The 112,394-nt window shown below is 71.2% G+C and carries 109 protein-coding genes, 1 tRNA gene and 1 pseudogene (1 of these 111 running past the window's edge); 44 read left to right on the top strand and 67 right to left on the bottom strand.

The window, feature by feature from the left end:
- A protein-coding gene (locus DEI83_RS10625) for a glycoside hydrolase family 2 TIM barrel-domain containing protein (protein WP_111081923.1) crosses the window boundary here: on the top strand, window positions 1-2,961 show its 3' portion. 108 nt of this gene lie to the left of the window's left edge; only the last 2,961 of its 3,069 coding nucleotides appear in the window; its start codon lies beyond the left edge, outside the window; it ends in the stop codon at window positions 2,959-2,961.
- A gap of 114 nt (window positions 2,962-3,075) precedes the next feature.
- On the opposite strand, the gene DEI83_RS10620 is transcribed toward DEI83_RS10625, so the two are convergent.
- The 5 genes from DEI83_RS10620 to DEI83_RS10600 form a co-directional block, all read right to left on the bottom strand.
- Complete coding sequence (locus DEI83_RS10620; RefSeq protein WP_111081953.1) at window positions 3,076-3,498, bottom strand: DUF3151 domain-containing protein; 423 nt, start codon at window positions 3,496-3,498, stop codon at window positions 3,076-3,078.
- 27 nt (window positions 3,499-3,525) lie between these two features.
- Window positions 3,526-3,858, bottom strand: coding sequence for a DUF3140 domain-containing protein (locus DEI83_RS10615; RefSeq protein WP_181431174.1), 333 nt, complete (start codon window positions 3,856-3,858; stop codon window positions 3,526-3,528).
- A gap of 61 nt (window positions 3,859-3,919) precedes the next feature.
- Window positions 3,920-4,639, bottom strand: coding sequence for an SDR family oxidoreductase (locus DEI83_RS10610; RefSeq protein WP_111081921.1), 720 nt, complete (start codon window positions 4,637-4,639; stop codon window positions 3,920-3,922).
- Window positions 4,640-4,700: 61 nt separating this feature from the next.
- The gene (locus DEI83_RS10605; protein WP_111081920.1) at window positions 4,701-5,741 is read right to left on the bottom strand and encodes a YihY/virulence factor BrkB family protein; all 1,041 of its coding nucleotides are present in this window, start codon (window positions 5,739-5,741) and stop codon (window positions 4,701-4,703) included.
- A gap of 2 nt (window positions 5,742-5,743) precedes the next feature.
- Entirely contained in the window at window positions 5,744-6,205 is a 462-nt protein-coding gene (locus DEI83_RS10600) for a hypothetical protein (protein WP_146243305.1), read from the bottom strand.
- Between the two features lie 138 nt (window positions 6,206-6,343).
- On the opposite strand from DEI83_RS10600, the gene DEI83_RS10595 reads away from it, so the two are divergent.
- Window positions 6,344-7,084 carry an MBL fold metallo-hydrolase gene (locus DEI83_RS10595; protein ID WP_111081952.1) on the top strand — a complete coding sequence of 247 codons (741 nt, stop codon included), beginning with the start codon at window positions 6,344-6,346 and terminating at the stop codon, window positions 7,082-7,084.
- Between the two features lie 55 nt (window positions 7,085-7,139).
- Here the strand turns inward: DEI83_RS10595 and DEI83_RS10590 are convergent, their stop codons facing one another.
- The 6 genes from DEI83_RS10590 to DEI83_RS10570 are packed head-to-tail and all read right to left on the bottom strand — an operon-like array spanning window position 7,140 to window position 12,540.
- A complete protein-coding gene (locus DEI83_RS10590; RefSeq protein ID WP_111081918.1) occupies window positions 7,140-8,066 on the bottom strand; it encodes a prenyltransferase in 927 nt (308 codons plus the stop codon).
- Window positions 8,063-8,482 carry a lycopene cyclase domain-containing protein gene (locus DEI83_RS10585; protein WP_111081917.1) on the bottom strand — a complete coding sequence of 140 codons (420 nt, stop codon included), beginning with the start codon at window positions 8,480-8,482 and terminating at the stop codon, window positions 8,063-8,065. Before DEI83_RS10585 ends, DEI83_RS10590 begins: the two co-directional genes overlap by 4 nt.
- Window positions 8,479-8,883: a lycopene cyclase domain-containing protein gene (locus DEI83_RS10580; protein ID WP_111081916.1), complete on the bottom strand. Its 405-nt coding sequence runs from the start codon at window positions 8,881-8,883 to the stop codon at window positions 8,479-8,481. Before DEI83_RS10580 ends, DEI83_RS10585 begins: the two co-directional genes overlap by 4 nt.
- Entirely contained in the window at window positions 8,883-10,565 is a 1,683-nt protein-coding gene (gene crtI, locus DEI83_RS15955) for a phytoene desaturase family protein (protein ID WP_181431173.1), read from the bottom strand. The genes DEI83_RS10580 and crtI overlap by 1 nt, the downstream gene beginning before the upstream one ends.
- Window positions 10,562-11,485, bottom strand: coding sequence for a phytoene/squalene synthase family protein (locus DEI83_RS15950; RefSeq protein WP_181431172.1), 924 nt, complete (start codon window positions 11,483-11,485; stop codon window positions 10,562-10,564). The genes crtI and DEI83_RS15950 overlap by 4 nt, the downstream gene beginning before the upstream one ends.
- Window positions 11,482-12,540 (bottom strand): polyprenyl synthetase family protein, encoded by a 1,059-nt coding sequence (locus DEI83_RS10570; RefSeq protein ID WP_181431171.1) that lies wholly within the window; start codon window positions 12,538-12,540, stop codon window positions 11,482-11,484. The genes DEI83_RS15950 and DEI83_RS10570 overlap by 4 nt, the downstream gene beginning before the upstream one ends.
- Before the next feature lie 21 nt (window positions 12,541-12,561).
- Here DEI83_RS10570 and idi point away from each other — a divergent pair, with 21 nt between their 5' ends.
- The 6 genes from idi (at window position 12,562) to DEI83_RS10540 (ending at window position 19,933) form a co-directional block, all read left to right on the top strand.
- Complete coding sequence (gene idi / locus DEI83_RS10565) at window positions 12,562-13,104, top strand: isopentenyl-diphosphate Delta-isomerase (protein WP_111081915.1); 543 nt, start codon at window positions 12,562-12,564, stop codon at window positions 13,102-13,104.
- Between the two features lie 198 nt (window positions 13,105-13,302).
- Window positions 13,303-14,352, top strand: coding sequence for a magnesium and cobalt transport protein CorA (locus DEI83_RS10560; RefSeq protein WP_111081914.1), 1,050 nt, complete (start codon window positions 13,303-13,305; stop codon window positions 14,350-14,352).
- 171 nt (window positions 14,353-14,523) lie between these two features.
- Window positions 14,524-15,543 carry a LacI family DNA-binding transcriptional regulator gene (locus DEI83_RS10555; RefSeq protein ID WP_111081913.1) on the top strand — a complete coding sequence of 340 codons (1,020 nt, stop codon included), beginning with the start codon at window positions 14,524-14,526 and terminating at the stop codon, window positions 15,541-15,543.
- Window positions 15,544-15,900: 357 nt separating this feature from the next.
- Window positions 15,901-17,424 carry a multiple monosaccharide ABC transporter ATP-binding protein gene (gene mmsA / locus DEI83_RS10550; protein WP_111081950.1) on the top strand — a complete coding sequence of 508 codons (1,524 nt, stop codon included), beginning with the start codon at window positions 15,901-15,903 and terminating at the stop codon, window positions 17,422-17,424.
- Window positions 17,421-18,713, top strand: a complete 1,293-nt coding sequence (mmsB, locus tag DEI83_RS10545) for a multiple monosaccharide ABC transporter permease (protein WP_111081912.1) — start codon at window positions 17,421-17,423, stop codon at window positions 18,711-18,713. The genes mmsA and mmsB overlap by 4 nt, the downstream gene beginning before the upstream one ends.
- Before the next feature lie 107 nt (window positions 18,714-18,820).
- Window positions 18,821-19,933, top strand: coding sequence for a sugar-binding protein (locus DEI83_RS10540; RefSeq protein ID WP_111081911.1), 1,113 nt, complete (start codon window positions 18,821-18,823; stop codon window positions 19,931-19,933).
- Window positions 19,934-20,070: 137 nt separating this feature from the next.
- Here DEI83_RS10540 and DEI83_RS10535 read toward each other — a convergent pair whose 3' ends face one another.
- Complete coding sequence (locus tag DEI83_RS10535) at window positions 20,071-20,691, bottom strand: class I SAM-dependent methyltransferase (protein ID WP_111081910.1); 621 nt, start codon at window positions 20,689-20,691, stop codon at window positions 20,071-20,073.
- A 2-nt stretch (window positions 20,692-20,693) separates the two neighbouring features.
- The gene (locus DEI83_RS10530; RefSeq protein WP_111081909.1) at window positions 20,694-22,775 is read right to left on the bottom strand and encodes a cytochrome c oxidase assembly protein; all 2,082 of its coding nucleotides are present in this window, start codon (window positions 22,773-22,775) and stop codon (window positions 20,694-20,696) included.
- A gap of 121 nt (window positions 22,776-22,896) precedes the next feature.
- Between DEI83_RS10530 and DEI83_RS10525 the strand changes: the two genes are divergently transcribed.
- Entirely contained in the window at window positions 22,897-23,631 is a 735-nt protein-coding gene (locus DEI83_RS10525) for an ANTAR domain-containing protein (protein WP_146243304.1), read from the top strand.
- A 40-nt stretch (window positions 23,632-23,671) separates the two neighbouring features.
- Here DEI83_RS10525 and DEI83_RS10520 read toward each other — a convergent pair whose 3' ends face one another.
- Window positions 23,672-24,382, bottom strand: coding sequence for a GAF and ANTAR domain-containing protein (locus tag DEI83_RS10520; protein ID WP_111081907.1), 711 nt, complete (start codon window positions 24,380-24,382; stop codon window positions 23,672-23,674).
- Window positions 24,382-25,095 (bottom strand): GAF and ANTAR domain-containing protein, encoded by a 714-nt coding sequence (locus tag DEI83_RS10515; protein WP_111081906.1) that lies wholly within the window; start codon window positions 25,093-25,095, stop codon window positions 24,382-24,384. Before DEI83_RS10515 ends, DEI83_RS10520 begins: the two co-directional genes overlap by 1 nt.
- A 230-nt stretch (window positions 25,096-25,325) precedes the next feature.
- Between DEI83_RS10515 and DEI83_RS10510 the strand changes: the two genes are divergently transcribed.
- From DEI83_RS10510 to DEI83_RS10495, 4 genes are all read left to right on the top strand, one after another.
- On the top strand, window positions 25,326-25,595 hold the full coding sequence (locus tag DEI83_RS10510) for a hypothetical protein (protein WP_111081905.1): 270 nt from the start codon (window positions 25,326-25,328) through the stop codon (window positions 25,593-25,595).
- Window positions 25,596-25,655: 60 nt separating this feature from the next.
- Complete coding sequence (gene dcd / locus DEI83_RS10505) at window positions 25,656-26,243, top strand: dCTP deaminase (protein ID WP_111081904.1); 588 nt, start codon at window positions 25,656-25,658, stop codon at window positions 26,241-26,243.
- Window positions 26,244-26,341: 98 nt separating this feature from the next.
- On the top strand, window positions 26,342-26,866 hold the full coding sequence (locus tag DEI83_RS10500; protein ID WP_181431170.1) for a helix-turn-helix transcriptional regulator: 525 nt from the start codon (window positions 26,342-26,344) through the stop codon (window positions 26,864-26,866).
- Window positions 26,863-27,204: a DUF86 domain-containing protein gene (locus tag DEI83_RS10495; RefSeq protein WP_111081902.1), complete on the top strand. Its 342-nt coding sequence runs from the start codon at window positions 26,863-26,865 to the stop codon at window positions 27,202-27,204. The genes DEI83_RS10500 and DEI83_RS10495 overlap by 4 nt, the downstream gene beginning before the upstream one ends.
- A gap of 17 nt (window positions 27,205-27,221) precedes the next feature.
- Here DEI83_RS10495 and DEI83_RS10490 read toward each other — a convergent pair whose 3' ends face one another.
- Together DEI83_RS10490 and DEI83_RS10485 are read right to left on the bottom strand one after the other, a co-directional pair.
- On the bottom strand, window positions 27,222-27,569 hold the full coding sequence (locus DEI83_RS10490; RefSeq protein WP_146243303.1) for a hypothetical protein: 348 nt from the start codon (window positions 27,567-27,569) through the stop codon (window positions 27,222-27,224).
- The gene (locus DEI83_RS10485) at window positions 27,559-28,632 is read right to left on the bottom strand and encodes a DUF6177 family protein (protein ID WP_111081900.1); all 1,074 of its coding nucleotides are present in this window, start codon (window positions 28,630-28,632) and stop codon (window positions 27,559-27,561) included. The genes DEI83_RS10490 and DEI83_RS10485 overlap by 11 nt, the downstream gene beginning before the upstream one ends.
- Window positions 28,633-28,849: 217 nt before the next feature.
- Between DEI83_RS10485 and DEI83_RS10480 the strand changes: the two genes are divergently transcribed.
- Window positions 28,850-28,920 (top strand) — tRNA-Gly (locus DEI83_RS10480).
- A 207-nt stretch (window positions 28,921-29,127) separates the two neighbouring features.
- On the opposite strand, the gene DEI83_RS10475 is transcribed toward DEI83_RS10480, so the two are convergent.
- On the bottom strand, window positions 29,128-29,613 hold the full coding sequence (locus DEI83_RS10475) for a hypothetical protein (RefSeq protein ID WP_111081899.1): 486 nt from the start codon (window positions 29,611-29,613) through the stop codon (window positions 29,128-29,130).
- Window positions 29,614-29,712: 99 nt separating this feature from the next.
- Between DEI83_RS10475 and DEI83_RS16235 the strand changes: the two genes are divergently transcribed.
- The 4 genes from DEI83_RS16235 (at window position 29,713) to DEI83_RS10460 (ending at window position 33,959) form a co-directional block, all read left to right on the top strand.
- The gene (locus DEI83_RS16235; RefSeq protein ID WP_258371166.1) at window positions 29,713-29,844 is read left to right on the top strand and encodes a hypothetical protein; all 132 of its coding nucleotides are present in this window, start codon (window positions 29,713-29,715) and stop codon (window positions 29,842-29,844) included.
- Window positions 29,845-30,352: 508 nt separating this feature from the next.
- Window positions 30,353-31,510 carry a YcaO-like family protein gene (locus tag DEI83_RS10470; protein ID WP_181431169.1) on the top strand — a complete coding sequence of 386 codons (1,158 nt, stop codon included), beginning with the start codon at window positions 30,353-30,355 and terminating at the stop codon, window positions 31,508-31,510.
- Between the two features lie 119 nt (window positions 31,511-31,629).
- On the top strand, window positions 31,630-32,691 hold the full coding sequence (locus DEI83_RS10465) for an MFS transporter (protein ID WP_146243302.1): 1,062 nt from the start codon (window positions 31,630-31,632) through the stop codon (window positions 32,689-32,691).
- 152 nt (window positions 32,692-32,843) lie between these two features.
- Window positions 32,844-33,959: an FAD-dependent oxidoreductase gene (locus DEI83_RS10460; protein ID WP_111081896.1), complete on the top strand. Its 1,116-nt coding sequence runs from the start codon at window positions 32,844-32,846 to the stop codon at window positions 33,957-33,959.
- 33 nt (window positions 33,960-33,992) lie between these two features.
- Here DEI83_RS10460 and DEI83_RS10455 read toward each other — a convergent pair whose 3' ends face one another.
- Window positions 33,993-34,835, bottom strand: a complete 843-nt coding sequence (locus tag DEI83_RS10455) for a formate/nitrite transporter family protein (RefSeq protein ID WP_111081895.1) — start codon at window positions 34,833-34,835, stop codon at window positions 33,993-33,995.
- A 56-nt stretch (window positions 34,836-34,891) separates the two neighbouring features.
- Window positions 34,892-35,182 carry a hypothetical protein gene (locus DEI83_RS10450; RefSeq protein ID WP_111081894.1) on the bottom strand — a complete coding sequence of 97 codons (291 nt, stop codon included), beginning with the start codon at window positions 35,180-35,182 and terminating at the stop codon, window positions 34,892-34,894.
- A gap of 48 nt (window positions 35,183-35,230) precedes the next feature.
- On the opposite strand from DEI83_RS10450, the gene DEI83_RS10445 reads away from it, so the two are divergent.
- Window positions 35,231-36,334, top strand: a complete 1,104-nt coding sequence (locus tag DEI83_RS10445; RefSeq protein WP_111081893.1) for a glycerate kinase — start codon at window positions 35,231-35,233, stop codon at window positions 36,332-36,334.
- 226 nt (window positions 36,335-36,560) lie between these two features.
- On the opposite strand, the gene DEI83_RS10440 is transcribed toward DEI83_RS10445, so the two are convergent.
- Window positions 36,561-42,485, bottom strand: coding sequence for a GH92 family glycosyl hydrolase (locus tag DEI83_RS10440; RefSeq protein ID WP_111081892.1), 5,925 nt, complete (start codon window positions 42,483-42,485; stop codon window positions 36,561-36,563).
- A gap of 167 nt (window positions 42,486-42,652) precedes the next feature.
- Here DEI83_RS10440 and DEI83_RS10435 point away from each other — a divergent pair, with 167 nt between their 5' ends.
- The 3 genes from DEI83_RS10435 (at window position 42,653) to DEI83_RS10425 (ending at window position 45,991) form a co-directional block, all read left to right on the top strand.
- On the top strand, window positions 42,653-43,651 hold the full coding sequence (locus tag DEI83_RS10435; protein WP_220036776.1) for a LacI family DNA-binding transcriptional regulator: 999 nt from the start codon (window positions 42,653-42,655) through the stop codon (window positions 43,649-43,651).
- A 113-nt stretch (window positions 43,652-43,764) separates the two neighbouring features.
- The gene (locus DEI83_RS10430; protein ID WP_111081891.1) at window positions 43,765-44,811 is read left to right on the top strand and encodes an NAD(P)-dependent alcohol dehydrogenase; all 1,047 of its coding nucleotides are present in this window, start codon (window positions 43,765-43,767) and stop codon (window positions 44,809-44,811) included.
- 217 nt (window positions 44,812-45,028) lie between these two features.
- Window positions 45,029-45,991, top strand: coding sequence for a helix-turn-helix transcriptional regulator (locus DEI83_RS10425; RefSeq protein ID WP_181434092.1), 963 nt, complete (start codon window positions 45,029-45,031; stop codon window positions 45,989-45,991).
- A gap of 46 nt (window positions 45,992-46,037) precedes the next feature.
- On the opposite strand, the gene DEI83_RS10420 is transcribed toward DEI83_RS10425, so the two are convergent.
- From DEI83_RS10420 to DEI83_RS10405, 4 genes are read right to left on the bottom strand one after another with little or no spacing between them, the layout of a single operon-like run.
- Window positions 46,038-47,447, bottom strand: a complete 1,410-nt coding sequence (locus DEI83_RS10420) for a hypothetical protein (RefSeq protein ID WP_146243300.1) — start codon at window positions 47,445-47,447, stop codon at window positions 46,038-46,040.
- Window positions 47,437-48,294 carry a TIGR03943 family putative permease subunit gene (locus tag DEI83_RS10415; protein ID WP_111081888.1) on the bottom strand — a complete coding sequence of 286 codons (858 nt, stop codon included), beginning with the start codon at window positions 48,292-48,294 and terminating at the stop codon, window positions 47,437-47,439. The genes DEI83_RS10420 and DEI83_RS10415 overlap by 11 nt, the downstream gene beginning before the upstream one ends.
- Window positions 48,281-49,300: a permease gene (locus tag DEI83_RS10410; protein WP_111081887.1), complete on the bottom strand. Its 1,020-nt coding sequence runs from the start codon at window positions 49,298-49,300 to the stop codon at window positions 48,281-48,283. Before DEI83_RS10410 ends, DEI83_RS10415 begins: the two co-directional genes overlap by 14 nt.
- A gap of 23 nt (window positions 49,301-49,323) precedes the next feature.
- Window positions 49,324-49,905, bottom strand: coding sequence for a TetR/AcrR family transcriptional regulator (locus DEI83_RS10405; RefSeq protein ID WP_111081886.1), 582 nt, complete (start codon window positions 49,903-49,905; stop codon window positions 49,324-49,326).
- A gap of 91 nt (window positions 49,906-49,996) precedes the next feature.
- On the opposite strand from DEI83_RS10405, the gene DEI83_RS10400 reads away from it, so the two are divergent.
- Window positions 49,997-50,311, top strand: coding sequence for a multidrug efflux SMR transporter (locus tag DEI83_RS10400; RefSeq protein WP_111081885.1), 315 nt, complete (start codon window positions 49,997-49,999; stop codon window positions 50,309-50,311).
- Window positions 50,311-50,709 (top strand): multidrug efflux SMR transporter, encoded by a 399-nt coding sequence (locus DEI83_RS10395; RefSeq protein WP_111081884.1) that lies wholly within the window; start codon window positions 50,311-50,313, stop codon window positions 50,707-50,709. Before DEI83_RS10400 ends, DEI83_RS10395 begins: the two co-directional genes overlap by 1 nt.
- Window positions 50,710-50,797: 88 nt before the next feature.
- On the opposite strand, the gene DEI83_RS10390 is transcribed toward DEI83_RS10395, so the two are convergent.
- Together DEI83_RS10390 and DEI83_RS10385 are read right to left on the bottom strand one after the other, a co-directional pair.
- The gene (locus DEI83_RS10390; protein ID WP_111081883.1) at window positions 50,798-51,937 is read right to left on the bottom strand and encodes a CE1758 family FMN-dependent luciferase-like monooxygenase; all 1,140 of its coding nucleotides are present in this window, start codon (window positions 51,935-51,937) and stop codon (window positions 50,798-50,800) included.
- Between the two features lie 98 nt (window positions 51,938-52,035).
- Complete coding sequence (locus DEI83_RS10385; RefSeq protein WP_181431168.1) at window positions 52,036-52,956, bottom strand: phosphatase PAP2 family protein; 921 nt, start codon at window positions 52,954-52,956, stop codon at window positions 52,036-52,038.
- Between the two features lie 280 nt (window positions 52,957-53,236).
- Between DEI83_RS10385 and DEI83_RS15945 the strand changes: the two genes are divergently transcribed.
- Window positions 53,237-53,689 carry a DUF4383 domain-containing protein gene (locus tag DEI83_RS15945; protein WP_181431167.1) on the top strand — a complete coding sequence of 151 codons (453 nt, stop codon included), beginning with the start codon at window positions 53,237-53,239 and terminating at the stop codon, window positions 53,687-53,689.
- 234 nt (window positions 53,690-53,923) lie between these two features.
- Here DEI83_RS15945 and DEI83_RS10375 read toward each other — a convergent pair whose 3' ends face one another.
- From DEI83_RS10375 to DEI83_RS10335, 9 genes are all read right to left on the bottom strand, one after another.
- Window positions 53,924-55,264 carry an ATP-dependent RecD-like DNA helicase gene (locus tag DEI83_RS10375; protein ID WP_111081880.1) on the bottom strand — a complete coding sequence of 447 codons (1,341 nt, stop codon included), beginning with the start codon at window positions 55,262-55,264 and terminating at the stop codon, window positions 53,924-53,926.
- Window positions 55,261-57,246: a cytochrome c oxidase assembly protein gene (locus tag DEI83_RS10370; protein WP_111081879.1), complete on the bottom strand. Its 1,986-nt coding sequence runs from the start codon at window positions 57,244-57,246 to the stop codon at window positions 55,261-55,263. Before DEI83_RS10370 ends, DEI83_RS10375 begins: the two co-directional genes overlap by 4 nt.
- A gap of 130 nt (window positions 57,247-57,376) precedes the next feature.
- Entirely contained in the window at window positions 57,377-57,664 is a 288-nt protein-coding gene (locus DEI83_RS10365) for an HU family DNA-binding protein (RefSeq protein ID WP_111050904.1), read from the bottom strand.
- Window positions 57,665-57,971: 307 nt separating this feature from the next.
- Entirely contained in the window at window positions 57,972-58,277 is a 306-nt protein-coding gene (gene rpsN, locus DEI83_RS10360; RefSeq protein WP_110823155.1) for a 30S ribosomal protein S14, read from the bottom strand.
- A gap of 3 nt (window positions 58,278-58,280) precedes the next feature.
- Window positions 58,281-58,451: a 50S ribosomal protein L33 gene (gene rpmG, locus DEI83_RS10355; protein ID WP_022903746.1), complete on the bottom strand. Its 171-nt coding sequence runs from the start codon at window positions 58,449-58,451 to the stop codon at window positions 58,281-58,283.
- Complete coding sequence (rpmB, locus tag DEI83_RS10350; protein WP_110905118.1) at window positions 58,451-58,687, bottom strand: 50S ribosomal protein L28; 237 nt, start codon at window positions 58,685-58,687, stop codon at window positions 58,451-58,453. Before rpmB ends, rpmG begins: the two co-directional genes overlap by 1 nt.
- A 357-nt stretch (window positions 58,688-59,044) precedes the next feature.
- Entirely contained in the window at window positions 59,045-60,493 is a 1,449-nt protein-coding gene (locus tag DEI83_RS10345) for a lipase maturation factor family protein (RefSeq protein WP_111081878.1), read from the bottom strand.
- Between the two features lie 226 nt (window positions 60,494-60,719).
- Complete coding sequence (locus DEI83_RS10340) at window positions 60,720-61,280, bottom strand: hypothetical protein (RefSeq protein WP_111081877.1); 561 nt, start codon at window positions 61,278-61,280, stop codon at window positions 60,720-60,722.
- Window positions 61,281-61,615: 335 nt separating this feature from the next.
- The gene (locus DEI83_RS10335; RefSeq protein WP_111081876.1) at window positions 61,616-61,942 is read right to left on the bottom strand and encodes a hypothetical protein; all 327 of its coding nucleotides are present in this window, start codon (window positions 61,940-61,942) and stop codon (window positions 61,616-61,618) included.
- A 104-nt stretch (window positions 61,943-62,046) separates the two neighbouring features.
- Here DEI83_RS10335 and DEI83_RS15725 point away from each other — a divergent pair, with 104 nt between their 5' ends.
- Both DEI83_RS15725 and DEI83_RS15720 read left to right on the top strand, forming a co-directional pair.
- Entirely contained in the window at window positions 62,047-62,289 is a 243-nt protein-coding gene (locus tag DEI83_RS15725; protein ID WP_146243299.1) for a DUF2530 domain-containing protein, read from the top strand.
- 114 nt (window positions 62,290-62,403) lie between these two features.
- Complete coding sequence (locus tag DEI83_RS15720) at window positions 62,404-62,661, top strand: hypothetical protein (protein ID WP_146243298.1); 258 nt, start codon at window positions 62,404-62,406, stop codon at window positions 62,659-62,661.
- Window positions 62,662-62,673: 12 nt separating this feature from the next.
- Here the strand turns inward: DEI83_RS15720 and DEI83_RS10330 are convergent, their stop codons facing one another.
- Together DEI83_RS10330 and DEI83_RS10325 are read right to left on the bottom strand one after the other, a co-directional pair.
- Window positions 62,674-63,855, bottom strand: a complete 1,182-nt coding sequence (locus DEI83_RS10330; RefSeq protein ID WP_111081875.1) for an IS30 family transposase — start codon at window positions 63,853-63,855, stop codon at window positions 62,674-62,676.
- A 150-nt stretch (window positions 63,856-64,005) separates the two neighbouring features.
- Entirely contained in the window at window positions 64,006-64,215 is a 210-nt protein-coding gene (locus DEI83_RS10325; RefSeq protein WP_111081874.1) for a hypothetical protein, read from the bottom strand.
- 391 nt (window positions 64,216-64,606) lie between these two features.
- On the opposite strand from DEI83_RS10325, the gene DEI83_RS10320 reads away from it, so the two are divergent.
- On the top strand, window positions 64,607-65,014 hold the full coding sequence (locus DEI83_RS10320; protein ID WP_111081873.1) for a cupin domain-containing protein: 408 nt from the start codon (window positions 64,607-64,609) through the stop codon (window positions 65,012-65,014).
- A 74-nt stretch (window positions 65,015-65,088) separates the two neighbouring features.
- Window positions 65,089-65,745, top strand: a complete 657-nt coding sequence (locus DEI83_RS10315) for an HAD family hydrolase (protein ID WP_111081872.1) — start codon at window positions 65,089-65,091, stop codon at window positions 65,743-65,745.
- Window positions 65,746-65,796: 51 nt separating this feature from the next.
- On the opposite strand, the gene DEI83_RS10310 is transcribed toward DEI83_RS10315, so the two are convergent.
- The 8 genes from DEI83_RS10310 to DEI83_RS10270 form a co-directional block, all read right to left on the bottom strand.
- On the bottom strand, window positions 65,797-66,324 hold the full coding sequence (locus DEI83_RS10310; RefSeq protein WP_111081948.1) for a tetratricopeptide repeat protein: 528 nt from the start codon (window positions 66,322-66,324) through the stop codon (window positions 65,797-65,799).
- A 227-nt stretch (window positions 66,325-66,551) separates the two neighbouring features.
- Complete coding sequence (locus DEI83_RS10305; RefSeq protein ID WP_146243297.1) at window positions 66,552-67,706, bottom strand: LCP family protein; 1,155 nt, start codon at window positions 67,704-67,706, stop codon at window positions 66,552-66,554.
- 1,150 nt (window positions 67,707-68,856) lie between these two features.
- Complete coding sequence (locus tag DEI83_RS10295) at window positions 68,857-69,543, bottom strand: alpha/beta fold hydrolase (protein ID WP_111081947.1); 687 nt, start codon at window positions 69,541-69,543, stop codon at window positions 68,857-68,859.
- Window positions 69,544-69,553: 10 nt separating this feature from the next.
- Window positions 69,554-69,976, bottom strand: a complete 423-nt coding sequence (locus DEI83_RS10290) for a Fur family transcriptional regulator (protein WP_111081869.1) — start codon at window positions 69,974-69,976, stop codon at window positions 69,554-69,556.
- Entirely contained in the window at window positions 69,973-70,893 is a 921-nt protein-coding gene (locus tag DEI83_RS10285) for a metal ABC transporter permease (RefSeq protein ID WP_111081868.1), read from the bottom strand. The genes DEI83_RS10290 and DEI83_RS10285 overlap by 4 nt, the downstream gene beginning before the upstream one ends.
- The gene (locus DEI83_RS10280; protein WP_111081867.1) at window positions 70,893-71,786 is read right to left on the bottom strand and encodes a metal ABC transporter ATP-binding protein; all 894 of its coding nucleotides are present in this window, start codon (window positions 71,784-71,786) and stop codon (window positions 70,893-70,895) included. Before DEI83_RS10280 ends, DEI83_RS10285 begins: the two co-directional genes overlap by 1 nt.
- Entirely contained in the window at window positions 71,783-72,697 is a 915-nt protein-coding gene (locus DEI83_RS10275; RefSeq protein WP_111081866.1) for a metal ABC transporter solute-binding protein, Zn/Mn family, read from the bottom strand. The genes DEI83_RS10280 and DEI83_RS10275 overlap by 4 nt, the downstream gene beginning before the upstream one ends.
- A gap of 121 nt (window positions 72,698-72,818) precedes the next feature.
- The gene (locus DEI83_RS10270; RefSeq protein WP_111081865.1) at window positions 72,819-74,084 is read right to left on the bottom strand and encodes a PTS transporter subunit EIIC; all 1,266 of its coding nucleotides are present in this window, start codon (window positions 74,082-74,084) and stop codon (window positions 72,819-72,821) included.
- A 179-nt stretch (window positions 74,085-74,263) separates the two neighbouring features.
- On the opposite strand from DEI83_RS10270, the gene DEI83_RS10265 reads away from it, so the two are divergent.
- Window positions 74,264-74,500 (top strand): glucose PTS transporter subunit EIIB, encoded by a 237-nt coding sequence (locus DEI83_RS10265; protein WP_110823137.1) that lies wholly within the window; start codon window positions 74,264-74,266, stop codon window positions 74,498-74,500.
- Window positions 74,497-74,949 carry a PTS glucose transporter subunit IIA gene (locus DEI83_RS10260; protein ID WP_111081864.1) on the top strand — a complete coding sequence of 151 codons (453 nt, stop codon included), beginning with the start codon at window positions 74,497-74,499 and terminating at the stop codon, window positions 74,947-74,949. Before DEI83_RS10265 ends, DEI83_RS10260 begins: the two co-directional genes overlap by 4 nt.
- Before the next feature lie 23 nt (window positions 74,950-74,972).
- Here DEI83_RS10260 and DEI83_RS10255 read toward each other — a convergent pair whose 3' ends face one another.
- The 6 genes from DEI83_RS10255 to DEI83_RS10230 form a co-directional block, all read right to left on the bottom strand.
- Window positions 74,973-75,707 (bottom strand): GntR family transcriptional regulator, encoded by a 735-nt coding sequence (locus tag DEI83_RS10255; protein WP_111081863.1) that lies wholly within the window; start codon window positions 75,705-75,707, stop codon window positions 74,973-74,975.
- Between the two features lie 185 nt (window positions 75,708-75,892).
- The gene (locus DEI83_RS10250; RefSeq protein ID WP_111081862.1) at window positions 75,893-76,468 is read right to left on the bottom strand and encodes a GNAT family N-acetyltransferase; all 576 of its coding nucleotides are present in this window, start codon (window positions 76,466-76,468) and stop codon (window positions 75,893-75,895) included.
- A 124-nt stretch (window positions 76,469-76,592) separates the two neighbouring features.
- Window positions 76,593-78,170 carry a dihydrolipoamide acetyltransferase family protein gene (locus DEI83_RS10245; protein ID WP_111081861.1) on the bottom strand — a complete coding sequence of 526 codons (1,578 nt, stop codon included), beginning with the start codon at window positions 78,168-78,170 and terminating at the stop codon, window positions 76,593-76,595.
- A 44-nt stretch (window positions 78,171-78,214) separates the two neighbouring features.
- A complete protein-coding gene (locus tag DEI83_RS10240; RefSeq protein WP_111081946.1) occupies window positions 78,215-79,174 on the bottom strand; it encodes an alpha-ketoacid dehydrogenase subunit beta in 960 nt (319 codons plus the stop codon).
- 86 nt (window positions 79,175-79,260) lie between these two features.
- Complete coding sequence (locus DEI83_RS10235; protein ID WP_111081860.1) at window positions 79,261-80,397, bottom strand: thiamine pyrophosphate-dependent dehydrogenase E1 component subunit alpha; 1,137 nt, start codon at window positions 80,395-80,397, stop codon at window positions 79,261-79,263.
- A gap of 5 nt (window positions 80,398-80,402) precedes the next feature.
- The gene (locus tag DEI83_RS10230) at window positions 80,403-81,500 is read right to left on the bottom strand and encodes a histidinol-phosphate transaminase (protein WP_111081859.1); all 1,098 of its coding nucleotides are present in this window, start codon (window positions 81,498-81,500) and stop codon (window positions 80,403-80,405) included.
- A gap of 184 nt (window positions 81,501-81,684) precedes the next feature.
- Here DEI83_RS10230 and DEI83_RS10225 point away from each other — a divergent pair, with 184 nt between their 5' ends.
- Genes DEI83_RS10225 through purB form a run of 3 tightly spaced genes read left to right on the top strand, consistent with a single transcriptional unit; the run spans window position 81,685 to window position 84,032 of the window.
- On the top strand, window positions 81,685-82,086 hold the full coding sequence (locus DEI83_RS10225) for a phage holin family protein (protein WP_111081858.1): 402 nt from the start codon (window positions 81,685-81,687) through the stop codon (window positions 82,084-82,086).
- A 51-nt stretch (window positions 82,087-82,137) separates the two neighbouring features.
- Window positions 82,138-82,650 carry a low molecular weight protein-tyrosine-phosphatase gene (locus DEI83_RS10220; RefSeq protein WP_111081945.1) on the top strand — a complete coding sequence of 171 codons (513 nt, stop codon included), beginning with the start codon at window positions 82,138-82,140 and terminating at the stop codon, window positions 82,648-82,650.
- A complete protein-coding gene (gene purB, locus DEI83_RS10215; RefSeq protein ID WP_111081857.1) occupies window positions 82,647-84,032 on the top strand; it encodes an adenylosuccinate lyase in 1,386 nt (461 codons plus the stop codon). Before DEI83_RS10220 ends, purB begins: the two co-directional genes overlap by 4 nt.
- A 63-nt stretch (window positions 84,033-84,095) precedes the next feature.
- Here purB and DEI83_RS10210 read toward each other — a convergent pair whose 3' ends face one another.
- Window positions 84,096-85,010, bottom strand: a complete 915-nt coding sequence (locus DEI83_RS10210) for a LysR family transcriptional regulator (protein ID WP_111081856.1) — start codon at window positions 85,008-85,010, stop codon at window positions 84,096-84,098.
- A gap of 71 nt (window positions 85,011-85,081) precedes the next feature.
- Here DEI83_RS10210 and DEI83_RS10205 point away from each other — a divergent pair, with 71 nt between their 5' ends.
- Window positions 85,082-86,176 carry an EamA family transporter gene (locus DEI83_RS10205; RefSeq protein ID WP_111081855.1) on the top strand — a complete coding sequence of 365 codons (1,095 nt, stop codon included), beginning with the start codon at window positions 85,082-85,084 and terminating at the stop codon, window positions 86,174-86,176.
- Here the strand turns inward: DEI83_RS10205 and DEI83_RS10200 are convergent.
- Together DEI83_RS10200 and DEI83_RS10195 are read right to left on the bottom strand one after the other, a co-directional pair.
- A pseudogene (locus tag DEI83_RS10200) lies at window positions 86,145-87,121 on the bottom strand (epimerase). The gene DEI83_RS10205 and the pseudogene DEI83_RS10200 overlap by 32 nt on opposite strands.
- 20 nt (window positions 87,122-87,141) lie before the next feature.
- Window positions 87,142-87,834: a DUF4166 domain-containing protein gene (locus tag DEI83_RS10195; protein ID WP_111081854.1), complete on the bottom strand. Its 693-nt coding sequence runs from the start codon at window positions 87,832-87,834 to the stop codon at window positions 87,142-87,144.
- Between the two features lie 48 nt (window positions 87,835-87,882).
- On the opposite strand from DEI83_RS10195, the gene DEI83_RS10190 reads away from it, so the two are divergent.
- The gene (locus tag DEI83_RS10190; RefSeq protein ID WP_111081853.1) at window positions 87,883-88,797 is read left to right on the top strand and encodes a cation diffusion facilitator family transporter; all 915 of its coding nucleotides are present in this window, start codon (window positions 87,883-87,885) and stop codon (window positions 88,795-88,797) included.
- Window positions 88,798-88,836: 39 nt separating this feature from the next.
- On the opposite strand, the gene DEI83_RS10185 is transcribed toward DEI83_RS10190, so the two are convergent.
- Both DEI83_RS10185 and DEI83_RS10180 read right to left on the bottom strand, forming a co-directional pair.
- Window positions 88,837-89,466 (bottom strand): hypothetical protein, encoded by a 630-nt coding sequence (locus tag DEI83_RS10185; RefSeq protein WP_146243296.1) that lies wholly within the window; start codon window positions 89,464-89,466, stop codon window positions 88,837-88,839.
- A gap of 178 nt (window positions 89,467-89,644) precedes the next feature.
- Entirely contained in the window at window positions 89,645-90,904 is a 1,260-nt protein-coding gene (locus DEI83_RS10180; RefSeq protein WP_111081851.1) for an MFS transporter, read from the bottom strand.
- A gap of 48 nt (window positions 90,905-90,952) precedes the next feature.
- Between DEI83_RS10180 and DEI83_RS10175 the strand changes: the two genes are divergently transcribed.
- Window positions 90,953-91,861 carry a LysR family transcriptional regulator gene (locus DEI83_RS10175; protein WP_181431166.1) on the top strand — a complete coding sequence of 303 codons (909 nt, stop codon included), beginning with the start codon at window positions 90,953-90,955 and terminating at the stop codon, window positions 91,859-91,861.
- A 60-nt stretch (window positions 91,862-91,921) separates the two neighbouring features.
- Here the strand turns inward: DEI83_RS10175 and DEI83_RS10170 are convergent, their stop codons facing one another.
- The 4 genes from DEI83_RS10170 to DEI83_RS10155 all read right to left on the bottom strand — a co-directional run bounded on the left by DEI83_RS10170 (window position 91,922) and on the right by DEI83_RS10155 (window position 96,850).
- Window positions 91,922-92,191: a hypothetical protein gene (locus tag DEI83_RS10170; RefSeq protein ID WP_111081849.1), complete on the bottom strand. Its 270-nt coding sequence runs from the start codon at window positions 92,189-92,191 to the stop codon at window positions 91,922-91,924.
- Complete coding sequence (locus tag DEI83_RS10165) at window positions 92,188-92,829, bottom strand: DUF308 domain-containing protein (protein ID WP_111081848.1); 642 nt, start codon at window positions 92,827-92,829, stop codon at window positions 92,188-92,190. The genes DEI83_RS10170 and DEI83_RS10165 overlap by 4 nt, the downstream gene beginning before the upstream one ends.
- A gap of 180 nt (window positions 92,830-93,009) precedes the next feature.
- Entirely contained in the window at window positions 93,010-95,106 is a 2,097-nt protein-coding gene (locus DEI83_RS10160; protein WP_111081847.1) for a DUF11 domain-containing protein, read from the bottom strand.
- Window positions 95,107-95,209: 103 nt separating this feature from the next.
- Window positions 95,210-96,850, bottom strand: a complete 1,641-nt coding sequence (locus DEI83_RS10155; RefSeq protein WP_111081846.1) for a glycoside hydrolase family 13 protein — start codon at window positions 96,848-96,850, stop codon at window positions 95,210-95,212.
- A 126-nt stretch (window positions 96,851-96,976) separates the two neighbouring features.
- On the opposite strand from DEI83_RS10155, the gene DEI83_RS10150 reads away from it, so the two are divergent.
- From DEI83_RS10150 to DEI83_RS10130, 5 genes are all read left to right on the top strand, one after another.
- Complete coding sequence (locus tag DEI83_RS10150; RefSeq protein WP_111081845.1) at window positions 96,977-97,534, top strand: NADPH-dependent FMN reductase; 558 nt, start codon at window positions 96,977-96,979, stop codon at window positions 97,532-97,534.
- 166 nt (window positions 97,535-97,700) lie between these two features.
- Window positions 97,701-98,216, top strand: coding sequence for a MarR family winged helix-turn-helix transcriptional regulator (locus DEI83_RS10145; protein WP_111081844.1), 516 nt, complete (start codon window positions 97,701-97,703; stop codon window positions 98,214-98,216).
- 147 nt (window positions 98,217-98,363) lie between these two features.
- Complete coding sequence (locus DEI83_RS10140; protein ID WP_111081843.1) at window positions 98,364-98,870, top strand: Dps family protein; 507 nt, start codon at window positions 98,364-98,366, stop codon at window positions 98,868-98,870.
- A 13-nt stretch (window positions 98,871-98,883) separates the two neighbouring features.
- A complete protein-coding gene (locus tag DEI83_RS10135; protein ID WP_111081842.1) occupies window positions 98,884-99,684 on the top strand; it encodes an SDR family NAD(P)-dependent oxidoreductase in 801 nt (266 codons plus the stop codon).
- 10 nt (window positions 99,685-99,694) lie between these two features.
- Window positions 99,695-100,891 (top strand): NAD(P)/FAD-dependent oxidoreductase, encoded by a 1,197-nt coding sequence (locus DEI83_RS10130; protein WP_111081841.1) that lies wholly within the window; start codon window positions 99,695-99,697, stop codon window positions 100,889-100,891.
- A gap of 145 nt (window positions 100,892-101,036) precedes the next feature.
- On the opposite strand, the gene DEI83_RS10125 is transcribed toward DEI83_RS10130, so the two are convergent.
- The 5 genes from DEI83_RS10125 to DEI83_RS10105 all read right to left on the bottom strand — a co-directional run bounded on the left by DEI83_RS10125 (window position 101,037) and on the right by DEI83_RS10105 (window position 108,176).
- The gene (locus DEI83_RS10125) at window positions 101,037-102,143 is read right to left on the bottom strand and encodes an alpha/beta fold hydrolase (RefSeq protein ID WP_111081840.1); all 1,107 of its coding nucleotides are present in this window, start codon (window positions 102,141-102,143) and stop codon (window positions 101,037-101,039) included.
- 54 nt (window positions 102,144-102,197) lie between these two features.
- The gene (locus tag DEI83_RS10120; protein ID WP_111081839.1) at window positions 102,198-103,073 is read right to left on the bottom strand and encodes an SMP-30/gluconolactonase/LRE family protein; all 876 of its coding nucleotides are present in this window, start codon (window positions 103,071-103,073) and stop codon (window positions 102,198-102,200) included.
- 90 nt (window positions 103,074-103,163) lie between these two features.
- Window positions 103,164-105,530, bottom strand: a complete 2,367-nt coding sequence (gene treS, locus DEI83_RS10115) for a maltose alpha-D-glucosyltransferase (protein ID WP_111081944.1) — start codon at window positions 105,528-105,530, stop codon at window positions 103,164-103,166.
- Between the two features lie 56 nt (window positions 105,531-105,586).
- Entirely contained in the window at window positions 105,587-107,191 is a 1,605-nt protein-coding gene (locus tag DEI83_RS10110; protein ID WP_111081838.1) for a GAF domain-containing serine/threonine-protein kinase, read from the bottom strand.
- A gap of 127 nt (window positions 107,192-107,318) precedes the next feature.
- The gene (locus tag DEI83_RS10105) at window positions 107,319-108,176 is read right to left on the bottom strand and encodes a DUF1206 domain-containing protein (protein ID WP_181431165.1); all 858 of its coding nucleotides are present in this window, start codon (window positions 108,174-108,176) and stop codon (window positions 107,319-107,321) included.
- A gap of 235 nt (window positions 108,177-108,411) precedes the next feature.
- Here DEI83_RS10105 and DEI83_RS10100 point away from each other — a divergent pair, with 235 nt between their 5' ends.
- Entirely contained in the window at window positions 108,412-110,229 is a 1,818-nt protein-coding gene (locus tag DEI83_RS10100; RefSeq protein WP_111081836.1) for a glycoside hydrolase family 15 protein, read from the top strand.
- A gap of 16 nt (window positions 110,230-110,245) precedes the next feature.
- Here the strand turns inward: DEI83_RS10100 and DEI83_RS10095 are convergent, their stop codons facing one another.
- Window positions 110,246-111,307, bottom strand: coding sequence for a sodium:calcium antiporter (locus DEI83_RS10095; protein ID WP_111081835.1), 1,062 nt, complete (start codon window positions 111,305-111,307; stop codon window positions 110,246-110,248).
- A gap of 122 nt (window positions 111,308-111,429) precedes the next feature.
- Between DEI83_RS10095 and DEI83_RS10090 the strand changes: the two genes are divergently transcribed.
- A complete protein-coding gene (locus DEI83_RS10090) occupies window positions 111,430-112,035 on the top strand; it encodes a DUF1992 domain-containing protein (RefSeq protein ID WP_111081834.1) in 606 nt (201 codons plus the stop codon).
- Window positions 112,036-112,394: the final 359 nt, after the last annotated feature.

Raw genomic sequence — 112,394 nt, 5'->3', positions numbered from 1 at the left:
GGCGAGTGGGAGTTCCGGTGGTCACCCGTCGCCGACGCCCCGGGGTTCGACGACCCGGACGGCTGGGGCACGCTCCCGGTGCCGTCACACTGGGTCCTCCACGGGCACGGCGCGCCGAGCTACACGAACGTCCAGTACCCGTTCCCGGTCGATGCGCCGCACCCGCCGGACGAGAACCCGACCGGCGACCACCGCCGGACGTTCACGCTGCCGGATGCGTTCGACACGGCAGCACGGGTGCTGCTCCGGTTCGACGGGGTGGAGTCGCACTTCCGGGTGTGGGTGAACGGCTCGCTCGTCGGGTGGTCGACCGGCTCACGACTGGCCACCGAGTTCGACGTGACGGCGTTCCTGCGGCCCGGCACGAACGAGCTCCTGGTCCGGGTGCACCAGTGGTCGGCGGCCTCGTACCTCGAGGACCAGGACCAGTGGTGGCTGCCCGGCATCTTCCGCGACGTCACCCTGCTCGCACGTCCGGCCGCGTCGATCGACGACGTGTTCGTCCGCGCCGGCTGGACCGCGACGCTCGGGGACGCTGCCTCCGCCGGGACCGCTGCGTCGGGCCGCCCGTCGACCGGGACCGGCACGATCGCGGTGCCGACCCTCGACGCGGTGTTCCCGGTGCGCCTGGCCGTGCCGGAACTCGGTGTCGACGTGACCTGGGGCTCCGTCGACGACGTCGCCCCGATCACCGTCGAGGGCGTCGAACCGTGGAGCGCCGAACTCCCCCGGCTGTACGACGCGACCCTGGCCTCGGGCAGCGAGGGCAGCAGCAGCGACGGTGAGACCGTGTCGCTCCGTCTGGGCTTCCGGACCGTGCAGATCGTCGGCGACCGGTTCCTGGTCAACGGGGAGCGCGTCGTGTTCCACGGCGTGAACCGGCACGAGACGCACCCCGAGCGCGGCCGGGTGTTCGACGAAGCCCACGCCCGCGCGGACCTGGCGCTGATGAAGCGGTCGAACGTCAACGCCATCCGCACCTCGCACTACCCGCCGCACCCGCGGGTGCTCGACCTGGCGGACGAACTCGGCTTCTGGGTCGTCCTGGAGTGCGACCTCGAGACGCACGGGTTCGAGTTCCAGGGCTGGGTCGGCAACCCCTCCGACGACCCCGCGTGGGAGGACGCCTACCTCGACCGCATCGCCCGGACGGTGGAGCGGGACAAGAACCACCCGTCGATCGTGATGTGGTCGCTCGGCAACGAGTCCGGCACGGGGCGGAACCTCGCCGCGATGGCGCAGTGGGTGCACGCCCGCGACGTCGAACGCCCCGTGCACTACGAGGGCGACCACACGGGCGCGTACACCGACGTGTACTCGCGGATGTACCCGACGCTGCAGGAGACCGGGTCGATCGGCGGCGGTCCGGCCACGCCCCTGCTCGGCTGCGGGCCTGCCGAGGCCGCTCGCCAGCGGTCGAAGCCGTTCATCCACTGCGAGTACGTGCACGCGATGGGCAACGGCCCCGGTCAGATCGCCGAGTACGAGGCCCTGGTCGACCGGTACCCGCGCCTGCACGGCGGCTTCGTGTGGGAGTGGCGCGACCACGGGCTCCTCGCCTCCACCGCCGACGGCACCCCCTACCACGCGTACGGCGGCGACTTCCAGGAGGTCGTGCACGACGGCAACTTCGTGATGGACGGCCTCGTCCTGCCGGACGACACCCCGACGCCCGGACTCGCCGAGTTCGCGGCCGTCGTCTCGCCGGTGCGGCTGTCCGTCTCCCCGCTCGGAGGTGGCACGGTCGCGGGTGGGGGCACCGTCCTGGTCGAGAACCGGTACCACTCCGCCTCGACCGCGGGCCTGCGGTTCGTGTGGACGCTGTCGCGGAACGGCGTCGTCGAGGCGTCCGGGAGGCTCGCCCCCGGTGTCGTCGCAGCGCGCGAGTCCGCCACGGTGCCGGTCCCGGCGGAGGTGCTCGCGGCAGCACGGGCGGACCAGAGCCCCCTCCCCCCGGGCGATGAGCTGTGGCTCGAGGTCGTGGCGGAGCTCGCCGGGCCGACGTCGTGGGCGGACACCGGCCACGTCGTGGCACGCACCCAGACGCTCGTGGCGAGCGCACCGGCGGCGGCGCCCCGAGCCTCCACGGCCGGCTGGGACGGCGACCGCCTCGGGGACGCGACGTTCACCGCCCGCGGCGACCTCGCCTCCTTCAAGGGGCACGCCGTCGCCGGCCCTCGACTCGAACTGTGGCGCGCGCCGACGGACAACGACCGCGGCGCCTCGCAGGGCGGGTACGAGACCGCCGACCCGGTGCTGACGCACGGCGTCGGCGACCCCACGGCCCCCTCGTCGGCGTCGCGGTGGGAGGCCCGTGGGCTCGACCGTCTGACGCACCGGCTCGTCTCGGTGGAGCGCACCGACGACGGCCTCGTGCAGCGCGTCCGCGTCGCGGCGGCGAACAGCGCGGCCGGTGTGGAGGTCGTGCACCGGTGGACGCTGACCGACGCCGGGCTGCTGCTGCGCACCGACGCCGTGCCGTTCGGCGGCTGGGACGTGACCTGGCCACGCATCGGTGTGCGGATCGACCTACCGGCGGAGCTGCTGTCCGAGACCGCGTCGTGGTTCGGTACCGGGCCGGACGAGTCGTACGCCGACTCGTCGCACGCCGCTCGGGTCGGACGCTTCGAGGCCCCTGTGTCAGCGCTGACCACGCGCTACTCGATGCCGCAGGAGACCGGGCACCGGCCGGGGCTCCGCACGCTGAGCGTCGGGCCGGTCACGGTGACGACGGTGCCGGACCCGGCGTCGGGACACCGCGCCGGGTTCACCCTGACGCCGTGGACCGCGCAGCAGGTCGGGCGTGCCGAGCACCCGCACGAGTTGCCGACGCCGGACGCGCTGTACCTGTACCTCGACGACGCGCAGCACGGCCTCGGGAGCCGGGCGTGCGGGCTCGACGTCCTGCCGGAGCACCAGCTCTGGCCGAGTGCCCGGAGCTGGAGCGTGCTGCTGGCGTAGGGCCGGCGGCACGGCGTGCCCGTCACGCCCCGCCGCGGGAGTCGCGCCCAGTCCCGACAGGGTGCGATGTCCGTGCGGGAGCGCGATCCTGAGCCCGACGCCCCGGGCCGCGGGTCAGCCGCGCGCGATGGCGTCGGCGGCGGCGGGGTCCGCGCCGTCGAGGAACTGCGTCAGGCGCTCGGGTTCGCCGGGCTCGTCGATCGCCTCGGCCGCGCGGCGCAGGGCGAACAGGGACCGCAGGACGCCCTGGTTCGGCTCATGCGACCACGGCACCGGCCCGGCACCGCGCCACCCCGCCTTGCGGAGCGCGTCGAGACCGCGGTGGTAGCCGACCCGGGCGTACGCGTAGGACTCGAGCGTGGCGCCCCGCTCCCAGGCCTCGTCGGCGAGCAGCGCCCACGCCAGGCTCGACGACGGGTGCGACACCACCACCGAGGAGACGGGTGCGTTCGACCGGAGGAGCGCGTCCACCTCGGGCTCGGCGGGCAGCAGGGTCTCGGGGTTCGTCGAGGGGTTCGGGAGCAGGTTGTCCGGCATGCCCGCCACGCTACTTGAGCGGCCTGCCTACTTCAGCGGGTCGTGGCCCCAGTTCATGAGCGAGTACCGCCACTTGGTCTCGGTGACGTCGCCTGAGGGGCGCTGCTCCGAGTGCCGGGCGACGTAGCCGACGACCTTGCGCATGTGTGCGTGGTCCTCGTCCGTGAGGTCGCCCTGCTTCTTGCCGAGGATCGCCACGATGTGCCGACCGGACTCGTGCCCGGTCGACTCGGTCGCGCCGTCCTTCTTCTGTCCGACGGACTTCGACTCGTCGGTGTCCAGCCACTTCTCGAGCTGTGACGCGGTCATGTTCACCGCGTCGTGGAAGTCGTCCCGCGTCTGCTTCTCGTCGTCAGCCATGCCGGACATCTTGCGCGCTGCCCCTGCGCGGCCGTCCGGCCTGCCGTACCCCGTCGTGCGCTCAGCGCCGCCGCGACGGCCGGATCGAGAGCATCTCGACGGTGCCACGCTCCGGCAGGTCGACCACCGTGCGGACGGCGGCGGCGACGTCCTCGGGAGCCAGGTAGTAGTCGGTGTCGTACTCCTCGCCGAGCTTCTCGGTGAGGGCCCGCTGCATGTCCGAGTCGGTGCGGCCCGGGTGCACGCTCGACACCCGCACGCCGTTCGCCCGCTCCTCGTCGCGCAGGGCGTCGGTGAAGGCACGGAGCGCGAACTTCGAGGCCGCGTAGACACCACCCCCGGGGCCGGCCGTGAAGCCGGCGCCGCTGTTGATCGTCACGACGAGCCCGCGGGCCGCACGGAGGCCGGGCATCGCCACACGGGTCAGCTCGGCGACCGCGAAGACGTTGGTGGCGAAGACGGCCTCCCAGGTGTCCCGCGGGGTGTCGGCGATGCGCGTGCCCTGCTCGACGCCGGCGGAGTGCACGAGCACGTCGATCCAGCTCGGCACGGCGGGCACGTCTCCGGCGCCGAGGTCGCCGACGAACGGCTCCGCGCTCGGCAGCTCCGCCACGACGGCGGCGACCACGTCGGCGTCCCGGCCGCCGACGAGCACGTGGTGCGTCCGCCCCAGGTCGGCGGCGATCGCACGGCCGATGCCGCGGGTCGCGCCGGTGACGAGCGCGACCGGCCGGTCGCTGGCAGGTGCGGAGACGAGGACGGGAGGCTCGGTGTCGGTCACGCAGGCAAGCCTACGGAACCGTCACCGAGCCTCCCGGGCAGGACGCGCTCGCGCGCCGTGCTCACTCGTCCTTGGTCTCGCCGGCGCTCTGCCGGATGCGGATGCCCTGCAGGACGTCCTCGGCGCGCTTCTCGTCCTGCTTCTCGGTCTGGCGGGTGTCGCGCTCGGGGAGCTGGATGTCCTCCTCCGCCTTGATGCCGGCCTGGAGTTCACGGCCGCGCTCGATCTCGGCGTCGAACTCGGCACCGAACAGCAGCGCGTTGTTCGTGATCCAGATCCACAGCAGGAAGACGATCACACCACCGAGGGAGCCGTACGTGGCGTTGTAGTTCGAGAAGTTCCCGACGTAGAACCCGAAGCCGACGCTCGCGATGATCCAGATGAGGAGCGCGAGGATCGAGCCACCGCCGACCCAGGTGAACTTCGGCTGCCGGACGTTCGGCGACCAGTAGTAGAGCACCGCCACGATGACGATCGCGATGACGAGCAGGATCGGCCACTGCACGATCGACAGCACGGTCACCGCCACGTCCCCGAGACCGATGACGTCACCGAAGCTGCGGGCGAGCGGTCCGGACACGAGGGTGAGCAGACCGACGACGAGCAGGACGACCGTGGTCACGGTGACGCCGAGCATGGTCGGACGGAGCTTCCAGATCGGACGTCCCTCGCGGACGTTGTAGATGCGGTTCATCGCGCGGCCGAACGCGCCGACGTAGCCGGAGGCCGACCAGAGCGCGCCGAGGATACCGACGATGAACGTGACCGGGGCGGCGGGCGACCGGACGAGGCCCTCGACCGGGTCACGGAGGAGGTCTGCGACGTCCTTCGACCCGACGTTGCCGATGATCTGCAGCAGGGTGTCGATGGTCTTCGACGGGTCGCCGAACAGACCGAGGATCGACACCACCGCCAGCAGGCCCGGGAAGAGCGCGAGGACGGAGTAGTACGTCAGCCCCGCCGCGAGGTCGGTGCACTGGTCGGCGGTGAACTCGCGGAGGGTCTTCTTCAGCGTGTAGAAGACCGTCGGCTTCTTGAGGTCGGTGGGTGAGTCCGGCTTGCGAGGGTCGTTCGCTGCCGGCTTCTGTGATTCCTTCGCCATGGTCAGCCCTTCGCCGCCTTCTTCATCCGCTTGATCGACTTCCCGGTCCGCGCGGCGTCCTTCTTCCGACGCTTCTCGGCCGCCTTGCGCTCCTGGTACACCGGGTTGCCCGTCGGGTCCTTGCGCGCGAAGACCGGGACGCCCTTCGACTTGCCGTCCTTGCCGACCTTGACCGGCTTGAACACCGGCACGGGCGCCGGCTCGCGGAGGGCGGCGAGACGACCGGCGGGGGTGTTCCGGATGCGGATGCCGACGACGACCGCGGCGATGCCGGCCGCAGCGGTCATCGCGACGGCGACGAGGGGCGTCGGATCACGGTGCCAGCGCTGCTTGGTCTTCGCGACGGCCAGGCGGGTGCGCGCGGGCACGTCCGCCTTCTGCCGGATGCGGTCCACCGTCTCGGTGATCCGCTCCCGGGTCCGCACGTTCGCGAGCTCGAGCTCGGGGAGGGAGTCGTTGGGCATGCACCCTGAGTACACGCTCCGGACCGAGAGCACTCGCGGAACGCGCTGCGGTGGAACCGGGTCGGTGCGACCACGGCAGCGGCGCAGCGCTCGTCCGCCCGGCAAGGCGTCCAGCAGTGTCGGCCTAGCGTGCCCGTCATGCTGTTCCGGGACGTCGCCGAGGGCATCCACCGCCTCGAGCTCGCACACACCAACACCTACCTGGTCGAGACCGGGGACCGACTGCTCGTCGTCGACGCCGGGCTGCCCGCGGTCTGGCCGCACCTGCAGCTCGCCGTGCACGACCTCGGGTACTCCCCCGACCGGGTCGAGGCCCTGCTGCTCACGCACGGGCACTTCGACCACGTGGGCACCGCGGCCCGGATGCACCGGGAGTGGGGCACACCGGTGTACGTGCACCCGGGCGACCGCGACCTGGCCGCGCACCCCTACTCGTACCGACCGGCGGTGAACCGGTTCGGCTTCGTCCTCACCCACCCCGGCGGGCTGCGGCCCCTCGGCCGGATGCTCCTGGCCGGAGCGGCGACGGTCGACGGGATCGACGAGGTCGAGACCATGGAGTCCCGCGCCGACACCCCGGGCAACCCGTGGATCATCGAGACACCCGGGCACACGGACGGACACGTGGCGCTGCACTTCGCGGACCGCGACGCCGTGGTCGTCGGTGACGCCCTGGTCACACTCGACCCCTACACCGGCGGGATCGGTCCGCGGATCGTCGCCCCGGCGGCCACTGCCGACGTCGACACCGCCGTGGCGTCGCTCGACCTGCTCGTGGACACCGAGGCGCAGCACGTCCTGCCCGGCCACGGTCCGTCGTGGTCCCGCGGTGTCCGGGCAGCGGTGAGCCAGGCGCGGCGGGTGGCCGGCGCGGCCTGACCTCCGGCAGCCAGCGCGGCCGCGCAGCCAGCGCGGCCGGCGCACCCCGCCGTGCTCAGTGCGTGAAGGCGTACCCGATCAGGGCCATCGTCACGATGAAGCCCGCCAGGTAGTTGATCCAGAGGAACCGCTTCCACCCGGCGTTCGCCGCCTCGGCCCCGTCGTCCGTGACGTTCCACCACGGCAGCACGTTGAGCGCGTACGGCACGACGACGACCGCGGCGATCGGCCCCGGGAACGCCGAGAACAGCAACGCCACCCCGGCGACCAGGTAGGCCACGAACGCCAGTCGGACGGTCGCGCGGGCACCGATGACGGTCGCCACCGACCCGATCCCGCCGGCCCGGTCGGCCAGGACGTCCTGGACGGCACCGAACGCGTGCGAGGCGACGCCCCACAGGAAGAACGCCACGCACACCGCGACGAGTTCGCGGGTCCACCCGGGCCCGGCGAGCGTGAGCCCGTAGACGGCCGGGGACACGAAGTGCGTCGACGAGGTCAGCGAGTCGAGGAACGGCTTCTCCTTGAACCGCAGTCCCGGTGCCGAGTAGGCGACGACGGCGAACACGCTGACCGCGAGCACGAGCCACGACCACGGCCCGTTCCCGCTCGCAGCGCCGAGCAGCACGAGCGCGACGAGGAACGGCACGTTGGTCACGGCCACGGCCCACAGGGTGGCGCGGTGCACGCTCCGGTCGAGCAGCGCGCCCTCGACACCGCCCTTGCGCGGGTTGCGCAGATCGGACTCGTAGTCGAAGACGTCGTTGATGCCGTACATCGCGAGGTTGTACGGCACGAGGAAGTACACGACCCCGACGAGGAACGCGGCGAGCGAGGACCCGCCGCCCCCGTCGACGCCGACCCCGCTGCCGAGCAGGTAGGCGGCACCGAACGGGTAGGCGGTGTTCACCCAGCTGATCGGCCGGGAGGACACGAACAGGGCGCGGAGCGTCGACGGCCTGGAGGCGCGACTGACGGTCATGGGCTCTCCTCCGGGGTGCGGGACGGCTGGGTCGGGCGTTCCGACCGTACCGGTCGGTCGAGCAGGACCCAGCAGCTCGGCAGCAGCAGGACGGCGCCGATCGAGTACGCGAGGTCCTCCACCGGGAACAGACCGACGCGCGCCCCCAGCACGAGCGCCCGGTCGTAGGCGACGATGCCGAGCCCCACGATGACGTTGTTGAACACGCACGTCATGACGAGCAGTGCGATCCCCGTGACGACGGCGCTGGCGACGCCGGTCCGGCGAGGACGACGAGGAGCGGGCGCCGGGCCCGGCTCGGCGGTCGTGGCGCCACGCCCCCGACGGGCGGACACGACCCCGGCCAGGACCGCGACGAGGGCCGCGAGTCCGAGGAACGGCACCGCGAGCAGCGCGTACGTCGTCGACTCGTTCACGAGGCCTCCCGGCCTCGACGCGCAGCGGCACCGTCCGCAGCGGCACCGTCGTCCGCGGTGTCGCCGGCAGCGGCGGCGCGGCGCCCGGCCAGCCTCCCGACCACCGGACGCACCGCGCCGAACAGGTCCATCGTCGTCCAGCACAGCAGCACCAGGAAGAAGAGCTCCTCGAGCGGGACGTCCGGTGCCAGGAGCACGCCGGTGAGCAGCCCGTCCGCGCCGATGAAGAAGATGCCGAGGTGGACACCGGCGACGTCCCACAGCATGAAGAACACCAGCCCGATGACCATCACGAGCGAAGCCCGCAGCGGTGCGCGCCAGAAGAACAGCCGGTGGCGGGCGTCGAGCACCGCGATCCCGGCGATCGAGACGAGCAGGCCGGCCAGGTACGACCCCGGCATCAGCCCGTCGTCCGTACCGGCGGTGCGTCGGCGTGCCGCCGGAGCGGGGTCGGCAGCGGCTCGGTCGAGGTGTCACCGTGGATGCGCTTGAGCAGGACCTCGGCGCTGATGAGGCACATCGGCAGACCGATCCCCGGGATCGTCGAGGCACCGACGTAGTAGAGCCCGTCGACCTTGGTGGAGGCGTTCTTCTCGCGGAAGAACGCGCTCTGGGCCAGTGTGTGCGCCGGGCCGAGCATCGAGCCGTTCCAGGCGTTGAGGTCGTCGGCGAAGTCCTGCGGGCCGATCGTGCGGCGGACGCGGGTCCGGTCGCGGAGGTCCGGCACCCCGGCGCGCTCGGCGATGACGTCGATCGCACGGTCGGCGATCGCCTCGACCTGGGCGTCACCGGCGCCGTCGATGCCGCCCTTGCCGATCGAGACGTCGGCGGGCAGCGGCACGAGGACGAACAGGTTGCTCTGGCCCTCGGGCGCGACCGAGTCGTCGGTGAGCGAGGGTGCGCAGACGTAAATCGACGCGGGGTCCGGCACGTGCCGGTCCTTGCCGAAGATGGCGCCGAAGTTCGCCTTCCAGTCCTCGGTGAACACCAGCGTGTGGTGCAGCAGCCCGGGGACGGGGCCGTCGACGCCGAGGTAGACGAGCACCGCCGAGGGGCCCGGGTCGCGCTTGGCCCAGTGCCGGGCGTCGTGGGTGCGGTGCTCCTGCTCGAGGAGCTCCATCTCGGTGTGCCGGAGGTCGGCGGCGCTCACCACGAGGTCGGCGCGCTCGACGTGCTCCGCGCCGTCCTGGTCGCGCCAGGCGACACCGGTGGCGTGGCCGTCCTGCACGAGGATCCGGGAGACGGTCGCCCCGGTGGTGACGGCGGCCCCCTCGGCGAGCGCGACCCGCTCGACGGCGGCGATGACCTGCGTGATGCCGCCCTTCGGGTAGAGCACCCCGTCGGCCAGGTCGAGGTGGCTCATCAGGTGGTACATGCTCGGCGCCGCGTACGGGCTCGTGCCGAGGAACACCGCCGGGTAGCCGAGGACCTGCCACAACCGGTGGTCCTTCACCGCGGTGGACGCGAACGAGGACAGCGGCTGGACGAGCAGTCGGGCGAGCTTGCCCAGCCGCTTGAGGACGTCGGGGGCGGCGAGTTCCGTGAGGTCCTGGAACGTGCCGTAGAGGAACCGGCGCACGGCCATCTCGTACGTGTCGGCCGCCGAGTCGAGGTACTCCGCCATCCGCGCGCCGGCTCCGGGCTCGATGGACTCGAAGAGCGCGATGTTCTCCTCGCGCGAGGCGCGCAGGTCGATCGGCTCGTCGTACCCCTCGGTGTACACGCGGTAGCCGGGGTCGAGGACGTCGAGGTCGAGCTGCTCGTCGGCGCTGGTGCCGAGCAGCTGGAAGAAGTGGTCGAACACCTCGGGCATGAGGTACCAGCTCGGCCCCGTGTCGAAGCGGAAGCCGTCCTGCTCCCACGTGCCGGCGCGACCGCCGAGCTGGGTGCGCTGCTCGAGGACGGTCACGGCGAAGCCGTCCCGGGCGAGCAGGGCGGCGGCCGCCAGCCCGCTGATCCCGCCGCCGATGACGACGGCGCGACGGACCGGGACGGTCCGGCGGGTGGACGCTGCGGCCGTCGCGGTGGCCGGTGCTGCCGTGGCCGGTGCATCGGTCGGACGGGAGGCGCGGGTCGGGCTCATGACGAGCCTCCAGTCTGGAGGGTGGTGACGGTGCGCGCGGGCAGGGTGCCGCGGCGGCTGAGGACGCGGGCGGCGAGTCGCGCCTTCACGGGGTTCGGGACCCGGACCCGCGAGGTGACCAGCCGGTCCGCCGGGGTGGCGGCGATGCGGTCGTTGAGCTCCTGGAACAGGGCGTGCGCGAGGGCGACCGCGGGGCGGGCGTCCCTCGGCAGCAGCGGGACGGTGACGGCGGCGCGGTCGAGGTCGGCCTGCACGTCGGCGACGAGCCGGTCCTTCGTGGCCTCGTCGAAGGTGCGGACGTCGACGCCCGGGAAGTACGAGCGCCCGAGGACCTCGAAGTCGGCGTGCAGGTCACGGAGGAAGTTGACCTTCTGGAACGCGGCGCCGAGTGCCCGGGCGCCGTCGACGAGCACGGCGTCGTCGAACGTCGGCCGTCCGGCGCGGTACACGAAGGCGCGGAGGCACATCAGCCCGACGACCTCGGCCGAGCCGTAGACGTAGGCGTCGAACGAGGTCTGGTCGTGCTCGGTCTGCTCGAGGTCCATCCGCATCGACGCGAAGAACGGCCGGGTGAGTCCGCTGCCGAACCCGACGGTCCGGGCGGTCCGTGCGAAGGCGTGCACGACCGGGTTCACCGAGAACCCGCGGGCCATCGCACGCTCGGTGTCGGTCTCGAGCTCGTCGAGGACCGTCCGGGCCAGGACCGGGTCGAGGCCGGCCTCGGTCGCCGGTCCGTCCACGACCTCGTCGGCGACCCGGACCAGGGCGTAGACGTTCCGGATGTGCTCACGGATGTCCTTCGTGAGCAGGCGGCTGGCGAGCCCGAAGGACGTGGAGTACCGACTGATGACGACGCTCGAGGCGGCCTCGGCGGTGGCGTCGTACAGCGGGAGTCGGTGCGGGGTGGTGCTCGCGCTCACCGGACGCGCTCCACGAGTTCGGTGACGAGTCCCTCGAGCCGGGCGCCGAGCTCGCACGGCAGGCCGGCGAGTTCGGCGCGGGCCAGGGCGGTGTGGTCGCGGACCCGGTCGAGGGCGGCGTCCCGGGCGCCGCACTCCACGAGCAGGTCGCGGAGGCCGGCCGCGCGTTCCTCCGTCAGGTCCGGGTCGCCGAGGTAGGGGGCGAGGTCCGGCCAGCAGTCGGTGGTGGCGGCGTAGGCGATCAGCATGGTGCGCTTGCCCTCGCGGAGGTCCCCGATCGCGGTCTTGCCGGTCGAGCCCTCGTTGCCGAAGACCCCGAGGAGGTCGTCGACGATCTGGTAGGCGATGCCGATCTCCCGCCCGAAGGCCCCGAGCGAGGCGACGACGGGCTCGGGTGCGCCGGCGAGCACCGCCCCGGACTGCAGTGGCGCCTCGAAGCTGTAGACACTCGTCTTCGCGCGCTCCATCTGCAGGACCTCGTCGACGGTCGGCATGACGCCGAGGGCGAGGTCGACGTCCGCCATCTCACCGGCGGCGCTGGCGAAGACCGCGTCGTCGAACAGGTCGAGCAGGCGCGACCGGCGTTCCCCGGTGACGCCGCTCGCCTCGATGAAGCGCGGGGCGGCTGCGAGGGCGAGGTCACCGGCGATCACGGCGGCACTCGTCCCACGGTGCTCGGCCGTCGGCAGCGGCAGGCCGCCGGTCGTCGCGGTGTCGCGGAAGGACCCGGCCACGTTCGGTCGGCCACGACGTGACCAGTCGCGGTCGATCACGTCGTCGTGCACGACGAGGGCCGTGTGCAGCAGCTCGTAGGCGGCGGCGACCTGCGACGCAGCGTGCACGTCGTCACCCCCGAGCGCGGTGTACGAGGTGAGGACCATGCGCGGCCGGAACCGCTTCCCGCCCATGCTCGCCCTGCGCAGCACACGCCACAGTTCCTCCGACGGCCGGCCGAAGGCCTGGGCTCGGGCGCTCGACACCGTGAAGAAGCGCTCCAGGCACTCATCCACCAGCGCGAGGTCGATGTGCGCCACGGTGGCCGCTTCCTCGGTCATTGGCCTAATCTATCGAGGCAGATGAGCCTTTTCCCGGAAACCGTGGTGCTGTTGGCCGACGATCGTACCCCGATCGGTACGGCCGACAAGTTCACGGTGCACACAGACCAGACGCCCCTCCACCTCGCCTTCAGCTGCCACGTCCAGAACGCGGCCGGCGACCTCCTCGTGACCCGACGCGCCCTCGTCAAGAAGACGTGGCCGGGCGTGTGGACCAACTCGTTCTGCGGGCACCCCGGCCCGGACGAGTCCTTCGAGGACGCCATCGCCCGCCGTGCCGACCGTGAGCTCGGCCTCACCGTGCACAGCGTCGAGATGGTCCTGCCCGACTTCCGCTACCGCGCGGTCGACGCCTCCGGGATCGTCGAGAACGAGGTCTGCCCGGTGTTCCGAGCGGTGGCCGACGGCGACCCGCAGCCCGCCGCCGACGAGGTGTCCGAGTGGGTGTGGCTGTCCGAGGACAAGCTCCGCGCCGCCGTCACGAACGCCCCCTTCGCGTTCAGCCCCTGGCTCGGCTGGCAGCTCGCCGAACTGCCGCTCGACGCCCTCGCCGGTCGGGGGTAGGTTGGCCGACGGCCCTGCGCAGCGCACGGGCCGACGGACTGACGAAGGGCAGGTGAGGCGCGATGTCGGGTGACCATCACCACACGGGCCGGCCGTCCCTCGTGGTCCGTGCCGCGCCCGTGTCCTGATCTCCCCTGCCGCCGGGTCGTCCCCGGCAGGCATCGCGCCCGCTCGCCCTCCCGACCGAGGGAGCAGAGCATGGCACTCATCGACAACGCGGTGTACGTCGACGGCCGACGGGTGGCGTCGCAGCAGAGTCTGACGCTCGGCACGAGTGGCGACCTGTCGTGGATCGGGCTGCTCCGCCCGGACCCGCACGAGCTCGCTGCCGTCGCGGACGAGTTCGGCCTGCACGAGAACGCCGTCGAGGACGCCCAGAAGGGCCACCAGCGGGCGAAGCTCGAGCGGTACGGCGACACCCTCTTCGTGGTGCTGCGGCCGGCCTGGTACCGGCAGGACTCCGGCACTGTCGAGTTCGGCGAGGTGCACCTGTTCGTCGGCGCCCGCTTCGTCGTGAGCGTGCGGCACGCCGAGCGCCCAGACCTGGCCTCGCTCCGCGCCCGGTGCGAGGCGGACCCGGAGTTCCTGGCGAAGGGGTCCGAGGCGGTCACCGCGGCGGTGCTCGACGAGGTCGTCGACGGCTACGCGCCCGTCGTCGAGGTGCTGCAGGACGAGATCGACGAGATCGAGGACCAGCTGTTCGCCGGACAGGTCGACCCCGGGGTGTCGAAGCGGATCTACCAGCTGCTCAGCGAGGTCCTGGCCTTCCAGCGGGCGACGAAGCCGGTGCCGGCGATGGTGCGCGGGCTCCTGCGCGGCGCCGAGAAGTACGGCGTGGACGACGACGTGCAGCACCGGCTGCGGAACGTGCTCGACCACGCCCTGCGGGTCACCGAGCGGGTCGACTCGTTCCGGGCCCTGCTCGAGAACGCACTGACGTTGCACGCCACCCTGGTGTCGCAGGAGCAGAACGAGGCGATGCGCCGGATGACGAGCGCGAGCCTGGCGCAGGGCGAGGAGAGCCGGCAGCTGGCCCGGGCGGCGCACCAGCAGGGCGAGGAGGTGAAGAAGATCTCGTCGTGGGCCGCGATCCTCTTCGCCCCCGGTCTCATCGCGGGCGTCTACGGCATGAACTTCGACCACATGCCGGAGCTGCACTGGCGGTACGGGTACCCGGTGGCGATCCTCGCGATGCTCGCGCTGGCCGGGGTCCTCTGGGTGGTGTTCCGGAAGCGCAACTGGCTGTAGCCGTCGGCGGCGCCGGACGGGAGGCCCGTGGCGGCTCGCCACGTGCCTCCCGTCCGACGTCCTGGCGGCCCCCTCAGGTGGCGCGCATCCGGGAGCCGTGCATAATGATCTGGCTCGGGATGTGAACGTGCACATGGGCGTGCCGCTGACCCGAGCTGGGAGAGAGCAGCAATGGCGACCACGCGGGCACAGCAGCCGCGGTCCCCCAGCATCCGCGACGTCGCGCGGGTCGCGGGCGTCTCGCACCAGACCGTCTCGCGGGTGCTCAACAACTCGGACGCGATCCGGGCCGAGACCCGTGACCGGGTCCTCGCCGCCATGGAGGAGCTGCAGTACCGGCCGAACCGGGCCGCCCGCGCGCTGGTGACGAGCAGGACGCGCACCATCGGCGTCCTCACGGCACAGCGGTCGCACTACGGCCCGACCGTCACCCTGCAGGCGATCGAGGACGCCGCCGTCCTCCGGGGGTACTCGGTGACGACCGCGAACATCGCGGACCCGACGGACGCCGCGGTGCGGGACGGGCTCGGACACCTCCTCGACCAGGACGTCGAGGGCATCGTCGTGATCGCGCCGCAGCAGCGGGTGTTCGACCTCATCGAGGAACTCGGCGTGCGGACCCCGTACGTCACCATGCGGTCGAGCGTCGGCGAGGACCCGACGGCGCTCTGGGTCGACCAGATGGAGGGTGCGCGCCTGGCGACGGCTCACCTGCTCGACCTCGGCCACGAGTACGTCCGACACATCGCCGGGCCGCAGGACTGGATCGAGGCGGACGCCCGCATGCAGGGCTTCCTCCGTGAGATGTCCGACCGCGACATGCCCGTGCAGCCGCCCATCCTCGGGGACTGGACGGCCGACTTCGGCTACCACGCCGGCCGCGAACTGCTGCGGTGGCGGGACTGCACCGCCGTGTTCTGCTCGAACGACGCCATGGCGCTCGGCGTCATGCACGCGGCACGGTCCTACGGGCTGGACGTCCCCGGCGACCTGTCCGTGGTCGGGTACGACGACATCCCCGAGGCGAAGCACTTCTGGCCGCCGCTGACCACCGTGCAGGTCGACTTCGCCGAGCTCGGGCGGCGGAGCGTCGACATCCTGCTGCCGAGCGGTGACGACCTGCTGCGGCCGGTCGACATCGTCCCGCAGCTCGTCGTCCGCGGGTCGACCGGGGCGCCACGAAGCCGCTGAACCGGTCGGTCTGTCCCCAGCCCGAGGGGCGCACCGTCCGCTGCGCGCGGATGTTGCGCAGGGCGTTACCGAAACGGGACCGATCCGAATTGACAGCCCCGCCGAGCGTGTGCGTAGGATTACCTCCGTTCCTCGATGTGACCGTTCACATCGGCCGTCACACGAGGGACACCGGACGCGACAACGAAGTCCGCACGCACCCTCGTGCCCTTCGGATGCCGCAGCTGTTCCACCGAAGGACTGCCGCATCGCAGCGGCAGAAGGAGATGCACCGTGGCGTCAACCCCACAGGGTCACGACCCGATCGCAACCGGGCTCGAGACCCGATCGATCACCGCTCCCGAGACGATCCTCGAGATGCGTTCCATCACCAAGGAGTTCCCTGGTGTGAAGGCGCTCTCCGACGTCTCGCTGAGCGTCCGCGCCGGCGAGATCCACGCGATCTGCGGCGAGAACGGCGCTGGCAAGTCCACGCTGATGAAGGTGCTGTCGGGCGTGTACCCGTACGGCACGTACGAGGGCGAGATCGTCTACGAGGGCGAGGAAGTCCGCTTCTCGAACATCAAGCAGTCCGAGCAGGCCGGCATCGTCATCATCCACCAGGAGCTGGCGCTGATCCCGGAGCTCTCCATCACGGAGAACCTGTTCCTCGGCAACGAGCCGGGCCGCTTCGGTCGCATCGACTGGACCGCTGCCCAGCTCCGCGCGCAGGACCTGCTCGCCCGCGTCGGCCTGGCCGACGACCCGGACACGCAGATCAAGAACATCGGTGTCGGCAAGCAGCAGCTGGTGGAGATCGCCAAGGCCCTGCACAAGGACGTCAAGCTCCTCATCCTCGACGAGCCGACCGCCGCGCTGAACGAGAACGACTCCCAGCACCTCCTCGACCTCATCGTCGGGTTGAAGGCCAAGGGCATCTCGAGCATCATCATCAGCCACAAGCTCAACGAGATCGAGCAGATCGCCGACGAGATCACGATCATCCGCGACGGCAAGACCATCGAGACCCTCAACGTCAAGGCGGACGGCGTCAACGAGGACCGGATCATCCGCGGCATGGTCGGCCGTTCGCTCGAGTCGCGCTTCCCGGACCGCACGCCGAAGATCGGCGAGACGTTCTTCGAGGTCCGCAACTGGACCGTGCAGCACCCGCTCGACTCGTCGCGCCTGGTCTGCAAGGGCTCGAACTTCCACGTCCGCAAGGGCGAGATCGTCGGCTTCGCCGGTCTGATGGGCGCCGGCCGCACCGAGCTCGCGATGAGCCTGTTCGGTCGCTCGTACGGCACCTGGCTCGACGGCCAGATCTTCAAGGACGGCCGCGAGATCAAGGTCACGAACGTCCAGCAGGCGATCGACAACGGCCTCGGCTACGTGTCCGAGGACCGCAAGGCGCTCGGCCTCAACCTGCTCGACACCGTCAAGCGCTCGACGGTCGCCGCCGACCTGCGGAAGATCTCGAAGGGCGGGGTCGTCGACTCCCTCGAGGAGTACTCGGTCGCCGAGAAGTACCGGAAGATGCTCCGCACGAAGGTGCCCTCGGTCGAGGACAACGTCGGCAAGCTCTCCGGCGGCAACCAGCAGAAGGTCGTCCTGTCGAAGTGGATGTTCACCGACCCCGACCTGCTCATCCTCGACGAGCCGACCCGCGGCATCGACGTCGGTGCGAAGTTCGAGATCTACGGGATCATCCAGCAGCTCGCGGCCGAGGGGAAGGGCATCATCCTCATCTCGTCCGAGCTCCCCGAACTCCTCGGTCTCTCCGACCGGATCTACACCATCTTCGAGGGCCAGATCACCGCTGACCTCCCGGCCGACCAGGCCGATCCAGAAACGCTCATGCGCAGCATGACGTCCGCGCGGAAGGGCGCCACCGTCTCATGAACAACCTGAAGCTGCTCTTCGGCAAGGGCAACAGCATCGGCCAGTACGGCATGATCATCGCGCTCGTCGTGCTGCTCATCCTGTTCTCGATCACCACGAACGGGCTCATCCTCGAGCCCACCAACGTGATCAACCTGTTCCTGCAGTACTCCTACATCCTCATCCTCGCGCTGGGGATGGTCATGGTGATCATCGCCGGGCACATCGACCTGTCCGTCGGATCGGTCGCGGCGGTCGTCGGCATCGTCGTGGCGCAGTCCATGGCGGTCTGGCACTTCCCGGTGTGGGCGGCGATCGTCCTCGGCCTGGCCATCGGTGCCCTCATCGGCGCCTGGCAGGGCTTCTGGGTGGCGTTCGTCAAGGTCCCCGCGTTCATCGTGACCCTCGCCGGCCAGCTCATCTTCCGTGGTGCGAACCAGATCATCGGTTCGTCGACCTCGGTCCCCGTCCCGGAGGAGTACACCCCGATCGGCGCCGGCTTCCTCGGTGACTTCGGACCCGACTTCGGCTTCAGCAACGGCACGCTCATCATCGGACTGGCGACGATCGCCGCGCTGATCATCATCGAGGCCCGTGGCCGGGCCCGCCGCAAGAAGATGCACGCGGACGTCCCGCCGCTGTGGGTCTCGATCGTCCGCACGGGCATCCTGGTCGCCGTCACGCTCTTCGCGACCTACCTGTTCGCCGCCGGCCCGGTCGGCACCTCGGTCCCGATCGTCGCGATCATCCTCGGTGTCCTCACGATCGTCTACGGCTTCGTCACGAAGAACACGATCTTCGGCCGCCAGGTCTACGCCGTCGGTGGCAACGCCAACGCCGCGGTCCTGTCCGGTGTCTCCGCGAAGAAGGTCAACTTCTTCGTCATGATGAACATGTCGGTCCTCGCCGCGATCGCCGGCATGGTGTTCGTCGCCTACTCGGGCGCCTCGGGTCCCGCGGACGGCACCGGTTGGGAGCTCGACGCGATCGCCGCCGTGTTCGTCGGTGGCGCCGCGGTCGCCGGTGGTGTCGGCACGATCTCCGGCTCGATCATCGGTGGTCTCGTCATGGCGCTGCTGTCGAACGGCCTGCAGCTCATGGGCCTCGAGTCGAACCGGGTGCAGATCATCCGCGGTCTGGTCCTGCTCGTCGCCGTCGCCTTCGACGTCTACTCGAAGTCGCAGGGCCGTCCGTCGCTGATCGGCGGCATGATGCGGCAGTTCCAGCGCAAGGACACCGAAGAGAACACGATCGGCGCGCAGCAGCCGCGCTCGATCGAGGACCAGCCTGACAAGGTCACCCTCCCCTAGCTCGGCTCTCCCGGCGGTCGGGTGACCGACCGCCGGGACACCCGGTACGACCCATCCACCACAGCGGGGCTCCGGCCCCACCTCCTCAACGAAGAGAAAGCAATCACATGCGCAAGAAGATCGTCGCCGGCGTCAGCCTGGCGCTCATCGCGGGCCTCGCCCTCAGCGGCTGCTCGGCTCGTGGCAACACGGAGGCCGGCGACTCGGGCTCCGGCTCGACCTCGACCATCAAGAAGGGCGACCTCATCGGCGTCGCCCTGCCGGCCAAGACCTCGCAGAACTGGGTCCTCGCGGGCGCGGCGTTCAAGAAGTCGATCGAGGAAGCCGGCTTCAAGGCCGACATCCAGTACGCCAACGCCGGCAGCCCGGTCCCGGACCAGCAGTCGCAGATCTCGGGCATGGTCACCAAGGGCGCCAAGGCCGTCATCATCGGTGCCGCCGACGGTTCGCAGCTCGGCTCGCAGGTGAAGGCCGCCAAGGCCGCCGGTGCCACCGTCATCGCCTGGGACCGCAACATCCTGAACACCGAGAACGTCGACTACTACGTCGCGTTCAACAACTTCAAGGTCGGCCAGCTCCAGGCGCAGGCGCTCCTCAAGGGCCTCGAGGAGAAGAAGGGCGACAAGCCGTACAACGTCGAGATCTTCGCCGGTTCGCCGGACGACGCCAACGCCACCGTGTTCTTCAACGGTGCGATGGACGTCCTGCAGCCGAAGATCGACGACGGCACGCTCAAGGTCACCTCGGGTCAGACCACCTTCCAGAAGGTCGCCACGCAGGGCTGGCTCGCGCAGAAGGCCCAGTCGCGCATGACGGACCTCCTGGCGCAGTACTACACGGGTGACACCGAGCTGGACGGCGTCCTCTCGCCGAACGACACGCTCGCCCGTGCGATCCTCACCGCGACCAAGGCCGCCGGCAAGGACAACCCCGTCGTGACCGGTCAGGACTCCGAGACCGCGTCGATCCCGCTCATCATGCAGGGCACGCAGTACTCGACCATCTACAAGAACACCACCGACGAGGCCCAGGCCGCGATCGACCTGGTGTCCGACCTGGCCGCCGGCAAGGAGCCGAAGACCGTCGAGGACAAGAACAACGACAACGGCAAGAAGATCGTCCCCACCGTCGAGCTGACCCCGGTCCTCGTCACCAAGGACAACGCCGTCGAGGCCTACAAGAACGACGCGACGCTCTCCGAGCTCGCCAAGAAGGGCTGAGCCTCTCGGTTCCAGCAGAAGGGCCCCGTCGCGATCGCGACGGGGCCCTTCCTCGTTCCCACCGCGCTTCCGTGCGCCCGTGTGGAGGCCCGTCCTGCGCCTCCGGTCAGGGCGGGGCCGCCGTCGGGTCGCGTCGGTCAGCGCACCGCGAGCAGCGCGCCGTGCGGCCGCGGGCGCGGTGCACCTGCCGTCCGGGTGTGCGTCTCGACCACCGTGAAGCCCGCGGCGCGGACCTCGGCGGCCAGCGCTCCCGGCGGCCAGCGGTAGGCTGTCGTCACCGCGTGGCCGAACGGCTCCACGCGGTCTCCGGTGAAGAAGCCGATGAGCAGCCCGGCGCCCGGACGGAGGACCCGCGCCGCCTCCCACAGCGGTCGACCGATGCTCGTCGGGTCGTGGTGGATGAGCGAGTACCAGGCGAGCACGCCGGCGAAGTGCTCGTCATCGTACGGCAGCGCGTCGACGCTCCCCAGGTCGTACCGCGCGCCGGGGTGGCTTCGTCGCGCGTGCTCGACGAAGGCCGGCACTTGGTCCAGGCCGACGACGTCGAGCCCCCGGTCCGCGAGGTAGCCCGTCCAGTGCCCTGGACCGCACCCGGCGTCGAGCAGCGGGCCACCGCGCCCCGACGCCCACGTGGTGACGAGGTGGACGTCGGCGGGGTGCACCGACGCCATCGTCCCGAGCTGGTCCGCGTACTCGGCCGCTCGTCGTCCGTAGGCGTCGCGCACCGGGCCGGTGTCGGCCTCCGGCCCGGTGCTCATGGTCAGTCGCGCCGCTGCATCGCGGACAGCCGCTCGTTGTACGCGTCGAGCTCGGCGTCGCCGTCCCGCTCGGCCTGGCGGTCCTTGCGCTTGGCGGTGCGCTCGTCCGACCGCACCCAGTTCCGGACGACGATGAGCACGACGAACACCATCGGCAGCTCGGAGGCACCCCAGGCGATGCCGCCACCGGTGTGCTGGTCGTCGAGCAGGGCCGCGTCGTTCGTCTGCCCGAGGGCGTGGAACCAGTCGATCGCGTACACCGACTGCGAGGTCATCACGGCGACGCCGAAGAAGGCGTGGAAGGCCAGGGTCGCGAGCAGGGCGATGATGAGGATCGGGTACTGCGGCCGCTGCGGTCCCGGGTCGATGCCGACGAACACCCAGAAGAACAGGTACCCGCTCAGGACGAAGTGCACGATCATCACGATGTGCCACTCGTGGGACTGCATGGCGTACTCGAACGCCGGCGTGAAGTAGAACACGACGAGGGACCCGGCGAAGACGACGCCGGCGACCGCGGGCTTGGCGAGGAACTGCATCCACCGCGAGTGCACGAACAGCATGAGCCACTCGCGGGCGCCGCGGGAGCCGTCGTTGCGCACCGGCAGGGTGCGCAACGCGAGGAGCACCGGGCCGCCGAGCACGAGCGGCAGCGGGACGAACATCATGAGCAGCATGTGCTGCACCATGTGCGACGAGAAGTGGATCATGCCGTAGACGGCCGGTCCCCCGGAGGTCGTCCAGATGAACACGGCGCAGCCGACGAGCCAGGCGATGGTCCTGCCGACCGGCCACGAGTCGCCGCGCCGCTTGAGCTTGCGGACGCTCCACAGGTACCAGCCGGCGCCGACCAGGGCGAGCGCGAGCCACATCCAGTCGATGTGCCAGTGCGACAGGTAGGTCTGCATGGTCTGCTCGGGCGGGTACGGGTACCCGATGAGCCCGGAGCGGGTGTCGGCTCCGGTCTCCGGCGTCTGCGGGATCGGCGGCTGGCTGCGGGCGACGGCGACGGAGACGCCGATCGCGACGGCCATGAACACGATCTCGGCCAGGGCGAAGCGCACGAAGAGCCGGCGGTCGGTCGGCGCGCGGAGCAGCCCGGGCACGAGCTTGCGGCGCTGCAGGACCCCGGCGACGCCGAGGAGCACGAGGATCACGGCCTTCGTCGTGATGAGCCACCCGTACGGCGTCGTGACCAGGTCGAGCGGCCCGGTCAGCCGGAGCTGCGCGTTGACGATGCCGGAGAACGCGACGGCGGCGAACGCCCAGCCGGCGAGCGTGGAGTACCGGGCGACGACGCGTCCGGTGGCGCCCTTCGTCCGCGTCCGCAGGAGCACGACGGCGACGAGCCCACCAGCCCAGACGCACACGCCGACCAGGTGCACGGCGAGCGAGTTGACGGCGTTCGCATGCTCGAGGGACCCCGCGGCGTGGCCGGAGAGCGCGAGGGGCAGCAGCGCGAACAGCGACACGACCGTGGCGACGGCGAGTGTGGTGGCCCTGGTGGCGAACGCGGCGACGACGGTCGCGATGAGCACCGCCGCGGCGGAGACGACGAGCGACTGTCCGATCTCGACCTGGAACGCGAAGAGCATGAAGTTGCGGGCGAAGACCGGGCTCGTCAGCGGGACGCCGAGTGTGTTCGCGCCGGTCAGCACGATGCCCGCGACGGCAGCGAGGAACCACACCGACCCGGACACCGCCGCCCACCGCGCTGCCCGGTGCTGCACGGACGACATCGCGCCGTGGTCGGCCTTCTGTGCCGGCAGCGCGAACGCGGCGACGATGAGCAGACCGATCGTCAGCGCGGCGACCCCGTCGTGCACACCACGGGCTGCGACGAGGCCGAACTGCACGGTGTCACCGGCGGAGACGAGCTGCTGGTTCGCGGTGAACGCCCCGGTGATCGTCATCCCCAGGACCGCGCACGCCACGACGAGCGGCAGCGCGATCACGAGGACGGTCGCGACGGTGGACGTGCGGGTGGTGACGGGCGCGGTGTCCGGTGCCGGGCCTCCTGGTCGGGAGGCGGAGTCCGGACGACCTGCCGCGTCCGGGTGGGGCTGGGGTGACGTGACGGCCATACCTGTCTCGGGTCGGTTCCGTCCGCGGTCCGCGGACCCTCCATCGTAGGCGCGCGGGTCTGGACGCGCGAGGGCCGGTTGCTGGGCGGTGTCCCCGACTGCCGTCCGTAGCGTGGGGGACGTGACTCCAGGACAGCGCGACGACGACCAGGACCGGTTCGACCAACTGCTCCGCGCGATCGGCGAGGTCCTCGATCCGGAGCTCGACGTCCTCGACGCGATGAGCCGAGCGGTCGACGCCTGCGTGCGCACCACCGCGGCGACCGAGGCCGGCATCGTGCTGGCCGACCGCGAGGGTGTGCTGCACGTCATCGCCTCGTCGAGCGAACGGAGCATCGACGCGGAGGAGGCGCAGCTCGGCACCGAGGAAGGCTCCTGCATCGACTGCGTCCGGACCGGCAGGACGGTCGACGTGCCCGACGTGTCGACGCGCGCGTCCGAGTGGCCGACGTTCGCCACCACGATGCGCGAGCGCGGACTGGTCGGGACGTTCGCCGAACCCGTTCGCCTTCGGACCGCGACGATCGGCTCACTGTGCGTGTTCGCCGACCACGACCATGGTCACGACGACCGCGACGTCGTCGCGATCCAGCTCTTGGCGGACGCGGCCTCCGCCGCCCTGGTCCGGCAGCGTGACCCGGACCGCCTGCGCACGCTCCACGACCAGGTCGCGGACGCCCTGGAGGCGCGGGTGACGATCGAGCAGGCCAAGGGCGCCCTCGCCTACCGCCGCGGCGTCGAGATCGACGAGGCCTTCCGCGTCCTGCGCGACGGCGCACGACGGTCAGGGCGCGGACTCCGGGCCGCCGCCGAGGACGTCGTCCGCAGCGGCGGTGACCTGCTCGACGCCTCCTGACGTCGCGCCTCCTGACGGCGACGGGCCGACTGGCCGACCGTCAGATCGTGATGGTCCGCGCCACGACCTGCCGAGCCGTGTCGGCGAGCTGCAGCTGGTGCGAGCGCGCGTAGGAGCGGAGCAGGCGGAAGGCCTCGTCCATGTCGACCGCGTGCGTCTGCGCCAGAACGCCCTTGGCCTGCTCGATGACGACCCGGCTGTCCAGCGCCCGCTGCAACTGCGACCGGGCGACGGTGGCCTGCTCGAGCACCCGCTGCTGCAGGATGCTGATCGTCGCGACGTCCGTCAGGGCCTGGGCGGCGACGACGTCGTCCTCGTTCAGGACGCCCGGGTGCTCGCGGTACAGGTTCATCGAGCCGAGGGTCTCGTTCCGCAGCCGGAGCGGGATGGCGTGCACAGAGGCGTACCCGAAGGACGCCGACGCCTCGGCGAACCGCGGCCACCGTGCGTGCAACTCGTCGACGCTGCCGACCGAGACGACCTGGCCGGAGCGGTACGCCTCGATGCAGGGGCCCTCGTCGGCGTCGATCTGCATGATCCCGACCAGGTTGCTCCGCTCGCTCGTCGACGCGACGAGTTCGAGTTCGTCGGTCGGTGTTGCGAGCATGATGCCTGCCGCGCTGACGTCGAACAGTTCGGCGGCCTTGCCGACCAGGAGTTCGAGCAGCTCGATGACGTCGTAGTCGTCGACCAGGGTGTCGGCGAGGGTGACGAACGCCTCGACGAGGCCGTGCTCTCTGCTCTGCGCCATCAGCGTTCCTCTTCCTGTGCTGAGTCGGTGGTGCCCGGGTCGCGGAAGTCGATACGGCGTTCGATGACGCCTTCCGCGATCGCGTGCAGCGGCTGCCCGTCCGCGAACGCCCGCGCGCGCAGGACGAGCAGTGCCTCGTCCGGCGTGAGCCCGAGCTGGGCGATGACCATCCCGGTGGCCTGGTGCACGTGCCGACCGGAAGGCTGGGACACTGAGACCGACGGCGGGGTACGACCGTCCTCGACGTCACGCGTCGCCGAGGACAGGACCCGGAGCGCCGCCAGCCGGGCGAGCAGTGCGGCTTCGTCGAGCTGGCCGGTGGCGAGGGGGTCGGTGTCGAACCGGTACAGGGTCACGGCGCCGAGGTCGAAGGTCCCGACGGACAAGGGGAACGACAGCAGGCCCGCCCAGCCGGTCTCGCGCAGGGCCGCCTTCGCGGACGGCCATTCGTCACCGCCCGTGCTCAGGTCGTAGACCAGGACCGGGGACCGTCGGCGCAGCGCCGACCAACCGGGCCCTTCGCCGAGGAGCACCTGCTGCTCGTCGGACTCCGCGGACTTCGGGTCGGTCGCGGTGATCACGGAGCTGCCGAAGGGCGGCCCCAGCGTCGACAGCGCCGCCCCGCTGATGGGCAGGACGTCGACGAACGCGGTGGCGATCGCGTCGTCGTCACCGCTCTGCAGCCGGCGGGCCGCGTCGTGGAACGCGCTCACGGCCGTGCGCGCGACGGGCAGCGCGGGCCGTGGAGGGCGGTCGTCATGGTGGTCATCAGCGCTCCTGCTGGACGGTGCTGCAGCGCGGGGGCTGGGTGCTGAAGCGGATGCGTTCAGCCTAGTCGCGCGGACTCCGCCCACTCGGAGGTCCGTGCAGGTACCGTCCTTCCTGGTAGCCCCAGACCCCGGCCACTCGTTCACTCGCATCCCTGCGAAGAGCTGGAGTCCTCGTGCGCCTTCTGCACTCCCACGACCGCGTCGTCCGACGTGCTCGTCTCCCCCGTCGCGGCCGCGACGTGCTCGGCATCCGGATCCCGCGGTTCGCCGGTCCTGCCGTCTCCGCGCGGTCCGGCTGCGGTGCGACCCTGCACGGCCACCGCTGTCAGCGCGCCCTGGCGCACCGCGGCGTGCACGTCGTCGAGGTCGGTGACGTCCGCCTGCGCTGGGACGACCGCACGCCGCCGACGGACGACTGGGTCCTCGACGCGTTCGAGTCCTGAGGCTCCGGCCCCGCGGTCGGCCGACGTCACCGCGGGTAACGGCCCGACTAGGCTGCCACCGTGCTGCTCTCCGACCGCGACATCGCCGCTCAGCTCGACCAGGGCCGGATCGGCCTCGACCCGTACGACGCCTCGCTCGTGCAGCCGTCGAGCATCGACGTCCGGCTCGACAAGTACTTCCGGCTGTTCGACAACCACAAGTACCCCCACATCGACCCTGCCGAGGACCAGCCCGAGCTCACCCGCCTGGTCGAGACCGACCCGGACGAGGCCTTCGTCCTGCACCCGGGTGAGTTCGTGCTCGGGTCGACGTTCGAGGTGGTCTCGCTGCCGGACGACATCGCCGCACGACTCGAGGGCAAGAGCTCGCTCGGTCGTCTGGGGCTCCTCACGCACTCGACGGCGGGCTTCATCGACCCGGGCTTCTCCGGGCACGTGACCCTGGAGCTCTCGAACGTCGCGACCCTGCCCATCAAGCTGTGGCCCGGCATGAAGATCGGGCAGCTCTGCTTCTTCCAGCTGTCGAGCCCGGCGGAGAAGCCGTACGGGTCCGCCGAGTACCAGTCGCGGTACCAGGGACAGCGCGGGCCCACGCCGTCCCGGTCGGCGCTGAACTTCCACCGGGCGGACGTCTCGCGCCAGGGGTGACCCGCTGCTGACGCCGCGCTCCGGGCGCATCGGCCACAGTCCCGGCGATGCCCGATGTCCCTGATGCGGAATACAGAATTCTGTGTAACGTGGCGACCATGCCGCCAGGACCGCGCCGTGCATCACCGGCGACACTCTCCGCCGCCGCCATCATCCGCGAGGCACGGCTGCGCGCCGACCTGACACAGGTCCAGCTCGCCGCCCGCGCCGGTGTCACGCAGAGCGTCATCAGCACGTACGAGAACGGGCGTCGGGAGCCCTCCCTCGCTGCCCTGCAACGGCTCCTGCTCGCAGCGGGGTTCCGGACCGCCATCGACCTGCAACCCGTGGCGGAACCGGCGCCGCTCCGCGAACTCGTCGCGCGGCACCGTGACGAACTGCTCACGGTCCTGCACCGGCACGGCGCCGTCGACGTCCGGCAGCTCCTCGACGTCAGCGGGCGGACCCGGGCCGACGACTGGCTCGCGGACGTCGAACTCGTCGTGGACCTCGCGCCCGGGGCCGGGATCTTCTCGCTCATGCGGATGCAGGACGAGTCCGAGCGGATGCTCGGCGTCCGGGTCGACGTCCTCGCCGCCGACGCACTGCCCGACGACGTCCTCGAGCGGGCGGTCCCGCTGTGAGCGGCTCGACGGAGCAACGGCTGGACGACCTGATCGCGGCGTGCACCCGGATCGAGGAGTACATCGCCGACCCGGCGTTGCCCGAGGCGGTCGTGCTCGACGCCGTCCGGATGCGCCTCGTCGACATCGCGTCGTCGGCCCGGCAGTTGCCGCCGACGATGACCGCGGCGGAACCGACCATCCCCTGGTCGCAGGTGTCGGCGCTCGGCGAACGGCTGACGGGACGGCACGGCGAGACCCCGGCGTCGCTCCTGCTCCGCACCGCCCGGACCGATGTGCCCGTGCTGCGCGATGCCGCCATCCGGATGCGCGCCCGGTGCCCGGGACCGGGACGGTGACCGGGTGCCCGTGTCCGTCAGTCCCCGTGCACGATGCACACCGCATCGAGGTCGAGCGATGCCTCGAGCGCCGCATTCACCCCGGCCTCACCGTCCGCGTTGTTCGGGGTGACGGCATCGACCCACCACAGCGGGACGGACATCGCCGGGGCGTCCGGCAGGAGCCGGGTGACCTCGTCGAGAGCGTCGACCCGTCGGACCCCGAGCACCGTGATGACCGGGTGGGTGGCGTCGCGACAGACCTGCACCATGGGGCCGTCGTCGAGCGCCCGGACTCCCCAGGCGTCGTCGTGCAGCAGCAGCGCCTCGGCCACGTCGCGGACCTGTACCTCTGCGCGGCAGAGCAGGGTCACCTCACGCGGCACCCTGCGACCCCTGCCCGCCGTGCTGCATCGCGTGCGGTCCAAGGGCACCGTCGTCGTGGGCCGGGTCGAGGGGCGCACCGCCGACGAGCTGGAGGAAGCGGTCCTCGTCGATCCGGTCGAGGAACGACTCGAGCGCGGTCCAGCCGTCCTCGAAGCGGACGACCAGGCCCTCGCCGACCTCGCCGGCGAAGGTCTCGGTCGTGGTGCGGACCGGCGGCCATTCGCCGCGGCGGTCCAGGAAACGGGTGGCCTCGGGGCCGACGATCACCGCGAGCGGCTCCGGCTCACCGTACGAGACCGCGCGGACCAGGTGGTCGGCGTCCCCGCGGCGCTGCATGACGACGCCGAACACCGGCTCGACGTCGCTCGCGACCCGGTGCACGGCGTCCAGCAGACGACCGGCGAGCCCCGGATCGGTACCGCCCTCAGGCACGGTGAGGACCGCGGACATCGTCTCGACGACTACCCCATCGGTCAGGTGCGCCGTCATCGTGGCGGAGATGCCGTCACCGATCGCGTACGAGGTGCTGATGCCGGGAGACTCGTGCTTCGCGTACTGCGTGACGACCCAGCGGTCCCAGCTCGAGTTGAGCGGTTCCGAGGTGCCCCAGCGGGTCGGGCAGGTGCCCACGGTCGCGCAGAGCGCCTCGATCGCGGAACCGATGTCGACCGACCGCTCGTCGTGGTGGCGCAGGGTGAGGTCGATGCTGATCTGCCGGACGGAACCCACCGCCTCCGGGTGCTCCGGCGACGGCTCGCCGAGCAGTTCCGGTCCGTGCTCGACGAAGTCATCGATGCCGGCGGCGGGCACACCGGTGCGACCGTCCCGCAACTCGCCGTCCGGCCCGCGGACAGCCCATGCGGCACCGTGCGCGCCGAGCGCGTGCCGGAGGGCGGGCGTGAGTGCGGCCTCCGGTCCGGTCCGCAGGACGACGGTCCGACCGGCACCGGACGCGCGACGCAGGAGCGAGTCGAGGGACTCGGTGAGCCACACCACGGGTGCGCTGGAATCCACCACGATGGCCGGTCCGACCACGTCGTCGATGAGGGGATGCCTGACCATCCGGTTCCTCCTCGGGTCGGTCCTGCTGGCGCTGCCTTGATCCCCCTGGACGGTACACACGCGGTCCCGGACTGTCCGTCGGGAACGGCGGCTCACAGCGGAGAGACAGGGGCGGCCGGGAGGCCCGGTGCATGCCCGCCCCGCGGCTCGCTGGAGCGCTCGGCTGGCATCTGGCGGATCATCCGCTAGGCTGGTGCGGTCCCGTTCGACGGGATGCGCGAGTGTAGTTCAATGGTAGAACTCCAGCTTCCCAAGCTGGTAGCGCGGGTTCGATTCCCGTCACTCGCTCCGTTTCTCGACCGGTGTCGCTGCTCAGCGCGGTCGTTCTTCTCTCGATTCAGCTGAGACTCACCCCCTCCCCCGCTGGCTTCCGAGCGGAACCGCTCCCTGTTGACTCTCGGGACGTACGAACTCCATGCCGAGGCCAGGGCGACGGGGGATGTCCGAGCATCTTCGGTGTGACCGGAGTCTCGCCGAGGCGGCGACCGACGACCGTCACCGGACGGTCTGCTGCACGCTCTTCCGTCGGTCGAGCTCGGCGAGCATCGTCTCCGTCTTCCGGAGCACTCGTGGAGTGGTGACAGCGGTGCCGATGAACACGGCGAGGAAGAAGACCGCACCGATCCAGAACAGCGGCTGACCGGTGACCGCGAGCCAGATGGCGAGGGCGGTCATAGGCAGGTACAGCAGCGGCGCCGCCCAGCGCAGTGGCCGGTACTGCCGCTGATGGTGCTCCACCGCGCGCCGCCACTCGTCCACGTCCACGTCGGCCGGAACGGTGCCGCGGCGGACGGCCCGGCCGAAGTCGGGTCGTCGTGCCACCCCGCCGTACCCGCGTCGTGTCCGCCCGAGCCACAGCCACATCCCGACGCCGTACAGTGCCCCGACCAATGCGGACACGAGCGCTCGAGCTCCGACGCCGAGTTCCGGCGCCGTGACGAACGTGAACGCGAACCACACCGCGGCGAACAGGACCGCCATGATTCTGAAATTTTGCACTGCAGTTCCGTGCGTCGATAGGTTCTCCTCCATCGATGGCTCGATCGAAGCCATGGATTCATCCAGAGAGAGGAAGAGCACATGAACTCGGACCTGTTCAGCGCCACCGAGCGCAACGTGGGAGCGACCCGTCAGGCTGGCGGCTACGGGCCCGGCGTCGCGATCGAGGTCCCGGCGTCGAGCGCCGTGGCTCGGACGACCGACGCTCACTGATTGCTTGCGAGAAGAGCCCCGTGGAGGACCGCGGGGCTCTTCCCGTTCGTGAGGACCGATGAACTCGCTCGAAACCATCCACGCTGAACTGGCAGGCATCCCGAGGTTCCCCGACGCCGCCCCTGTGGTCCACCTCCGGCAGCATCCGACCAACCCCGACGTCCGAACGGTCTGGGCGCAGCCAGTCGACGCACCACAGGTCTGCGGCGACTGCCTCGACCGGAAAGTGACACTGCTGTTCGAATCACAAGAGTCGCCACCGACGACGATCGGGATCGACGAACTCGACGCGATCGTTCACGGGAGCGCATCGCGCGGGATCGGGCTCGCCGTGACGAACGCCGACGTCGCGCAGAGTTGGTCACTGGTCGCCCCATGGCCCGACTGCGGTCGGTGTGATCCTGCGATCTCCCACCTGACGGCCGTGGCGGCTGGAGACGTCGTCGACCAGCCCGACGACCCCACAACCGGGAACGGACTCCCGAGGCGAGGAACGGCCCGGGACTTCGTGTCTCGCCACCGCGGCCTCTTCGGCTTCGCCTCCGTCCTGCTCAACCCGTCGTTCGACCAGGCATGTGGCCTGTTCACCGTTGACACCGGCATGTTCCTCGGGACGCCCACGGTGTACGCACCCGTCGGCGGGAAGGGTGACACGCTCGATCAAGCGCTCGCCAGCTGCGTCGGCGAGGGGCTCGAGCGGTACTGCATCGCGACGCGCTCCAGCCGAAGCAAACTCGAGACCATCCGCGCGTTCCCGGGAGCGTCGTGGCGAGCGGCGAAGGACTTCACCGGAGCGACCATCCCCGTCGACGCGGAGGCGGTGATCGAGGTCACGACGCTCGAGCCGCTCGACGGTCTCAAGCCGGTCACACTCCCGGAGTCCCTGGTACGGGCACCGTACACGCCACCCTCCTCAGGAGTCGCAGTGCCCACGGCAAGCAGCACGACCGGGGCCGCGGCCGGCGGCACAGTTGCCGAAGCAACCCTGCAGGGCATCCTCGAGCTCCTGGAGCGTGACGCGTTCTGGTTCGCTGCACGGACGCGGATGCCACTCGTGCCCGCCGACCCGGCGCCGGTCTCGGAACTGGTCGACGTCCTCGACCGGCACTACGAGGTCGAAGTCGTGCTCCGTTGGATCCCCAACCCGCTCTCACTCCCCGTTGCACACTGCGCACTGGTCGGTCGGGCGGCAAGCCCGATGGCTGCACGTGGGATGGGTGTTTCGGTCTCCTCGACTGCCGCCCTGCGCAAGAGCGTGCTCGAAGCGGTCCAGATGTGGCGGTCGGTCGCAACAGGCGTCGATGTCGCCCCGTCCGACACCCACATGCGGAGCCTCTGGTGGTCCGGACAGGCGCAGGAGCAGTTCCCCGCCTTCTTCGGGCACACCGAGCTCGCTCAGGAGACCACGCACTGGGGAAGCGAGCTCGATTCCCTCGGCACGGAGTCGATCCTCAACGCCCTCATCGGGCACGCCGCCCGACACGGTCTGCGATTCGCCCGTGCGGTCCTCGCTGATCACCCGAGCCACTGCGTGGTCCGGGTGATCAGCGACCGGATCCTCCCGCTCGATGACCTCTACTTCCCGAACCTCCGCCGGTTCCGCGACTGGGAGCGAGTGAGCGGACACGAGGCGACCGTCGGGTACCGCGGCCCGTTGTTCATGTGAACGCCGTGAGACGGACCGGCATCGGGATCTGGCTCTTCCTGGGCTGCAGTGGGATCGGCATCGGATGCTTCAGCGTCCTGGACACCTTCTACTTCCGCGGACAGGGCTACTCCGTCGCGGTGATCGGAGCGCTGACTGCGACGTTCAACACCTCGCTCGCGGTCGCAGAGCTCCCCTCTGCCGTCATCTTCGATCGTCGGTCCCACTGGGCGGCGATCCAGGTCGGCAACGCGGTCCGTCTCGTCGGACTGATCCTCTTCTTCCTCGCGCTCGGTCCGGTCGGCGACTTCCTCGGCGAGGGCTTGGCCGGGATCGGCGCCGCCGCCATGAGCGGTACCTCGGTGGCCTACGTGCTGAACCGGCTCGGTCCTGTCGAAGCCCACGAACGACGACGGGTGATGGGGTTCTCCATGGCGCTCGGAGCAGCCACGTCCTTGGCAGGCGGGGCGCTGGGACTCTTCGGGTACTTGGTGGCACCCAGACTGATCTGGGGACTTGGCGCGCTCTGGATCACTGTCGCCGCCGTTGTCTTTCTCGTCGGACGACCCCGGACGTCGACTCCCGCCTCACGCCATGTCGAGCCGCTTGCCGCCTACGCCAGTGGCTTGGTCCAGATCGGGCGCCACCCGCGGGCCTGGCTCGCGGTCACGGCTGATGCAGCGCTGGTCGGTCCCCTCCTGCTCTGGCAGCTCCGACTGGGTGCGACGGACGTCTCAGCAGTCTTCGTCGGCTTCGCCGTGATGAAGGTCGCCGGCTTGCTGGGAGGTCAGCTGCTGGGGCACCGTCGAGTGGGAACGCGGGTGCTCTTGGCTTGCGTCACGGGCAACATCGTGTCGGTCGTGGGGTTCGCTGCAAGCGACCGGGTACCACTCATCGCCGGGTTCTTCGGGGTGCACGTCATGCTGCAGATCGCAGTGAGCGTGTACTGCAGGTCCGAGCTGCACGCGGTCGTGGACGATTCGCGCCGAGCCGGTGCCAGTTCGGTCGTGTCGCTGCTGGGTTCCCTGGTGAGCGGAGTCGCGGCGCTCGTCGTCGGACACATCGCCGACGTGTCCGGCGCACTGCCCGCGATGATCCCCAGCATCGTGCTGTACCTGACGGTCGTGGCCTTGACGATCGCGACCGCTCAGGCGCAGCGAAGACGCAGCGCCAGGCTGCTCGAGCCCGACGTCGGGGGCTGATCCGGCCCAGCTCGGGTCGACCGGTGGTCTTCGACCCGAGTCCGGTCACGCTGCCCGGCTGGCCCGGGACGCCGGCGATGCGGACAGGCTCCCGATCGGACGGCGAAAGCTCCGGCAGGTCACCCGGTCGAGGTGGGCCATAGCCTGATCGCATGGCCGTCCCCGAACCTGGTTCCCCTGACCACGTCGTCATCGGCGGAGGCGTCGTCGGTGCGGCTACGGCCCGGTTCCTCGCTGCCCGCGGGGAGCAGGTCCTGCTCGTCGAACAGCACTCCCGCGGGCACGACCACGGTTCCTCGCACGGGGCGACGCGGATCTTCCGGATGGGCTACGCCGAGCCGGACTACGTCGCCCTCACGCAGCGCGCCTGGGAGGCCTGGGCGGCGCTCGAGGCCGCGTCCGGTCGGACCCTGCTCGACCGCACCGGGGCCGTCGACCACGGTCGGCCCGAGGTCGTCGACGCCATCGCCCGGACACTCGAGCAGGCCGGCGTGCCCGTCGAACGGCTGAGCACCGACGAGGCTGTGACCCGTTGGCCCGGCCTGGCGTTCGAGGGCCACGTGCTCGCGCACGCCACCGCCGGTCGGATCAGGTCCGCCGAGACGATCGAGGCGCTGCTCGACCTCGCCGAGTCCGACGGCGCGACCCTCCGGTTCGGCGTCCGGGTGACCGGGCTCGACGACCACGGTGACACCGTGACCGTCCACCTCGACGACGGCACCGCGGTGACGACGCCGAGCGTCGTGGCGGCGGTCGGCTCCTGGGCGCCCATGCTGGTCGGCGAGCTGCTCGCACGACGCGGGGCGGGCCTCCCGGCCATCCGGGTCACGCAGGAACAACCCGCGCACTTCCCCAGCCACCTGCCGGACGACGCGTGGCCGTCGTTCGTCCACTACCCGCTCGACGGCGGCGACGTGTACGGGCTCCTCACGCCCGGTGAGGGTGTGAAGGTCGGGTTCCACGGCATCGGCCCGGTGGTCGACCCCGATGCCCGCGACCGGACGCCCGTCGCCGCCGAGGTCGAGCGGCTGCAGGCGTACGTGGCGCGGTTCGTGCCGGGTGTCGACGCCTCGGCTCCCGCGCTGATCAGCTGCCTGTACGACAACTCCCCGAGCGACGACTTCGTGATGGACCGCCGGGGCCCGATCACCGTCGCGACCGGATTCTCCGGGCACGGGTTCAAGTTCGCGCCGGTGCTCGGGGAGATGCTCGCGGACCTGGCGACCGGTGGCGTGCCGCACCCGCGCTTCGCCCTGGCCGGAGCCTGACGGCAGCCGCGTCCCCGGGTCCGCGCGCCGCGCTCAGCCCTGCTCGTGGTCCGCGCGCTCCGGGTCGTCCTGCGAGCCGCGCCGCCGATCCTGCATGAGCTCCTTCGTCCGGAGCAGCCGCAACGCCGTCACGAGCACCAGGCCGCCGAGCAGGTTGAACAGCAGTGTGTAGCCGAACCAACCGAGCCACTGCCCGTAGGTGATCTCCTCGCCCGCCTGGATCGCCCCGAACACGAGCAACGAGTCCAGGATCGAGTGGAAGAGCTGCAGGCCGGCGAGCAGGAACCCGCCCGCGACCGCGGCCACGAGCTTCGCCGGGTCGGAGTCGGTGCCCTGTTGCATGCGTGTCATCAGGGTGATCGTGCTGCCGCCGAGGACCGCGAGCACGATGCTCTGCAGGCCGAACGGCGCGTCGATGAAGTGCCGGGCGGACTCGGACATCGTGGCGTGCCACTGGGGGAACGCCTGCACGACGAGCCACATGAAGACCCAGCCGCCCGCGAGGTTCGCGACGAGGGTGCCGCCCCAGAGCTTCACGAGCTGCAGGACCGTGCCCTCGCGTGCGACCACGGCGGCGACGGGCATGAGGAAGTTCTCGGTGAAGAGTTCGCTGTGCGCCAGGTGCAGGGCGATGAAGCCGATGCCGAACGCGAGTCCGGCGAGCAGGTGGCTGTCGGTCTCGGTGAGCACCGCCAGGTACGCCATCACACCGAGGCCGACCTCGAGCCCGCCGAAGAAGCCCGTGATCAGGACCGCCCGGATGGTCCGCTGCAGCCGTTCGGCGCCCTCCTCGATGGTGGCGTCGAAGGACTCGGCGAGCTCGTCCTCCACTGGGGCGTCGGTGGCGCCGAGTTCACGGCGGCGGTCGTCGGTCATGGCGGCAACGGTAGGCGGAGGGTGATGTGCGCGGTGCGGAGGAAGACCGCGTGGGCCTACCGTCGCGTCCCCGGGGCGGTGGAGGCACCGCGTTCCGACCGGACACGTCGAACCACGACGAGCGCGACGGTCGCACCCGCGGCGGGGATCGCGAGGCTCAGGAACGCGGAGCAGGCGATCAGGAGCATGCGTTCGTCCCGTTGCGTGTCGGCCCCCAGCGCTCCGGGGAGGCGTGCGAACAACACGATCACCGTGGTCGTGACCGCGATCGCGACACCCCAGAGGACCCCTGCGAGCCAGGCGAGCCCGACGACGGCGCGCGAGCGGCGAGGGCGTACGGCGGTCATCCCCTCATCCAACCCGGCGAGCAGGCTGGGCGCCGGTAGCGTGTCGACATGCGCGTCGTCATCGCACCGGACTCCTTCAAGGGCACCGCGTCGGCGGCCGACGTCGCCGAGGCCGTCGCGGAAGGCTGGCGAACCGAACGCCCCGACGACGAGCTCGTCCTCCTCCCGATGGCCGACGGCGGGGAGGGGACGATCGACGCCTTCGCCGCCGCCGTCCCCGGGAGCGAACACGTGCCGGTGCGGGTGACCGGGCCGGACGACCGGCCCGTGGAGACCTCCTGGCTCCGGCTGCCGGACGGCCGCGCGGTCGTCGAACTCGCGGCGACGAGCGGGCTCGGTCTGCTCGACGGGCCGGAGCCCGACTCCGCGCACACGACCGGCTTCGGGCAGGCGGTGGCGGCCGCGCTCGACGCCGGGGCGACCGGCCTCCTGCTCGGCATCGGCGGCAGCGCCTCGACGGACGGCGGGGTCGGGGCGCTCCGGGCGCTCGGACTCGGGATCGCGCTGGACGACAGCGCCGACGTCTCGAGCGCCACCGGCGGCACCCTGCTCGACCACGTGGCCGCGGTCGACCGCGCGTCGCTGCGGCCGCTCCCCCCGCTCGGCGTCACCGTCCTCAGCGACGTGACGTCACCGTTGCTCGGTCCTGCAGGCGCAGCCGCCGTGTTCGGCCCGCAGAAGGGTGTGGCTCCCGACCGCGTCGCCGTGCACGAGACACGTCTCGCGCGCTGGGCAGCGCACTTCCCGGAGGTCGACTCGATGACACCGGGCGCGGGGGCAGCGGGCGGGACGGGCTTCGGGCTCCTCGCGTGGGGTGCACGCCTCGGTAGCGGTGCGGAAGCGGTCGCGGAGGCGCTCGGCCTCGCGGACGCGGTGGCCGCCGCCGACCTGGTCGTCACCGGCGAGGGGCGCTTCGACGGGCAGACCGCGGCCGGCAAGACCCCGACGGTGGTCACGGCGATGGCGGCTGCAGCCGGGACGCCGGTCGCGCTCGTCGCGGGCGAGGTCGCCGCCCGCCTGGACGCGTTCTCCATCGCGGCCTCACTGACGGTCATCGCCACGCAGACGACGGGCGAGCCCGACGATGCGCTGCGCGATCCGCTGCGCTTCGCGCGCATCGCCGGCGAGCGGATGGCGCGCGCACAGGGGTGACTCCGCCGCGGCCGGCACGCCGCGGCCGCACGAGCGCAGCAGCCGCAGCCGCAGCCGCAGCCGCAGGACGAGCGAAGGACACCGATCGAGGCGCCGGCTCGCATGACGCGGCGGGCGACGGGCACGCCGACACCGCGAGGGAGAGCCGGAACCAGCACGACGTCCGCACAGGCGGACGGGAGGCCCGGTGCAAGCTGGCACCGGGCCTCCCGTCCGTCGTCCCTGACTACCCGAGCCGGCCCCGACGGTGCCGCACGACCGCGACGGCCGCGGTGATCCCGGCCCCGAGCAGGACGAGCGCGCCGGCGACGAGCCCCCAGCGTGCGGGGTCGACGTCGGACCCGGTGTACGCGAGCCCGTCCCAGTTCCCGGGCTCGGCCGGTGCACGTCCGGCGTCCGCTGCGGGCCGGGCGAGCACCCGGAACGTGGCGCTCACCGTGACGGCCGACGTCGCTCCGCGCGCCTGGACCTCGTGGGCACCGGGTCGCGCTGCCGACGGGACCCTGAAGGAGCCGCTGAGGACGCCGTCGGCGTTCGCCGTCACCGTGCCGAGCGCGAGGGGCTTGCTGTGCAGGGTGAGCGCGACCCGCTCGTTCGCTGCGAAGCCGCTGCCCGAGTAGCCGACGACGGTGCCCTCGGTGCCGGACCCGGCGAGGAGCCGGAACTCCGGCGCCCACGAGCCGTGGCCGCCGCCGTGGCCGGGACCGCCGTTGCCGCCCCCGTTCCCCGAGCCGACGCCGTTGCCACCGCCGCCGTTCCCGCCACCGTTGCCCCCGCCGTTGCCGGGGACGACGACCTGGAAGGCCACGGTCGCGAGGGTCACCGAGCGGTCACCGACCGCCGAGACGCTGTGGCTGCCCGGGCGCCCCGGAGCCGTGACGTCGAAGGCGACCGACCCGTCGGCCGCGACGACCGCGGTGCTGCCTGCGGCCGCCCCGTCGACGCTGACCGTGACCGTCTCCCCTGCGGCGAACCCGGCACCCGTGACGTGGACGGTGGCCCGCGGACGGACCCCCGACCCGGCCGAGGTGGTGAGGGTCGGCGTCCACACCGGAGCTGCCGCGATCTCGACCGGCGTCCGCACGCTGGCGCTGCCGGTGCCGTCGTCGACCGTGACCACGGCCTCCCGGCTGCCCGCCGTCGCGTACGTGTGCGCACCGGTGACGGTCGCGGTGCCGTCGGCGACCGTCACCGTCGCGGTCTCGAGCGGTGATTCGTCGCCCCAGTTCACGGTCGCGGTCGTGGTGCCGGTCCCGATCGTGCCGCCGGTGGCGGTCGCGAGCGTGCCCGAGACCTCCTCGCCGGCGGTACCGCTCAGGCGTGCACCGGCCGTGGCCGTGAGCGCCGTCGTCGGCACCCGCGTGCCGTTCGTCGCGATCGCGAAGACGTGGATCCGTCCTGCGCTCGACGGCGAGCCGGTCTGGGTCGGCAGCGTGATCGAGACGGCCTGCTTGCCGGCGGGCACGGTGGTGACCGGGGTCGCGAAGACCCCTGCCGCCGCCCGGTCGCTGCCGTTCACCCCGACGGTGCGGTGGTCGCTCGTCGCGACGAGCGTGTCGCCGAACCGCGGTGCCGTGAGCGAGGCCGTCCAGTCGCCGAACTCGATCGGCAGGTCGGCGGTCGTCCCGTCCGAGTACCGGATCGTGCCGACGGTCTGCTGCGCCCGCTCGTTCGCGGTGCCGATGACGGCGAGCTGGGTGATGTCCGTGCCGGTCGGGACCGGGATGGTCTGACCGTTCCCGGTCGCGTTGTCCGGCTCGCCGGGCTCCACGGCGGGGAGGTCGAACGTCAGGTCGGTCCCCGGCACGGCGTTCGTCGCACCCTGGGTGAACCCGTCGGCGGCGAGCGCCGAGCGGGAGAACCCGCGGCCTCCGAAGTCGCAGTTCGCGGCCTGACCAGGATCACCGAGACAGACGTTGTCGTACGCGCCCTGGAGGCTCGGAGCGGTCCGCGAGACCGTCACCGTGGTGTCGGTGCTCGCCTGCTCCGTGCCGGAGCGGACCACGACGTGCACCGTGTGGGCACCGGCGGTGTCGAACACGTGGTCGCCGGGCACCTCCCACGCGCCGAGCGCCGACCGGATCGGCGTGACCTCCTGCGGGCCCGCACCGTCCTGCCAGTCCACGGTCACCGTGTAGTCGGACGCCTTCGTGCCCGGTCCGGTGACCGCAGCGACCGTGCCGGCGAACGGCTGTCCGACCTCCGCGGTGAGCCCCGGCGTCGGTTCGACGGCGAACGCACTGGTGGTCATCCCGCTGTCGGCGAGGAGTTCGAACTCCCCGATCGACGGCGCCTTCCCCGTGCTCGTCCCGGTGACCGACAGGCGGTACCAGGTCAGCGCGGCAGGGTGCTCGATCGAGGTCGGACGGGTCTGGAGCGGCGCGTCGAAGGTGCTCTTCGCGACGGTCGACAGCGGCACCCACGTGCTGCCGTCGCTGGAGCCCTCGAGCTTCCACGAGGTCGGCTGGGCGCCGCTCGCCGCGGTGGTGAGCGTGTACTGGTCGACGGTCACCGGGCCCTGCGACGACTTCCAGGTGATCGCCGGGGTGGCGCTCGAGAACGTCGTCGCGGTGAGCGACTCGTCGTCGGTCAGTGCGCCGACAGCGGTGTCGTCGTCGCTCGTCGTGGTGCCGAACCCGGAGGTCGTGGCGTCGACGAGCGGCTTCGGCGCGACGGCCGGGGCGTCGAGCCCCTCCGCACCCTGGGTCTTGCCAGCGCCCCAGTTCGACGCGGTCGACCCCATGCGGAAGTCGAGCGTGCCGCCCTTCGCGATGTCGGACTGCGCGATGACCGCACGGTCCAGGGCCTCGCCGTTGAACGAGGCCGACTGCACGTGGACGTTCTGCGCGCTGTTGCCCGCCGCGTTGACGCGCAGGTCGCCACCGGGCAGGTGCACGGTCGCCTCTGAGAACAGCGGCGAGCCGATCGTGTACTGGCCGGAGCCCTGGGCGAGCGGGTAGAAACCGAGTGCGGAGAACACGAACCACGACGACATCTCGCCGTTGTCCTCGTCGCCGGTGTAGCCCTGCCCGATGTCGCTGCCGACGAACAGGCGCCGCAGGCTCTCGCGGACGACCTGCTGCGTGAGCGAGGGGTCGCCCGCGGCTGCCGCGATGTACGGGATGTGGTGCGAGACCTGGTTGCTCATGCCGAGCTGGCCCATCCGGACCGAGCGCGCCTCGAGCATCTCGTGGATCTGACCGCCGTACGAGCCGACGTTCTCGGCCGTCTCGGGCGTCGCGTAGAACTCCTTGAGCTTCGCGATGAGCTGCTCGTCGCCGCCGTACAGGCCCGCGAGGCCCTGCACGTCGAAGGGAGCGTGGAACGCGAAGTTCCAGCCGTCGGTCTCGGTGAAGGCGCCGCCCCACTCGGCCGGGTCGAACTCCTCCGCCGGGACCTCGAACGACCCGTCGGCGTTCCGGCCCTGGAAGAACCCGGCGTCCGGGTCGAACAGGTTGACGTAGTCCTCGGCCCGGTCGTTCAGGTAGGCCGCGGCGGTCTCCAGCTCCTCGACGCGGTCAGCGGGGGTGGCCGGGTCCTTCGCCAACGCCTCGGCCATCTTCGCCAGACCGTGGTCGTTGATGGTGCCCTCGAGCCCCCACGAGACGCTCTCGTGGAGTGAGTCCGGCACGTAGCCGAGGAAGGCGGACTGGTCGAGTGCCTTGCGTCCTGCTCCGGAGACGTCGGTGGAGACGGTCGTGGCGTTCTTGTAACCGGCGTCGAAGGCCTCGAGCGCGGTCTTCGTGTCCAGCGCACCGTCGAGGTAGGCGGTGGCGAACGCGACGTCGGAACTCGTGCCGGTCATCAGGTCGGCGTAGCCCGGCGAGGACCAACGCGGCGTCCATCCACCGTCACGGTACTGCTGCACGAACCCGTCGACGAGCTCCTCGGCGACGTCCGGGTAGAGCATCGAGTACAGCGGCCAGACCGTGCGGTAGGTGTCCCAGAAGCCGTTGTTCACGTAGACCTTGCCGGCCTTCACGACGGCGTTCGTCGTCGTGGCGGTCGCCGTGCCCTTCGGGGCGACGTTCGGGCTGGCGTGCTCCCAGACGGGTGCACCGGTGGTGCCGGTGTTCTCGTGCTGCGAGTTCGGGTAGAGGTTCATCCGGTAGAGCGAGCCGTAGAGCGCCTGCAGCTGGGAGTCGCTCGCGGCGGTCTGCGGCACGGTGACGACGCCGAGCCGGTCGTTCCACTGCGCGGCGGCGGCGTGCTGGACCTGGCCGAACGACTTGCCGGTGAGCTCGAGGTCGGCGTTGTGCCGAGCCTGGTCGAGCGAGATGAACGAGGTGGCGAGGCGGAGCTCGACGACGTGGTCGCCGGTCAGCCCGGAGAACGAGGCGTAGCGGGCGCTCGAGCGGTTCCCCGCAGCGGTGCCGGTGCCGGACGGGTCCGTGTCGAACCGACCGGCGAAGAACATCCGCGTGGCACCGACGGACAGGCCGGAGCCGCCCTCGGTCCACCCCGTCACGGTGCCGTCGTCACCCATCGTGATCGACGTGCGCTCGTCGGAGCCGACGTTGTCGAGGACGACGCTGCCGCTGCTCGACGGGAAGGCGAACCGGAGCACGGCGCCGTGGTCGCTCGGCGTGACCTCGGCCACCGTCCCGGACGTGGTCTTCACGGAGTAGAGGTCCGGTCGCGCGACCTCGTCGGCGTGGTCGAACGCGAGTGCGCGGGCGCCGAGGGAGGCGTCCGGAGTCGTGCCCGAGGTCGACGGCATGATCGCGAGCTGGTTGCGGTCACCCATCCACGGGCTCGGCTCGTGGGAGATGCCGATGCCCTGCAGGCGCGGCAGGTTGGCCGCGTCGTTGTCGGACTGCCACGAGTACTCCCACGACTGGCTCGACGCGTCCGTCATCGGCGTCCAGAAGTTGAAGCCGTTCGGGACGGCCGCGGCGGGGATGTTGTTGCCCCGCGAGAAGCCGCCGGAGGAGTTCGTGCCACGGCGGGTGTCGACGTAGTTGGTGAGGCTCGACCCGTCGATGCGCTCGGCCGCGGGGTCGATGCGGATGTCGTCGACCCAGCCCTGGAACTCCGTCGAGGCTCTGGTGCCCTCGGCATCGTCGTCGTAGGTGAAGAGGACCTTGTCGACGGTCTTGCCGGCGAGCGCACCGAGCGGGATCCGGATCGAGTTCCACTGGTCGACGAAGAAGACCTTGCCGGCGCCGAGGGCCTCCGCAGAGACGCGGTTGCCGTTCTCGTCGGTGACCTGCGGGTCGGCGGAGACGAGCGAGCCGTCGGTGAGCTGCAGGTCGACCGCCGCGTGGGTCGCCGGGTAGGTGGTGTCCCCGTTCAACTCGGGGAAGAGCTTGTAGCTGAGCTCACTGTCCGCGGTGATGGGCATCGCGACGTCGTCGTAGAGGACGTTCGTCGCGCTCGCCGCACCGGCGGCGACGTGGGCGCCGGCGTAGCGGAGCGCCTTGGTCCCGCTGAAGCCGACGGTCGAGCGGATGTTCAGCCCGGACACCGGGCCGTTGCCGACCTGGGTCACCATGGGGCTCGGCGGCGGCGGGGTCGTCGAGCCGTCGGAGATGCTCCAGTCGGCGAGCTGGGTGATGCCGTCGCCGCTGTTCTGCGTGATGCGGAGGCGGTACCGCTCGTACGAGCCGGGCGTCGCCGCGGTGTACTCGTTCGTCTTCCCACGGCCGCTGAAGGTCTGCGCGGTCTGCGTGTCCACCGTGGTCCACGTGGTGCCGTCGGTGGAGCCCTCGAGGGTCCACGCCGCCGGGTCACGGCCGGGGGCGTCGTTGGCGCTGGTGAGCGAGTACGCGCGCAGCGTCTCGGGCTGGTCGAGCCGGTAGGTGACGACGCCGGTGTTCCGGAAGGCGAGCCACTTCGACCCGGGGTTCCCGTCGGCGAGGCTGGCGGCGACCTCGTTCGGTGGGTTCTCGGCGTCGGCGGTCACACCCGTGACGTGTCCGAGGAGGCTCCCGGGTGGGAGCGTCGACCCGGTGACGGTCGTCGACGGCGTGAGCGGGGTGTTCGCGAGGGGCGCCCTGTCCCCCTCCTCGAACGAAGTGGTGAAGGGTCCGGACGCGGCCTGCGCCGGGACGGCCCCGAGGAGTGCGCCCGATGCGGCGAGCGCCGCCCCGAGCACCACGGCCGTGGCACGGGTCCCGAACCCGCCGCGCCGACCGCTGATCTGGTGCATGGTCCGGCTGCGCCGGGAACCGTATGACGACATCGTCACCTTCCGTGGTTGGGGAGGAGTGACGCCGCGTCGACCATGACAGCGTTGTCACACCCGCTGTTTCTAACGGTTCGGTGTGAGTCGTGTCAAGGAATGCCCAGGAATCCGGACGACCGTACGATGACGAGGTGAGCACCGAGCGACCCACGCTGCGCGCCGTGGCCGAGCGCTCCGGCGTGAGCATGAAGACGGTGTCGCGCGTGGTGAACGGCGAGCGGTACGTCGCCGCCGACACCGCGGCTCGGGTCCTGACCGTCGCCGCCGAGCTTGGGTTCCGCCCGAACACGCTGGCCCGCGAGTTCCGCGCCGGCGGCCGGTCCGCCACCGTCGGACTCGTCACCGGAGACGTCGCGAACCCCTTCTACTCACGCATCGCGCGGGGCGCCGAGCACGCGCTCCGTGCCCCGGGGATCAGCCTGCTGTCCGCGTCGAACGACGAGGACGCGACCCGCGAGCGCACGCTCGTGGCGCAGCTCGTCGAACGCCGCGTCAGCGGCCTGCTCGTGGTGTCCGCCGACGACGACCACACCCTGCTCGCCCGCGAACGGGCCCTCGGCACGCCCGTGGTGTTCATCGACCGCGCCCCCGCCGACGTCGACGCCGACTCGGTCGTCCTCGACAACGCCGGTGGGATCCGGATGGCCGTCGAGCACCTGCTGGAGCGCGGACACCGCCGCATCGGCCTGGTCGGCGACCTCAGTCGACTGTCGACCCACCGGCAGCGCGTGGACGCGTTCGGCGACGCCGTGCGCGCGGCCGGCGTGCCGGACTGGCAGCGGTGGGTCCGCAGTGACGCGCACGACCTCGACGAGGCCTCGCGTGCTGTCCGCGACCTGGTGGACGATCAAGAGGCGCCCACCGCGATCGTCACCACGAACAACCGGATCACGACCGGGGCCCTCCGCGCGCTCGTCGACCGGACCGACCGGCCGGCCCTGGTCGGGTTCGACGAATTCGACCTCGCCGACGTCCTCGGCATCACGGTCATCGCCTCCGATCCCGACGCGATGGGCCGGGTCGGTGCCGAGGAACTCCTCGCACGGATCGCCGGCGACGACGGTCCGCCACGGCACCACGTGCAGCCGGTGCGGTTGGTCGTCCGGGCCTCCAGCAGCACGGCCCGCTGACACCTCCGACCGCGAGGGGTGCTCCACCCGTACCCCTCTCGTGGCGGGCGCCGGGGGCAGGATCGACGGTGGGCCGCACCCGGCCCGTCATCCCCACCCCCACGAGGAGACCCTTGCGCACCGTCAACGCGTACGCGGCACCGTCCGCGACCGAACCGCTCGTCAAGACCACCATCGAGCGCCGCGACCTCCTGCCCGGCGACGTCATGATCGACATCGCCTACGCCGGCATCTGCCACTCCGACATCCACACCGTCCGCGGCGAGTGGGGTCCCATCGAGTACCCGCAGGTCGTCGGCCACGAGATCGTCGGCCACGTGTCCGAGGTCGGCTCGGGCGTCACGAAGTACGCCGTCGGCGACCTCGTCGGTGTCGGCTGCATGGTGAACTCCTGCCGCGAGTGCGAGCAGTGCCTCGCCGGCCAGGAGCAGTACTGCCTGCAGGGCAACACCGGCACCTACGCCTCGGTCGACCGCGCCGACGGCACGATCACACAGGGTGGCTACTCGCAAGCCGTCGTCGTCGACCAGGACTTCGTCCTCCGCGTCCCCGAGTCGCTCGACATCGAGCGGGTCGCGCCGCTGCTCTGCGCCGGCATCACGCTGTACTCGCCGCTGCACCACTGGAACGCCGGCCCCGGCATGCAGGTCGCGATCGTCGGCCTCGGCGGGCTCGGCCACATGGGCGTCAAGATCGCCGCCGCACTCGGCGCCGAGGTCACCGTCCTGTCGCAGACCACATCCAAGAAGGAGGACTCGCTCGGGTTCGGCGCGAAGGCCCACTACGCGACGAAGGACCCGGAGACGTTCGAGCAGCTCAAGGGCTCGTTCGACCTCATCATCAACACCGTCTCGGCGAAGATCGACATGGCCGCGCACCTCAGCCTGCTCAAGGTCGACGGCACCATGGTCAACGTGGGTGCCCCGTCCGAGCCCCTCGAGGTCCCGGCCTTCGCGCTGCTCCCGGGCCGCCGCAGCTGGGCCGGCTCGTCGATCGGCGGCATCCAGGAGACCCAGGAGATGCTCGACTTTTGCGCCGAGCACGGCATCCTGCCGGAGACCGAGCTCATCAGCGCCGACCAGGTGAACGAGGCCTACGAGCGCGTCCTCGCCTCGGACGTCCGCTACCGCTTCGTCATCGACGCCGCGACGCTCGCCTGAGGCGGACCGCGGGCCGGATCCGGCACCGCCGGCCAGCCCGCACCGGACGGGAGGTCCGCCACCAGTCGGTGACGGGCCTCCCGTCCGCCCAGCACCGGGCACGATCCTGACCGTGACCTCCATGAACCGCCCCGAAGGTCCGCAGAACGCCGTCCGCCGGGGCACACCGCGCCGGCCCGCTCGCGCTCGGGCGCTCCAGCAGGACAAGGTGGGAGACATGACGAGCCCGGAGAACCCGGCGCCGAAGGGTGCCATCGTCGCCGTGTCGGGGACCGACACCGGTGGCGCGATCCAGGACCTGGCCGGCATGTACGCCGGACGCTCCTGGTACTCCTCGCACGTCGACCGTGACTACTGGTACAAGTACGTCGGCGTCGGCGACGACCAGATGAGCATCCGGCGGTCGCAGATGCACGGGTACCTCCGCGGCGACGTCGCCGTCGAGGGCGAAGTCGTCGTGCAGTGGATCGACGCCGGCCGTGCCCGCGTCGACGTCGGCCGCGACGAGGTCCGGATGCAGCCGGGCATCCCGACGCTCTTCCCGATCGAGCAGCGGTTCGAGATGGAGTACGAGGACTGGGACCAGCGTCTCGTCCACCTGGACCGGGACCTCGTGCTCGACGTGGCGGCCGAGCAGTTCCTGGTCGACGGCACCCTGGCGTTCGACCGAGGGACCCCACCGTCCGCCGCGGCCGTCGAGGTCTGGCGCGGCTCCGTGGCCGCCGCCGTCCGTTCGCTGCGGGTCGACGGTCCGTCCTCGTTGGCGTGGCACGAGGCGCAGCGCGAGGTCGCCCGTTCCCTGTTCGGCCTGTACCGGTTCCAGGGCGAGGCCCGACCGGACGGGTACGGCGAGCGCCGCAACGCCCGGCTCCGGGCCGCGGTCGAGTTCCTGCACGAACACGCCGGCGAGCCGCTCAGCGTGTCCGACATCGCCCGGGCCGCCGACCTCAGCGTCCGGGCGCTGCAGGAGTCGTTCCAGCGGACGCTCGACCGCACGCCGATGAACTACCTGCGCGAGGTGCGACTGCGGCACGTCCGCGCCGAACTGCTGGCGGCGGAGCCGGGGACGGCGTCCGTGGCCGAGATCGCGTCACGGTGGGGCTTCACGCACATGGGCCGGTTCTCGGGCGAGTACCTCAACCGGTTCGGCGAGTACCCGCGGCAGACCCTCCGGCACTGACCGCTGCCGGCTCGCGCCGCGCCGCGCCGCGACGTCGGACGCCCGATCAGCCGACCTCGTCGCCCGTCGGGAGGGCCGTGCACCAGTCGATGGCGGTGCCCGCGAGCGACGCCTCGAGTGCACCCGACGTCGCGTCCACGACGCTGACGAGCGCCCCGCCGGACGCCTGCGTCGCCACCGCGACGAACTGGCCGTTCGGCGACGGACAGACCCCGGTGATGCTCGCGTCGTCCGGGACGGTCACCGCGAGCCGGGAGGCCCGTGCCCCGTCCACGCGCAGGATGCGGGCCGCCAGGGTGCCGTCGGCACGGACCGACCCGACGACCCGCAGGTACGATCCCTCGGCGATCGGCGCGATCCGGCCGAGGTAGGCCGAGTCGGTGCTCGCCGCCGGCGTCGGCAGGTCGCTGCGCTCCCCGTCGGTCAGGTCGAGCTGCACGATGCCGTTGCCGGTCTCGACGACCGCGGTCGTCCCCGAGCCGACGAAGCCGTGCAGGTACGTGGCCGACCCCAGGCGGACGGCGTCGCTCCGCCCGCTCATGTCGACGAGCACCAGGTCGTCGGTCCCCGTCCGCACGAGGGCGCTCGCCGTGCGGGGCACGTACGCCCACTGAGCGACGGAGATCGGGGTCGCACCGGCCGTCGGGGTGCCGTCGGCGGCGATCGGTTCGGGCTGGTGGGTGCCGGTGAGGTCGACGACGTACAGGCCGACGTCCTCCGAGCGCCCGGACGACGTGTCGGCGTACACGAAGCCGAACGAGGACCCGTCGTCCGCCGCGTGCAGGGCCTTCGCGGTGCCCACCGGGCTCGGCATGGACAGGCGCTCGACGGGCACGGCGTCGTCCTGCACCCCGCCGGCGAGCGGCACGATGTCGATCGCGGAGCCGCCGCCCTGGTCGTCCCGGAGCACGACGAGGGAGCGGGCGAGCACGGCGTACTCGGTGATGCCCTGCGCCCGGTACACGGTCCGGGAGCCGGCGGCGTCGAGGCCACGGCGGACGATGCTGTCCGGGCCGCCTCCGGACCCCGGCACCACGGCGAGGACGTCGGTGCTGCCGGTCCGGATCGTCGTGCTGAGTTCGGACGTCGCCGCCTGCCCCGGTGCACGCACACCGCGGACCGTCAGCGTGTACTCGCGGTCGTAGGCGAGGGGCCCGGCGAACTCGACCGCGACGGTGTTCCCGCTCGACGTGACCGAGAACGGGGCGGCCGGACGGACCCGCACGGCGGACGCGGGGACCTGCTGCACGGACTGGTTCGCGGTGAGGATGACCCGCTGCGCCGGACGGGTGACGAGGTCGCCGGCGTCGTAGGACACCGACCGCAGTCGGGGGCCCTGCTGCGACCCCACCACGGCGGCGAGCGTCGCGATGACGGCGAGCACCAGGACGGTCGCCAGGAACCGACGGCGGAACCGCTGAGTGACCGGGCGGCGCGGGCGGGACTCAGTACTCATACGGGTCCGAGGGCTGGTCGACCGGGGTGACCTCGGCGGCACGGATGACGAGGCGCGCGTCCGAGGACGTGTCCGGGTTCGCGGCGAGGGCGCCCTCGACGCGGACCCACTGGCCCTCCTGCGGCTCGGTGTCGTCGGTCGTCACGCCGACGCCGACGGGCTGGGCGTCGACGGCACAGCAGCTGACGACGAAGCGACTGAGGGTGAAGGTGCCGTCCGCCCCGGGCACGACGAACCCGGTCAGGGTGAGCTTGCGACCGACGAGCGCGGTCGTGTCGGTCGTCTGTCGGATGAGCGCTGCCCAGTCCTTGACGCCGTAGTCCGACGTGTCGACCGACTCGCTGCCGAGCAGGGCCACCGGCGCTCCGGCACCCGTCGCGTCGGAGAGCGACGCCGATCCCACGCTCCGCTGCTGGGCGGTGCGGGCGGAGAGCGTCGTCGGCGGCAGGACGAGCATCGCGACCACGGTCCCGATCGTGACGAGGGCGGCGACCGACCCGAGCACCAGGTGCAGGACGCGTCCGCCCCCGGCCGGGCGGGGTTCCGGGTCACCGTCGTGGGCGTGCGCGCCGTGGCGGGCGACGACGACGAGGCCCGCGACCGACGCGGGGACGGCGACCGCGGCCAGCACGAGGGTGAAGGTGGCGTAGCGCGGGTTGATGTAGAGGTCGAGGTGGTCGGCGATCCCGAGCCACAGGGTGCCGAGGGCGACCGCGAGCACCGAACCGAGGCCGAGCAGGGTGCGGCGCATGACCGTCCGGTCGGGCCCCGTGCCGGCGGTGGACCCGTGGTCGTGCTCGTGGTCGTGCGCCGTGTGCACGGCCTTCGACGGCTCAGACGAGGACATTCATCACCAACCCGACGGTCGCGGCGAACAGGACGCAGACGACGGCGAGCAGCACCAGGAAGCGTGCGCGGAACGTCGTGCGGAGCAGGGCGATCATCTTGACGTCGATGATCGGCCCGATGATGAGGAACGCGGTGATGGACCCGGGCAGGAACGTCGACGCGAAGGACAGCGCGAAGAAGGCGTCCACGTTCGAGCAGAGTGACACCGTCATCGCCAGGAGCATCATCGCGAGCACCGACAGCACCGGGTTCGACCCGACCGCGACCAGGGCGCTGCGCGGCACCGCGACCTGGATCGCCGCGGCCAGCCCGGCACCGACGAACAGGGCGGGCATCATCGTCGCGGTCTCGCCGCCGAAGTGCGATGCGCTCTCGCGCCACTTGTCGCGGACCGGCGGGGCACCGACGGCGGCACGGCACCGGGCCTCGAACGCGGGGAGCAGCAGATCGGCCGGGCGTCGGTGTGCGGCGACGATCCAACCGACGAGGTTCGCGACCACGAAGCCGCCGACGATGCGGGCGGGGAGGATCCACCCGGACCAGCCGAACGCCTGCGCGGTGCTGATGATGACGAGCGGGTTGAGGATCGGAGCCGCGACGAGGAAGGTGACCGCCTCGGCCGGGGTGAACCCGCGGAGCATGAGGCCGCGGGCGAGCGGGACGTTGCCGCACTCGCACACCGGGAAGAGCATGCCGATGAGCGAGATGACCGCGCGTCGGGGGATCGGTCTGGTCGGCAGGATGCGCTCGAGGACCCCGTGCGGGACCCAGACCTCGACGACGATCGACAGCACGATGCCGAGCACCACGAAGGGCAGGGACTCCACGACGACGCTGATCGCCAGCGTGAGGAAGTCCTGCAGGACGTCCGGCAGCCCCGCGGTGCCGACCGCCGGTGAGACCAGGCGGACGGCGAGGAGCGCCACGACGGCGGCGAGCACCAGACCGGGGCCGGTGAGCGTGCGGGAGCGCGTCGTGACGGGGCGGGCGCGGGTGCTCGTCACCCGGACAGGATAGGCGACCCGGGTCAGTGCCCGGCGACGAGGCCGGCGACGTGCCGCTCGAGCACGGCGATCGCCCAGTCGCCCGACTCCCCCGGTGCCAGACGGGCCACGTGCATCGCCAGGCCGTCGACGAGCGCGTGCAGTCGGCGGGCCTCGTACTCGCGGTCGGCTTCGGGGACCCCGAGCAGGTCGAGGACGATCTCGCACCACTGCCGCATCTCGGCGACGACCCGGTCGAGGGCGGGACGGAGCCCGGGATCGGTCAGGGCGGCGTTCCCGAGCGCCAGGTAGACGTCGAGTTCGATGACGCGTTCCTCGTCGAGGGGCAGCAGTTCGACGAGGACGGCGCGGACCCGGTCACCCGACGCCAGGTCGTCGGGGATCGCGTCGATGCGCTCGCGGGTCCGGGCGAACACGAGGGAGATGGCGTGCTCGCGGACGCTCGCCTGGGTGGGGAACGCGTAGCGGACGGTGCTCGGTGGCAGGCCGGCCTCCGCGGCGACGTTGCGGACCGACAGGGCACCGAGGCCGTCCCGGGCGAGGACCCGACAGGCCGCTTCCGACACCGTCCGGCGGCGTTCCTCGAGGTCGATGCTGCGCGACATGCACCAATGCTCGCACGACTGTGCGACTTCGTGCTAGAACTGGTGGTCGTGAAGTCGCACACTCGTACGACTATGATCGAGAGGAGTCGCCATGGCCTGGGTCGTCCTGGTGCTGTCGGGAGTGCTGGAGGCCGTCTGGGCCACCGCGCTCGGAGCGTCGAACGGGTTCAGGAAGGTCGTGCCGACCGTCGTGTTCGTCGCCGGCATGGCCCTGAGCATGGTGGGACTGGCGTTCGCCATGAAGGAGATCCCGGTCGGCACCGCCTACGCCGTGTGGGTCGGCATCGGTGCCTCGCTGACCGTCGTCGTCGCCGTCCTGCGCCGAGAAGAGGCCGCGTCGGTCGCCCGGATCGCCCTCGTCCTCGGACTGGTCGCGTGTGTCGTCGGACTCAAGGTGGTCAGCTGATGCCCTGGGTCGTCCTCTTCGTCAGCGCCGCGTTCGAGACCGTCTGGGCCACCGCCCTCGGTGCGAGCGACGGCTTCACCCGCCTCGCCCCGTCCCTCGTGTTCGCCGTCACGATCGTGCTGAGCCTCGGCGCCTTCAGCTACGTCCTCAAGCACATCCCGATCAGCACCGCCTACGCGGTGTGGACCGGCACCGGCGCCGCGCTCACGGTGCTCTGGGGCATGGCGACGGGTGCCGAACCGGTCACGCTCCTCCGCCTGCTGTTCATCGCCGGCATCGTCGGCTGCGTCGTCGGCCTGAAGCTGGTCCCCGCGCGGCCGCCCGAGCCGCGCCGCGCGGGCCGAGCCTCCGCCGGGCGGGCCCCTGCGCCCGACCGCGAGGCGGATCCCGTCCGCTGAGCCGAGGCTCGGTGACCCCGGCGACGGACGGGACGCCCGGTGCCAGCCGGCACCGGGCCTCCCGTCCGTCAGGTGGTCACGCGAGAGGTCAGACCGACGCGCCGGTCCACTCGTCGACCGCGGCCACGTGGTCGGTGCCGGCCGTGCCGGCCGCTCGTGCGGCGGCGACGCGCTCGGCGTGCGTCGGCGGGTTCGCCGGCACGTGCTCCGGGCGGTCGGACTCGTTGATGCGGCGGAGCTCCGGCACGATGTCCTCGGCCAGGATGTCGATCTGCTCGAGCACGGTCTTGAGCGGCAGACCGGCGTGGTCGATGAGGAACAGCTGGCGCTGGTAGTGGCCGACGTGGTCCTTCATCGTGGCGTACCGGTCGATGACCTGCTGCGGCGAACCGACGGTGAGCGGCGTCTGGGTCGTGAAGTCCTCCATCGACGGCCCGTGTCCGTACACCGGGGCGTTGTCGAAGTAGGGGCGGAACTCGTCGATCGCGTCCTGCGAGTTCTTCCTCGCGAAGAACTGTCCGCCGAGCCCGACGATCGCCTGGTCGGCACGACCGTGACCGCGGTGCTCGTAGCGCTGGCGGTACAGGCCGACCATCTGCTCGGTGTGCTGGATCGGCCAGAAGATGTTGTTGTGGAAGAAGCCGTCGCCGTAGTAGGCGGCCTGCTCGGCGATCTCCGGGGTGCGGATCGAGCCGTGCCAGACGAAGGGCGCGACGCCGTCGAGCGGACGCGGGGTCGAGGTGAAGCCCTGCAGCGGCGTGCGGAACTGCCCCTGCCAGTTCACGACCTCGTTCTCCCAGAGCTGGCGGATGAGCGCGTAGTTCTCGACGGCCAGGTTCAGGCCCTGGCGGATGTCCTTACCGAACCAGGGGTAGACCGGGCCGGTGTTGCCGCGGCCCATCATCAGGTCCATGCGGCCGTCGGAGATGACCTGGAGCATCGCGTACTCCTCCGCGATGCGCACCGGGTCGTTCGTGGTGACGAGGGTCGTCGACGTGGAGAGGGTGATGTCCTTCGTCACACCGGCGAGGTAGCCGAGCATCGTCGTCGGGCTCGACGCCACGAACGGCGGGTTGTGGTGCTCGCCGGTGGCGAAGACGTCGAGCCCGGCCTGGTCGGCGTGCTGCGCGATGGTCATGATGTCGCGGACGCGCTGGGTGTCGTCCGGCGTGGTTCCCGTGGTGGGGTCGGTCGTGACGTCACTGACCGTGAAGATCCCGAACTGCATGATGCGCCGCCTCGTCTGTCTCTGGCTCGTTCCGGTCGATGCGTTTGCATCGACCTGATGGGTCCAACGTAGCGCAGGCCGTGGCATTCCCGCGAGCGTCAGACGCGGACCGGAGGCGCCGACGCACTCGTCGTCGGCGGCACGTGGTGCATGCCGTCCGCCAGCCACACCGCCGTGATGGCGGCGAGGACACTCGCGGACGAGGCCATCCGCCCCGCCAACAGCATGGCGTCGTGGTCCCCGTCCCCCGCCGTGCCGACCAGGAGCGCGACCACACCGACCACCAGCGCCGCCCCGACCGCGACGAGGAGCACCACCGTCACCACCCGACGCGGGCCACGTCGGCCGTCGCGGTCCCCTCGGACACCCCGGTCCACCTGGGGTCCGAGGGCCCGGACGAGCCCGAGCCAGAACAGCGCCACCGCACACGCGCCGACGATGTCGCTCACGCGGTGCCACCCGTACACGACCGTCTGGTTGGCGACGAACACCGCGTAGACGGCGCCCACGACCAGGACGACCGGCCGGAAGCGTCGGGGCGTGACCATGAGCACGGCGAACGACGCGGCGAGTGCGATCGTCGCGTGGCCGGACGGGAACGAGTTCGGCGTCGTCGACTGAGCGATCTCCGGGCGCTCGGCGATACGCTTGAGCAACGTCGAGGTGGCCGCGGACGCGAGCACCACGAAGCCCGCTCCGAGCCCCACGGCGAGCCGCCTGCGTGCGAACGCGACGGCGGCGATCACGACGACCAACAGCAGGATCACCGGCACCGAGATGACGTTGAGGGCGGTGTCCGACCCGAACAGGTCGGACTCGCGGACACCGCCGAGCGCGGCGTCCTCGATCCGCTGCCCCGCCGGCGTCAACACCGCGACCGCGTAGACGGAAGGCACGATCACGAACCCCAGAGCCGCGAGCAGCGCCCACCGGAACCTCCGGGACACGCTCGGTCCACGTCCACGTCCCTCGTCACGGGACTCCGGGGCGGTGCGCTCGGGGGTCCGGATCACGGGCATCGTCCTCCTCGGTGTCATGGTGGTCGGTCTCGTCATCCGTCTGGTGGGCGGGAAGCGATTGGGTCGCTCGGGGCCCGACACGATACCGTTGCAGCACTCGTCGGGAGCTGGGAACACCAGCCTCCGGAGCAAGGCCACGGCCGTCCTGCAGCAGGTGTCCGGACAGCGTGACACAGGTCGGGCCGGCTCCGGTCGGGCCAGCTCCGGTCGGGCCGGTGCACAGCTGCGAGACGGCGGGCAGCCGTACAGCGCGATCGTCGCGCAGGAAGAGGAGACCGAAGTGGCCATCAAGGAACCGGGCATCACCGCCTCGCCGAACCGCGCCCTGGCGATGACCGCCGGCACGCTGTTCGCGATCTGGGGCTTCCTGGGCTTCTTCTTCGCGCAGGACAACGGCGGCGCGTTCTTCAGCCGCGAGGGCGGGTTCCTCTGGAACTCCTTCATGCTCAACCCGGCACTGTGTGCGATCTGGGCGCTCCTCGCGGCCGCGTTCTTCATCGTGGGCCTCGGCAACACGATCGGGTCCCGCGCGGTGAACCTCGTCATCGGCGTCGTGCTGCTCGTCCTCGCCGTCTACGGCTTCGTGTTCTCGAACACCTCGGCGAACGTGCTCGCACTCAACACGACCGACAACGTCTTCCACGCCGTCGTCGGCGTCGTCCTGGTGCTCACCGCACTCGGCGCCGACAAGGAGAACCTCCGCGCCCTGCGGGCGGCCGGCGCGCGCGCCTGACGCTCCCCGAGCCCTCCCGACGCCCGTCTGCCGGTCCGGCAGGCGGGCGTCGTGGTGTCCGGGGCGGCGACGCGGCGAGCAGCACTGCCGGGAGGGCGGTGGGCGCGACAGCGCCGCCGAGATCCCGTGGGCGCGCCGACAGGAGGCCCGTGGGCGCGGCGGCGGCAGCCGTCCCGGAGTGGTCGTGCAGCGCGTCACAGCTCGCGCACGTCCCCGTCCCCGTGCGCGTCACCGTCAGGAGTCGGCGGGGTCCTCCGCCCCACCCGGCGCGTCCGCGTGGGCCGGCTTCGCCGCCTCGAGCTGGGTCGCCACGACCCGGGGTGACTCGGACATGAACCGACGCACGTCCAGGTCGACGATGATGTCCGCCGGACGGAGCGGCCGTGTCAGGTACAGCCCGTCGAGCGACGTCAACCGCGACAGCGCCACGTACGTCTGCCCGGCGCTGAACACCCGGTTGCCGAGGTCGACCACCGCACGGTCGTAGGTGCTGCCCTGCGACTTGTGGATCGTCACCGCCCACGCCAGCCGGAGGGGGAACTGCTGGAACTCCCCCACGGTGTCCTTCTTGAGCTCCTTCTTGTCCGGGTCGTAGGAGTACTTGAACTTCTCCCACACGGACGGCTGCACCTCGAAGTCCTCACCGTCGACGCTGACCCACACCGTGTCCCGGATGCTCCGCACGATGCCGAGGGTCCCGTTCACCCAGCGCTGGTCCGGGTCGTTGCGGAGGAACATCACGTGTGCGCCGGGCTTCAACTCGAGCGCTTCGTCAGCCGGGAAGGTGCGCCCACCGAAGTCGCCGTTGACGTCCGCCCTGGCCGTCTTCACCTTGCCGGGGAGTCGTTCGAGGGCCGCCTTGTTGATGCGGGCCACGGTGTCGTTCCGCGTCGCCAGGGTGATCGCGTCGTCCGGGGCGGGGCGGGCTCCGGCGTCGTTGAGCTGCTGGGCGACGTCCGCGGCGACCCGCCCGTGCCGGACCGCGGTGAGCATCGCGGCGAAGGCGTCGTCACGCTGACGGTGCACCGTGGCGAGCTCGATGATGTGCAGCTCGGCTTCGAGCCACACCTTCGCGTCGAAGAACCACATCGACCGGTAGTGGTCGGTGAAGTACGCGCGCTCGTCGCCGTCGCCCGGGACCGGGGGGAGTTGGTACGGATCCCCGAACATGACGACCTGGACGCCCCCGAACGGTTCGGACCGCCGACCGCGTGCCTTCCGCAGCGCCCGGTCCATCGCGTCGAGCAGGTCGGCGTTCACCATCGAGACCTCGTCGATGACCAGGGTGTCGATGGTGTTGAGGAGCTTGCGGGTGTCGGGCCCCTGCTGCAGTTCGGCGTCGGCGATGAGGCCGATCGGCAGGCGGAACAGCGAGTGGATGGTCTGCCCGCCGACGTTGAGCGCGGCGACACCGGTCGGGGCGCAGATGACGACCTGCTTCTCGGTGTTCCACGACAGGTGGTTGAGCAGCGTCGACTTGCCGGTGCCCGCGCGTCCGGTGATGAAGACGTGGTCGCGGGTGGACTCGATGTACTCGAAGACCGCCCGCTGTTCGGCGGAGAGCTCGACGCTCACGGTGCGCTCGACCCGCTCGGCACGCCGTCATCGACACCGGCCGGAGCGGCGGCGACCGGGAGGCCCGTGGCCGCGTCCACCGCAGCGCTGCCGCCAGCCTCGTCCTGACGCCGCACTCGCACGAGTCCGACCACCACGACGGTGACGACCACGAGCACGCCGGCGACGATCAGGACCGTCCCGCCGCGTGCCTGGTCGACGAGCGGGTCCGGGCCCCAGGTGCGGCCCATCGCCCCGAACCAGGACGCCTGCAGCAGCCCGAGCGGTCCCTGCATGGCGATCCCGAGCGACACCGTGCCCGCGGCGACGACGACCGCACCGGCCACCCGCACCAGGAACGCCGCGGTCGACGGACGACGGGCGCCGATGGTGATCGGCGTGAGCAGGGTCGGGAGGGCCAGGAGCCCGACGAGCACGAGGACGAGGTCGACCACCGTGCGGCCCATGGCGTCACTGACGGACCAGCGCAGCACGTCGGTCGCGTACAGGCCCCACCAGACGCCGGCGAGCAGCAGGAACGCGGGGAACGGCTGGACGAGGTACCGCACCACGGCGTTGTCGACGAAGACCGTGGTCCACTCGGCGACCCCGGCGCTGTCGTCGGTGCGCGGCCGGACGGCGGCACGGATGAGCTGCACCGGAGCCGCGGCCCAGACGAGGGCGGGCACGACGAGCCCGAGCAGCACGTGCGCGCCGACGTTCGCCGACACGAGGTACCGGTCGTAGGTGTGCAGGGAGCCGGAGGTCGCGACCACGAGCGCCACGACCGCGATGCCGGCGGCGACGGAGCGGCCGACCGGCCACGTTCGTCCCTGGCGGCGCAGCCGGACGACCACCGCGGCGTAGGCGGCGACGAGCAGCACCGCGGCCATGAGCCAGAAGAGGTCGATGTTCCAGTTCGTCGACCAACCCCACGGGCCGGGCGCGGTGGGGAGCGGATCGTCGGTCAGGACCTCGGCGGGCGTCGGGTCGCTGGTCTTGCTCAGCGCCAGCTGCCCGGCGGGCGTCGCGGTCCGGCCGAGTGCGGCGGCGACGCCGGAAGCGACGCCCATCACCGCGAGCTCGACGACGACGAGCGTCCAGAACGGCCGGACCCGTGCGGGCGCGGTCGTCAGCGCGGCGATGACCCGGCGGCGGTGCACCGCCCCGATGATCCCCATCACGATGATGGCGCCCACCTTGACGAGCACGAGGACGCCGTAGGGGCTGCCGAGCTCGTCGAACGCCCCGAGGCGGATCTGGGCCGAGACGACGCCCGAGACGGCGACGAGCACGAAGCAGCCGAGTGCCACGCTGGAGTAGCGGCCGACCACGGCGGCGAGGCGCGCACCCGGCAGGACGTCGCGCACGAGGACGAGCATGACGAGTCCGCCCACCCAGAGCGCCGCACCGACGAGGTGCAGCCCGAGCGCGGTGACCGCGGCGTCGTGGCTGGCGGTCCCCGCGGCGTGGCCCTGCTGGGTGAGCGGGACGAGGCCGATCAGCGACACGGCCGTGGTCAGGGCGACCATCCCGCGCGACCGCACGGCGAAGCACAGCACCGTGACGACGGCGGCGACGAGCACGGTGGTGAGCCAGGCGAGACCGAGGTCGGTCCCGGTGAGGAAGACGCCCATCGACTGCCCGAAGCCGGCGTCGAGGCTGACGGCCCCACCCGCGACGCTGAGGTAGGTGAAGAACGTGGTGACGGCGGACGTGACGGTCCACACACCGGCAGCGCCCGCGGCGACGTCGACGGCCCGGTCCCATTCGGGTGCGGTCCGCGACAGGCCGATCGTGGCGAGGCCGAGCCCGCCGATGGTCGCCGCTGCCGACAGGTCGACGAGCATGCGGGTGAGCGGCAGCCCGAAGCGGACCACCGCCCCGGGGTCGGCGATGAGGGCGGCGTCGGCACCACCGCCGACGACGAGCGCCACGAGCAGGGACACGAACGCCACGAGCAGCAGGACGCCGGGGCCGGCGATGCGCGCGATGCGGTTCACCCGTCAAGCCTAGGCGGTGCCCCGGGCGCTCCGGGAACGCCGAGGGGCGTCTCTGGACGGTGGCGAGGGCCCGGCGGGGACGACGGAAGGGACGGCGCGGACGCCGTCCCTTCCGTGGAGCTGAGCGGTCTTACTTGACGGCTGCCTTGAGCTTGCTGCCGGCGCTGACCTTGACCGAGTCGCTCGCGGCGATCTCGATGGCCTCACCCGTCTGCGGGTTGCGGCCGGTACGCGCGGCGCGGTGGGTCTTCTCGAAGGCGATCCAGCCGGGGATCGTGACCTTGGTGTCGTCCGCGACGGACTTGCCGACGACGGCGAAGAGCGCGTCGACGACGCCGTTGACGGTGGCCTGGCTCTGGCCGGACTCGGCGGCGACGGCAGCGACGAGCTCGGTGCGGTTCAGTGACTTGTCAGCCATTGGATGTCCTCCTCGGACTTCTTGCGTATGGGTCGGACGCGGAACGTCCGGATGTTGCGGGACGGTTGCCCCGTGCTGCGGGCCCAGCGGGCCGAGGGCCCGTGGAACCGGTGATGAACCTACCAGCCGGTTCCGTCGTTCTTCGTCGACTCGCCCGGTTTTCCGGGCCTGTCGAGCAACGGGAGGGGCTGCTGTGACCCGTGTGACGACCGTTGTCGCTGTCCGCCGTCCACGGATGACGCGCGCCGGACAACGACGACGCCCCCGCGACCTCGGGAGGTCACGGGGGCGTCGGCGGGACTGGTGCTTACCAGGAGCTCTTCGTGATGCCGGGGAGCTCACCACGGTGGGCCATGTCGCGGAACCGGACACGGCTGATGCCGAACTCACCGAGGTGACCGCGGGGGCGGCCGTCGATGGCGTCGCGGTTGCGGTAGCGGACCGGCGACGCGTCGCGCGGCAGCTTCTGCAGGCCGACACGGGCGGCCTCGCGGGACTCGTCGGTGCCGTTCGGGTCCACGAGGGCCTTCTTCAGCTCGAGGCGACGCTCGGCGTAGCGCTCGATGATGACGGCGCGCTGGTTGTTCTTCGCGATCTTGCTCTTCTTCGCCATGGCCTAGCGCTCCTCACGGAAGTCGACGTGCTTGCGGACCACCGGGTCGTACTTCTTCAGCACGAGACGGTCGGGGTTGTTCCGGCGGTTCTTCTTGGTCACGTAGGTGAACCCGGTGCCCGCGGTGGAACGAAGCTTGATGATCGGACGGATGTCCTGACCCTTCTTCGCCATCAGATCTTCTCCCCACGGGCGAGGATGCCCGCCACGACGGATTCGATGCCACGAGCATCGATCACCTTGATGCCCTTGGCGCTGACGTTGAGCGTCACGTTACGACGCAGCGACGGCACGTAGTAGGTCTTCTTCTGCACGTTCGGGTCGAAGCGACGCTTCGTCCGACGGTGCGAGTGCGAGATGTTGTGACCGAAGCCGGGAACGGCGCCGGTCACCTGGCACACTGCAGCCATGGTTTCCTCCTGATGAATACCGTGCAGCCGATCGGCTGCACCCAAGGTCACTTGCCTGGCACGCACGCGCTGCACCACCGGAGTGGCTGAGCGAGGGGGTTGTGCGCGCCGCCCAGACCGGCGGCGGTCCGGTCGACGAGTCGACCTGGGCCAGCGCATCCGGGCCTGGAGGCTCGGATCCGGTACCACGCGACCGCGGCGTTCGCGACGGTCGGAGGGCAGAACAACGGGCGCTCCGCGCAGGCGCGGAGAACCAGCCACCCACGTTACGCGACCCTCGGGCGCGTCGCAAGCCGGGCCTCCCGTGCGCAACGGCGTCCGCGGCGGCCGGGCCGCATCGGCGGCTGCCAGACCGCCTCAGTGGCGCAGGCCCGACGGCGGCAGGAGCAATCCGCGCTCCTGGCGGATCCAGTAGAGCCCGGTCGCGCGTCGTTCCGCCCGGGTGGCGAACCGGTACCGGAACATCCGCGCCCGCACCCACCGCGGCCGCTGCCCGTCGAACGGGTCGTGCCGGAGCAGCCGGAGCGTCCTCCGGTCCGCCTCGAGCAACCGGAGCACGAACACCCGGAACCAGCCGTCGTCGGCCCCGAGCGCCAGGAACCACATCAGCCAGTCGAGCCGCAGGTGGTACGGCGCGAACTGGGCCGGACGGCGGCGCGGATCACCGGGCTTCCCCTTGAACTCGTAGGGCAGCCAGTCGTCCTCGTCCGGGACCTCGGCGAGGGTCCCCTCGACGATCACCTCGTCCCGCTCCTGCGTCACGCTGCCGAAGGCGCCGTAGGCGTTGGCGAGGTGCCAGCGGTTGAAGGACGCGTTCATGAGCTGCCGCCGGGACACCAGGTTCTTCGCCGACGGCCAGGACAGCACGAGCAGCAGCAGGCCGACCGCGACCGTCAGGCCGACGAACCACGCCGGCGTCGCGGTCGGTCCGGCCTCCGCGACGCCCTGGAGGAACGGCAGCACCGCCGCGATCGACCGGTCGTCGATCGCGGCGAAGGTGAGCACGAGGGTGATCCAGTTGAGCCAGGCGAAGTTCCCCGTCACGACGAGCCACGCCTGGGTGAGCAGGACCAGTGCCGCGGCGATCGAGGCGACCGGCTGCGGGGCGAAGAGCAGGAACGGGACCCCCAGCTGGACGACGTGGCTGCCCAGGGTCTCGAGGCGGTGCACCGGCCGGGGCAGCAGGTGCGCCGTCCGCGACATCGGGTTCGGCATCGGCTGCGTCTCGTGGTGGTAGTACAACGCGGTCAGGTCCCGCCACGACCGGTCCCCCCGCATCTTGATCATGCCCGCGCCGAACTCCAGCCGGAAGACCAGCCAGCGGACCGCGATGAGGACGACGATCGGCGGTGCGACCTCGTCCGACCCCAGGAACGCGACGACGAACAGGGACTCGAGCAGGAGCGACTCCCACCCGAACGAGTAGAACGTCTGCCCGACGTCCGAGATCGACATGTAGGCGAGCCACAGCAGCAGGAAGCAGAGCACCGGCACCCATGCCGGCCCCCGCTGCGGCAGACCGACGACGATGCTGGCCGACAGCACGGCGCCGCCAGCCGCGAGGATCCGCAGCCGTCGGTCGGTGTAGCGCCACCACCGCCACACGACGGGCAGGGTCTGCGCGTACCGCCGCTCCATGAACCGTGGGACGGGCAACAGGCCACGCTCGCCGAGGAGTGCCGGGAACTGGGCGATCGCGGACAGGAACGCCAGGCACGCGATCGCCGCCACCCCGCGCTGGAGCACGAAGCGGGCGACGTTGTAGTCGTCCGCTCCCGCCCAACTCGTCCATGCCTGAAGGTCCACGGGCCGGAGGCTACGCGGGCGGTGCCGCGGGGAGGTCCGGGACCGCGCAGTCCGGCCGGAGCGGGTGACGGCGAGCTCCTGCTTCGAGCAGCAGTGCGGCGCTGCTCACCAGCATGTGAGACATACCCGCACCTTGGATGCAAGGTACCGGAGGGCACCGAACATGCCCCGACACTAGGGCGCAGGGAGCGTTCCGGAAGGGATCGTCACCCGGCGTCTGGCCAATTCACGAACCCGGTCGCGGCGGTTGGCGGGGGTTGAGGAGATCGCCGTCCCAGCTCAGGTCGTCCCCCTCGTCTACCTCGAAGGCCTCGTAGCGGTCGTCCGCGAGGATGCCGTCAACGAGCGTGCGCGAGCCAGCGACGATCGTCGAGTCCCAGTCTTCCTCCGAGGCGACGACCCAGGCGTGATCCTCGGGCCAGATCAGTGACGTGTAAGGCCCTTCCTGCCCGGGACGGCTGCATTCCCACCCCGGGACAGTGCGCTGCGCCCACGTCAGGTCCGCAAGCTCGCTCAAGCTCGAGCTGAACAACCACATGTCTCGACCGGGCCAGGGCATCTGCATGCGAGCGCGCGCGAGCTCGTTCCGACCGCCCTCGGCCCAGGGCGGGTTGCCGGTGCCTTCCCACGCTCCGACGATCAGGTCGTCCGGCGTCCGTGTCGCGACCCGCAGGTGCGTGGTCAGGACCGCGAGATCCTGGGGGTCGAACCATCCGTCGTCGGACTGACCGACGCTCCATCCGTCCGGCCAATCTCTCGTCTGCTCGCTGTCGCTGAGGCGAACCACTGCACAAGGGGATGCATCACCCGGCCGTTTCGGCGCGCGACCTCAGCCCACCGCCAACGCGTGGACTCAACGGTGAGGGCAACGCCCCGCTCATCGGTCGCGTTCGGGTCGGTACGGTGCGCCTGTAACGGGTGCAGCAGCCGCGCGTACGCCTCGAAGCCCGTGCCAGCCACACCGCCAACAGTCGCCCATTGGCCGGCTCGCTCGACGAGCCACGCTCCGCGCACGGCTTCGGTCAGCAGAATCACCCGGCCAGCCTGGCACGGCAGACGCCGTCGTCCGCACGAAGCAGTCCCAGTCGACGATCAACTACCGGCCAGGCAGACAGATGCTGACTAGGCCAGGTCCTTCGGCTCGCGAAGCTCACCCCAGGCAAACGTGGTCTCTGCGAGGAAGTCCTGAAGATCACTCTGGACAGATAGCACCATCTCTTGGGTGTCGCCAGCCAGCTGCAACGCTCCGGAGCCCCCGTCCTCGCCGAACACTGCCCAGCGAAGCCAGGCCGAACCGCTCTCCAGGATGTCGGAGTCGAAGAGCTCATGCCCATCAGAAATTCGCTCGACCCGAACGGTGAGCGTCTGACGTTCGCGAGGAGTGAGCATGGAGTCGAACATGGGGTCGAGTAGCCGCGTCAGATCCGCCACGGAAAGCAAGGTGCTCACGCGATCACCGTAATCGCTGAGTGGTCTCGATACTCAGACCGCCCCGTCCCGGTAGCCGATCGTCTACCGGGCGGCGTCATCCGTGATCTGGGAGGCTGACACTCATGAGCGATGGGCGTGAGGAAGCGAACGAGACGCCGAGACGGTTCCGGACTCTGCGCCCCAAACCGTTGCGCGACGTCCTTCCGTGGGTGGCGGTCACTGTCGGCCTCATTCAGTCGGTACGGGGAGGAATCGACCTTGCACACGGCGGTAGCCCCGCGCAGATGCTTATCGGCCTCGGGCTCGCCGTGCTCGGCATCGTCGTGTTTCTCATCAACCGATGGCAAGCCAGACGCGGCCTCTGACTCCATGCCCGGTAGGCAATCCCTCAGCGGGCGTGGAGTCCGAAGTAGCTCCTTGTCTATCGGTCCCGGCGGCCACGGGTCTTTCAGTAACCAGCGAGCCGTATGCTCCGCGGCATGCGCCGCGAATTCGACTCCCTCGGCCTTCCCCGACCAGAAGGCGCAGGCCGCTCGAGGGTGCGAGCTGCACTCGTCGGCGGAGTGGGCCTGTTCCTCGTGCTGCTCGGCACCGGACTGTTCGCCGGCACCGCGGCGACTGATCAACCGATACCGGTGTGGATCGTCATCGTCTTGATCGCGATCGGCGTCGGCTGCTGGGTCGTGGAAGGGCTCTTGAAAGCGCGAAGCACGAAGGGCGACGACTCGTCTCGATAGCCGATGGCGGTTTCAAGGGGTCGTTGCAACGGGTGGTTTTTTCGGGTCCGACAGTAGCTGCTGGAACGCTTGAGCCGGGGTCATATGGTTCAACGTCTTACGGGGTCGTCCGTTGAGTTCCGCGGCGACTTCGCGGAGCCGTTCCGGGGTGTGGACGCTGAGGTCGGTGGACTTGGGGAAGTACTGCCGGAGCAGACCGTTGGTGTTCTCGTTCGAGCCCCGCTGCCAGGGCTTGTGCGGGTCGCAGAAGTAGATCGCCAAGTCCGCGGCGAGAGTGATGTCTTTGTGCCGGGCAAGCTCGGTGCCCTGATCCCACGTCAACGACCGACGCAGATGCTCGGGCAGGGTTTGAATGGTGGGGATCATTGCGTCGCGGACTGCGTCGGCGCTGTGCCCGTTCGGTAGGTGCAGCAGCATCACGTAGCGGGTGGTGCGTTCTACGAGGGTGCCGATCGCGCTCCTTGCGTTGATCCCGACGATCAGGTCCCCTTCCCAGTGACCGGGCACGGCCCGATCGTCGGCCTCAGCGGGGCGTTCACTGATGAGGATCATGTCGCGGATCTTCGACCACGACGCCCGCCGCGGCTCACCCCGGTGCCGGCGGAGGGCGCGGCCGGTGCGGAGGTGTTTGTGCAGGTCAGCGCGCAGGTGCCCGCGGCCCTGCACGAACAGGGACTGGTAGATCGTCTCGTGCGACACGTGCATCTCCGGCCGGTCAGGGAACGTCCTGGCCAGGTCATCACGGATCTGCTCCGGGGACCAGTTCCGCACCAACCGCAACTCCACCTGCAGGGCAAGCTCGACCCGGTCCAGCTTTCTCGGTTTCGGGCGCCGCGCTCGGACTCGGCACTGCTTCTCTGCCGAGTACGGCCGGTAGTTCCCACCAGCTGCAGCGTTTCTGCTGAGCTCGCGACTGATCGTCGATGGTGCCCGGCCGACGGCTTTCGCGATCGCGCGCACACTGGCACCGTTGAGGCGCAGGTCTGCGATCTGCAGCCGCTCCTCCTGGCTCAGGTACCTGTCCGAGCGCGGCTTGTGCGCGAACGGGTTCCGCCCGCCGGCTGCTTTGGCCCATCGGTATCCCTGACGTCGATCCACGCCGACAGCATCACAGGCCGCCGTCCGCCCGAGACCTTGTCTCAATAGCTCCCAGAACCGCGCTTCCCGCGCACGATGTTCAAGCCTCGATCCCATCTGCAACGCTCCGATTCACGGTGGTGTTGCAACGACCAGCTGAACCCAAGGATCGTTCAGCGGACGGATCGGGAGGCGGTCTACTCGCAGTCGTCGACCGACGAGGCGTTTACAGCATGCAGCCGATGACGCCTTGCGTGCCCTGAGGCATCAGCGAGCACTCCCAGAGCCACGGAGTCCGCGAATCCCGTAGACGATCGCCGCCATCCCGGTGATGGCAGAGAACACTGCCAACACCACCGCTGGCAGGCCTGAGCGCCCAATCGGCTCAAGGGGCTCATTGGTGAGCATGAAGCCGGCCGCGACTCCCAACAGAATGACGCCGAAGACCACCATGAAGATCGCACCCGAGCGTCGCATGCTACTTCTCGTTCAATTGCGTTGTTGCTTGCACGGTCATCGCGTGTATCTAGTCCTGAGCTCCGGTTTCGGAAGTTCGACGAGCGAGTTCCGCTCGGACAGAACCGTGTAGCGCGAAGCCGATCGCCCCCACGAGGAGGAGCATCAGACCGATCCCGACCACAACGAAGCCGACGGGGACCAAGCCCGTTCGCCCGAGAAGTGCGCCGAAGAGTGCGAGAAGGAGCCCAGCCGTTACAGTTCCAGCACCGCCCGCGAGGCCGATGGCACGGGGAGGAAGCGTTGGTCTCATGCTCGTAGCAAAGCAGATCAGACGGCCTCTCGTTGAAGGATGGGTCAGCGGACGCATTGGCTCCGGCTTCTGTTAGAACCTCCCGAGGATGGTGGAGACATGTCATCCACTCCCACAGTCCGCCACCTCACCGACGCAGAAGAAGAGGTCTGGGACGACGCCCGTGGAAGGATTTCGTTCCGCACGCCGATCGGGGACGGCGTCACGGAGACGACTGATCTGTGCTCAGGTGTCGCGCTCGTCGAACCCGGGGGCTGGCTGAGCCTCCATCGGCACGAGGCACCGGAGATCTACCAGGTTGTCACTGGCATTGGAGTCGTCACGCTCGACGGTCAGGAGCACCAAGTTCGCGCAGGGTCAGCGGCATACATCCCGTCGGACCACGAGCACGGCATCCGCAACACCGGCGACACGCCCCTCGAGTTCGTCTACGTCTACAGAGCAGATTCGATCGAAGACATTGAGTACGTCTGGTCGCAGAACACCGACGATGACGCGCTTCGGTAGAGGATGGGCTACCGGACGCGGTTGCTCACCTGGTGGATCGCTGGAGGAGCCCGTTCGGATGGGAGGATCGCCTCGTGCCGATCGAACTACCCGCAGGCGTCCTCGCCATCGTCTTCGACGTCGGCGAGACGCTCGTCGACGAGACGCGCGCCTGGTCCGCACAAGCGGAAGCGGCGGCCGTCACACCCTTCACGTTGATGGGAGCGCTCGGTGCGCTGATCGCGCGCGGTGAAGACCACCGCCGAGTATGGGCGCTCCTCGGCGTCGAGAAGCCCGCGGGGCGCGCGCGAATTGAGGAAGCGGACCTCTACCCCGACGCACTGCCGTGCCTTCGTGCGGCCATCGAGCACGGCCTCGTCGTCGGCATCGCAGGGAACCAGCCGGCGGGAGTGGAGGCGCAGCTGCGCGCGGCCGGTTTCTCACCACACTTCCTGGCATCCTCCGCGGCGTGGGGCGTGGAGAAGCCCTCACCCGAGTTCTTCGCTCGCGTCATCGCGGAGGCAGGCCTTGATGCCGGGTCGATCCTCTACGTCGGTGACCGGCTCGATAACGACGTCCTACCTGCACGCGCTGCCGGCATGCGGACTGCGTTCATCCGAAGGGGCCCGTGGGGTCACCTTCACGCTGAACGGCCGGAAGCACGTCTCGCGGACCTCCGACTCGACACCTTGGCGGACCTCAACGACGCGCTGGTTGCCGGACCGCCGGCCGAGGTGCAGGTTACGTCTTGATCAGCAGCAGTCGAGTGCGACTGCGCTCAAGGGTGCCCGGCGATCAATCCCTTATCGGGCGTCCGAGTGAGCGGCGTCGTCTCCTGCGTCCAGCGAGGCAAGGTATTCGGCGTTGCCGCGCAAGGCCGGCTTGTATCGGTCGAGCTCCGGGGCGTGCACGTGCTCCGCGAGGAGCACGAGCAGGCTCGCGAGTGCGGTGTTCGGCCGGCCATCGGCGTGGAACGTCAGGGCCTCGAAGGCTCCGAGAGCGACGGACTCAGGGAACTCAGCCCGCGCCCGCGCGAAGGCCCGTAAAGAGTCGTCGATCTGGCCGAGGTTCCGGAGGGTGCTCCCGTACTGGACGTAGCAGCGGCGTCGGACGTCTCCGGCGAGTCCTCTTTCCATCGCTCGCTCGTAGTAGCTGAGCGCCGTCGCCTCGTCACCCGCCGTGTCGTACGCGCCACCGAGCTCGTAGAGGACCCGAGGGTTCTCCGGGTGCTCGTTGTAGATGGGAAGCAGCGCGTCGATGGTCGGTCGCATGTCCTCGCGGTTCCGTGCGGCAAAGATCGCGTCGAGCCGCGCCTCGATTGCGTCAGACATGGCCAGCAGCTTCCCCTGATTCGAGCAGTCGGGCGACCGCGACGACACAGTACCGGTCGTCTCAACGACCGGTCGTCCAGCGGGACACGGCCGACCTCGGCGCTAGCTAAGCAGGGCGCCCCGATAGACGATCCCCTACCGGAACGACCACGAGCGGCCGAGGCGACGTTCGGTGGTCGATCCGTCTGCGGGAAACGTCGCGGGCGCTCCGTGAGGGTTGGACGTGGCTATCCGGCGCCCTTGGAGCATGTGTTCTCGCTGGCGTTCTGACCGGTGATCGATGACGGCAGGCTGGTCGACTTGTCGGTTGACGAGGACGGCTCCGGGGCGGAGGAGCTCGTGGTCGACGGTGGTTCTGGTTCTGGTGCTGGCTGCTCTGGCGTCGGTGCTGAAGGCGCAGGCTCATCGCTGCTGGTGTCGGTTGTTGCCCCGGCGCCGAGAGCGGAGGCATCGAGGTTCGTCTTCGCGTCGGTTTGGATGGCGACGTTCAACGCGTGTGCGGGGTCTTGATCGACGATGAGCCTGTTCGGGTCGGCGGGGTTCTCAACCGTTGGGTACTGCACGAACAGGATCTTCGACAGGTCCATGCCCTTCAGTGTCAGAGCGAGTGACACCATCGTGTCGACGTTCTTGAGGTTGTCGCTGACGATCATGTTTGACAGGGCAGCGTGTGCCAGTTTGTACATCGTTACTGGGTTGGACAATGCGCCTCCTGGTGCCAGCATCTTCCGTGCCAGCGCCGAGAGGAAGACCTGCTGATTACTGATCCGGCCGAGGTCACTGCCGGTTGCGATGCCGTGTCGGCTCCGCAGAAATGCGGACGCTTGCTGGACCTCGATGGTCCGCGTGCCCGGCTCGAGGTCCAGGCCGACGTACGGGTCGTGGATCGGTGAGGCGATACAGACATCGACGCCTCCGACGGCTGCCGACATCGCGGCGACGCCATCGAACTTGAAGATTCCAGCGAACTCGGCCTCCACGCCGGTGATGTTCGCAACCGCCGCAACGACGCAGTTGAGCCCGCCCTGAGCCCCTCCGCGGGAAAGCGCCGTGTTGAACATGCCCCGAGTCGCGGGGAGCGTTTGACCAGTGTCGGTGTCGACACACGCCGGGAGCGGAACGACGGTGTCGCGGGGGATGCTGACGGCTGTCATCTGCTGATGGTCCGCCGAGATGTGAACCAGCATCGTGACGTCATTGTTCAACGTCCCCGGGTCACCCTGCGCCGCTTCTGACTGTCCCTGGCGGGTGTCGCTGCCCACCATCACGAAGTTGACTGCGCCTTTCAAAGCCTCCGCACCGGTGGTAGCGGGCTTCCCGGCGGGGCCGATATGGACGCTCTGCACCGAATCGCTGAGCGAACCAGCCGCGATCGCCGTCACACTCGTCGCACTCGTGACCGCCACGAGAGCGGCGACGCCGACCAACTTGCCGATCCCCGACCACGCGGAGCGGCGGTGCAACCGCCCATGCCTGATGGCACGGCCCCCACCATCACTGATACGTCGTCCCAATGTTCCCCCTCAACCACCGTTCGTGCGCACTCTAGCGAAACGTCCCTCGTCCGACGGGAGAAGGAGCAGGAGCAGTTCGCCGCGCTTCTGAGCCCGCACCCCCGTCGACGACATGGTCCTTCCCGAAGTGACGGGCGCGTCGAAGGAAGCAACCTCGTCCCCATTGAGGGTGAGCTACCGAACGCTCGCTCGGTCGCTCTTGATCGTTCCGGTAGGGGATCGGCTAACGCGCGCCTAGTGCGTCGCCGTCTCCGAGGCTGTGCGGATCGACGCCAAGAGAGACTTCTCGAATTGAGACGGCACTGCGTCGGGAGCAGCCAGCCCTCCGCGCCGAGCGGCCGAGATCACAACCTCCACCCGACCGTCTTCGGCGGGTTGAAACCCGAGAGTGATGACCTCGGCACGGGGGATCAGGACGCCCGACCGTTGTGTGACGACCGCAGTGCTGTCATCGATGTCGGTGATCGAGGACCGTGGGATGCCTGCCACTGCCGACCGGATGAGGGCGGGCACGTGCTCCAGTGCCGCATCGACACGCACAGTGCCACGAGATTTATCTGCCACGTCTGACAGCCAAGCACGGTGTCCCGCAAGCCGGTCGTCCGCCGGTACACGGCTGGCGGCGACAACCGCGACAACTTCCCCGTGTCCTGCTTGACCGGGGGATTCCCGTATGCCTGTCCCGCAAAAATGCCCGGTGATGGGGGGCCGAACGCAACACCGTCCACGGACCCGCCAGAGCTGCGGCGCAACTCGTCCGAGGACGCCAGCGCGACGCTCGAGATCCCACGTGTCGTCGCGCCCTGATCGAGCACGTCCCTGCCGATCACGGTGTCCGCTTCGGCGGTGCAGACAGGTGACACGGCAGTCGGACGAGTCAGCTGGCGGACGACAGAACGCGACCGCGCTCTGCCGAGGTCGCACGAACGGTCGGCGGGCCGCCGGGACGGCGGCAGACAGTGCGACCTCGACGGGACGGTCGGCGGCCGGCGGCGGCCAGCGCTCGGCGTACGGCCGGCTAGACCCCGTCCGTCGGACGCGGCGCGAGCGCCTGCACGATGAGCGCCCCGAGTTCCCGCGGCGCCGTGAGCATCGGCCAGTGCCCGGTGTGCAGCCCGACGATCTCGAGTTCCTCGGTCGCCACGAGTTCCGCGGCCCAGGCCTGGTGGTCGGCGACCATGCCGACCAGTTCGTCCGGCGCGATCTCGCACGTGATGACCGTCGCCGGGATCCGGTGTCGAGCGGGGTCGGCGTAGTGGAACTGGTCCGAGGCCACCCGCTCGGGTTCGGCGACCGCCCGGCGCTCGAGGTCCGCCCGGATCTCCGGCGTCATGTCGCGCACGGTCGCGGGCTCCCACACGTCCCACGACGGCAGCGGCACCTGCCCGTCGACGATCGGCAGCTCGTCGTTGACGCATCCGCCCTCCGGCCCGGGGAACGTGTCGACGTAGACCAGGTGCCGCACTCGGTCCGGGCGTCGGTCGGCTGCCATGGCGGCGATGGGCCCGGCGCCGGAGTGCCCGACGAGCACCGCGGGCTCAGGGGCGACGCCGAGGCGGTCGGCGAGGTCCGCGACCTGGTCGTCGAGCGTGGCCCCGCTCCGCGTCACCGCGTCGACGCTGTGCCCGGCCGCTCGGAGGACCGGGACGACGTCGTCCCACGCGCTCGCGTCGAGCCAGAACCCGGGCACCAGGATGACGTGCATGTCGCGGAGACTACGCGCCACCTCGGACAGCGGCACGGGCCGTGCACTCGGCGCATTCGCCGAAGACGTCGACCACGTGGCTGGCGTTCGAGAACCCGTTCGCCGCGGCGGTGGCTCGCGCCCATTCCTCGACCGGGTCGGCCTGGATCTCGACGGTCCTGCCGCACACTCGGCAGATGAGGTGGTGGTGGTGGTTGTCCGTGGTGCACGCCCGGTAGAGCGACTCGCCGTCCTGCTGGAGCGAGTCTGCGTCCCCGTCGCTGGCCAGGTCGGACAGCGCCCGGTACACGGTGGCGAGGCCGATCGTCGACCCGCCGTCCCGCAGGTGCGCGTGCAGCGACTGGGCGCTGACGAACCCCTCGGTCTCGGAGAGGGCACCGCGGACCGCTTCGCGCTGCCAGGTGTTGCGTCGTGGCTTCTGCACGGCGTTCATGCTGCGACTCCTTCCTTCGTGGCGGCCGGGAGGCCCGTCCCACCGCCGGTGTGCTGCTCACGGTCCGTCACCCGGTCGCGTCCACGGCGCTCCTTCCGGGCCCCGAGGACCCGGCAGACCACCCAGATGAGGAACGAGATCGTCGTCACGTACGGGCTGATCGGCAGGCCGCCGCCGAGTGCCAACAGGATCCCGCCGACCACCGACGTCACCGCGAACCCGACGGACAGCAGCGGCACGAGCACCGGGTTGACCGTCACGCGCAGGGCCGCGGCCGCCGGGGTGACCAGGAGCGAGAGCACCAGGAGTGCCCCGACGATCTGCACCGACACGGCGGTGGCCAGGCCGAGCGCGAGCATGAACACGAGCCCGAGCGTCCGGACCGGGACGCCGGCGGCTGCGGCCACGTCGGGGTCGACGGACGAGAACATCAGCGGCCGCCAGATCACGACGAGGACGAGGACGACCACGGCGGAGATGACGACGAGGAACCCGAGCTGCGGGTTGTCGACGGCGACGATCTGCCCGGTGAGCAGGCCGAACTTGTTCGCCGCCCGGCCCTTGTAGAGCGCGAGGCAGAGGATGCCGAGGCCGAGCCCGAACGGCATGAGCACCGCGATGATCGAGTTGCGGTCGCGGGCACGGCTGCCGAGCAGGCCGATGAGGAGCGCGGCGATGAGCGAGCCCACCACCGAGCCACTGACGACGTTGACGCCGAGCAGCAGCGAGACGCTCGCCCCGGCGAAGGACAGCTCGCTGATGCCGTGCACCGCGAACGGCATGTTCCGCGCGACGACGAACGGGCCGATGAGGCCGCCGACGACGCCGAGCACGGCGCCCGCGATGATCGAGTTGCGGACGAGCACGAGCAGCTCGCCGTAGTCCTGGAACGAGAAGACCGTCGACCAGATGTCCATCAGAACCGCCCCTCGTCCGGGTCGACCCCGTGCGGGGCGGGTTCGCAGTGGTGGTGGCCGTCGCCGGCGGTGTCGTGCGCGTCACTCGCGCCGACGATGACGATCCGGCCCATCGTGCGCACGACGTCGACGGGCGTGCCGTAGAGGTCGCTGAGCACGTCGGCGCGGAGGACCTCGTCCGGCGCGCCGATGCGGAATCGTCCGCCGGCGATGTACAGGACGCGGTCGACCACGTCGAGGATCGGGTTCACGTCGTGGGTGACGAAGAGCACCGCGGCGCCCTGCTGCCGACGTTGCCGGTCGATGAGCTCGGTGACGCCACGCTGGTGCCGCAGGTCGAGCGAGATGAGGGGTTCGTCGCACAGCAGGAGTGCGGGGTCGGCGGCGATCGCCTGCCCGACGCGGGTGCGCTGCTGTTCGCCGCCGGAGAGCTCCGCGACGGGGGCGTCCGCGAAGTCCGTCGCACCGACCTCGTCGATGATCCGTTCGATGCGCTCCCGCTCTGCCCGACGCTCGGGGCGGACACCCCAGCGGTGACCGGTGACGCCCTGGGCGATCATGTCGCGGGCGCGCAGGGGCGTGCCGGAGTCCATGAGCCGCTGTTGCGGGATGTACCCGATCCTCCGGTGCCCGCGGCGGACCGGTCGTCCGAGGAACGACATCGAGCCGCTCGTCAGCCGCTGCTGACCGAGGACGGTCCGGAGCAGCGACGTCTTGCCCGCCCCGTTCGGCCCGAGGACCGCGACGAACTCCCCCGGTGCGACGTCCAGGTCGAGTCCGTCCCAGAGCGTCCGGCTGCCGTACGACAGCCCGGCCTGACGGAGGGCGAGCACAGCGGGACCGCCACTGCGCTCGGCAGTGGCGGTCCGGGTCGGCTCCTGGACCGTCGTCACTTCGTCAGTGCCGCCTGCACCGCGTCGATGTTCGCCTGCTGCCACGAGACGTAATCCTCCCCCTTCGGGAGCGTCTCCGTCACACCGACCACCGGGACACCGGCGTCCTCGGCGGCCTTCTGCACCTGCTCGGTCTCCGGGCTGGAGGTCTGCTCGTTGACGGCGAGCAGCTTGACGTCGTCGTCCGAGAAGAGCTTGAGCGTGTCGTTGAGCGCCGCCGGCGGGACGTCGTCGCCCTCCTCGATCGCCTCGGAGAAGTCGTCCGGCGTCACGTTGTCGAGACCCATCGCGTCGAACAGGTAGCCGGGCACCGGCTCGGTGTACGCCACCTTGTCGCCGTCGACGGTCTGCTCGATGTCCGCGGTCTGCGACTCGAGGTCCTGCAGCTTCTCGGTCAGTGCGTCGGCGTTGGTCGCGAACGTGCTCTTGTCCGCGCCGTCCAGGTCGCTGAGCCGCTTCGCGACCTCGTCGACGAGCTTCACCATGGCCGGGTAGCTGTAGAAGACGTGCTCGTTGAACTCGTCGGAGCCGCCCGAGTCGAGCCCGGACACGTCGACGGCGTTGATCACGTCGGCCTCCGTGTTCGACGACTCCGCGAGCGTCGTCATGAAGTTGTCGTACCCGCCGCCGTTCTCGATGAGCAGGTCGGCCTTCGACACGGCGAGCTGCGTCTTCGCGCTCGACTCGAACGAGTGCGGGTCCTGCGACGGGTCGTTCAGGATGCTCGTCACGTCGACGTGGTCACCACCGATGGTCTCGACGATCGAGCCGTAGACGTTCGTCGAGGCGACGACGCGGATCCGACCGTCACCACGGTCGTCCGACGAGGTGGAGGAGGTCGCGCACCCGGTCAGGGCGAGCGCGGCGGCGCCGACGACGAGCGGCAGGGCGAGGAGGCGGCGGGAGTGCATGCCGAGGACGCTAGCGCCAGGTGATAACGATTGTCAAAAGCGCGAGCATCGGACGGTCCACCGAACGACGGGAGGCCCGCCACCAGCTGGTGACGGGCCTCCCGGAGGGCAGCTCCGGCGACTACGGCTTGGTGACCGCGTCGATCGAGTTCTCGGCGATCGTGTCGTCCTCACGACCCGGGGTCCGCAGGTTCCACTTCTTGATGACGAAGCTGAAGAGGAAGTAGTAGACGACCGCGTACGCCAGGCCGATCGGGATGAGCCAGATCGCCCCGTCCGCCTTGCCGAAGTTCAGCACGTAGTCGATCGCACCCGCCGAGAACGAGAACCCGTCGTTGATGCCGAGGGCGTTCACCAGCGCCAGCGAGGTCCCGGTGAGGACCGCGTGGATGACGTAGAGCGGGAACGCCACGAACATGAAGGAGTACTCGAGCGGCTCGGTGATGCCGGTCACGAACGAGGTCAGCGCGGCCGAGAGCATGATGCCGCCGACGAGCTTGCGGTTCTGCGGCTTGGCGTTGCGCCAGATCGCCAGGGCGCCGGCCGGCAGCGCGAACATCATGATCGGGAAGAACCCGGCCTGGAAGATGCCCGCCGAGGGGTCGCCGGCGAGGAAGCGCGCGATGTCGCCGTGGTAGGTGACGCCGTCGGTGGTGAAGCTGCCGAGCTGGAACCACGGGAAGAAGTTGAGCAGCTGGTGCAGGCCGACGGGGATGAGCATGCGGTTGACGAACCCGAAGACGCCACCACCGATGACGGCGTTGTCGGCGACGGCCTGGCCGGCAGCGGTCAACGCGATGTCGAAGTAGCGGTAGACGAACGACATGAGCACGGCGATGACGAGGCCGGCGACCGCGGTCAGGATCGGCACGAGGCGACGACCGGAGAAGAACCCGAGGAAGTCGGGCATCTTCGTGCGGTGGAACTTCTGCCAGAGCAGTGCGGAGACGAGCCCCATCACGATGCCGCCGAGGACCCCGAAGTTGATCGTGGCCTGGTTGCCGTTCGCGTCCTCGACGCCGGCGAGCACGATCGGCGACATGGCCGCGAACACCTGGTACATGACCATGTAGCCGACGACCGCGGCGAGGGCCGTCGTGCCGTCGGATTTCTTCGCCCAGCCGATCGCGATGCCGACCGCGAAGAGCAGCGGCAACCAGGTGAAGACACCGTTGCCGGCCGCGGCGATGATCGTTGCGCCCTGCTCGAAGCCGGGGATCGCGCCGAGCATGTCGGACTGGCCGAGTCGGAGCAGGATGCCGGCCGCGGGCATGACCGCGATCGGGAGCAGGAGGCTGCGGCCGAGCCGCTGGGCGTTGGCGAAGAGCCTGCTCTGCTTCTTCGGCGTCTTCTTCTCCGGCACGTCCGTGGGGGCAGCGGTGCTCATCGGCGGTCCTCTCGTCATCGGGTGGAGCTGGTCGGGGTGAGTTGAGTCGTGTGGTCGGCGCAGGTACCCTCGGCAGTGTCGCCAGGTCCGGTCCTGTCCGGTCATGACCAGTTCGTAGTGTCGATGACCACGGACGGCCGTGTCAACCTGTGAGCGAACCCGTAACGAGGAGGAAACAGATGGCCGACATCAAGGCAGCCGACATCATCGCCGCACTCGGCGGAACCGACAACATCGACGAGGTCGAGGGCTGCATCACGCGCCTCCGCGTCGAGGTCGAGGACGGCGACCTGGTGGACAAGGACGCCCTCAAGGCAGCCGGAGCCCAGGCCGTGGTCGGTGGCGGCACCGGCTGGCAGGTCATCGTCGGTCCGATCGCCGACAACCTCGCGCAGGACATCCAGGACGAACTGTGACGGTCGTCCGCACGCCGTTCGCCGGTCCGGTCGTCGCACTCGCCGACGTGCCGGACCCGGTGTTCGCCGAGCAGCTCGTCGGTGCGGGCGTCGCGGTCGACCCCTCCGGCACGACCGGTCCGGTCACCGCGGTGGCACCGGTCGACGGCACCATCGTCAAGCTGCACCCGCACGCCTTCGCGCTGCAGGGGTCGGCGGGCACCGACGTCCTCGTGCACGTCGGCATCGACACGGTCAAGCTCAAGGGCGAGGGCTTCGAACTGCTCGCCACCGAGGGTGACACCGTCTCGGCCGGCGACCCCGTCGTCCGCTTCGACCCGTCCGCCATCACCGCGGCGGGCTACTCGCCGGTCGTGCCGGTCGTCGTGCTCGGTTCCACGCCGGACTCGGTCCCCCAGGACACCGTCGGCAGCACGGTCGCTGCCGGGGACGCCCTGTTCGAGGTCTGACGACCGGCTGCTGACGCGGCGGGTCAGGCGATGGCCCGCGCTGCCGTGACCTCCATCTGGACCCGGTAGCGGTCGGACCGGTACCAGCTGCGGGCGTGCTCGACCGGCCGGGTGCCCGAGTAGGACACCCGGTCGAACTCGAGCAGCGGCGCCCCGGTCCGGGTGCCGAGCAGCGTCGCGACCTCGTCATCGGCGGGGTTGGCCGCGACGGTCTGCTGCGCCCGGTCGATGGGGTGCCCGTAGACGTCCGCCGCGATGGAGTACACCGAGCCCGACAGGTCGTGGTCGAGCAGACCGGGGAAGACCGCTGCGGCGAGCCAGGCGTCGTCGACCGAGACCGGCGCACCGTCGGCCATCCGGAGGCGCTTGAGGTGGTACGCCGCCTCGCCCTCGGCCAGGCGGAGCGCGGCGACCGTGGCGGCGGGCGGCACACGCTCTTCGCGGACCAGCACCACGGTCGTCGGCACGTGCCCCATCGCCCGCATCTCCTCGGTGAACGAGGCGAGGTGCAGCGTGGACTGCATCGGACGGTGCGCGACGAAGGTGCCCTTGCCGCGCACCCGCTCGAGGTGCCCCTCGTTGACGAGCTGCCCCAGGGCCTCCCGGACGGTGATCCGGGAGACGCCGTACTCGGCGATGAGCTGCCGCTCCGAGGGGATCGCGGCACCGGGTGCGAGCCGCGTGGTGATGAGGTCGAGCAGGATCCGCCGCAGCTGCTGGTGCTTCGGTTCAGCACCCTCGGTGATGCGGCGGGACAAACGGACTCCTCGTGCTGCGGCGGTGGTCCTGTGCGGACATGACCAGTGCTCTCACAGTACCGTTCCATCCCGAGCGGACCAACGACGGCATGGCGTCGTCCAGGCCCGGTGGGCGCTGTGCAGGCCCTCCCCCGGACCGCGACGACCGGGCCGGCTCGGTGCTCGCCGACCGGCCGGGAGGCCCGTCAGGCGTTGTCGACGAGCCAGTCGAGCTGGGCGGGGGACAGCGCCCGGTCACTCCACGCCTGGCACTCGACACCGGCCGGGGCAGCCGTGCGCGTCGGTCCCTGCCACACCTGCGACAGACCGACCCGGGCCAGCACACGCGCGGACGCCGGGTTGTTCGTGAGGACCCTGGCGGTCACCGGGACGTCGGGCCGGAGCTCGCGCGCGGCGTCGACGGCAGCGCGCGACAGTTCGGTCGCGTACCCGTGCCCGTGGTGCTCCGGGACGAGCCGGTACCCGAGGTTCCAGACGCCCCCGGCGGTGAGGTCGACACCGCCGACGCCGAGGAAGACGCCGGACTCCGCCGAGCGGACGGCCCACGAGCCGAGCCCGTGCCGCACGCGACCGCCGATCTTCCGCTGGACGAGGTCCTCGGTCTCCGCGCGGGCGATGTGCCGCCCCGCGGGCAGGTGGGTCCACGTGCGGGCGTCGGAGAACAGCTCGTGCACCGCGTCGATGTCCGCGGGCGTCACGGGGGTGAGCACCAGGCGACCCGTCCGGATCTCCTGCTGCGGGATGAGCAGCTGGTGGACCATGCCCTGATCCTCCCCCGCGCCGCCGACATCGGCGTGAACGGCACACCAAGACCGCGCGACCCGGACCGTGCCGGCCAGCAGGGTCGGCGCGGACCGGATCGCGCGGTGCGGACGGTGTGGCTCGTCAGTCGAGCAGGAGCGCGGGCTCCTCGATGACCGAGGCGACGTCGTGCACGAAGCGGGAGGCCACGTCACCGTCGACCACGCGGTGGTCGAACGAGGCGCCGATCGTGGTCACCATGCGGGAGCGGACGTCGCCGTCGACGACCCAGGGCTTGGGCTTGATCGTGCCCATCGCGACGATCGCGACCTCACCCGGGTTGAGGATCGGTGTGCCGGTGTCCATGCCGAAGACACCGATGTTCGTGATCGTGATCGTGCCGTCGGCCATCTGCGCCGGCGACGTCTTGCCGTCACGGGCGGTGAGGGTCATCTCCTCGATCGCCTTCGCGAGCTCGAGGAGCGACATGTCCTGCGCGTCCTTGATGTTCGGCACGAGCAGCCCGCGGGGCGTCGCGGCGGCGAACCCGAGGTTCACGAAGTGGTGGACGATGATCTCGCGGTCGGTCCACGACGAGTTCACCGAGCGGTTCCGGCGCACGGCCCAGATCACGGCCTTCGCCATGATGAGCAGCGGCGACACCTTGACCCCGGCGAACGTCGGCGACTCCTTGAGTCGCTTGACGAACTCCATCGTGCGGGTCGCGTCGACGTCCACGAACAGCGACACGTGCGGGGCGGTGAACGCCGACGTGGTCATCGCGGTCGCGATGGCCTTGCGGACGCCCTTCACCGGGATCGTCTCCTGGCGGACGCCACCCCACTCGGGCGTCTCGATGTTGCGGAAGACGCTGGCCTGCTTGGCGTGCCGGATGACGTCGTCACGCGTGACCTCGCCGGCGAGCCCGGTGGCGACGACGGTCGTCAGGTCGACGTCCAGGTCCTTCGCGAGCTTGCGGATCGGCGGCTTCGCCATCACCTGCAGCGCCGAGGCGCTCGGCATCGTCGGTCGGGCGGGACGACGGCCCTGGGCGGCGACGGCGTCGGCGGTGGTCGCCTCGCCGTCGTCGGTCACCAGGTCGAGGTCGGCCTCCCGACTGGAGGCCCGGCTCGCCTCGGCGGCGGCCGCTGCGGCCCGGCGTGCGCCCGGCTTCCGGCGGGACGGCGCGGACGTGGCAGACCCGTACCCGACGAGGACGGCCCCGGAGCCTTCGTCCGTGCCGACGACACCGGCGTCGACGGCGACCTGGGCCGGCGCGGGGGCGGTGGCCGGAGCGGGCACGGCGGCGGCCTGCGCGCTCGGCGCGGGAGCAGCCGGCACCGGTGCCACGGGTGCCGGAGCAACGGGTGCCACGGCAGCGGCGGGCACTGCCGGGGTCGGGGCCTGTGCTGGGGTCTGGGTCGGCGCGACGGGAGCGGCGTCGGCGACGGGAGCCGGGCCTCCCGTCGGCGCCGCGGCCGCGTCGGACTCGACGCGGATGATCGGCTTGCCGACCTCCACGGTGTCGCCCTCGGCGACGAGCAGCCCGGTCACCGTGCCGGCGAACGGCGACGGCAGTTCGACGAGCGACTTCGCGGTTTCGATCTCGACGAGCACCTGGTCCACGGCGATCTCGTCACCGGGGGCGACGCGCCACTGGACGATCTCGGCCTCGGTCAGGCCCTCCCCCACGTCGGGCAGGGGGAATTCGGCGACGGACACGTCGGCTCCTTCAGCAGGGTTCGGTCGTACGGGACGGGTGCGGGTCAGTAGGCGAGGGCGCGGTCCACGGCCTCGAGGACGCGGTCGGCGTCGGGCAGGTGGAAGTGCTCGAGCTTCGACTGCGGGAACGGGATGTCGAAGCCGGAGACCCGCAGCGGCGGCGCCTGGAGCGTGTAGAACGCCCGCTCGGCGACGGTCGCGGCGATCTCGCTGCCGACGCTGATGAAGCCGGAGTCCTCCTGCGCGATGACCAGGCGACCGGTCTTGCGCACCGAGGCGAGCAGCGGCTCCCAGTCGATCGGCGAGATCGAGCGGAGGTCGACGACCTCGCAGCTCGTGCCCTCGGCCTCTGCGATGTCGGCCGCCTGCATGAGCGTCGCCACCATCGCGCCGTGGCCGACGAGGGTGACCTCGGTGCCGGTGCGCGCGACGCGCGTGGTGTGCATCGGGACGTGCCCGTCGACCAGGTCGACCTGGCCCTTCGGCCAGTAGCGCGACTTCGGCTCGAAGAACACCACCGGGTCCTTCGACGCGATCGCCTCCTGGATCATCCAGTAGGCATCATTCGGGGTGCTCGGGCTGACCACGCGCAGGCCGGGGGTGCGCGCGAAGTACGCCTCGGGGCTCTCCTGGTGGTGCTCGATCGCGCCGATGTGCCCGCCGTAGGGGATGCGGATGACGATCGGCAGCGACATGTGCGCCGGCAGCCGGTTCGCCATCTTCGCCAGCTGCGAGGTGATCTGGTTGAACGCCGGCCAGACGAAGCCGTCGAACTGGATCTCGATGACCGGGCGGTACCCACGGAGCGCCAGCCCGATCGCGGTCCCGACGATGCCGGACTCGGCGAGCGGGGTGTCCCGCACGCGGTCGGGGCCGAAGCGGTCCTGCAGGCCCTCGGTGATGCGGAAGACGCCGCCGAGACGACCGATGTCCTCGCCCATCAGCAGGACCTTGTCGTCCGCCTCCATCGCCTTCGCCAGGCCGGCGTTGAGCGCCTTGGCCATCGGGAGGGTCGGGGTCGGGTCAGCGGGGACCTCGCCTGCGCCCGGGTGCGACCGGAGCGTGTAGTCGAAGAGCTGCTCGGTGGTGCTCATGCGTGGGCTCCTGCGTCCTGGCCGGCCTCGTAGTCCCGGAGCCATGCGCGCTGCTCGTCGATGCGCGGGTGCGGCTCACGGTAGACGTTGTCGAACATCGCCTCCATCGGCGGGTCCTGGAGGGCGTTCGTGCGGGTGCGGATGTCGACCGCGATCTGCTCGCCCTCGGCGTCGAACTCCGCGAACTGGGCGTCGGTCGCGCCGCGGCTGCGGAGGTACGCCTCGGACCGGGTGATCGGGTCACGGGCGACCCAACCGGCGAGCTCGTCGTCGGCCCGGTAGCGGGTGGGGTCGTCGGAGCTGGTGTGCGCACCGATGCGGTAGGTGTCGGCCTCGACGAACGCGGGGCCCTGACCGGTCCGGGCGTGCTCGGTCGCGACGACGCTCGCCGCGTACGAGGCCAGCACGTCGTTGCCGTCCACCCGGATGCTCGGGATCCCGAAGCCACGCGGCCGGTCGACGAGCGGGGTCGGCGACTGCACCGACACCGGCACCGAGATCGCCCAGTGGTTGTTCTGCAGGAAGAAGACGACCGGGGCGGTGTGCGACGCGGCGAACACGTACGCCTCGTTCACATCGCCCTGGCTGGTCGCGCCGTCGCCGAAGTAGACGATCGAGCACTCGTCGACCGTCGGGTCACCGGTGCCGACGACGCCGTCGAGCGCCTGGCCCATCGCGTACCCGGTGGCGTGCAGCGTCTGCGCGCCGATGACGAGCGTGTAGATGTGCGTGTTGCCGCGCTCGTCCGGGTCCCAGTTGCCGTGGGCCTGCCCACGGAACAGCGAGATGATCTCCATCGGGTCGACCCCGCGCTGCAGGACGACGGCGTGCTCACGGTACGACGGGAAGACGTGGTCCTGCGGTCGGAGCGCGAACGCGGACCCGACCTGGGCGGCCTCCTGCCCGTGGCTCGGCGCCCACAGACCGAGCTGGCCGGTGCGCTGCAGGTTCCCGGCGGCGTGGTCGAAGCGTCGGGTGAGCACCATCTGCCGGTGCATCGCGAGGAGGGTCTCGTCAGGGAGGGCCTGTGCGACGGCGGCGAGTTCGGCGTTCTCGTCGGTCTCCACGAACCGGCCCTCGGGGTCGAGGAGCTGGACGGGGGTCGTCGCAGGAGCCGCGGCGCGGAACAACATGTCGGTCAGCGTACCGGCCGGTCGGAACCCGCCGTTGTGAGACGTCCCACAACGGCACCCGCGGTTTCGAGGAGCTTTGCGACAGCCTCGTGCTCGCCGATCGAGATGCGGATGCCCTCGGGCGCGAAGGCCCGGACGATGAGGCCGGCGTGCTCGAACGCCTCTGCGGCGAGCGCGGTGTGCTCACCGGTCGGGAGCCACACGAAGTTGCCCTGCGCCTCGGGGACGTCCCAGCCCTGGGCGAGCAGCCCGGCGCGGATCCGGTCCCGGCGCTCCGCCAGCTCGGCGACCCGCTCGAGGAGCTCGCCCTCGCGCTCGAGGCTGGCCAGCGCTGCCGCCTGTCCCTGCGCCGTCACCGACAGCGGGATGGCGCACGCACGGACGGCATCGAGGACGTATGCCGGTCCGAGCGCGTACCCGACGCGCAGGCCCGCCAGACCGTACGCCTTCGAGAAGGTCCGGAGCACGACCAGGTTCGGGTACCGCTCGAGCAGCGCCGGACCACGGACCGCGTCGACGTCGGTGACGAACTCGGCGTAGGCCTCGTCGAGCACCACGAGCACGGAGGCCGGCACCTGCGCCATGAACGCCTCGAACTCGGGCCCGGTGACGATCGGGCCCGTGGGGTTGTTCGGCGTGCAGACGATCACCATGCGGGTCCGCTCGGTGACCGCCGCCGCCATGGCGTCGAGGTCGTGCCCGCCGTCCGGCCGGTTCGGCACCTGCACGCTCGTCGCACCGGCGACCGTGACGACCCCGGGGTACGCCTCGAACGACCGCCAGGCGTACACGACCTCGTCGCCGGGGCCCGAGGTCGCCTTCGCCAGCTCGTGCAGGATCGCGACGCTGCCGGGGGCGACGTGGACCTCGTCGACCGTGGTGCCGAAGCGGTTGGCCAGGACGGCGCGGACCGCGAGCGCGGTGGCGTCCGGGTACCGGTTGAAGGCGGTCTGCGCCTGCACGGCCTCGACCACGCCGGGCAGCGGCGGGAAGGGGTTCTCGTTGCTCGAGAGCTTGAGGGCGTCCGGCGCGGCCTGGCGTCCCTGCTTGTAGGGCGGCAGGACCGCGATCTCAGGACGGATGTGCACAGGTCGGTCGGTCACCGGGTCAGGCTAACGGGCAGGACCGCGATGCTGCGCCCCCGAGGTGACGGATGTGCACAGGTCGGTCGGTCACCGGGTCAGGCCAACGGGCAGGACCGCGATGCTGCGCCCCCGAGGTGACGGATGTGCACAGGTCGGTCGGTCACCGGGTCAGGCCAACGGTCGCACGCGGCATCATGGGTTCATGCGGTTCCTCGTCCGGCTCATCGTCAACGCCGTCGCCCTCTGGCTCACCACCCTCATCGTGGCCGGGGTGTCGGTCGACTCGTTCGGGGACGGTGGTCCCGTCGAGACCGTCCTCACCTACCTGCTCGTCGCACTCGTGTTCGGGATCGTGAACGCCGTGGTCGGGACCCTCATCCGGATCGTCGCGTTCCCCCTCTACGTGCTGACGCTCGGGCTCATCTCGTTCGTCGTCAACGGCGTCCTGCTGCTCATCGTCGCCGGGGTCTCGACCGCCCTGGGCTTCGGGCTGTCGGTCGAGTCCTTCGGCTGGGGCATCGTCGGGGCGTTCGTGCTCGCGGTGGTCTCCTGGCTGGTCGGGCTCGTCGCCCGCCCGGTGCTCCGCGGCCGCGGTCGCGCCTGACGGACGGGCATCGCGCCCGTCACCCGGCTGCGCCATGATGTGCACATGACCATGGACGCCGGCGCCCCGTCGCCCTTCCGTGTCTCCTTCGTCTGCAGCGGCAACATCTGCCGGTCGCCCATGGCCGCGATCGTGTTCGCGCAGACGGCCGCCGACGCGGGCATGGCCGACCGCTTCGTCGTCGAGTCCGCCGGCACCGGCGACTGGCACGTCGGCGAGCCCGCGGACGAGCGTACGATCGCAGCGCTCGCGGCACGCGGATACGATGGCAGCAGGCATCGCGCCCGTCAGTTCGACCCGGACCGGTTCCCGGACCTCGACCTGGTGGTCGCACTCGACCGCTCCCACGAACGCATCCTGCGTTCATGGGCTCCGACGATGGACGACGCCGCCAAGGTGACGCTCCTGTTGCGGTACGACGACGCCTGGCCTCAGCAGGCCGACGTGCCGGACCCGTACTACGCGGACCGACACGAGTTCGACCGGGTGCTCAGCACGGTCGAACAGGCCTGCCGAGCGCTCTTCCACCAGCTCGAGCCGGCAGTCCGCCAGGGAGCCCCATGACCCCCCTTCCCCCGCAGCCGATCAGCCCGCTCGACGGGCGCTACTACCCGATCGTGCACACGGTGGGTGAGCACCTGTCCGAGGCCGGGCTGAACCGGGCCCGGATCCGGGTCGAGGTCGAGTGGCTCGTCTTCCTCACCGACCACGCGATGTTCACCACCTCGCCGTTGTCGGTCGACGACAAGGCAGCCCTCCGCGCGATCGTCGACGACTTCGGTCAGGCGCAGATCGCGGAGCTCGCCGAGATCGAGGCGACCACGCGTCACGACGTCAAGGCGGTCGAGTACTTCGTCCGCCGTCGACTGAGCGACCTGGGCCTCGACGCCGTCGCCGAACTCACCCACTTCGCCGCGACGAGCGAGGACGTCAACAACCTGTCGTACGCCCTCACCGTGCGGGACGCGGTCGAGCAGGTCTGGCTGCCGTCCGCACGCGCGGTCGTGGAGCGCCTGCGGGAGATGGCCACGAGCCTCCGCGCCGTCCCGATGCTCTCGCACACACACGGCCAGCCGGCGACGCCGACCACGCTCGGCAAGGAGATCGCGGTCGTGGTCTACCGCCTGGAGCGGGTCCTGTCCCAGGTGGAGCGGGGCGAGTACCTCGGCAAGTTCTCCGGCGCGACCGGCACCTTCTCGGCGCACCTGGCCGCCGACCCCGAGGCGGACTGGCCCGCACTGTCCCGCGAGTTCGTCGAGGGCCTGGGCCTGACGTGGAACCCGTTGACGACCCAGATCGAGTCGCACGACTGGCAGGCCGAGCTGTACGACCGGGTCCGCCACGCCAACCGGATCCTGCACAACCTGGCGACCGACGTGTGGACCTACATCTCGATGGGGTACTTCACGCAGATCCCGGTGGCCGGCGCCACGGGGTCCTCGACGATGCCGCACAAGATCAACCCGATCCGGTTCGAGAACGCCGAGGCGAACCTCGAGATCTCGTCGGCGCTGTTCTCGACGCTGTCCGAGACCCTCGTCACGAGCCGCCTGCAGCGCGACCTGACCGACTCCACCACGCAGCGGAACATCGGCGTCGCGTTCGGGCACTCGCTCCTGGCGCTCGACAACCTGCGCCGCGGGCTCGGCGAGATCGCGGTGAACGAGACGCGCCTGGCCGAGGACCTCGACGGCAACTGGGAGGTGCTCGCCGAGGCGATCCAGACGGTCATCCGTGCCGAGGTCACCGCCGGGCAGTCCGACATCGAGGACCCGTACGCGATGCTCAAGGAGCTCACGCGCGGCAAGCGGATCGGACGGAACGACCTCGTCACGTTCGTGAACGGGCTCGACATCTCGGACGGCGCGAAGGCCCGGCTGACGAACCTGACGCCCGCGACCTACACGGGCTTGGCGGACGAACTGGTCGACCACCTCGACGTCTGACGCATCCGTCCCGCGGGACGCGCCGAGCGGGCGGGCCGGGAGGCACGGTGCGGCTCCGCCACGTCAGGTGGTGACGTCCGTGGCTCCGGCGACCAGGGCCTCCAGGACGACCCGGACCGCGGGACGCACCGCGCGGTCCGGCCGGACCAACGCCTCGATCCGTCGACCTGCGCGGACGTCCGCGAGGGTCGCCACCCGGAACCGCCCGGGCGCCCGCGTCCGCGAGGTGTAGCGCGGCACGAGCGCGATGCCGTGTCCCGCGGCGACCAGGTTCTCGATCACCGGCAGGTGGATCGTGCGGAACGCCACCGACGGTGGCGTGTCCGACGCGGCCGCCATCGCGGTGAGCACCCGGTCGATCGGGTAGTCCTCGGGCACGCCGATCCAGGTCTCACCGACGACGTCCTCGATGCCGACCCGTGCCCGGCCTGCCAGGGGGTGGTCGAGCGGCAGGGCGACGTCGAGCGGTTCCCGGAGCAGCGGGACCGTCTCGACGGTCCGGCGGTCCGCACCGCGGGCGCCGTCGGGCCGGTGGCCGATGACGACGTCGTGGTCAGCGGTCAGCGGGGCGAACTCGCCCTCGCTCACGTCGACGTCGGAGAGTTCGAGCGCGATCGCGGGATGGGCGCGCATGCGGGTGAGGAGCCCGGGCAGCAGCAGTTCCGCGGCCGAGGGGAACACCGCGAGGTCCACCGTCCCGGTGGCACCGGCGAGGTGCTCCGCCCACGCGGACTCGACGGTCGCGAGGGCGGTCGCGACGCCGGTCGCCATCCCGGCCAGGGCACGACCGTGCTCGGTGAGGCGCACGCCGCGGCCGATGCGTTCGACGAGCGGCACCCCGGCCTGACGCTGCAGGGTCCGGAGCTGCTGCGACACGGCACTCGGTGTCCGGTGCGTGGCGGTGGCGACCGCGGTGACACTCCCCCGCTCGGCGAGTTCGCGGAGGACGGGCAGCAGGGCGATGTCGAAGCCGACCATGCAGGGACCCTACAACGAGCCTGTCGGATCGTTCGCTGGTGCTACTGCGTCGGGTGCGGGACGATCATCCGGTGCTGTTCCGCGATCGCATCCTCGCCCTGGTCGTCGCCGTCGCCTGGGGCCTGAACTTCCCGGCGACCGCGATCGCGCTCGAGCACTACCCGCCGTTCCTGCTCGCGGCGGTGCGGTTCACCCTGCTCGCGGTCCCGACGCTGCTGTTCGTGCCACGGCCGAAGGTGCCGTTCCGGTGGATCCTGCTCGTCGGCGCGACGCTCGGGGTCGTGCAGTTCGCGTTCCTGTACCTCGGCATGGCCGCCGGGATGCCGTCGGGACTGGCGTCGCTCGTGGTGCAGGCGGCAGCGCCGTTCACGGTCCTGCTCGCCGGGGTGCTGCTCCGGGAACGTCTGACCGCGCGCCAGGTGATCGGCGTCAGCATCGCCGTCGCGGCCCTCGGCGTGATCGCCGTGCACCGGGCGCAGACCGCGGCGCTGCTGCCCGTCGCGCTGGTCCTCTGCGGTGCCCTCGGTTGGGCGTTCGGCAACGTGGCGACGCGGCGGACCGGCCCGGTGAACCCGCTGCACCTGACGCTCTGGTGGGCGGTCGTCCCGCCGATCCCGATGGCCGTGCTGTCGTTCGTCGTCGAGGGACCCGAGCGGATCGGCCACGCGCTCGGCACCGCGTTCACGCTCGAGGCACTGCCGGCCGACCTCGGCGTCCTGTACATCGTCGTCGCGGCCAGTCTGGTCGGCTACGGCATCTGGTCGCGGCTGATGGGGAAGTACCCGTCGAGCACGGTCGCGCCGTTCTCGATGCTCGTGCCGGTCGTCGGAGTGCTGGCCTCGTGGGCGGCGTTCGGCGAGGTCCCCGACGTGGTCGAGGCCGTGGCCGGTGCAGTCGTCGTGGGGGCGGTGCTGTGGTCGTCACGGCCACCGCGCGTCGTCGAGACGCCGCCGGATCTGCGTGACGCCGCCGGCTCCGGAGGTGTCCGGGGCGGACCGGGGCGTCCTCAGCAGACGGGGGCGTCCCGCGCCACCGACTCGGCCGACTCCACCGCAGCCGACGACGACGCCGCGGCTGCCGGCTCCACCACAGCCGACGACGCCGCGGCTGCGGCTGCGGCGGCCGCGGCCGGGCTCACGCCCGGCGCTGGCGCCGCTGGGCGATGATCTCGGCGAGTGCCCCGCGCAGGTGCGGGTACCGGAACTCGTAACCGGCCTGCGTGAGCCGGGTCGGCACCACCCACCGACTCTTCAGCACGAGCTCGGTCTCGGTGCGGATCGCGAACGACCCGAGCTCGAGCATCCACCGCCAGGTCGGCAGGCCGGAACGCCGCCCGACGGCGTCGCGGAGCGTGGCCATCACGGTGCGGTTGTCGGAGGGTTCGGACTCGTGACGTTGACGACGCCGTCGAGGTCCTCGTGGTCGCGGATGAACCGGATCGCCCCGAGGACGTCGTCGATGTGCACCCAGCTGAAGCGCTGCCGCCCGTGCGTGTGCCGGTCGTGGTGGTACGTGCCCGCCGCGAGACGCGCCCGGGTCGGGAACCACGGGCCGTCGTACTGGGGACCGCCGAGGCCGGCCTGCGCGAGACGGAGCAGGGGCACGAGCGCGCTGCCGTCGCCGAGCACGATCGCCATCCGCAGCGCCACGCGCCGGGTGCTCGGCAGGTCGGCGCCGAAGAGGGCGTCCTCCCACGCGCGGGCGACCCCGACCGAGAAGCCCTCCCCGAGCTCCCCCGTCTCCTCGTCCTGCGGGCGGTCGTCGGCGTGCCGGTAGATCGTCGCGGTGGACGCGTTGAGCCACAGCGGTGGCGGGTGCTCGGCGGTCCGGATCGCCTCGGCCAGCTCGAGCGTGGTGTCGACCCGGGAGCGCAGGATCTCCGCACGGTTCCGGCGTCCGTACCGGCAGTTCACGCTCTTGCCGGCCATGTTCACGACGAGGTCGGCTCCGTCGACGAGTTCCCGGATCCGCAGGGTGTTCCCCCAGACCGCGTCGCCGGTGCGACCGACGGTGACGACCTCGTACCCCTCGGCGCGGAACGCGTCCTGCAGGTACCGGCCGACGAACCCGCTCGCCCCCGCCACCACCACACGCTGCTGCTGCTCGCTCATGCTGTCCTCCTGGTCCCGTGTCACGCGTCGTCGGGCACGACGGCGTACCGGAACGTCCCCTCGTACCGGTACAGCGTGCCGAGGACCGGTGCGGAGAGCACCAGGGACACGCGCTGCACGTCGGCATCGTCATCGAATCGTTCGGTGAGCACCACCCGCGGTGCGATGACGGCCGGGAGGCTCCACCCACGTCCCAGCGCGCGGACCGTCACGCGCGTGGAGACCAGGCGGAGGGCTCCGGCATCCGGTCCGGTCGCCGCGACGTCCACGGCCAGCAGCGCGCTCACCCGGCCGCGGTGGCCGAGGTGGTCGACGAGACCCTCCGGCTCGGCGGTGATCGCGTCGACCATCGTCCGGTCGCCGGAGCGGAAGTGGAAGGTGCGGCGAGCGCGGACGGCCACGCGTCCGGCGTCACGAGCGGGGACGGGACCGGGCGCGAGGTCGACGGCCCCGGCTCCGCGACCGACGCGCACCGGGCGGTTCTCGACCGTGAACGGGACGTCGTGCTCCCAGACCGGGAACATCACGGCGTCGCGGGCGAAGAGCGCCAGGACGGGCCAGAGCCACCGGCGCGGCGTCCCGACGACGGTGAAGACCCCCTCGCCGCGGCCGACGGACCCGGGCGGGACCGGACCGAAGTAGGTCCGGAGGCGGGGGTGCAGGCGGGCGAGGACGTCGGCGGGCGCACTCAGCTCGTAGGGCGACCGGCTCACGACCCCGATCCTGGCACGTCGTCGGACGGTGCTCCTACGATGGCGGGCATGGGACACGACCACGGCCACACGCACGGACACGCGTCCGAGCGCGCGCTGCTGGTCGCCTTCTGCATCTCCGCGGGGATCCTGCTGGCCGAGGTCGTCGGGGCGGTCGTGACCGGGTCGCTCGCCCTGCTCGTCGACGCCGGGCACATGGTCGTCGACACCGGCGGGCTGGGCATCGGCCTCGTCGCCACGCGTCTGGCACGGCGGATCCCGACGGCCCGACGCACGTGGGGGTACCAGCGGGCGGAGGTCCTCGGCGCGACCGCACAGGCCGCGATCCTGCTCGCGGTCGGCGTCTACGTGGTGATCTCCGCGGTCCAGCGGTTGTTCGTGCCCGAGGACATCGAGGCGGGACCACTGCTCGTCTTCGGCTTCGTCGGGCTCGTCGGCAACCTCGTGGCGTTCGCGGTCCTCGTCCGGGCGTCGGGCGAGGGGTTCACCTCGCGGGCGGCGCGACTCGAGGTCCTCAACGACACCCTCGGGTCCGTCGCCGTCATCGCGGCCGCCGTCGTGCTGTTCCTGACCGGCTGGGAGCGGGCGGACTCGGTCGCAGCACTGCTCATCGGGGCGCTCATCCTGCCTCGTGCCGTGAAGCTCCTGCGCGAGACCGCGGACGTCCTGCTCGAGGCCACCCCGCGGGGGCTCGACCTCGACGCGGTCCGCGGGCACATCCTCGAGCTCGACCACGTGATCGCCGTGCACGACCTGCACGCCACACTGGTGTCGACCGGTGTCCCGAACCTCACCGCGCACGTCGTGGTGGACGACCACTGCTTCACGACCGCGCACGCACCGGCGATCCTGGACGAGTTGCAGCAGTGCGTGGCGGAGCACTTCGACGTGCCGGTCGAACACTCGACCTTCCAGCTCGAACCGGTGTCCCACCAGCGACACGAGCACGAGGTACACGCCTGACCGGTGCCGACGCGCCCCACGGGGCCTCGGTCCGGCGGGTCAGCAGTCCGACTCGTCCGTCGGGTACGCCGTGATGACCCGCTCCGTCGTCGCGGACACGATCACCTTGACGAAGCCGTCCGGGCTGGGCGTGCTGCCGTCGTCGAAACGGATCGGTGCGGCGTAGCAGACCTTGCCGTCCCCGGCGTCGACCGGCAGCCCCTTCTGCGGGTCGGTCAGAGCCGTGTGCACGGCGGTGAACATGGCATCGTCCCAGTCCCGGCTCGTGGTGTGGCCGCGGAGGACGTCCTCCCAGTCGGCGGTGTGCCGGACGCGGATGTGCTCGTAGCCCTGCGCGGCGTTCCCGCACTGCATCACGACCCCGCCGAGGGCCGCGGTGTCGTACGAGGCGACCTGCGCCCTGGTGTCGACGTCGCAAGGGCTGAGCACGTCGGCGCCGGGCAGGTCGGGGCCACTGCGGGCGATGACCGCCACGCCACTCGCGCTGCCAGGACCGTCTGCCGCCTGCGATGCGTCGGCCGGCGTGGTCGCGGTCGCGGACGGGGCGGCCGACAGGACGGCGTCGTCGCCCTCGCCTGCGTTCGTCAGGGCGAACCCGCCGACCACGAGGACGGCGGCGATCGCAGCGGCGACGCCGGTCACGGTGGATCGCGAGCGCTTCTGGGGCATCGGGCCAGTATGCCGGAGGGGTGCGCGCCTCCCGGGCGCCGGAGCCTCGGGACCGCCGGATGCCAGGGAACGCCGCCGGACTCCGAGACGCCGCCGGATCGAGCGAGACGCCGCCGGATCGAGCAGCGTCTCGCGCGTTCGGCTGCGTCTCGGATGGACGGGGGCGTGTCGCGCCGGGTCAGGCGCGTGCGGCCAGGCGCGCCCCCGCGACGCTCGCGAGCGTCGCGACGAGCACCACGTACCCGATGAGGACGGGCAGGGTCGGCAGGACGAGCAGTGCGGCGCCGACCGCGACGACCGGGACGGTGAGCCCGGCGTAGGCGATGAGGAACGTGGCAGCCAGGACGCCACCGCGCTGCTCGGGACCGACGAGGGCACCGGCGCTGCCGATCGAGGCGCGGAAGAGCAGGCCGACCCCGGCGCCGGCGACGACCCCGCCGCCGATGAACCCGGCGACCTGGAGCACCACCGCCGAGACCGCGAGGACCGCGAGGCCGCCGACCAACAGCCCGACGCCGAGCCGGATCTGCGTGCGCTGCGGGAGCTTCGCGAAGACGATCTGCGACAGCGCACTCGCGGCGAAGACCCCGAACGTCGTGGCACCAGCGGCCAGTCGGTCGGTGACGTGGAAGGTCGTCCCGAGGAAGGTCGGCGCGACCGAGGTGAAGAGCCCCTGCACGGCGAGTGCGGCGAAGGCACCCGTCCCGGCGGCCCAGAAGGCGGCGCCCTGACCCTCGGGGGCCTGGAGGCGCTGCGGGTGGTACGGCGGCGGGCTCACCGGGCGGTCGACGGTCTCGGGCACGGCGAGCACCCCGACGAAGGCGACGGCCAGGGCGATCACGAACACCACGTAGGGCACCATGAGCGGCTGTCCCACGAACTCGGCCAGCGCGCCTCCGATGAGGGCTCCGAGCGACAGTCCGCCGAGGTTGACGACACCCGCCGCCACGCTCGCACCCGTCGCCGAGGACTCGTCGCCGGTCGCCCGGACCCTGAGCTCCCCGAGGTGGGCGGTCGCCGTGGCGGTGAGGGTCCCGACACCGAGGCCGGTGACGAGCCGCGCCACGATCAGCCCGGTGACGTCGTTCCAGAGGAGGAACAGGACGGCGGCGACGAGTTCGAGCGCCACGGACACCAGGATGAGCGGACGACGGCCGCGTACGTCGCTGAGGTGCCCGGCGAGCCAGAGTGAGGCGACGACGCCGAGGCCGTACGCGGCGAAGACGACGGTGGTCGTGAAGGTCGGGAAGCCGTCACGCGCCTGGTAGATCACGTACAGCGGGGCGGGGACGGTCGCGAAGGCCATCACCGAGGTGAAGGCGAAGGCGACGGCCCAGAAGCCGAAGCCGTGGCGGCGACGCGTGTGTGCTCGACGGCCTCGTGGGGCCGGAGCTGTGGCCGGAGCGTCGGACGCCGACGTTGCAGTGACGGTTGACATGCCTCGATGGTCCCGCCGAGGTCTCATCGGGTCAAACGGACGCTCTTGATGATCGCCATCGATCAGGTCGATGATGAGGGGATGGAGACCCGCCTGCTGGAACAGTTCGTCGCCGTCGCGGCCGAGGGCAGTGTCACCCGAGCGGCCGAACGGCTCTGGGCCGCGCAGTCGACGGTGTCGGCGGGGATCGCCAGCCTGGAACGGTCGCTGGGGACACGGCTGTTCGAACGCGGCGGTCGGCGCCTCGTCCTGACCGCGTCCGGTGAGGACCTGCTGCCGCACGCCCGCGCCGTGCTCGAGTCACTCGACCGGATGCGGGACCTCGCTGCCGTCTCCGACGCCGAACTCCGGGGCCGGGTGCGCCTCGGGATCTTCACGAGCATGGACGTCGTCGACCTGACGGGGGTCCTCCGCGGGTTCCGTCAGCGGCATCCGCTCGTCTCGGTGGAACTGATGACCTCACCGACCGGGACCACGGGGCTCGTGCAGGACCTGGTGGCGGGGCGGCTCGACCTGGCCTACACGGGCCTGCCGACCACGCCGTCGGGAGTGGTCGTCGAGCCGCTCCGGGTGCTGCCGTTCCGCGTGTTCGTGGCGGCCGACCACCTGCTCGCCGGACGCGGGTCGGTGTCGCTCGCCGACCTGGCTGACGAGCCCTTCGTCGACACCGCGCACGGGTTCGGCAACCGGATGATCCTCGACGCAGCGCTCGAGCGACTCGGCATCCGGAGACGGGTGGTGGCGGAGATGAACGACATGCCGGCGGTCGTGCGCTTCGCGTCGGCGGGCATCGGTGTCGGGGTCGTGCCGGACTCCGGCGTCCGGTTCGACGGTGCGGTGCTGGAACTCGAGGACGAGGTCGAACCCCTGCGGATCGGCCTCGCGATGCGGAGCGCCCCGGAGCCGAACCGGGCGACGCTGGCGCTCGCGCGGGACATCGTCGCGGCGACGCACTGACGTCGGGCGGAGCCACGGCCGCACCGTGCGTCCACCACGAGTCGCGTCGGTGGGCCGGACCTAGTGGAAGCCGTCCCCGTCGCCCGTGCCGTCACCCGGCGTCTTGTGCCCGCCGAGCATGTCGTTGTCGTCCTGGTCGGTGGTGGACGTGAGCTGGAGCATCGCCATCACCACGACGACGACGATGAACCCGACACCGAAGAAGACGAGCGAGAGCGTCACCTCGCGCGTGGACATCAGCACGACGAGCCCGACGACGACCGCGATGATCGCGGACATCCCGAGGAGTTCGGCCGGACGCAGGCGGTCACGACGGCTGGGGGTGGTCATGCGTGTGGTGCTCCGTCCGGGGTGGCCGTGGGAGCGGCCGTTCCCCACTTGTGCGAGAGGCCGGCGATCAGGTGGAAGACCGCCGCGATGGCGAGGTACGCGCCGAGGAGTCCGACGAGGACGATCGACGCGTCCAGGGTGCCGGTGACCCGCTCGACTCCGCCGAGTTGCTGCGAGTAGTCGGGGGGTGTCACGAGGAAGGCGATCGCGAGCAACAGGGTGAGCCCGCCGATGGTCGTCCAGTCGCGGGAGAACGGCGACCGGCCCCGCGCACGGAGGCCCTGCGCGAGTTCGAGTGCCCCCGTCAGGACGGCGTACGCGACCACCACGGTGATGAACGCCGGGAGGCCGAGACCGCTCCCCGCGATCGCGGTCACGCCGGCGAGGACGGAGAGCACCGCCTGCAGGAGTCCGGAGCGGCGCGAACCGGCGTCGTCCGCGAGGCGGGCCACGCTCCCCCACGCCAACACGGCACCGTCGACGAGGGCGAAGACCCCGAACAGCACGAGACCGAACCCGGCTGCGTGGTTCGAGGAGAAGGTGATCACCATCGCGATGACGGCGGCCGGGACTGCCCGGAGGACGGGGACCGGCCAGTACCGCGCGCGCTGGTGGGCGTCGTCCACGGAGTCGGACACAGGACCTCTCTCGGGCTGGCGGTTCGTACGGTCGATCCTACCGCCGCCGTCCCGGTCGTCCGCCCGGGCCGCTCGGGGCCGTGCCACGCCCCGGCCGGGCGTCGTCAGCAGGGGCACCGGGAGCACCGGAGCGGCGGCGGTCGGGGTTGGCGTCGGCCTCCCCCACCACCGCCGTCCCCGTCACCCCTGTCCGGCGTCGTCGCCCACCGCAGCGTCCGCGTCGACGGACCGCCGCCGACGACGCAGGAGGAACCAGACGCCGCCACCGGCGGCGGCGAGCGCCGCCGCGGCCGCCCCGGTCATCGCCAGGCCGGAGGACCCCGTGTAGGCGAGCTTCCCAGGGCCGACGCCCCGCTCTCCGGCGCCACCGCGAGGCGCGTCCGACGGCGATGCCCCCGAGTGCCCCGATGCGGTGGGGCCCGTGGGTCCGACCGGTCCGACGGTTCCCGCCGGACCGGTCGGACCCACAGGACCTGCCGGGCCGGTCGGTCCGCCAGGACCTTCCGGACCTTCCGGACCTTCCGGACCCGCTGGCCCTCCCGGACCCTCCGGGTCGACCACGCGGATCGGGACCTCGGGAGACTCCTCACCGCCGTCCGGGTCGGTGGGCGAGGTCGCCGTCGCCACGTTCACCACGTCCGACCCGTCGCCGCGGTACTCCGGGTCGAGGCGGGCCCGGACCTCGAAGGCGTGCTCCTGCCCCGGCGCCAGATCTGCGTCGGACGCGCAGGTGACGCGCTGCCCCTCCGCCGTGCAGCCGTCATCCGACCCGACGAACGTCAGCTGCGCGGGCAGGTCGTCCACCGCGCCGACGTCCCGCGCCGTGGACGGTCCGGAGTTCCGTGCGGTCAGGACGTACTCGACCTCGTCACCGGGAGCGACCGGGTCCGTCGTCGTGACCGACTTGCCGGTGCTGAGCTGGGCGACGGCCGTGACGGGGGCGGACGCGACGGACGTGTTGTCGGCCTCGTTCGTGTCCGCCAAGCCCGGCGCGGTGCGCACCGTCGCGGTGCTCGTCAGCGTGCCGGTCGCGTCCGGGTCGGCCGTGCCCTCGATCGTCACGGTCGCCGATCCGCCGCGCTCGAGCCCGAGGGCGGTGTGCACGTCGCCCGTGCCGGTCGGGGCGGTGCACGTCGAGGGGGCCGTCGCCGCGCAGGTCCAGTGGACGTCGTGCACCCCGTCTGGGACGTCGACGTCGAGCGGGCTCGGCGAAGACGCGTTCGCGCCGACGTTGGACGCGGTCACGGTGTACCGGACCTGTCCGCCGGCGACGACCGGCGGCATGTCGTGCTGGACCCGGAGGTCTGCGGGCTGGCTGACGTGCAGGTCGTCGATCTCGTGCACGCTGGAGAACGACCCGGTGGCACCGGCGAACCCGAGACGCAGGGTCTCCGGCAGCGCCGCCTGTCCGGATCCCTGGAGGGGCACGCGGTCGAGCACCGTGTGCATGCCGTCCGGCGTCTCCAGCTGCACCGTCAGCGACAGACGGCCGTCCTCGGGCAGGAGCGTCACCCGCACCGTCCGGGTCGCCGGGCTGCCTGTCGCGACGCCGGACGTCACGACGGCGTGGTCGACGAACCGGTACCCGGAGACCCCGTCCCCCGAGCCGCGGATCGTCACGGTGTCCGGCGTCTGGCCCGGTCCGCTCCCGTTGAACGGCAGCGAGAAGTTGCCGTACTCGTCGAGGGCGACCGCTGCGAAGGCCCCGGGCAGGCCGGGCAGGGTGCACGGTCCGCTCCCCTGGGTGGTGTCGGACCGGCATGCGTAGCCCAGCGCCGACCCGTACGCACCGACGCCTGCCGGGACGGAACCGTCGGACAGGGAGAGGAGGAGCCCGTCCGCACCGGTCTCGGCCGAGGTCCACATCGCGTAGTCGAACTCGATGTCGAGCCCGAGCGAGGACGGGAACACGTCGCCCATGGCCCACGCCCCGGCCTGGTTGCGCGTCGCCTCGGTCAGACGGAGCCGTCCGCCGGTCGTCACCGCCGACCCGCTGAGGGTCCCACCGGCTGCGTCGTCGAAGCCGGTGGACCAGGGGAAGGTGAGGTCGTCGGCGGTCGCTGCCGGCGGCGGCAGGGTCGGGACGGCGACGGTCCCGAGGGCGACCGCGGCCGCCGCCAGGGTGCATGCACGGACGAACGCCCCGCGCCGGCCCCACCGGCACCTGGTCGACCGGGCATCGGTGGACCGGGCATCGGTCGGACGGGCGCTCGGAGCCCGGGCCGGGCCGCGGCGGCGAGCGGGAGGAGGTGATGAGCAGGTGGTGTCGTGTGTCATGCCACCGATCGTCGCTGTGCGAGGACCGCGCCGAGACGGCGCCGACCCGACCTGTGGATCGACACCACGGGCCTCCCGGATGTGGAGGGGAGGCCCGTCCCTGCTAGGCCACCCAGACCGTCGTGCCGCCCGGCAGGACGCCGTCCCCGAGCCGGCCAGACGTGACGATGACGGCGCCGTCCGGCATCGGCACCGGCTCGTCGCCGAAGTTCGTGTACGACCGCCACCCGTCGTGCCGCGCGAAGGCGACCACCTCGGGCGACGCGGTCTCGATCCACTCGAGCTCCTCGCCCTGCTGCAACCGACGACGAGCAGCCAGGGCCTCGCGGTAGCAGGACAGCGTCGACCCGGGTACCCGGTCCTGCGCCTCCACACTCGACGCTCCGAAGTCCTCCGGCTGGGGCAGGTGCGGCGCGACGTCACCGAAGCCGAACGACGGCCCCGTCTCCGTCCACGGGATCGGGACGCGGCAGCCGTCCCGGCCCTTCACAGTGTGACCGGTGCGGAGCCACTTCGGGTCCTGCAACCGGTCGTGCGGGATCGCCGGCGCCTCGTGCAACCCGAGTTCCTCGCCCTGGTAGACGTACGACGAGCCCGGCAGGGCGAGCACGAGCAGCGTCGCAGCGCGGGCACGTCGGAGGCCTGCCTCGCGGTCGAGCGGCGGCGTCGCTCCTTCGGACATGAGCCACTCGTCGGTGTCCGTGCCGTCGGGGAGCCCGTAGCGGGTGGCGTGGCGGACCACGTCGTGGTTCGACAGGACCCACGTGCTCGAACCACCCGAGGTCTGCGCCGCCTCGAGGTTCTGGTCGATGAGCGTCCGGAACTCGTCCGGGTCGAACGGTGCCTCGAGGAGGTCGAAGTTGAAGGCCTGGCCGAGTTCGGTCGGTCGGGCGTACAGCACGCGACGCGGTGCCGCCGCCCAGGCCTCGGCGATCGCCGCGCGCGGTGGGTCGTACTGGTCGAGCACCTTCCGCCAGTCCGCGAAGATCTCGTGCACCTCATCGCGGTCGTACAGCGGATCGGAGCCGTCGAGGGGCAGGGCCTCGGCGTTCGAGGGACGGTACGGCTCGGACAGGTCCTTCGCCAGCCCGTGTGCGACGTCGACCCGGAAGCCGTCCACGCCCCGGTCGGACCAGAAGCGGAGCGTGTCCTCGAAGTCCTGCCGCACCTCGGCGTTCGTCCAGTCGAGATCGGGCTGCTCGGGCGCGAAGAGGTGCAGGTACCACTGGCCGTCCGGCACCCGGGTCCACGCGCTGCCGCCGAAGTTCGACACCCAGTCGCTCGGCGGCTGGTCGCCGTCCGGCCCGGAGCCGTCCCGGAAGACGTACCGGGCGCGCTCGGCGGACCCGGGAGCCGCGGCGAGCGCCGCGCGGAACCACTCGTGCTGGTCCGAGGTGTGGTTGGGCACGAGGTCGACGATGACCCGGAGGTCGTGCTCGTGGGCGGTGTGGACGAGTTCGTCGAGCTGCTCGAGGGTGCCGAGCTTCGGGTCGACATCCCGGTAGTCGGCGACGTCGTAGCCACCGTCGGCGAGCGGCGACGGGTAGAAAGGCGACAGCCACAGTGCGTCGACGCCGAGTTCGGCGAGGTACGGCACACGGCTGGTCACGCCGGCGATGTCCCCCACGCCGTCCCCGTCGGAGTCGGCGAAGCTCCGTGGGTACACCTGGTAGACGACGGCCTGTCGCCACCAGGTCGGGTCGGTGGTGCGGGGCGAGTCGCTCGGCGTCTTCTTCGGGGTCACGTCGCCGACAGTACCGACGGCCCCTCCGCACGGTGCGAGCCTCGGACACGCCGCTCGTCACCGGTGGGGAATCCCGCGTCGGCCGGATTGGTTGTCGGCTGAACCATCTCGACCAGAAGGAACGCCATGACCCAGATCGTCGCCCTCGTCGGCAGCCTCCGCGCCGGATCGACCAACCGCCAGCTCACCGAAGCCGCCGTGCAGCACGCACCGGAGGGCATCGAGCTCACGGTCTTCGACGGCATCGTCGACCTGCCCTTCTACAACGAGGACCTCGACGGCGACACCCCGCCCGCCGCCGCCGTCGCGTTCCGCCAGGCCGTCGCCGACGCCGACGGACTGCTGCTCGTCACCCCCGAGTACAACGGCACGATGCCGGCGGTGCTGAAGAACGCGCTCGACTGGGCGTCGCGTCCGTTCGGGTCGTCGCCGATCTCCGGCAAGCCCGTGGCCGTCATCGGTTCCGCCTTCGGCCAGTACGGCGGCGTCTGGGCCCACGACGAGGCCCGCAAGGCCGCGGGCATCGCCGGTGCGAAGGTCCTCGAGGACGTCAAGGTCGCGATCCCGCAGTCCGTGGTCCGCTTCGCCGAGACCCACCCGCGTGAGGACGAGGAGGTCGTCGGCCTGGTGCGCGGTGCCCTCACCGCGCTCGCCGACGCGGCAGGCGCACCGGTCGCCGCCTAGGCGCCCCTGGTCGCACCGGACGCCTCCGACACGCCCCGAACCACCCGGGGCGACCGCGGGCCGGACGGGAGGCTCCCCATGAGCGGGTGGGGAGCCTCCCGTCCGTCTGCTGGACGTGCGTCGCATCGCTAGACAGCCTCGCTACCAGACGGATTACAATTCCGGGATGACCACGCAGGAGATCACGGAGGCGTCCGGGTACTGGTTCCCGGACGACGACGCGACCCAGCGCGGGGTCGCCGTGTTGAACGCCCTCCGGCGCTACCGTGCCGCCGAGACGGCCATGCGCCGACGCACCCGCGACTCGATGGGCATGGGCGAGACCGACCTGCTCGCCGTCCGTCACCTGCTGCAGGCGCAGCGCGCCGGACGCTCCGTCAGCCCGAAGGACCTCTCCGCCTACCTGAAGATCTCGTCGGCCTCGACGACGATCCTCGTCGACCGCCTCGTCAAGAGCGGCCACGTCCGACGCGAGCCGCACCCCACCGACCGACGCGGCCTCATCATCGTGCCGACGGTCGAGACGGACGCCGAGGTGCGTGCCACGCTCGGCGTGATGCACCGCCGCATGATGGAGATCGCCGAGGGGATGACCGCCCAGGACGCCCGCGTCGTGGCGGTGTTCCTCGACCGGATGCGGACCGCGGTCGACCAGGTCGACCCGCCCGTCGTCGCACACTGACCTCGCACGAGGCACCGGCCGACACTGCGCCGTCCGACACCGCGGGAGACGCCACCGCGGGGGACGCCACCTCGACACCCACTGGGAGCCCACAGTGCCCGAGCGGGTAGACCGGGATGGTCAGTACCGCGAAGAAGGAGTCGTCACATGCACGCGTCGGACAAGCTCGCTGCCAACCTCCAGAAGGTCCTCGTCGACCTGATCGACCTGCACCTGCAGGGCAAGCAGGCCCACTGGAACATCCTCGGCACCAACTTCCGCGACCTCCACCTGCAGCTCGACGAGATCGTCGACGCCGCCCGTGAGTTCGCCGACGACATGGCGGAGCGCATGCGCGCGCTCTACGCCGTCCCGGACGGTCGATCCGCGACCGTCGCTGCGGGGACCCACCTCGACGCGTTCCCGGACGGCGAGGTGCTCACGCACGACGCCATCGACCTGATCACGCTGCGCCTCTACCAGACCACCGCGACCATGCGCGACGTGCACGACGAGGTGGACGAAGAGGACCCGACGACCGCCGACCTGCTGCACGGCTTCATCGAGCGCCTCGAGCAGCTCGCCTGGATGGTCAGCGCGGAGAACCGTGCACCCCGGACGCCGCTGGCGAGCGCGACGACCGCCGCGGTGGCCGAAGCCTCCGAGCACGAGTAAGTCCGGACCGGACGTGGACCTCGGGATCCAGGACAAGACCGCTCTCGTCTTCGGCGGTGACTCCGGCATCGGCTGGAACACGGCGCGCATCCTCCTGGCGGAGGGCGCCACCGTGGTCGTCACCGACATCGACCAGAGCCGACTCGACACCAGCGCCGACCAGCTCGAGGCGCCGGTCGGCAAGCTGCACGCGTTCGCCGCGGACGTCCGCAGCGCCGCGAGTCTCGCCGCCCTGCACGAGCAGGTGCGGGACGCCGTCGGCGAGATCGACATCCTCGTGCAGTCCTCGGGCGTCACCGGCGCCCAGGGGTTGTTCCACGAGATCGACGAGGCCGGTTGGCAGGAGACGCTCGACGTCGACCTGATGGGCCCGGTCCGGATCACCCGCGAGTTCATCGGGGACCTCCGGAACGGCGGTTGGGGTCGCATCGTCTACCTGGTGTCCGAGGACGCCACGCAGCCGTACGACGACGAACTGCCGTACTGCGCCGCGAAGGCAGGGGTGCTGTCGTTCGCGAAGGGCCTGTCGCGGTCCTACGCGGAGGAAGGGTTGCTCGTGAACACGGTCTCCCCCGCGTTCATCCACACCCCGATGACCGACGCCATGATGGACAAGCGGTCGAAGCAGCTCGGCACCTCGTTCGACGAGGCGATCTCGAGCTTCCTCGACGACGAGCGTCCGTACATGGAACTGGGGCGCCGCGGTGAGCCGGAAGAGGTCGCGAACGTCGTCGCGTTCCTCTGCTCAGAACTCGCCAGCTTCGTGAACGGCTCGAACTACCGCGTCGACTCCGGCTCGGTCGCCACCATCTGACGGAGGACCCGTGACCCACCACCGCTACCTCGTCGTCGGCGGTGGGATGGTCGCCGACTCCGCTGCCCGCGGCATCCGCGAGCTCGACCCCGACGGCACGATCGGGGTCATCAGCGAGGACGTCGACCGCCCGTACGCCCGCCCTGCCCTGTCGAAGAAGCTCTGGACCGACCCGGACTTCAGCTGGGACGACAAGGTCGACCTGCACACCGAGGAGACCGGCGCGACGTTCGTGCTCGGCACGCGTGTGACGTCGATCGACCGGAACGCGAGGACCGTGACGACCGACGACGGCGCAACGGTCGGCTACGAGCGCCTGCTCCTGGCCACCGGCGGCCGCCCGCGGGACCTGCCCGGTCTCGTGCCGTCCGACCGGGTGCTCAGCTACCGCAGCGCCGCCGACTACCGCACGCTCCGCCGGCACGCCGACGCGAACGCGCACGTGGTCGTCGTCGGCGGGAGCTACATCGGCACCGAGATCGCCGCCGGCCTCGTGCAGAACGGAGCCAGCGTCACGCTCGTCACCCCGGACGACGTGCTCGGCGGCCACATGTTCCCCGCGGGCCTGGCCGCCGCGTTCCAGCAGCGCTTCGTCGACGCCGGGGTGACGGTCCGCACCGGCCGCCGCGTCGAGTCCGGCGAGGAGACCACGGACGGCGTGACACTCACGCTCGACGACGGCTCCACCATCACGGCCGACGCCGCGGTGGCCGGTCTCGGCATCGACCCGACGACGCAACTCGCCGAGGACGCCGGCCTGGCGGTCGACGACGGCGTCACGGTGTCGACGACGCTCGCCACCGACGACCCCGCCGTCTTCGCCGCCGGCGACGTCGCTTCCTACCCGGACCGTCTGCTCGGCACCCGGCGCGTCGAGTACGTCGACAACGCCCAGCAGCAGGGTCGGCAGGCCGGCCGGAACCTGGCCGGCGCCGACGAACCGTACGAGCACACGCCGATGTTCTACTCGAACGTCTTCGACCTCGGGTACGAGGCCGTCGGCGTCGTGTCCTCGTCGCTCCGCACCGTCGAGGACTGGGCCGAGCCGAACGAGCGGGGCGTCGTCTACCACCTGGACGGCGACGACCTGGTCGCCGGCGTGCTGCTCTGGAACGTGTCCGGCAAGACCGACGAGGCCCGCAAGGTCCTCGCGGAGGCGCACGCGCTCACGCCCGACATGCTGCCCGGCACCATCACCGCCGACTGAGCGAAGGGCCGGCCGGTCCGGCCGTCGGACGGGAGGCCCGTGTCCGGTCCTGCGGGACCCGTCACGGGCCTCCCGTGCGTCCGGGCCCCCCGTGCGTCCGGGCCTCCCGTGCGTCCGGGTGAGGGCAGCCGAGGTGCGAGGCGGTTCAGAAGGGCCGGCGGTCGCCGCGCCGCTCCGGCGCGACCGTCTCGACCACGGCTTCGCGGTCGTCTGCGTCGACCGGGATGCCGTCGCCGTCGGCCATCGCGACGGCGTGGGCCGACTTCGCCTCCTCCAGCTGCTCGTCGTCGCCCTTCGCCATGCCGGCCAGCTCCATGAAGCGCGACTTCACGACGAGCCACCGGTCCGTGGCGCTGAGGCGGTCGAGGTCCGACGCGGTCGAGTCGTCACGGACCCGCTGGAGCGAGGAGACGCCACGGTCGGGCAGGCGTCCGTCGACGTGGGCCACCGCGAGCCGCGCGACGGCGTCCGCCTGCGCGTGCATGACGGAGTGGGCGCCACCGACGACCTCGCGGAGGACCGCGTACGGCAGGGCACGGGCGAGCCGTCGGACCCAGGCACGCGGGACGAGCGCGTCGTGCTCGCCGCGGACGACGAGGGTGCGTGCGTGCACGTCGGCGGCGCGCTCCTCGATCGGGTACGCGATCATCTCCGGCAGGACCTTCCGGAACCAGTGCCACCCGCAGAGCGCGTAGGCCGTGATCGCGTGCCAGCGCACCGCGGCAGGCTCGTGCACGGCCGAACGCAGGAAGCGGAGCGCGGCCTTCCGCACGGACCGCGCGGCAGGGTCGAGGACCGGGCTGATGAGCACCACGTCGGAGAGTTCGGGCCGGCGAGCGGCGACCTCGGTGACGACCTGGGTCCCCATCGAGTGGCCGATGAGCACCGGATCGTGCAGGCGCAGGTCGTCGATGACCTGCTCGACCGCGTCGGCGTAGCGCTCGATCGACACGGCACCACGGAACCGCGGCACGCCGGCGAAACCCGGCAGGTCGAGGGCGTGCACGGGCCCGTTCTCGTTGAGGTGCGGGGCGAGCCGCTCGTAGTACGTCGACGCGATGCCGAGGCCGGCGACCAGGACGAAGGCCCGCTCACCCGGTTCGCCGATCGAGCTGACACGTACGTACGTGCCGTCGACGGCGATCCGGTCGACACGGACCTCGACGTCGGCGTCCTCGGCGTGCGCGAGTTCGCCGGCCGGGTCCGGGGCGCCCGGTGGGACGGGGGTCCCCTGGTCGTGCTCGTCGTTCACTGGCGCTCCTCGCGGTGGCTGGCGGTCGCCCAGGCTACCGCGAGCGGCCGACCGTCAGCCGCCGAACGGGAAGGCCGGGCGTCCGTGTACCCGGGTCGGCACCGCGAAGACGGACCCCGAGTGCGGCGCGTCCGCGAGCTGCTCGTCCGTCAGGTTCTCCCGCGCGGTCCCGACGAGCAGGAGGGACATGTCGGCCCCGCCGAACGCGACCGAGGTGACGTTCGGCGCCGGGATCTCGACCGTCTCGAGGTGTGCGCCGTCGGGGCCGTACCGCTCCACGCGCGACGCTCCGTAGATCGCGCCCCAGAAGCACCCCTCGTCGTCACGGACCAGGCCGTCGTGGGCGGCACCGTCGATGAACGGCTGGAGGTCGCCGAGCTCGCCGTCCGGCCCGTACGGACCGCGGTAGATCGTGTTCGTGTCGGTGTCGGTGACGTACATCTCGGAGCCGTCGTCGTTCCACTCCATGCCGTTCGTGGTGCCGAACCCGCTCCGCAGGACCCGCACCGACCCGTCCGGCGAGAACGCGTACAGCACCCCGGCCGGAGGTCCGTCGGTGGGGTCCATGCTGCCGACCAGGAAGCGCCCGAACGGGTCGCACTTGCCCTCGTTGAAGCGCATCTCGTCGTTCGCGTGCTGCACCCCCGCCAGTTCCCGCTCGACGTGTCCGTCGCCGTCGGTGAGCACGACCGTGTCGTCCTGCGCGGCGATGAAGCCCCGGTCGGCACGCGGCTGGAACGACGGCAGCGGCGGGTCGAGCCGGACGGTGCGCACGACCTGCCCGTCGGCGTCCGCGGTGGTGAGCGTGCCGGCCGGGATGTCGACCCAGCGGGCCACCTGCTGCCCCGGGTCCCACACGATGCTCTCGGCGAGGGTCGCCCGCACGTCGGAGAACACGGTGACCGGACCGGTGGTGGCGCTCGTCGTCATGCCGTCCGGTCTACCGGTCGACGGGTGCCGGGCTGCTCAGCCGACCGCCCGTGGCGTCCCGATCACGCGGGACGCCACGGGCGGTGGTGCTCACTGCTCGGTCGGCCGGCGGAGGACCAGGAAGCGGGAGCCGTAGGCGCCGATGCTCAGCGGGAAGCTGCACAGGTCGTCCACCGTGCCGAGCTCGGCGTGGTCCGTCGCGTCGATGACCGTCGCACCGTGCGGCAGCTGTTCGGAGCGGATCGTGCCGTCGAGCGCGGTGTCGGTCATGTTGAGCACGGTGATCTGCACGATCGGTTCGCCCTGCTCGTCGGTCGACTCGAGCTCGTGGACCATGACGAGCATCCCGCGGTGCGCGACCTCGGGCACGTCCACCTGGCGGGCCGAGGCGATGCCGTACTCGGTGCGGACGCGGAGGAGCTCGCCGAGCCGCGACGCGAAGGAGTCCGGCCGCTCCAGCTGCTCCGGGAGTGGGCCGTACAGGGAGCGGGCCCGCGGCATGCCGGACGCCGATCGCTCGGTGTCCGGGGCCACGCCGAGCAGGTCGTGCGCGCCACGCTCGATCCACCGGGTGTCGCCCTCGGCGATGAGGTCCGTGACGAGCTCCTGCGGGAGCGTCAGCGACCCGAGCAGGTCCCACCCGGAGAGCGCGAAGACACCGGGCTGCCAGGCGTTGAACGCGGCGAGCAGCAGGTGCGCGTCACGGATCTGCGGGACGTGCTCCTCGGTGATGTCGTCGAGGGCGGTGTGCCCCTGCGTCGCCGCGATGAGCGACGCCGTGGTGCACGCGATCCCGTTCGTGGTGAACACCAGGTTGTAGTCCGCTGCGGGTGCGGTCAGCGCCTCGGTGAGGTCCGCGCGGATCCGCTCGGCGAGCGCACCACCCGTGGTCTCCTCGCCGTGGAACGTGTAGACGTCCTCCTGGTGCAGGGTTGCCCAGTGCACGAGCTCGTAGGTGAGTTCGTCGTGGTTCTGCATGCCGTGCACGAGGCTGACCGGCTCGACGCCGAGCTCGAGGGAGGTCCGGAGCGTCAACCGCAGGAACTCAGTGTCACCCGTGGCGAGGGCGTGGTGGTACGCGGGACGGTTGATGAAGTCGTACGACAGGTCGGCGCCGACGGCCCCGGTGTCGCGGATGTCCTCGATCGTCAGGTTCAGCTCCTGGAACGTGAAGCCGCCGACCTTCCGCACCATGCCCGCGATCACGTGGTTCGCCGCGTGCGAGAGGGGGTGGCCCTCGGACCAGCCCGGTGCCCCCTCGGCGCTCTTCTCGACGCCCAGGAACCCGTTCGCGTCGAGTCGGAGCGCACTCGTCCCGAGGTCGCCCAGGGAGTGCAGGGCGTCACCGATCACCAGGCGCATGCCCGCGAACGTGGGATCGAGCCAGTTGACCGACGGCTGCCCCTCCTTGAAGTAGTGCAGGTACACCCAGCGCCGGGTGACGCCGTCCACGCCCACGACCGGGGCGGTGACGCTCCAGTTCGTCTCCTTGACGCCGGGCTGGTGGAAGATCACGCGCTGCAGCTCGCCGATGATGTACCCGCGCTCGGCGAGGGCGGACTCGGTGGCGGCGTCGAGGTTCACCGAGTCACGGTGCTCCGGCACGGTCGGGAGCAGGTGCCACTCCTCCGGCGGGATCTCGACCATGTGGTAGATGCCCGGGTAGTCCTTGAACGCCATCTCGGCGAGACGGAAGTCCGCACCCTTGCCGGTGTGACCCGGCACGATGTCGTCGATGATGCTGCCGCCGTGCTCCTCGGCGACGTCGGTCATCCGCTGGAACGTCTCCTCGTCGCCGAAGGTCGGGTCGATCTGCGTCCCGATCCGGTCGAAGTGGCCGTCGACGCTCGGGGTCTCCTGCCAGCCGCGGATGCCGCCGGCGCGCTTCACCGGTCCGGTGTGCACGCCGTTGATGCCGATGCGCTCGAAGGCCGTCCAGAGTTCGGGGTCGGCGAGCGCCGTGAGGAACGACTCCCCGGGGCGGGTGATGAGCGAGATCGGGTACGCGGTGAACCAGACGTCCGAGGTCGACACGGCCCGTCGGGCGTCTGGTCGGGCGTAGGGGTTCCGCCACATGCTCGGGGAGCCGGAGAGCTGTCGGCTCAGGACGTCGGCGTCCTTGAGCATCGACTGGCGGACCAGCCACTCGATGTACGCCGGGTTCTCGCCGTTCGCCGCGCGGGGGTCCGAGAACCGGCGCTGCAGGCTTCCGCCGCGCAGGTTGGCCCGCGGGCGCAGCCGACGGGGTCGCGCCGGGTACAGCTGCTCGTCGTAGGTGATCTCGGGGGTCGTCGGGGTCGCGTCCTCGTCGGTCGCGTCCTCGTCGGCCGTGTCCGCAGCGGACGCGGTCGCACCGCCGTCGCCCTGGTCGGCCCCGGCCCGGTCGACCGGGAACCGTCCGCCCGTGATCTGCTCGTCGGCGACCTGCTCGTCGATCCGGGGTGCCTCGTCGTCCATGTCCACGTCTCCCACGCTAGTCATGCGTCCCCGACGACGGTCGCCGGTTCGGCGGGTCAGCCGGCGCGGTCCGGTTCCGGCGCCGCCCGGACGTCCCCGGAGTGCCGACCGCCGGTCCGTGCACCGCCGGTCTGCGGCCCACCGGTCTGCGGGCCACCGCTCTGCGGCCTGCCGGACGGTGTGCCGCCGGTCCGAGCGATCGGGACCGCGTCGCTGGTGCCGGTGCGCAGCGACTCCTGCCGGAGCTCCAACTGCGTGACCGCCAATGCCGCCAGGTCCCGCAGGTTCGCCATGTCGGCCTCGTCCGCGGTGCGGGGTCGGGAGTCGAGCACCGCGAGCGTGCCGACCGTCGCGCCGTCGTGCCGGACCAGCGGCACGCTGACGTAGAACCGGATGCCGAGCGGCCCGGTGACGAGCGGGCTGTTCCGCATCTCCGGGTGGGTCGACCCGTCCGGGATCACCACGGGCACCGGAACCGGGGCGAACCCGTTCCGGAACGTGATGCTCCGGGCGGACTTGTCCACGCCGTCGGCCACGTAGGACTGCGACCACTCCCGGTCCTCGTCGAGCACCTCGATGAGCGCGATCGGCGCGTCGAACAGCCGTGCCGCCATCGCGGTGGTGCGCTGCAGCGCCTCCTCGGGCAGGACGTCGAGCGTCGTCGGTCGCCCGTCGCCCTCCCCCGACGCCGAGCCGGACACTGGCGCCGGACCCGAGCCGGACGCAGGTGCCGAGCCCGACCCGGACGCGGCTCCCGCCGCGGCACGACCGGCCGCGGGATCCGCCGCGGCCACGTCGGCCGGTTCGTCGCTCGCCGTGTCGGTGAGCACGACGTGCCGGAGCAGCGCGACGAGTTCGGCGCCGACGGGCCGCGCCGCCGGGTCCTGTGCGGTCATCGCCGCGAGCGCCTGCTTCCAGTGGTCGGGCAGCGGCTCCGGCACCACGGGGTCGCGTGAGAGCCGCGCGAGCGCGGACTCGACGAGCGAGCCGGGGAACTCCCGCCGACGGGTGAAGCACTGCAGCAGCACCAGCCCGAGCGAGTACACGTCACTGGCCGGGCCGACGTCCGCGCCCCTGGCCTGCTCCGGGCTGAGGTAGGCGGCGGTGCCGGTCGTGACGCCGTCCGCGGTGAGCCGCTCGACGCCGGCCGCCAGGGCGATCCCGAAGTCGGTGAGCCGGGCACGTGCCCGGTCGGACCCATTGCCGTAGTCGACGAGCAGGATGTTCGACGGCTTGATGTCGCGGTGCACGACGCCCTGCGCGTGGATGTAGTCGAGCGCCTCGGCCATGTCGTAGCCGATCTCGGCGATGTGCCGCGAGGCGAGCGGACCGAGCGACAGCCGCTCCTCGAGGTCCTGACCGTGCACGAGCGCCATCACGATGAACCGCTGCAGCGACCCGTTCTGGTCCTCCACGACGCCGGCGTCGAGGAGGCTGACGAGGTTGTGGTGGTCGAGCGAGGCCAGGACGCCCTGCTCGGCCTCCTGACGGGCGATGTCGACGATGCCCGGGTGGAAGAGCTTCACGGCGACCGGCCGGTCCAGGCTCTCGTCCCACGCCCGGTGCACGACCGACATGCCACCCCGACCGATCACCTGCTCCAGGCGGTACCGGCCTGCCAGGGGCGCGGCGGCCTCCTGGTGTCCCTCCGTCGGAACCATGCTTCCTCGTCTTCGATGTGGGCGGACCGCGACGCTCGTCACGGGCGCAGGCGACGCGCGACGTGCCGCCGCGATGCATCATCGCACCGCCCGGGCCGCGGTGTCCGCGACCATCCCGTGGACGCGGTCAGATCCGCGCGTACCGAGCGCGGAAGAAGCTGTACACGCCGAACGCGGCGAACCCGAGCCCGACCACGACGAGGACGACGGACCCGCCCGGCATCGACCGGAGGGCGTCGAAGGCGCCGTCGAGTCCGCTCGCCTGCTCCGGGTCGCTGCGGAACGCGGCCACCGCGACGAGCACGCCGACGATGACGACCGCGATGCCCTTCGCCACGTAGCCGAGGGTGGCCAGCACGGACACCGTCCGCCGGACGGACTGCGGTTGCGGCCGGAGGTTCTTCTTCCAGGATCCACGGACCCCGATCACGACGAGCCCGATCCCGATCGCGATCGCCACCGCGGTGACGACGAGCAGGAGCACGACACCGCCCGGCGTCGCGAGCGCGGTCGCGGCGGCGCTCTTCGTCGAGCCGGACGAGCTCTTCCCGGCGCCGAGCGCGTAGCTGGCGGCCGAGTACGCGATCACGCCGTAGACCACGGCCTTGCCGACGTTCTTCGCCCGGTTCAGCCAGGCCCGCGCGTCGTCCGTGCGACCGCCCACGACGGCCTCGATGACCAGCCGGATCATCAGCGCGGCGGTGCCGACGGCGACCAGCCAGAGGAGCACGACTCCACCCGGAACCGAGGCCAGCTGCGCGAGGGCACCGGACTGGTCGGTGTCGCCGGATGCCGATCCCTGTCCGCCGCTGGTGGCCGCGGCGTTCCCGACACCGAGCAGCACCGCGAGGTACCCGATGAGCAGGTGCACCACACCGCTGCCGACGAACCCGGCGCGGGCCGTCGTCTCGAACCACCTGCTGTCGGCGGCGCGGCGCGCCTGTCGTCCGGTCTCACGAGCGGCGTCCTGGGCTGCGTCGGTCACCACACCGAGCTTGCCCGGCCGGAGAGCCGCTGTCCGGCTGGCCCGGTCGGCATGCCGACACCGCCGGACGGGAGGCTCGCACCCGGCCCGCCCCGGGCCCCGCGTCCGCCACCGGCGCGCGTTGCGCGTCCGCAGCCGTGCCCAGCCGAGCCGAGCCGAGCCGAGCCGAGCCGAGCCGAGGAGCGGGGTACGCCCGACGCGCCACACGCGGAGCCGATCGGGGCACGATGGGACCATGCCGGAACGGACACGAGACACACCCGATGCGACCGACAACGAGGAACGCACCGACGGGTACGTCCCGCTGCGGTCCTACGCAGCGATCGGCGACGGCCGGACCGTGGCGCTCATCGCGCGGGACGGCCGGATCGACTGGCTCCCGATCCCGTCGATGGACTCACCCCCGGTGTTCGCGAGCATCGTCGACGCCGAGCACGGCGGGCACGTCGCGCTCCGCCCCGTCGACGACGACGCCGAGGTGTCCCGGCAGTACCTCCCCGGCACGAACGTCCTGGTCACGACCTGGACGACCCCGAACGGGACGGCCACGGTCACCGACGCGATGGTGACCGGGGTCGCGGGCCGTCTGCCCTGGGCGGAGATCGGCCGCTGCGTGCAGGGCGTCGAGGGGTCGGTCGAGATGGAGTGGGCGGTGGTCCCCGGCACGTTGCTGGGCACCGCGGAGCCGAAGCGCCTGGACACCGGCAACGGCACCGTCATCGGCATCGACGGCGTCACCATCGCGATCGTCGAGCAGGGGTTCGAGCCGGTGCACGACGACGGCCCGCGGTTCTCCGGCCGGTTCACCACGTCCGTCGGGTCGAAGGGGATCCTGACGGTCGTCGGCACGCACGACGAACCGATCTTCCTGCCGGATCCGGAGCGCAGCCTCGAGGGCGTCGACCGCACGATCGCGAACTGGTCGGCGTGGTCGAAGGAGTTCGAGTACGACGGCCCGTGGGCCGAAGCGGTCCACCGGAGCGCCCTCGCGTTGAAGCTGCTCATCTTCTCGCCGACCGGCGCGATCGCGGCGGCCCCGACCACGAGCCTCCCGGAGGACCGCACCGGTGGCAAGAACTGGGACTACCGGTTCGCCTGGGTCCGCGACCTGGCCTACACGGTGCACGCGCTCACGCGCTTCGGGCTGCGCGAGGAGACGCACGCCGCGGTGTCGTGGGTGATGCGCACCATCGCCGAGCACGACGAGACGATGCCGATCTTCTACGGCCTGGACGGGTCGAAGACCGACGGGGTCGAGGAGCGTGACGTCCCCGGCTGGCGGGGCATCGGCCCCGTCACGGTCGGCAACCGCGCGGGCGACCAGCTCCAGCTCGGCGTCTGGGGCGACGTCTTCGCGATCCTCCGGCAGTACGTCGGCGCCGGCAACGTCCTCGACCGGAAGACCGCGTCGGTGCTGCAGGACCTGGCCGACGACGCGTGCCACCGCTGGGTCGAGCCGGACTCCGGCATGTGGGAGCTGCAGGACGCGCAGCACTACGTCACGAGCAAGATCGGGTGCTGGCAGGCGCTCGACGCGGCCGTCGAACTGCACGACGCCGGCATGATCGACGGCCCGCGTGAGAAGTGGCTCGAGAACCGCGAGCTCATCGAGCAGTGGGTCGGCGAGCACGGGTGGGACGAGGAACTCGGGCACTACGTGATGTACCCGGGCAGCGACGCCCTCGACACCTCGATCCTGCTGCACGCGATGTCGACGTTCGACCGCGGCCCCCGGATGGCGTCGACGATCCGGGCGATCGAGGAGCAACTCCAGCGCGGCCCGCTCGTCTACCGCTACTCGGGGATCGAGGACGAGGAGTCGCCGTTCGTCGCGTGCTCGTTCTGGCTCGCGGCGGCGATGGCCTGCGTGGGCCGCATCGACGACGCGCGGGAGCTGATGGACGAGATGGTCGACCAGGCCAACGACGTCGGGCTCTTCGGCGAGATGCTCAGCGAGGACGGTTCGTTCATGGGCAACATCCCGCAGGGGCTGTCGCACCTGGCGCTCATCCAGGCGGCGCTGACGATCGAGGACGTCGCGGCCGAGCAGTGACCGCGGCCGGCGGCGCTCAGCCGAGGGAGATCGCGACGAGGCCCGCGATCCCCACCAGGTAGAGCACGACCACGACGAACGAGTCGACGCCCATCCCGACGATCCGCCGCTGCGGTCGGAACACGAGCCCGACGGCGTACACGAGCGTCAGCAGCGCCGCGAGGGCCGTCAGGTAGACGTCGCTCGCGTTCGCCTGCGGCAGCACCGCCTTGCCGGAGAGCACCGTGGCGACGAGGAACAGCACCGGCAGGAACGCGTTCCCGCCGAAGATGTCGGACACGGCCAGGTTGTCGTCGCCCTGGCGGACGGCCTGGAGGCCCGTGGAGATCTCCGGCAGGCTCGTCGCCAGGGCCAGGACGGTCGCCCCGAACAGCACGCCGGACAGCCCGATCTGGCTGGAGGCGGCGTCACCGGCCCGCTCGAGCACGACACCGGCGACGAGGGTCGCGAGCGCCGAGACCGTGAAGACGACCGCGGCCTTCCGGGTGCTCATCGGCGGCGTGTCCGGCTTGCGGGTGCGGTGTCCCGAGGCGTGCGGGCTGGCGTCAGGGGCGTGACCGTCCTGGTGCCAGGGCAGGTGCGTGCCGGCGCGCTGCACGAGGAAGAGCCCGACGATCCAGATGAGGGCGATGAGCACGACGTCGGGGGTGAGCCGGGCGACGACGAGGTCCGGCGGCAACTGGCTGCCGGCGATGACCACGGCGAGGACCGCGACGACGACGATCGCCTCCAGCACCAGCGCCAACGACGCCGCACGGTACGTGATCGGTCGCACGCCCTTCCCCCGTCTGCCGAAGGCGTCGAGCACGGCGATGACCACCGTCTGGATCGCGATGCCTCCGAGGATGTTGCCGGCGGCCACCTCGATCGACCCGGAGAGTCCTGCGCTGACGGTGATGGCGATCTCGGGCAGGTTCGTCGCGACGGCCAGGACGATGAGGCCGCCGAGCGCACTGCCGAGGTGCAGCCGGGCGTCGAGCACATCGGTGGTCTTCGACAGCTGGATGCCGGCGATCCAGATGACGGCCGCACCAGCGACGAAGACCAGACAGAGCAACCAGAGGGGCAGGGATTCCACCTCTGCGACCCTGGACCGCCGAGCCCGTCCTGTCCGTGTCCTGCGCCCATCGGCTCCTCGTCGCGGCTCGTGGTCTCCGGCTGAGGGTCGCGGTCGGTGGTGGGGCGCATCATGGTCCGACGATGAACGACGTCGATGCCCGGATGGACCGCCTGCGGAAGGCCGCGCGGTACCGCTACCAGCAGCTCGTGGACGCCGAGGTCGAGCGGGGCTCGCTCGACCCGGACGAGGTCCGCACCGAGCGCGAGGAACGCCGCCTGCTCAAGGCCGCCGACGTCGCCGCGCACGCGCGGGCGCAGATCGCCGAGGCCGAACGGCGCGGGGTCTTCGAGGGGAACCCGTACCACGGCAAGCCGCTGCCCGGGCTCGGCGAGCAGCACGACCCGAACTGGTGGATCAAGGCGAAGATCGAACGCGAGGACATCCGCGGGATCGCCCCACCCGCCCTGTCGTTGCGCACCGAGGACGCCGAGCTCGACGACCACCTGGACGCGCTCTCGGCCGAGTCCGACGTGCGGGACGTCCTGGTCGACTTCAACGCCCGGGTGAAGGAAGCGCGCCGGCAGCTGCTCGGCGGCCCTCCCGTGGTGACCCCGATGCGCGACGTCGAGGTGGAGGTGCAGGCCTGGAAGGACCGCCGGGAGGCCCGGTTCGCCTCCGACGCGGTCGCTGCGGCCGCGCGGGCGGCCGAGACCCGACCGACCCGGTGGTGGCGCCGGCGCGGCTGACGCGCCCCGCGCCTCCCGTCCGCCGCCGCGCCCGGCCGCCCGTCCCGGCCGCCCGTCTCGGCCGCCCGTCTCGTGGTTCCACAATTCGCGCATCTCGGCGGGCGAGGTGCGTGGATTCGGGAACCGGGAGGGACGGTGGCGGTGTGTCGTGGAACCGGGGCGTGCTCGGGTGGGGACGCGAGGACGCCGCCCCGCGGGTGCGGGGCGGCGTCCTGGTGATGGTGCTGCGCGTCTGGTGGACGCGGGGTGTTACTTGATCTGGGCGGTGATGGTGGCGGTGCCGACGAGCAGGCCGCGCTTGACGGCGTCCGTCTTGAAGGTCTGGTTCAGCAGGTCCGCGGCGTCCTGGGAGATGTGGA

The organism is Curtobacterium sp. MCBD17_021 (assembly GCF_003234525.1).
Classification (GTDB): domain Bacteria; phylum Actinomycetota; class Actinomycetes; order Actinomycetales; family Microbacteriaceae; genus Curtobacterium.
Note: the sequence above shows the minus strand (reverse complement) of the source record. Positions and strands in the feature narration are given on the sequence as shown.

What these genes read in the sequence shown, in the direction of transcription:
- DEI83_RS10240 (WP_111081946.1), bottom strand. Translation starts at nt 79,174, where the DNA reads ATGGCCAAGGCGCTCAACGCCGGCCTGGCGAAGGCGATGGAGGCGGAC.
- DEI83_RS10290 (WP_111081869.1), bottom strand. Translation starts at nt 69,976, where the DNA reads ATGAACGCCGTGCAGAAGCCACGACGCAACACCTGGCAGCGCGAAGCG.
- DEI83_RS10540 (WP_111081911.1), top strand. Translation starts at nt 18,821, where the DNA reads ATGCGCAAGAAGATCGTCGCCGGCGTCAGCCTGGCGCTCATCGCGGGC.
- mmsA (WP_111081950.1), top strand. Translation starts at nt 15,901, where the DNA reads ATGCGTTCCATCACCAAGGAGTTCCCTGGTGTGAAGGCGCTCTCCGAC.
- DEI83_RS10455 (WP_111081895.1), bottom strand. Translation starts at nt 34,835, where the DNA reads ATGACCGACGACCGCCGCCGTGAACTCGGCGCCACCGACGCCCCAGTG.
- DEI83_RS10270 (WP_111081865.1), bottom strand. Translation starts at nt 74,084, where the DNA reads ATGAGCACCGCTGCCCCCACGGACGTGCCGGAGAAGAAGACGCCGAAG.
- DEI83_RS10615 (WP_181431174.1), bottom strand. Translation starts at nt 3,858, where the DNA reads ATGGCTGACGACGAGAAGCAGACGCGGGACGACTTCCACGACGCGGTG.
- DEI83_RS10395 (WP_111081884.1), top strand. Translation starts at nt 50,311, where the DNA reads ATGCCCTGGGTCGTCCTCTTCGTCAGCGCCGCGTTCGAGACCGTCTGG.
- DEI83_RS10405 (WP_111081886.1), bottom strand. Translation starts at nt 49,905, where the DNA reads ATGTCGCGCAGCATCGACCTCGAGGAACGCCGCCGGACGGTGTCGGAA.
- DEI83_RS10440 (WP_111081892.1), bottom strand. Translation starts at nt 42,485, where the DNA reads ATGCACCAGATCAGCGGTCGGCGCGGCGGGTTCGGGACCCGTGCCACG.
- DEI83_RS10570 (WP_181431171.1), bottom strand. Translation starts at nt 12,540, where the DNA reads ATGACCGAGGAAGCGGCCACCGTGGCGCACATCGACCTCGCGCTGGTG.
- DEI83_RS10420 (WP_146243300.1), bottom strand. Translation starts at nt 47,447, where the DNA reads ATGAGTACTGAGTCCCGCCCGCGCCGCCCGGTCACTCAGCGGTTCCGC.
- DEI83_RS10225 (WP_111081858.1), top strand. Translation starts at nt 81,685, where the DNA reads ATGCGGTTCCTCGTCCGGCTCATCGTCAACGCCGTCGCCCTCTGGCTC.
- DEI83_RS10530 (WP_111081909.1), bottom strand. Translation starts at nt 22,775, where the DNA reads ATGGCCGTCACGTCACCCCAGCCCCACCCGGACGCGGCAGGTCGTCCG.
- DEI83_RS10145 (WP_111081844.1), top strand. Translation starts at nt 97,701, where the DNA reads ATGACCACGCAGGAGATCACGGAGGCGTCCGGGTACTGGTTCCCGGAC.
- DEI83_RS10175 (WP_181431166.1), top strand. Translation starts at nt 90,953, where the DNA reads ATGATCGCCATCGATCAGGTCGATGATGAGGGGATGGAGACCCGCCTG.
- DEI83_RS10520 (WP_111081907.1), bottom strand. Translation starts at nt 24,382, where the DNA reads ATGGCGCAGAGCAGAGAGCACGGCCTCGTCGAGGCGTTCGTCACCCTC.
- DEI83_RS10330 (WP_111081875.1), bottom strand. Translation starts at nt 63,855, where the DNA reads ATGGGATCGAGGCTTGAACATCGTGCGCGGGAAGCGCGGTTCTGGGAG.
- DEI83_RS10590 (WP_111081918.1), bottom strand. Translation starts at nt 8,066, where the DNA reads ATGACCGTCAGTCGCGCCTCCAGGCCGTCGACGCTCCGCGCCCTGTTC.
- treS (WP_111081944.1), bottom strand. Translation starts at nt 105,530, where the DNA reads ATGGACGACGAGGCACCCCGGATCGACGAGCAGGTCGCCGACGAGCAG.
- DEI83_RS10390 (WP_111081883.1), bottom strand. Translation starts at nt 51,937, where the DNA reads ATGCAGTTCGGGATCTTCACGGTCAGTGACGTCACGACCGACCCCACC.
- idi (WP_111081915.1), top strand. Translation starts at nt 12,562, where the DNA reads ATGAGCCTTTTCCCGGAAACCGTGGTGCTGTTGGCCGACGATCGTACC.
- DEI83_RS10620 (WP_111081953.1), bottom strand. Translation starts at nt 3,498, where the DNA reads ATGCCGGACAACCTGCTCCCGAACCCCTCGACGAACCCCGAGACCCTG.
- DEI83_RS10250 (WP_111081862.1), bottom strand. Translation starts at nt 76,468, where the DNA reads ATGGTCCACCAGCTGCTCATCCCGCAGCAGGAGATCCGGACGGGTCGC.
- rpmB (WP_110905118.1), bottom strand. Translation starts at nt 58,687, where the DNA reads ATGGCTGCAGTGTGCCAGGTGACCGGCGCCGTTCCCGGCTTCGGTCAC.
- rpsN (WP_110823155.1), bottom strand. Translation starts at nt 58,277, where the DNA reads ATGGCGAAGAAGAGCAAGATCGCGAAGAACAACCAGCGCGCCGTCATC.
- crtI (WP_181431173.1), bottom strand. Translation starts at nt 10,565, where the DNA reads ATGAGCCCGACCCGCGCCTCCCGTCCGACCGATGCACCGGCCACGGCA.
- DEI83_RS10275 (WP_111081866.1), bottom strand. Translation starts at nt 72,697, where the DNA reads ATGCACTCCCGCCGCCTCCTCGCCCTGCCGCTCGTCGTCGGCGCCGCC.
- DEI83_RS10150 (WP_111081845.1), top strand. Translation starts at nt 96,977, where the DNA reads ATGACCCAGATCGTCGCCCTCGTCGGCAGCCTCCGCGCCGGATCGACC.
- DEI83_RS10475 (WP_111081899.1), bottom strand. Translation starts at nt 29,613, where the DNA reads ATGGCGGTCCTGTTCGCCGCGGTGTGGTTCGCGTTCACGTTCGTCACG.
- DEI83_RS15725 (WP_146243299.1), top strand. Translation starts at nt 62,047, where the DNA reads ATGAGCGATGGGCGTGAGGAAGCGAACGAGACGCCGAGACGGTTCCGG.
- DEI83_RS10415 (WP_111081888.1), bottom strand. Translation starts at nt 48,294, where the DNA reads ATGTCCTCGTCTGAGCCGTCGAAGGCCGTGCACACGGCGCACGACCAC.
- DEI83_RS10600 (WP_146243305.1), bottom strand. Translation starts at nt 6,205, where the DNA reads ATGCCCAACGACTCCCTCCCCGAGCTCGAGCTCGCGAACGTGCGGACC.
- purB (WP_111081857.1), top strand. Translation starts at nt 82,647, where the DNA reads ATGACCCCCCTTCCCCCGCAGCCGATCAGCCCGCTCGACGGGCGCTAC.
- DEI83_RS10220 (WP_111081945.1), top strand. Translation starts at nt 82,138, where the DNA reads ATGGACGCCGGCGCCCCGTCGCCCTTCCGTGTCTCCTTCGTCTGCAGC.
- DEI83_RS10325 (WP_111081874.1), bottom strand. Translation starts at nt 64,215, where the DNA reads ATGCGACGCTCGGGTGCGATCTTCATGGTGGTCTTCGGCGTCATTCTG.
- DEI83_RS10535 (WP_111081910.1), bottom strand. Translation starts at nt 20,691, where the DNA reads ATGAGCACCGGGCCGGAGGCCGACACCGGCCCGGTGCGCGACGCCTAC.
- DEI83_RS10090 (WP_111081834.1), top strand. Translation starts at nt 111,430, where the DNA reads ATGAACGACGTCGATGCCCGGATGGACCGCCTGCGGAAGGCCGCGCGG.
- DEI83_RS10185 (WP_146243296.1), bottom strand. Translation starts at nt 89,466, where the DNA reads ATGCCCCAGAAGCGCTCGCGATCCACCGTGACCGGCGTCGCCGCTGCG.
- DEI83_RS10110 (WP_111081838.1), bottom strand. Translation starts at nt 107,191, where the DNA reads ATGGTTCCGACGGAGGGACACCAGGAGGCCGCCGCGCCCCTGGCAGGC.
- DEI83_RS10320 (WP_111081873.1), top strand. Translation starts at nt 64,607, where the DNA reads ATGTCATCCACTCCCACAGTCCGCCACCTCACCGACGCAGAAGAAGAG.
- DEI83_RS10500 (WP_181431170.1), top strand. Translation starts at nt 26,342, where the DNA reads ATGCCGCCAGGACCGCGCCGTGCATCACCGGCGACACTCTCCGCCGCC.
- mmsB (WP_111081912.1), top strand. Translation starts at nt 17,421, where the DNA reads ATGAACAACCTGAAGCTGCTCTTCGGCAAGGGCAACAGCATCGGCCAG.
- DEI83_RS10450 (WP_111081894.1), bottom strand. Translation starts at nt 35,182, where the DNA reads ATGACCGCCGTACGCCCTCGCCGCTCGCGCGCCGTCGTCGGGCTCGCC.
- DEI83_RS10555 (WP_111081913.1), top strand. Translation starts at nt 14,524, where the DNA reads ATGGCGACCACGCGGGCACAGCAGCCGCGGTCCCCCAGCATCCGCGAC.
- DEI83_RS16235 (WP_258371166.1), top strand. Translation starts at nt 29,713, where the DNA reads ATGAACTCGGACCTGTTCAGCGCCACCGAGCGCAACGTGGGAGCGACC.
- DEI83_RS15720 (WP_146243298.1), top strand. Translation starts at nt 62,404, where the DNA reads ATGCGCCGCGAATTCGACTCCCTCGGCCTTCCCCGACCAGAAGGCGCA.
- DEI83_RS10235 (WP_111081860.1), bottom strand. Translation starts at nt 80,397, where the DNA reads ATGTTGTTCCGCGCCGCGGCTCCTGCGACGACCCCCGTCCAGCTCCTC.
- rpmG (WP_022903746.1), bottom strand. Translation starts at nt 58,451, where the DNA reads ATGGCGAAGAAGGGTCAGGACATCCGTCCGATCATCAAGCTTCGTTCC.
- DEI83_RS10385 (WP_181431168.1), bottom strand. Translation starts at nt 52,956, where the DNA reads ATGCCCGTGATCCGGACCCCCGAGCGCACCGCCCCGGAGTCCCGTGAC.
- DEI83_RS10580 (WP_111081916.1), bottom strand. Translation starts at nt 8,883, where the DNA reads ATGCCGGGGTCGTACCTGGCCGGCCTGCTCGTCTCGATCGCCGGGATC.
- DEI83_RS10445 (WP_111081893.1), top strand. Translation starts at nt 35,231, where the DNA reads ATGCGCGTCGTCATCGCACCGGACTCCTTCAAGGGCACCGCGTCGGCG.
- DEI83_RS10180 (WP_111081851.1), bottom strand. Translation starts at nt 90,904, where the DNA reads ATGTCAACCGTCACTGCAACGTCGGCGTCCGACGCTCCGGCCACAGCT.
- DEI83_RS10100 (WP_111081836.1), top strand. Translation starts at nt 108,412, where the DNA reads ATGCCGGAACGGACACGAGACACACCCGATGCGACCGACAACGAGGAA.
- DEI83_RS10400 (WP_111081885.1), top strand. Translation starts at nt 49,997, where the DNA reads ATGGCCTGGGTCGTCCTGGTGCTGTCGGGAGTGCTGGAGGCCGTCTGG.
- DEI83_RS10310 (WP_111081948.1), bottom strand. Translation starts at nt 66,324, where the DNA reads ATGTCTGACGCAATCGAGGCGCGGCTCGACGCGATCTTTGCCGCACGG.
- DEI83_RS10485 (WP_111081900.1), bottom strand. Translation starts at nt 28,632, where the DNA reads ATGGTCAGGCATCCCCTCATCGACGACGTGGTCGGACCGGCCATCGTG.
- DEI83_RS10605 (WP_111081920.1), bottom strand. Translation starts at nt 5,741, where the DNA reads ATGGCGAAGGAATCACAGAAGCCGGCAGCGAACGACCCTCGCAAGCCG.
- DEI83_RS10120 (WP_111081839.1), bottom strand. Translation starts at nt 103,073, where the DNA reads ATGACGACGAGCGCCACCACCGGTCCGGTCACCGTGTTCTCCGACGTG.
- DEI83_RS10595 (WP_111081952.1), top strand. Translation starts at nt 6,344, where the DNA reads ATGCTGTTCCGGGACGTCGCCGAGGGCATCCACCGCCTCGAGCTCGCA.
- DEI83_RS10160 (WP_111081847.1), bottom strand. Translation starts at nt 95,106, where the DNA reads ATGACACACGACACCACCTGCTCATCACCTCCTCCCGCTCGCCGCCGC.
- DEI83_RS10190 (WP_111081853.1), top strand. Translation starts at nt 87,883, where the DNA reads ATGGGACACGACCACGGCCACACGCACGGACACGCGTCCGAGCGCGCG.
- DEI83_RS10460 (WP_111081896.1), top strand. Translation starts at nt 32,844, where the DNA reads ATGGCCGTCCCCGAACCTGGTTCCCCTGACCACGTCGTCATCGGCGGA.
- DEI83_RS10285 (WP_111081868.1), bottom strand. Translation starts at nt 70,893, where the DNA reads ATGGACATCTGGTCGACGGTCTTCTCGTTCCAGGACTACGGCGAGCTG.
- DEI83_RS10140 (WP_111081843.1), top strand. Translation starts at nt 98,364, where the DNA reads ATGCACGCGTCGGACAAGCTCGCTGCCAACCTCCAGAAGGTCCTCGTC.
- DEI83_RS10170 (WP_111081849.1), bottom strand. Translation starts at nt 92,191, where the DNA reads ATGACCACCCCCAGCCGTCGTGACCGCCTGCGTCCGGCCGAACTCCTC.
- DEI83_RS10210 (WP_111081856.1), bottom strand. Translation starts at nt 85,010, where the DNA reads ATGGTCGGCTTCGACATCGCCCTGCTGCCCGTCCTCCGCGAACTCGCC.
- DEI83_RS10295 (WP_111081947.1), bottom strand. Translation starts at nt 69,543, where the DNA reads ATGCACGTCATCCTGGTGCCCGGGTTCTGGCTCGACGCGAGCGCGTGG.
- DEI83_RS10425 (WP_181434092.1), top strand. Translation starts at nt 45,029, where the DNA reads ATGACGAGCCCGGAGAACCCGGCGCCGAAGGGTGCCATCGTCGCCGTG.
- DEI83_RS10265 (WP_110823137.1), top strand. Translation starts at nt 74,264, where the DNA reads ATGGCCGACATCAAGGCAGCCGACATCATCGCCGCACTCGGCGGAACC.
- DEI83_RS10365 (WP_111050904.1), bottom strand. Translation starts at nt 57,664, where the DNA reads ATGGCTGACAAGTCACTGAACCGCACCGAGCTCGTCGCTGCCGTCGCC.
- DEI83_RS10560 (WP_111081914.1), top strand. Translation starts at nt 13,303, where the DNA reads ATGGCACTCATCGACAACGCGGTGTACGTCGACGGCCGACGGGTGGCG.